Annotated in this window: 100 protein-coding genes, 1 tRNA gene, 1 pseudogene and 1 riboswitch (2 of these 103 cut by a window edge); of the genes and pseudogenes, 53 read left to right on the forward strand and 49 right to left on the reverse strand. The window is 64.2% G+C overall.

Going from position 1 to position 114,471, the window contains the following annotated elements; genetic code table 11:
• The 5 genes from P9273_RS02315 to P9273_RS02335 all read left to right on the forward strand — a co-directional run.
• Positions 1-149, forward strand: the final stretch of a protein-coding gene (locus P9273_RS02315) for an acyl-CoA dehydrogenase (protein ID WP_278047439.1). 1,648 nt of this gene lie to the left of the window's left edge; the window shows 149 of its 1,797 coding nt (coding positions 1,649-1,797); its start codon lies beyond the left edge, outside the window; the stop codon is at positions 147-149.
• Positions 150-263: 114 nt separating this feature from the next.
• The gene (locus tag P9273_RS02320; RefSeq protein ID WP_278047440.1) at positions 264-1,433 is read left to right on the forward strand and encodes an acyl-CoA dehydrogenase family protein; all 1,170 of its coding nucleotides are present in this window, start codon (positions 264-266) and stop codon (positions 1,431-1,433) included.
• Positions 1,434-1,465: 32 nt separating this feature from the next.
• On the forward strand, positions 1,466-2,674 hold the full coding sequence (locus tag P9273_RS02325; RefSeq protein WP_278047441.1) for an acetyl-CoA C-acetyltransferase: 1,209 nt from the start codon (positions 1,466-1,468) through the stop codon (positions 2,672-2,674).
• Between the two features lie 12 nt (positions 2,675-2,686).
• Positions 2,687-4,906 (forward strand): 3-hydroxyacyl-CoA dehydrogenase NAD-binding domain-containing protein, encoded by a 2,220-nt coding sequence (locus P9273_RS02330; protein WP_278047442.1) that lies wholly within the window; start codon positions 2,687-2,689, stop codon positions 4,904-4,906.
• Between the two features lie 9 nt (positions 4,907-4,915).
• A complete protein-coding gene (locus tag P9273_RS02335) occupies positions 4,916-5,458 on the forward strand; it encodes a thioesterase family protein (RefSeq protein WP_278047443.1) in 543 nt (180 codons plus the stop codon).
• A 12-nt stretch (positions 5,459-5,470) separates the two neighbouring features.
• On the opposite strand, the gene P9273_RS02340 is transcribed toward P9273_RS02335, so the two are convergent.
• Positions 5,471-7,120, reverse strand: a complete 1,650-nt coding sequence (locus tag P9273_RS02340) for an ankyrin repeat domain-containing protein (RefSeq protein ID WP_278047444.1) — start codon at positions 7,118-7,120, stop codon at positions 5,471-5,473.
• 298 nt (positions 7,121-7,418) lie between these two features.
• Here P9273_RS02340 and P9273_RS02345 point away from each other — a divergent pair, with 298 nt between their 5' ends.
• Positions 7,419-8,060, forward strand: a complete 642-nt coding sequence (locus P9273_RS02345; protein ID WP_040994086.1) for a S24 family peptidase — start codon at positions 7,419-7,421, stop codon at positions 8,058-8,060.
• A gap of 8 nt (positions 8,061-8,068) precedes the next feature.
• Positions 8,069-8,959, forward strand: a complete 891-nt coding sequence (locus P9273_RS02350) for a thermonuclease family protein (RefSeq protein ID WP_278047445.1) — start codon at positions 8,069-8,071, stop codon at positions 8,957-8,959.
• Here the strand turns inward: P9273_RS02350 and P9273_RS02355 are convergent.
• The gene (locus P9273_RS02355) at positions 8,922-10,571 is read right to left on the reverse strand and encodes a lysine--tRNA ligase (RefSeq protein ID WP_278047446.1); all 1,650 of its coding nucleotides are present in this window, start codon (positions 10,569-10,571) and stop codon (positions 8,922-8,924) included. The two genes, P9273_RS02350 and P9273_RS02355, sit on opposite strands and share 38 nt — an antisense overlap.
• A gap of 208 nt (positions 10,572-10,779) precedes the next feature.
• Here P9273_RS02355 and P9273_RS02360 point away from each other — a divergent pair, with 208 nt between their 5' ends.
• A complete protein-coding gene (locus P9273_RS02360; protein WP_040994090.1) occupies positions 10,780-11,193 on the forward strand; it encodes a tellurite resistance TerB family protein in 414 nt (137 codons plus the stop codon).
• 13 nt (positions 11,194-11,206) lie between these two features.
• Here the strand turns inward: P9273_RS02360 and P9273_RS02365 are convergent, their stop codons facing one another.
• Positions 11,207-12,028, reverse strand: a complete 822-nt coding sequence (locus tag P9273_RS02365; protein WP_442920186.1) for a transporter substrate-binding domain-containing protein — start codon at positions 12,026-12,028, stop codon at positions 11,207-11,209.
• Positions 12,029-12,304: 276 nt separating this feature from the next.
• Here P9273_RS02365 and P9273_RS02370 point away from each other — a divergent pair, with 276 nt between their 5' ends.
• The 3 genes from P9273_RS02370 (at position 12,305) to P9273_RS02380 (ending at position 14,534) form a co-directional block, all read left to right on the forward strand.
• Positions 12,305-13,036, forward strand: coding sequence for a LuxR family transcriptional regulator (locus P9273_RS02370; RefSeq protein ID WP_278047447.1), 732 nt, complete (start codon positions 12,305-12,307; stop codon positions 13,034-13,036).
• 98 nt (positions 13,037-13,134) lie between these two features.
• Complete coding sequence (locus tag P9273_RS02375) at positions 13,135-13,773, forward strand: acyl-homoserine-lactone synthase (RefSeq protein WP_278047448.1); 639 nt, start codon at positions 13,135-13,137, stop codon at positions 13,771-13,773.
• A gap of 11 nt (positions 13,774-13,784) precedes the next feature.
• Positions 13,785-14,534 carry an enoyl-CoA hydratase-related protein gene (locus P9273_RS02380; protein ID WP_278047449.1) on the forward strand — a complete coding sequence of 250 codons (750 nt, stop codon included), beginning with the start codon at positions 13,785-13,787 and terminating at the stop codon, positions 14,532-14,534.
• A gap of 159 nt (positions 14,535-14,693) precedes the next feature.
• Here the strand turns inward: P9273_RS02380 and ppk2 are convergent, their stop codons facing one another.
• Complete coding sequence (gene ppk2 / locus P9273_RS02385; protein WP_278047450.1) at positions 14,694-15,599, reverse strand: polyphosphate kinase 2; 906 nt, start codon at positions 15,597-15,599, stop codon at positions 14,694-14,696.
• Positions 15,600-15,800: 201 nt separating this feature from the next.
• Between ppk2 and P9273_RS02390 the strand changes: the two genes are divergently transcribed.
• From P9273_RS02390 to P9273_RS02400, 3 genes are all read left to right on the forward strand, one after another.
• Positions 15,801-17,066 (forward strand): sensor histidine kinase, encoded by a 1,266-nt coding sequence (locus tag P9273_RS02390; RefSeq protein WP_278047451.1) that lies wholly within the window; start codon positions 15,801-15,803, stop codon positions 17,064-17,066.
• Positions 17,067-17,174: 108 nt separating this feature from the next.
• Positions 17,175-17,897 (forward strand): phosphate signaling complex protein PhoU, encoded by a 723-nt coding sequence (phoU, locus tag P9273_RS02395; protein ID WP_040994104.1) that lies wholly within the window; start codon positions 17,175-17,177, stop codon positions 17,895-17,897.
• 185 nt (positions 17,898-18,082) lie between these two features.
• A complete protein-coding gene (locus P9273_RS02400) occupies positions 18,083-19,090 on the forward strand; it encodes a magnesium and cobalt transport protein CorA (protein ID WP_278047452.1) in 1,008 nt (335 codons plus the stop codon).
• 126 nt (positions 19,091-19,216) lie between these two features.
• Here the strand turns inward: P9273_RS02400 and P9273_RS02405 are convergent, their stop codons facing one another.
• Entirely contained in the window at positions 19,217-19,729 is a 513-nt protein-coding gene (locus tag P9273_RS02405) for a GcrA family cell cycle regulator (RefSeq protein WP_040994109.1), read from the reverse strand.
• 358 nt (positions 19,730-20,087) lie between these two features.
• Between P9273_RS02405 and P9273_RS02410 the strand changes: the two genes are divergently transcribed.
• The 3 genes from P9273_RS02410 to P9273_RS02420 all read left to right on the forward strand — a co-directional run bounded on the left by P9273_RS02410 (position 20,088) and on the right by P9273_RS02420 (position 23,370).
• Positions 20,088-21,287 (forward strand): aspartate aminotransferase family protein, encoded by a 1,200-nt coding sequence (locus tag P9273_RS02410; RefSeq protein ID WP_278047453.1) that lies wholly within the window; start codon positions 20,088-20,090, stop codon positions 21,285-21,287.
• Between the two features lie 16 nt (positions 21,288-21,303).
• Positions 21,304-22,215, forward strand: coding sequence for an ornithine carbamoyltransferase (gene argF, locus P9273_RS02415; RefSeq protein ID WP_278047454.1), 912 nt, complete (start codon positions 21,304-21,306; stop codon positions 22,213-22,215).
• A 123-nt stretch (positions 22,216-22,338) separates the two neighbouring features.
• The gene (locus P9273_RS02420; protein ID WP_278047455.1) at positions 22,339-23,370 is read left to right on the forward strand and encodes an Hsp33 family molecular chaperone; all 1,032 of its coding nucleotides are present in this window, start codon (positions 22,339-22,341) and stop codon (positions 23,368-23,370) included.
• 45 nt (positions 23,371-23,415) lie between these two features.
• Here the strand turns inward: P9273_RS02420 and apaG are convergent, their stop codons facing one another.
• Positions 23,416-23,808 carry a Co2+/Mg2+ efflux protein ApaG gene (gene apaG, locus P9273_RS02425; RefSeq protein ID WP_040994117.1) on the reverse strand — a complete coding sequence of 131 codons (393 nt, stop codon included), beginning with the start codon at positions 23,806-23,808 and terminating at the stop codon, positions 23,416-23,418.
• Between the two features lie 319 nt (positions 23,809-24,127).
• Here apaG and P9273_RS02430 point away from each other — a divergent pair, with 319 nt between their 5' ends.
• On the forward strand, positions 24,128-25,270 hold the full coding sequence (locus tag P9273_RS02430) for a ceramide glucosyltransferase (RefSeq protein ID WP_278047456.1): 1,143 nt from the start codon (positions 24,128-24,130) through the stop codon (positions 25,268-25,270).
• A 43-nt stretch (positions 25,271-25,313) separates the two neighbouring features.
• Here the strand turns inward: P9273_RS02430 and P9273_RS02435 are convergent, their stop codons facing one another.
• Positions 25,314-26,504 carry an O-succinylhomoserine sulfhydrylase gene (locus P9273_RS02435; RefSeq protein WP_278047457.1) on the reverse strand — a complete coding sequence of 397 codons (1,191 nt, stop codon included), beginning with the start codon at positions 26,502-26,504 and terminating at the stop codon, positions 25,314-25,316.
• Positions 26,505-26,560: 56 nt separating this feature from the next.
• Positions 26,561-26,638: riboswitch (SAM riboswitch) on the reverse strand.
• A gap of 116 nt (positions 26,639-26,754) precedes the next feature.
• On the opposite strand from P9273_RS02435, the gene P9273_RS02440 reads away from it, so the two are divergent.
• Together P9273_RS02440 and P9273_RS02445 are read left to right on the forward strand one after the other, a co-directional pair.
• Positions 26,755-27,849, forward strand: coding sequence for a 2'-deoxycytidine 5'-triphosphate deaminase (locus P9273_RS02440; RefSeq protein ID WP_278047458.1), 1,095 nt, complete (start codon positions 26,755-26,757; stop codon positions 27,847-27,849).
• Between the two features lie 184 nt (positions 27,850-28,033).
• Positions 28,034-28,319, forward strand: a pseudogene (locus tag P9273_RS02445) (GIY-YIG nuclease family protein).
• Positions 28,320-28,446: 127 nt separating this feature from the next.
• On the opposite strand, the gene araD1 reads toward P9273_RS02445, so the two are convergent.
• The 4 genes from araD1 to chvE all read right to left on the reverse strand — a co-directional run bounded on the left by araD1 (position 28,447) and on the right by chvE (position 33,716).
• A complete protein-coding gene (araD1, locus tag P9273_RS02450; RefSeq protein ID WP_040994128.1) occupies positions 28,447-29,442 on the reverse strand; it encodes an AraD1 family protein in 996 nt (331 codons plus the stop codon).
• Positions 29,443-29,643: 201 nt separating this feature from the next.
• A complete protein-coding gene (gene mmsB, locus P9273_RS02455) occupies positions 29,644-30,936 on the reverse strand; it encodes a multiple monosaccharide ABC transporter permease (protein WP_040994130.1) in 1,293 nt (430 codons plus the stop codon).
• Positions 30,933-32,468: a multiple monosaccharide ABC transporter ATP-binding protein gene (gene mmsA / locus P9273_RS02460; RefSeq protein WP_278047459.1), complete on the reverse strand. Its 1,536-nt coding sequence runs from the start codon at positions 32,466-32,468 to the stop codon at positions 30,933-30,935. Before mmsA ends, mmsB begins: the two co-directional genes overlap by 4 nt.
• Positions 32,469-32,645: 177 nt before the next feature.
• A complete protein-coding gene (gene chvE, locus P9273_RS02465; RefSeq protein ID WP_278047460.1) occupies positions 32,646-33,716 on the reverse strand; it encodes a multiple monosaccharide ABC transporter substrate-binding protein in 1,071 nt (356 codons plus the stop codon).
• A gap of 292 nt (positions 33,717-34,008) precedes the next feature.
• On the opposite strand from chvE, the gene P9273_RS02470 reads away from it, so the two are divergent.
• The gene (locus P9273_RS02470) at positions 34,009-34,998 is read left to right on the forward strand and encodes a LysR family transcriptional regulator (protein WP_040994136.1); all 990 of its coding nucleotides are present in this window, start codon (positions 34,009-34,011) and stop codon (positions 34,996-34,998) included.
• Positions 34,999-35,688: 690 nt separating this feature from the next.
• Here P9273_RS02470 and P9273_RS02475 read toward each other — a convergent pair.
• Positions 35,689-35,762 (reverse strand) — tRNA-Gly (locus P9273_RS02475).
• 198 nt (positions 35,763-35,960) lie between these two features.
• Between P9273_RS02475 and P9273_RS02480 the strand changes: the two genes are divergently transcribed.
• The 3 genes from P9273_RS02480 (at position 35,961) to P9273_RS02490 (ending at position 37,473) form a co-directional block, all read left to right on the forward strand.
• Complete coding sequence (locus P9273_RS02480) at positions 35,961-36,200, forward strand: hypothetical protein (RefSeq protein ID WP_278047461.1); 240 nt, start codon at positions 35,961-35,963, stop codon at positions 36,198-36,200.
• Positions 36,197-36,979 carry a hypothetical protein gene (locus tag P9273_RS02485; RefSeq protein WP_278047462.1) on the forward strand — a complete coding sequence of 261 codons (783 nt, stop codon included), beginning with the start codon at positions 36,197-36,199 and terminating at the stop codon, positions 36,977-36,979. Before P9273_RS02480 ends, P9273_RS02485 begins: the two co-directional genes overlap by 4 nt.
• Positions 36,980-37,203: 224 nt before the next feature.
• Positions 37,204-37,473, forward strand: coding sequence for a DUF6460 domain-containing protein (locus P9273_RS02490; RefSeq protein WP_278047463.1), 270 nt, complete (start codon positions 37,204-37,206; stop codon positions 37,471-37,473).
• A gap of 11 nt (positions 37,474-37,484) precedes the next feature.
• Here P9273_RS02490 and P9273_RS02495 read toward each other — a convergent pair whose 3' ends face one another.
• Complete coding sequence (locus P9273_RS02495; protein WP_278047464.1) at positions 37,485-38,387, reverse strand: histone deacetylase family protein; 903 nt, start codon at positions 38,385-38,387, stop codon at positions 37,485-37,487.
• Positions 38,388-38,513: 126 nt separating this feature from the next.
• Here P9273_RS02495 and P9273_RS02500 point away from each other — a divergent pair, with 126 nt between their 5' ends.
• Complete coding sequence (locus P9273_RS02500; RefSeq protein WP_278047465.1) at positions 38,514-39,848, forward strand: MATE family efflux transporter; 1,335 nt, start codon at positions 38,514-38,516, stop codon at positions 39,846-39,848.
• On the opposite strand, the gene P9273_RS02505 is transcribed toward P9273_RS02500, so the two are convergent.
• Both P9273_RS02505 and P9273_RS02510 read right to left on the reverse strand, forming a co-directional pair.
• Entirely contained in the window at positions 39,841-40,920 is a 1,080-nt protein-coding gene (locus P9273_RS02505; RefSeq protein ID WP_278047466.1) for a quinone-dependent dihydroorotate dehydrogenase, read from the reverse strand. The genes P9273_RS02500 and P9273_RS02505 overlap by 8 nt on opposite strands.
• Positions 40,917-41,264, reverse strand: a complete 348-nt coding sequence (locus tag P9273_RS02510) for a DUF952 domain-containing protein (RefSeq protein ID WP_040994151.1) — start codon at positions 41,262-41,264, stop codon at positions 40,917-40,919. Before P9273_RS02510 ends, P9273_RS02505 begins: the two co-directional genes overlap by 4 nt.
• Positions 41,265-41,375: 111 nt before the next feature.
• On the opposite strand from P9273_RS02510, the gene P9273_RS02515 reads away from it, so the two are divergent.
• Together P9273_RS02515 and P9273_RS02520 are read left to right on the forward strand one after the other, a co-directional pair.
• Positions 41,376-41,807, forward strand: coding sequence for a hypothetical protein (locus P9273_RS02515; RefSeq protein ID WP_040994524.1), 432 nt, complete (start codon positions 41,376-41,378; stop codon positions 41,805-41,807).
• Between the two features lie 185 nt (positions 41,808-41,992).
• Positions 41,993-42,652, forward strand: a complete 660-nt coding sequence (locus P9273_RS02520) for a response regulator transcription factor (protein ID WP_278047787.1) — start codon at positions 41,993-41,995, stop codon at positions 42,650-42,652.
• Here the strand turns inward: P9273_RS02520 and P9273_RS02525 are convergent, their stop codons facing one another.
• Complete coding sequence (locus P9273_RS02525) at positions 42,653-46,138, reverse strand: PAS domain-containing hybrid sensor histidine kinase/response regulator (protein ID WP_278047788.1); 3,486 nt, start codon at positions 46,136-46,138, stop codon at positions 42,653-42,655. It abuts the gene before it with no gap.
• A 237-nt stretch (positions 46,139-46,375) separates the two neighbouring features.
• On the opposite strand from P9273_RS02525, the gene mscL reads away from it, so the two are divergent.
• Entirely contained in the window at positions 46,376-46,798 is a 423-nt protein-coding gene (mscL, locus tag P9273_RS02530; RefSeq protein ID WP_040994155.1) for a large conductance mechanosensitive channel protein MscL, read from the forward strand.
• Positions 46,799-46,901: 103 nt separating this feature from the next.
• The gene (locus P9273_RS02535) at positions 46,902-48,068 is read left to right on the forward strand and encodes a pyridoxal phosphate-dependent aminotransferase (RefSeq protein WP_278047467.1); all 1,167 of its coding nucleotides are present in this window, start codon (positions 46,902-46,904) and stop codon (positions 48,066-48,068) included.
• Between the two features lie 151 nt (positions 48,069-48,219).
• On the opposite strand, the gene hemA is transcribed toward P9273_RS02535, so the two are convergent.
• A complete protein-coding gene (gene hemA, locus P9273_RS02540; protein WP_278047468.1) occupies positions 48,220-49,497 on the reverse strand; it encodes a 5-aminolevulinate synthase in 1,278 nt (425 codons plus the stop codon).
• Positions 49,498-49,827: 330 nt separating this feature from the next.
• On the opposite strand from hemA, the gene galE reads away from it, so the two are divergent.
• Positions 49,828-50,823 carry a UDP-glucose 4-epimerase GalE gene (gene galE, locus P9273_RS02545; RefSeq protein ID WP_278047789.1) on the forward strand — a complete coding sequence of 332 codons (996 nt, stop codon included), beginning with the start codon at positions 49,828-49,830 and terminating at the stop codon, positions 50,821-50,823.
• 161 nt (positions 50,824-50,984) lie between these two features.
• Entirely contained in the window at positions 50,985-52,241 is a 1,257-nt protein-coding gene (locus tag P9273_RS02550; RefSeq protein WP_278047469.1) for a D-amino acid dehydrogenase, read from the forward strand.
• Positions 52,242-52,251: 10 nt separating this feature from the next.
• On the opposite strand, the gene P9273_RS02555 is transcribed toward P9273_RS02550, so the two are convergent.
• The 7 genes from P9273_RS02555 to P9273_RS02585 form a co-directional block, all read right to left on the reverse strand.
• Entirely contained in the window at positions 52,252-53,610 is a 1,359-nt protein-coding gene (locus P9273_RS02555) for an FGGY-family carbohydrate kinase (protein ID WP_278047470.1), read from the reverse strand.
• On the reverse strand, positions 53,607-53,921 hold the full coding sequence (rhaM, locus tag P9273_RS02560) for an L-rhamnose mutarotase (RefSeq protein ID WP_278047790.1): 315 nt from the start codon (positions 53,919-53,921) through the stop codon (positions 53,607-53,609). The genes P9273_RS02555 and rhaM overlap by 4 nt, the downstream gene beginning before the upstream one ends.
• Complete coding sequence (locus tag P9273_RS02565; RefSeq protein ID WP_278047471.1) at positions 53,921-54,922, reverse strand: ABC transporter permease; 1,002 nt, start codon at positions 54,920-54,922, stop codon at positions 53,921-53,923. The genes rhaM and P9273_RS02565 overlap by 1 nt, the downstream gene beginning before the upstream one ends.
• The gene (locus P9273_RS02570; RefSeq protein ID WP_278047472.1) at positions 54,919-55,896 is read right to left on the reverse strand and encodes an ABC transporter permease; all 978 of its coding nucleotides are present in this window, start codon (positions 55,894-55,896) and stop codon (positions 54,919-54,921) included. Before P9273_RS02570 ends, P9273_RS02565 begins: the two co-directional genes overlap by 4 nt.
• A complete protein-coding gene (locus P9273_RS02575; protein ID WP_278047473.1) occupies positions 55,893-57,452 on the reverse strand; it encodes a sugar ABC transporter ATP-binding protein in 1,560 nt (519 codons plus the stop codon). Before P9273_RS02575 ends, P9273_RS02570 begins: the two co-directional genes overlap by 4 nt.
• 83 nt (positions 57,453-57,535) lie before the next feature.
• The gene (gene rhaS, locus P9273_RS02580) at positions 57,536-58,531 is read right to left on the reverse strand and encodes a rhamnose ABC transporter substrate-binding protein (RefSeq protein WP_278047474.1); all 996 of its coding nucleotides are present in this window, start codon (positions 58,529-58,531) and stop codon (positions 57,536-57,538) included.
• A 54-nt stretch (positions 58,532-58,585) separates the two neighbouring features.
• Entirely contained in the window at positions 58,586-59,395 is an 810-nt protein-coding gene (locus tag P9273_RS02585) for a DeoR/GlpR family DNA-binding transcription regulator (protein ID WP_278047475.1), read from the reverse strand.
• Between the two features lie 188 nt (positions 59,396-59,583).
• Between P9273_RS02585 and P9273_RS02590 the strand changes: the two genes are divergently transcribed.
• The 5 genes from P9273_RS02590 to P9273_RS02610 all read left to right on the forward strand — a co-directional run bounded on the left by P9273_RS02590 (position 59,584) and on the right by P9273_RS02610 (position 66,894).
• Positions 59,584-61,686 (forward strand): bifunctional rhamnulose-1-phosphate aldolase/short-chain dehydrogenase, encoded by a 2,103-nt coding sequence (locus P9273_RS02590; RefSeq protein ID WP_278047476.1) that lies wholly within the window; start codon positions 59,584-59,586, stop codon positions 61,684-61,686.
• Positions 61,687-61,848: 162 nt separating this feature from the next.
• On the forward strand, positions 61,849-63,141 hold the full coding sequence (gene rhaI / locus P9273_RS02595) for an L-rhamnose catabolism isomerase (protein ID WP_278047477.1): 1,293 nt from the start codon (positions 61,849-61,851) through the stop codon (positions 63,139-63,141).
• 230 nt (positions 63,142-63,371) lie between these two features.
• Positions 63,372-65,111: a gamma-glutamyltransferase gene (gene ggt, locus P9273_RS02600; protein ID WP_278047478.1), complete on the forward strand. Its 1,740-nt coding sequence runs from the start codon at positions 63,372-63,374 to the stop codon at positions 65,109-65,111.
• 119 nt (positions 65,112-65,230) lie between these two features.
• Positions 65,231-66,022 carry a hypothetical protein gene (locus P9273_RS02605; protein WP_278047479.1) on the forward strand — a complete coding sequence of 264 codons (792 nt, stop codon included), beginning with the start codon at positions 65,231-65,233 and terminating at the stop codon, positions 66,020-66,022.
• Positions 65,986-66,894 (forward strand): hypothetical protein, encoded by a 909-nt coding sequence (locus tag P9273_RS02610; RefSeq protein ID WP_278047480.1) that lies wholly within the window; start codon positions 65,986-65,988, stop codon positions 66,892-66,894. Before P9273_RS02605 ends, P9273_RS02610 begins: the two co-directional genes overlap by 37 nt.
• A 48-nt stretch (positions 66,895-66,942) precedes the next feature.
• Here the strand turns inward: P9273_RS02610 and P9273_RS02615 are convergent, their stop codons facing one another.
• The 3 genes from P9273_RS02615 to P9273_RS02625 all read right to left on the reverse strand — a co-directional run bounded on the left by P9273_RS02615 (position 66,943) and on the right by P9273_RS02625 (position 70,720).
• Complete coding sequence (locus P9273_RS02615; RefSeq protein ID WP_040985832.1) at positions 66,943-67,290, reverse strand: hypothetical protein; 348 nt, start codon at positions 67,288-67,290, stop codon at positions 66,943-66,945.
• A gap of 212 nt (positions 67,291-67,502) precedes the next feature.
• Positions 67,503-68,858: a sigma-54-dependent transcriptional regulator gene (locus P9273_RS02620; RefSeq protein ID WP_278047481.1), complete on the reverse strand. Its 1,356-nt coding sequence runs from the start codon at positions 68,856-68,858 to the stop codon at positions 67,503-67,505.
• Positions 68,855-70,720 (reverse strand): ATP-binding protein, encoded by a 1,866-nt coding sequence (locus P9273_RS02625; RefSeq protein WP_278047482.1) that lies wholly within the window; start codon positions 70,718-70,720, stop codon positions 68,855-68,857. Before P9273_RS02625 ends, P9273_RS02620 begins: the two co-directional genes overlap by 4 nt.
• Positions 70,721-70,958: 238 nt before the next feature.
• On the opposite strand from P9273_RS02625, the gene P9273_RS02630 reads away from it, so the two are divergent.
• Together P9273_RS02630 and P9273_RS02635 are read left to right on the forward strand one after the other, a co-directional pair.
• Positions 70,959-72,293, forward strand: coding sequence for a dicarboxylate/amino acid:cation symporter (locus P9273_RS02630; RefSeq protein WP_278047483.1), 1,335 nt, complete (start codon positions 70,959-70,961; stop codon positions 72,291-72,293).
• Positions 72,294-72,439: 146 nt separating this feature from the next.
• Positions 72,440-73,021, forward strand: coding sequence for a histidine phosphatase family protein (locus P9273_RS02635; protein WP_278047484.1), 582 nt, complete (start codon positions 72,440-72,442; stop codon positions 73,019-73,021).
• Positions 73,022-73,191: 170 nt separating this feature from the next.
• Here P9273_RS02635 and P9273_RS02640 read toward each other — a convergent pair whose 3' ends face one another.
• The 4 genes from P9273_RS02640 to P9273_RS02655 form a co-directional block, all read right to left on the reverse strand.
• Positions 73,192-73,935 carry a pseudouridine synthase gene (locus P9273_RS02640; protein WP_278047485.1) on the reverse strand — a complete coding sequence of 248 codons (744 nt, stop codon included), beginning with the start codon at positions 73,933-73,935 and terminating at the stop codon, positions 73,192-73,194.
• 100 nt (positions 73,936-74,035) lie between these two features.
• Positions 74,036-74,605, reverse strand: coding sequence for a hypothetical protein (locus tag P9273_RS02645; RefSeq protein WP_278047486.1), 570 nt, complete (start codon positions 74,603-74,605; stop codon positions 74,036-74,038).
• A gap of 30 nt (positions 74,606-74,635) precedes the next feature.
• On the reverse strand, positions 74,636-75,076 hold the full coding sequence (locus P9273_RS02650; protein WP_278047487.1) for a hypothetical protein: 441 nt from the start codon (positions 75,074-75,076) through the stop codon (positions 74,636-74,638).
• A complete protein-coding gene (locus P9273_RS02655; protein WP_278047488.1) occupies positions 75,073-75,324 on the reverse strand; it encodes a hypothetical protein in 252 nt (83 codons plus the stop codon). Before P9273_RS02655 ends, P9273_RS02650 begins: the two co-directional genes overlap by 4 nt.
• Positions 75,325-75,401: 77 nt before the next feature.
• On the opposite strand from P9273_RS02655, the gene P9273_RS02660 reads away from it, so the two are divergent.
• On the forward strand, positions 75,402-76,421 hold the full coding sequence (locus tag P9273_RS02660; RefSeq protein ID WP_278047489.1) for an NAD-dependent epimerase: 1,020 nt from the start codon (positions 75,402-75,404) through the stop codon (positions 76,419-76,421).
• Positions 76,422-76,449: 28 nt separating this feature from the next.
• Here the strand turns inward: P9273_RS02660 and P9273_RS02665 are convergent, their stop codons facing one another.
• On the reverse strand, positions 76,450-77,760 hold the full coding sequence (locus P9273_RS02665) for an MFS transporter (RefSeq protein WP_278047490.1): 1,311 nt from the start codon (positions 77,758-77,760) through the stop codon (positions 76,450-76,452).
• Positions 77,761-77,971: 211 nt separating this feature from the next.
• Here P9273_RS02665 and cyoA point away from each other — a divergent pair, with 211 nt between their 5' ends.
• The 7 genes from cyoA to P9273_RS02700 are packed head-to-tail and all read left to right on the forward strand — an operon-like array spanning position 77,972 to position 84,845.
• Entirely contained in the window at positions 77,972-79,153 is a 1,182-nt protein-coding gene (cyoA, locus tag P9273_RS02670; protein WP_278047491.1) for a ubiquinol oxidase subunit II, read from the forward strand.
• 10 nt (positions 79,154-79,163) lie between these two features.
• Complete coding sequence (gene cyoB, locus P9273_RS02675) at positions 79,164-81,170, forward strand: cytochrome o ubiquinol oxidase subunit I (RefSeq protein ID WP_278047492.1); 2,007 nt, start codon at positions 79,164-79,166, stop codon at positions 81,168-81,170.
• A gap of 2 nt (positions 81,171-81,172) precedes the next feature.
• Positions 81,173-81,799, forward strand: a complete 627-nt coding sequence (cyoC, locus tag P9273_RS02680; protein ID WP_442920187.1) for a cytochrome o ubiquinol oxidase subunit III — start codon at positions 81,173-81,175, stop codon at positions 81,797-81,799.
• Complete coding sequence (gene cyoD, locus P9273_RS02685) at positions 81,796-82,170, forward strand: cytochrome o ubiquinol oxidase subunit IV (protein WP_040994200.1); 375 nt, start codon at positions 81,796-81,798, stop codon at positions 82,168-82,170. Before cyoC ends, cyoD begins: the two co-directional genes overlap by 4 nt.
• Positions 82,167-82,973, forward strand: coding sequence for an SURF1 family protein (locus tag P9273_RS02690; RefSeq protein WP_278047494.1), 807 nt, complete (start codon positions 82,167-82,169; stop codon positions 82,971-82,973). Before cyoD ends, P9273_RS02690 begins: the two co-directional genes overlap by 4 nt.
• Positions 82,970-84,322 carry an ATP-binding protein gene (locus P9273_RS02695; RefSeq protein ID WP_278047495.1) on the forward strand — a complete coding sequence of 451 codons (1,353 nt, stop codon included), beginning with the start codon at positions 82,970-82,972 and terminating at the stop codon, positions 84,320-84,322. Before P9273_RS02690 ends, P9273_RS02695 begins: the two co-directional genes overlap by 4 nt.
• The gene (locus P9273_RS02700; protein ID WP_278047496.1) at positions 84,312-84,845 is read left to right on the forward strand and encodes a response regulator transcription factor; all 534 of its coding nucleotides are present in this window, start codon (positions 84,312-84,314) and stop codon (positions 84,843-84,845) included. The genes P9273_RS02695 and P9273_RS02700 overlap by 11 nt, the downstream gene beginning before the upstream one ends.
• A gap of 14 nt (positions 84,846-84,859) precedes the next feature.
• Here the strand turns inward: P9273_RS02700 and doeB are convergent, their stop codons facing one another.
• The 10 genes from doeB to ehuR all read right to left on the reverse strand — a co-directional run bounded on the left by doeB (position 84,860) and on the right by ehuR (position 94,719).
• Complete coding sequence (doeB, locus tag P9273_RS02705; protein WP_278047497.1) at positions 84,860-85,861, reverse strand: N(2)-acetyl-L-2,4-diaminobutanoate deacetylase DoeB; 1,002 nt, start codon at positions 85,859-85,861, stop codon at positions 84,860-84,862.
• A gap of 5 nt (positions 85,862-85,866) precedes the next feature.
• Positions 85,867-87,045 (reverse strand): ectoine hydrolase DoeA, encoded by a 1,179-nt coding sequence (doeA, locus tag P9273_RS02710; RefSeq protein WP_278047498.1) that lies wholly within the window; start codon positions 87,043-87,045, stop codon positions 85,867-85,869.
• Positions 87,046-87,142: 97 nt separating this feature from the next.
• Positions 87,143-88,135, reverse strand: coding sequence for an ectoine utilization protein EutC (eutC, locus tag P9273_RS02715; protein ID WP_278047499.1), 993 nt, complete (start codon positions 88,133-88,135; stop codon positions 87,143-87,145).
• The gene (eutB, locus tag P9273_RS02720) at positions 88,132-89,124 is read right to left on the reverse strand and encodes a hydroxyectoine utilization dehydratase EutB (RefSeq protein ID WP_278047500.1); all 993 of its coding nucleotides are present in this window, start codon (positions 89,122-89,124) and stop codon (positions 88,132-88,134) included. The genes eutC and eutB overlap by 4 nt, the downstream gene beginning before the upstream one ends.
• Positions 89,125-89,135: 11 nt before the next feature.
• The gene (eutA, locus tag P9273_RS02725; RefSeq protein ID WP_278047791.1) at positions 89,136-89,912 is read right to left on the reverse strand and encodes an ectoine utilization protein EutA; all 777 of its coding nucleotides are present in this window, start codon (positions 89,910-89,912) and stop codon (positions 89,136-89,138) included.
• A 5-nt stretch (positions 89,913-89,917) separates the two neighbouring features.
• Complete coding sequence (ehuD, locus tag P9273_RS02730; RefSeq protein WP_040994210.1) at positions 89,918-90,577, reverse strand: ectoine/hydroxyectoine ABC transporter permease subunit EhuD; 660 nt, start codon at positions 90,575-90,577, stop codon at positions 89,918-89,920.
• Entirely contained in the window at positions 90,577-91,236 is a 660-nt protein-coding gene (gene ehuC / locus P9273_RS02735) for an ectoine/hydroxyectoine ABC transporter permease subunit EhuC (RefSeq protein WP_278047501.1), read from the reverse strand. The genes ehuD and ehuC overlap by 1 nt, the downstream gene beginning before the upstream one ends.
• Before the next feature lie 213 nt (positions 91,237-91,449).
• The gene (gene ehuB, locus P9273_RS02740; protein ID WP_278047502.1) at positions 91,450-92,301 is read right to left on the reverse strand and encodes an ectoine/hydroxyectoine ABC transporter substrate-binding protein EhuB; all 852 of its coding nucleotides are present in this window, start codon (positions 92,299-92,301) and stop codon (positions 91,450-91,452) included.
• Positions 92,302-92,411: 110 nt separating this feature from the next.
• Positions 92,412-93,197: an ectoine/hydroxyectoine ABC transporter ATP-binding protein EhuA gene (ehuA, locus tag P9273_RS02745; protein ID WP_040994216.1), complete on the reverse strand. Its 786-nt coding sequence runs from the start codon at positions 93,195-93,197 to the stop codon at positions 92,412-92,414.
• 136 nt (positions 93,198-93,333) lie between these two features.
• Positions 93,334-94,719 (reverse strand): MocR-like ectoine utilization transcription factor EhuR, encoded by a 1,386-nt coding sequence (ehuR, locus tag P9273_RS02750; RefSeq protein ID WP_040994218.1) that lies wholly within the window; start codon positions 94,717-94,719, stop codon positions 93,334-93,336.
• Between the two features lie 83 nt (positions 94,720-94,802).
• Between ehuR and P9273_RS02755 the strand changes: the two genes are divergently transcribed.
• From P9273_RS02755 to P9273_RS02775, 5 genes are all read left to right on the forward strand, one after another.
• Positions 94,803-95,294, forward strand: coding sequence for an Lrp/AsnC family transcriptional regulator (locus P9273_RS02755; RefSeq protein ID WP_040994558.1), 492 nt, complete (start codon positions 94,803-94,805; stop codon positions 95,292-95,294).
• 307 nt (positions 95,295-95,601) lie between these two features.
• On the forward strand, positions 95,602-97,095 hold the full coding sequence (locus P9273_RS02760) for an NAD-dependent succinate-semialdehyde dehydrogenase (RefSeq protein WP_040994220.1): 1,494 nt from the start codon (positions 95,602-95,604) through the stop codon (positions 97,093-97,095).
• Positions 97,096-97,127: 32 nt separating this feature from the next.
• The gene (locus tag P9273_RS02765) at positions 97,128-98,507 is read left to right on the forward strand and encodes an aspartate aminotransferase family protein (RefSeq protein WP_278047503.1); all 1,380 of its coding nucleotides are present in this window, start codon (positions 97,128-97,130) and stop codon (positions 98,505-98,507) included.
• Between the two features lie 21 nt (positions 98,508-98,528).
• Entirely contained in the window at positions 98,529-99,629 is a 1,101-nt protein-coding gene (locus P9273_RS02770; protein ID WP_278047504.1) for an alcohol dehydrogenase family protein, read from the forward strand.
• 609 nt (positions 99,630-100,238) lie between these two features.
• Positions 100,239-102,788: a caspase family protein gene (locus P9273_RS02775; RefSeq protein WP_278047505.1), complete on the forward strand. Its 2,550-nt coding sequence runs from the start codon at positions 100,239-100,241 to the stop codon at positions 102,786-102,788.
• 723 nt (positions 102,789-103,511) lie between these two features.
• On the opposite strand, the gene P9273_RS02780 is transcribed toward P9273_RS02775, so the two are convergent.
• Positions 103,512-104,072 carry a DUF6931 family protein gene (locus P9273_RS02780; protein ID WP_278047506.1) on the reverse strand — a complete coding sequence of 187 codons (561 nt, stop codon included), beginning with the start codon at positions 104,070-104,072 and terminating at the stop codon, positions 103,512-103,514.
• Between the two features lie 191 nt (positions 104,073-104,263).
• On the opposite strand from P9273_RS02780, the gene P9273_RS02785 reads away from it, so the two are divergent.
• Both P9273_RS02785 and P9273_RS02790 read left to right on the forward strand, forming a co-directional pair.
• On the forward strand, positions 104,264-104,800 hold the full coding sequence (locus tag P9273_RS02785; RefSeq protein ID WP_040994244.1) for an OmpA family protein: 537 nt from the start codon (positions 104,264-104,266) through the stop codon (positions 104,798-104,800).
• 449 nt (positions 104,801-105,249) lie between these two features.
• Positions 105,250-105,486 (forward strand): polymerase, encoded by a 237-nt coding sequence (locus P9273_RS02790; RefSeq protein ID WP_278047507.1) that lies wholly within the window; start codon positions 105,250-105,252, stop codon positions 105,484-105,486.
• Positions 105,487-105,688: 202 nt separating this feature from the next.
• Here P9273_RS02790 and P9273_RS02795 read toward each other — a convergent pair whose 3' ends face one another.
• The 6 genes from P9273_RS02795 to tssM all read right to left on the reverse strand — a co-directional run.
• On the reverse strand, positions 105,689-105,949 hold the full coding sequence (locus tag P9273_RS02795; RefSeq protein WP_278047508.1) for a hypothetical protein: 261 nt from the start codon (positions 105,947-105,949) through the stop codon (positions 105,689-105,691).
• 28 nt (positions 105,950-105,977) lie between these two features.
• The gene (locus tag P9273_RS02800) at positions 105,978-108,416 is read right to left on the reverse strand and encodes a M23 family metallopeptidase (protein WP_278047509.1); all 2,439 of its coding nucleotides are present in this window, start codon (positions 108,414-108,416) and stop codon (positions 105,978-105,980) included.
• On the reverse strand, positions 108,413-108,907 hold the full coding sequence (locus P9273_RS02805) for a DUF1036 domain-containing protein (RefSeq protein WP_336619354.1): 495 nt from the start codon (positions 108,905-108,907) through the stop codon (positions 108,413-108,415). The genes P9273_RS02800 and P9273_RS02805 overlap by 4 nt, the downstream gene beginning before the upstream one ends.
• An 11-nt stretch (positions 108,908-108,918) precedes the next feature.
• Positions 108,919-111,447 (reverse strand): serine/threonine-protein kinase, encoded by a 2,529-nt coding sequence (locus tag P9273_RS02810; protein WP_278047511.1) that lies wholly within the window; start codon positions 111,445-111,447, stop codon positions 108,919-108,921.
• The gene (locus P9273_RS02815) at positions 111,444-112,223 is read right to left on the reverse strand and encodes a PP2C family protein-serine/threonine phosphatase (RefSeq protein WP_278047512.1); all 780 of its coding nucleotides are present in this window, start codon (positions 112,221-112,223) and stop codon (positions 111,444-111,446) included. Before P9273_RS02815 ends, P9273_RS02810 begins: the two co-directional genes overlap by 4 nt.
• Before the next feature lie 117 nt (positions 112,224-112,340).
• On the reverse strand, positions 112,341-114,471 hold the 3' portion of the coding sequence (tssM, locus tag P9273_RS02820; RefSeq protein WP_278047513.1) for a type VI secretion system membrane subunit TssM. 1,397 nt of this gene lie beyond the right edge of the window; the window shows 2,131 of its 3,528 coding nt (coding positions 1,398-3,528); its start codon lies beyond the right edge, outside the window; its stop codon occupies positions 112,341-112,343.

Below are 114,471 nucleotides of genomic sequence, written 5' to 3' on the forward strand. Positions count from 1 at the left end.
GCGCCAATGGCGCCAGCGTGTTCTACGATAACAAACTGGTGACCGCGCGCTTCTTCATGGAGCGCATCATGCCGGAAACGGCGACGCGTCTCGCCCGCATTTCCAGCGGCGCGGATACGCTGATGGCGCTGCCGGCGGAAGCGTTCTAGAAATGCCCGGCGTCTCCCTTCACCCTTGAAGGGAGGGCGGCCGAAGCGCCGGGAGGGATCGTCCGCGACGAGCTCGACGCCAGTTCCGACGACGTGCCTTGTGAGGAGAAGAGCATGACCAATCCAGCCGACATTCTCGGCCTTCCAAAACCCGCCTGGGCGGCGGACGAGGTCGGCATGCTCTACGACATGGCGACCCGCTTCATGGCCGAAGAGATCGCGCCGCGTTACGACGAATTCGAGAAGAACGAGATTTTCGACCGCGAGAGCTGGCTGAAGGCCGGAGCGGCGGGCCTGCTCTGCGCCTCCATGCCGGAGAAATACGGCGGCTCGGGAGGCACCTTCGCGCATGAGAGCGCCATCATCGAGGCGATCGGCCATGTCGGCGTCGACGGCTTCGGCATCGGCCTGCACAATTCGATCGTAGCACCCTACATCCTGCATTACGGCTCCGAGGAGCAGAAGCAGAAATGGCTGCCGAAGCTTGCGACCGGCGAGCTCATCGGCGCGATCGCCATGACCGAACCCGGCGCCGGCTCCGACCTGCAGGGCGTCAAGACCCGCGCCGAGAAGGACGGCAACCACTACAGGATCAACGGCTCCAAGACCTTCATCACCAACGGCCAGCTCGCCAACCTGATCATCGTCGTCACCAAGACCGATCCGGACAAGGGCGCCAAGGGCACCTCGCTGATCGTCGTCGAGACCGACGAGGTCGAGGGTTTCGAGCGTGGCCGCAACCTCGACAAGATAGGGTTGAAGTCCAACGACACCTCCGAGCTGTTTTTCAATGACGTGCGCGTGCCGACGTCCAACCTGCTCGGCCACGAGGAGGGCAAGGGCTTCGTCCAACTGATGCAGCAGTTACCGCAGGAGCGCCTGCAGATCGGCACCGGCGCGATCGCCATGATCGAGCGCGCGCTGGCGCTCACGATCGACTACGTCAAGGAACGCAAGGCCTTCGGCAAGGCCGTCATCGACTTCCAGAACACCCAATTCAAGCTGGCCGAGTTGAAGACCGAAGCCACCATCGGCCGCGTCTTCTACAATGATTGCGTCGCCCGCCATATCGACGGCGGCCTCGACCCGGTCACCGCCTCGATGGCCAAATACTGGCTCAGCGACCTGCAGGGCAAAGTCGTCGACGAATGCCTTCAACTGCATGGCGGCTATGGCTACATGAATGAATATCCGATCGCCCGCATGTACCGCGACGCCCGCGTCCAGCGTATCTACGGCGGCACCAACGAGATCATGAAATTGCTGATCGGGCGCTCTCTCTGAGCGCGGCGATCGGTAAACCCAAGGAGCAGAAAATGGCCGAAGCTTACGTCTATGACGCCGTGCGCACGCCGCGCGGCAGGGGCAAGAAGGATGGCGCGCTGCATGAGGTGCCGGCGGTGCGGCTCGCCGCGAAGACGCTCGAAGCGCTGCGCGACCGCAACGGCCTCGACACCGGCAATGTCGACGACATCATCTTCGGCTGCGTCGACCCAGTCGGCGAGGCGGGCTCCGTCATTCCGCGCGCCGCCGCCTTCGAAGCCGGCTACGACACCAAAGCGCCCGGCATGCAGATCTCGCGCTTCTGTGCCTCCGGCCTCGACGCGATCAATTTCGGCGCCGCCAAGATCGCGCAAGGGGCCGACGAGATCGTCATTGCCGGCGGTGTCGAATCGATGTCGCGCGTCGGCATGGGCATGTCCGGCGGCGCCTGGTTCATGGACCCATCCGTCGGCCTGCCCGGCTGGTTCGTGCCGCAAGGCATTTCGGCCGACCTGATCGCCACCAAATACGGCTTTTCCCGCGACGACGTCGACGCCTATGCGGTCGAGAGCCAGAAGCGCGCCGCCAGGGCCTGGGGCGAGGGCCGCTTCAAGAGTTCGGTGATCCCGATCAAGGACCAGAACGGCCTCACGATCCTCGATCATGACGAGCACATGCGCCCTGCGACTGACATGCAGTCGCTCGCCTCGCTCAACCCGTCCTTCGTCATGCCCGGCGAGATGGGCGGCTTCGACGCGGTCGCCGTGCAGAAGCATCCGGAGGTCGAGGAGGTCAATCACGTCCACCACGCCGGCAACTCGTCGGGCATCGTCGACGGCGCCGCAGCCGTGCTGCTCGGCTCCAAGAAGGCCGGCAAGGCGATGGGGCTGAAGCCCCGCGCCCGCATCCGCGCTTTCGCCAATATCGGTTCCGAGCCGGTGCTGATGCTGACCGGCCCGGTCGACGTCACCGAGAAACTTCTGAAGCGCGCCAAGATGAAGCAGTCGGACATCGACCTGTTCGAGCTCAACGAGGCCTTCGCTTCCGTCGTGCTGCGCTACATGCAGGCTTTCGACATCCCGCATGACCAGATCAACGTCAATGGCGGCGCAATCGCCATGGGTCATCCGCTCGGCGCCACCGGCGCGATGATCTTCGGCACGGTTCTGGACGAGCTGGAGCGCCGCGACTTGAACACCGCGCTGGTCACGCTCTGCATCGGCGCCGGCATGGGCACCGCCACCATCATCGAACGCGTCTGAGGGAGAGAGATCATGAGCTACACCAATTTCACTCTCGACGTTGACGCCGACGGCATCGCTTTGATCACCTGGGACATGCCGGACCGCTCGATGAACGTCTTCACCGAGGAGGTGATGCGCGAGCTGAACGCCATTGTCGAGAAGGTGACCGCCGATGCCGCCGTCAAGGGCGTCGTCATCACCTCGGGCAAGGACTCTTTCTCAGGCGGCGCCGATATCGCCATGCTGCAGAAGATGCTGGCCACCTTCGCCGCCGACAAAGAGAAGGATCTCGAGAAGGCGACCAGGGCGCTGTTCGAGAATGCAGGCTATATGACCGGCCTGTTCCGCAAGATCGAGACTTCCGGCAAGCCGTGGGTATCGGCTATCAACGGCACCTGCATGGGCGGTGCCTTCGAGATGTCGCTCGCCTGCCACGGCCGCGTCGCCGCCGATTCCGACAAGGTGAAGATGGCGCTGCCCGAAGTGAAGATCGGCATTTTCCCAGGCGCCGGCGGCACCCAGCGCGTGCCGCGGCTGACCGACCAGCAGCAGGCGCTGCAGATGCTCACCACCGGGCAGAATCTCACGCCGCAGAAGGCGAAGGCGATGGGCCTGATCCACGAGATCGCCGAGCCCTCGAAGCTCGTCGAGACCGCCAAGGCGATGATCAAGAACGGCCTGAAGCCGGTGGCGCCATGGGACGAGAAAGGCTTCAAGCTGCCGGGCGGTCCAGTCTATTCGGCGGCCGGCGCCAATCTCTGGCCGCCCGCCATCGCCATCCTGCGCCGCGAGACCTATGGCAATTACCCGGCCGCCGCCGCGATCCTGAAATGCGTCTATGAAGGCCTGCTGGTGCCGTTCGATACCGCGCTCAGGATCGAGCAGCGCTATTTCACCGAGATCATGCAGTCGAAGGAAGCGGCGGCGATGATCCGCTCGCTGTTCCTGTCGCTGCAGGAGCTGAACAAGGGCGCGCGCCGCCCGGCTGGCGTGCCGGACACCAAATTCAAGAAGATCGGCATCCTCGGCGCCGGCTTTATGGGCGCCGGCATCGCCTATGTTACGGCACGGGCAGGCATTCCGGTGGTGCTGCTCGATCGCGATCTGCCGTCGGCCGAGAAGGGCAAGGCGCATTCTGACAGCCTGATGGCCGATCAGGTCAAGAAGGGCCGCGCCAAGCCGGAGGACAAGGACAAGCTCCTCTCGCTGATCACGCCGACGGCGGACTATGCCGATCTTGCCGGCTGCGACCTCGTCGTGGAGGCGGTCTTCGAGGATTCGAGCGTCAAGAAGGATGCCACCGAGAAGGCGGAGGCGGTACTGAAGTCGTCGGCAATCTTTGCCTCGAACACCTCGACGATTCCCATCACCGCCCTGGCGAAGAACTCGGCGCGGCCGAAGAACTTCATCGGCATCCACTTCTTCTCGCCGGTCGACAAGATGATGCTGGTCGAGATCATTCTCGGCAAGAAGACGGGCGACAAGGCCTTGGCCGTCGCGTTCGACTTCGTGCGCGCCATCAAGAAGACGCCGATCGTCGTCAACGACACGCGCGGCTTCTACGTCAACCGCTGCGTGCTGCGCTACATGTCGGAAGCCTATAAGATGCTGATCGAAGGCGTGCCTGCGGCGATGATAGAGAACGCCGCCAAGGCCGCCGGCATGCCGGTCGGCCCGCTGGCGCTGACCGACGAGACGGCCGTCGACCTTGCCCAGAAGATCATGAAGCAGACCATCAGGGATCTGGGCGACAAGGCCGTCGATCCCAAGCAGATGGCGCTGATCAACACCATGGTCGACACGCATGGCCGCTTCGGCCGCAAGAACGGCAAGGGTTTCTACGACTATCCGGCCAAGCCCGCGAAGAAGAAGCTGTGGCCGGGCCTGAAGGACCTCTATCCGCAGCTGAAGCCCGAAAAGGTCGACTATGAGGAGCTGAAGCAGCGCCTGCTGGTCACCATCGCGCTGGAAGCGGCGCGGGTGATGGAAGAAGGCATCGTCACCGATCCGCGTGAGGCCGATGTCGGCTCGATCCTTGCCTTCGGCTTCGCGCCTTTCACCGGCGGCGCGCTGTCCTATATCGACGGTATCGGCGCCAAGCGCTTCGTCAAGATCGCCAAGGGCCTGCAGAAAAAATATGGCGCCGAGTTCAAGGCGCCGAAGCTTCTGCTCGACATGGCCGAGAAGGGCGAGACCTTCTACCAGCGCTTCGACCCCTGCCAGAAGGGCGAGGTCAGAGAGGCAGCCTGACCAACCAGCATGTATGTCTGGGGGCGAATGGCCCGCACCATGGCCACGGCGTCGAGCCGTGGCCCCTATCGGGTCGGCGAGGAAAGCCGGCTGGCTTTTCGCTGCCTGCCGATCGACATCGACTTCAACCTGCATCTCAACAACGCGCGCTACATGATGCTGGCGGACCTCGGCCGCATCGACATCTTCCTGCGCGTCGGGTTGATCGCGCTCGCGCGTAAAAATGGCTGGGCGCCGATGATCGGCGGGCTGCAGGTCGCCTATGTGCGCGAGATCAAGCTGTGGCGGCGCTTCGAGGTGGTCTCGTCGATCGAGACCTGGGAAGGCACGTCCGTGATCGGCAAGCACCGCTTCGTCCTCGAAAATGGCGAGACGGCGGCGCTGATCCTCACCACGGGCGGCGTCTATGATCGTGGCGGCCGCCGCTTTCTAGAGATCGGCGAGGTCGTCGCGGCGCTCGGGCATACCGCCAGTCCACGCCCGCCGACCGAAGCCGAGCGGGCCTTCATGGTCTCGCACCGGAATTTGCGCGGGCAGGCCAAGGCGGTCTGATCGCGCTTCGGCTCAGGCCGCCCTGCCGAGCAGGAAATCGGCCACCTCATCCGAAAAGATCATCAGATCGTCGTCAAAGGCGACGACCTCCCGCCTGCCTTGAGGATCCGGTTGTCCGGCCGGCATTCCGTGCGCAACAAGCGTCTCGGCGCAACCCACCCAGTCGCCATCGCGTTCCGGCTCATTGACCGAGGCCCATCCGAGCGTTCCGCGCACATCGCCGCCGAAGCCGTGCTGCTCTTTCCAGTCCGCGCCATGGTCGAGCAGGAAGCGGGTGAGCTCTGCGTCGCCGCGAAAGACAGCGTGATTCAGCGCCGAGGCATCCCAGTCGCCGCCGCGCCGGGCGATCGGCCAGCCGAGCCTGACCATGGTCTTCACAGCGTCCCGGCAGCCTTGCGCGGCGAGTTCGGGCAATAGCCGCAATTGCAGGTCCGACAGCGAATCCGGCAGGTCGGGCCGGCGGGTCCTAATTGTCCGCGCCGTCGCCTCGTCGCCGGCCGCGCAGGCGGCGACGAACCGCTCATCATCGGGAAGCGGACCTTCATCACCGGATTGCCGCAACAGCGCGGCGACGTCGGTCAGGCCGAAGCGCAGCGCAACCCGATAGGCGCTTAGGCCGTCGGGCGTCCGCGCCGACGGATCGGCGCCGGCGGCGAGCAGCGCTTCGATATGCGCCGGCGAACGGCGGCGCCGGATCGCCCACAGAAGCGGCCTGCCCCAATCGGAGGTCGGCCCGCTCCCGGCCGGTTCGTTCGGATCGGCATCCGGCGCGGCGAGCAGCAGGTTCAGCGCCTCCAGGCTGTCGAGGTCGAGCACGCGGTACAGCGCGTTCGAACCCGTGACGCGGGCGCCGGCCTCAAGCAGAAGCCGGGTACAGGCCGGGTTCTCGAGCGAATGGTAAAGCGACTCCCCGTCATTCGGATCGGCGCCGGCGTCGAGCAACAGCTTCGTCAACTCCGGATCGTGGTTCTGGCCGGCCGCGCCGTACAGCGCCGAGAGCTTGTATTCGTCCGAAGGCTGTTTCAGCGAGGCCGGCGGCCAGCGGCTGCCCACTGCCTGGTTCGGATCGGCGCCGGCAGCGATGAGCAATCTGGCGGTGGCATGAAGCGCGTCGCGAAAGCGCGGCAGCCGCACCAGGCTCGAATGGGTCACGGCCACCAGCGGCGGCAGGTCGAGCGGACCGCCCGGACGGTTGGGCCAGCCGGCGTCCCGCTCGATCGCCGCCCGCAACACCGCCCCGTCTCCGACCGCGCAAGCCAGGTACGGATCGCCTCCGATCATGTCGGGATGGTCTTCGATCATGCGCGCCGCGGCCTCCGGGCTCGCCCGGTTGGTGCTGCCGCTGATGTCTCCGGCATAAACGAGCCCGGCCCAGTTGCGGATCGAGGCGGCGCGGTCAGCGCCGTAGGCACGCTGCGCGGCGACGAAGCTGGCGAGGTCGCGCCAGGACTGGAAACCATATTCGCGCGCCAGGCAGGACTGGGCGTCATGCAGGCGAAGGCCGAGTGCCGCGATGGCCGGATCGTCCCTGCCCGCCGCCGACGGCAGGCTTTCGCGGAAGCGTGCGATCGCGTCCGGCTCGCCGCGCCGATAGGCCGCGAGCAGGTCTTTGGCCTGCTTCTTCAGAAGCTCGAGATGGGGACGGCTGGGAAGTTGGTTCATGAAAACCTCCGTGCGTTTTCGCCGAAGGTCCGCAAATCCGGCTGCACAAAGGTTTGGCTGTCAGCTCATCGAAGCAAGTGGGTTCAACCCTTCCCGCGGACCCGGATGCGGCTTGCACCGCGGGCCGACCTTAAAATCATTCGGTCGCCGGGGTCAATTGGCCGCCCGGGGCCAAACCTCACCCGTTTTCCGCGACAGCATCACTTTCCATTCCGGTCCATCGCTACTGGTGGACAATGGTGTGGTCGCGCGCTAGACAGGCTTGAGGCTTTTTTTCCTGTTTTGAAGGAGAGCGCGCGTGCTCTCACACGACCGCGTATGGGCCGCAATCGATGCTCTCGCCGAGCGCTATTCGCTGTCGGCTTCCGGCCTTGCCCGGCGCGCGGGTCTCGATTCGACAGCCTTCAACAAGTCGAAGCGCCTGTCGTCCGACGGCAGGCCGCGCTGGCCCTCGACCGAATCGCTGGCCAAGATCATCGAGGCGACCGGCGCGTCGCTGGAGGAATTTACTGGACTTATCGAAGGACGCGGCGGCGCCTCTGTCGCCCAACATCGCAGCGCCGTCCCGTTGCTGGGCTTCGCCCAGGCCGGCGCGGGGGGCTTCTTCGACGATGCCGGCTATCCCGCGGGGCAGGGCTGGGATCTGGTCGAGCTTCCGGCGCGGGCGACCGAGACGTCCTATGCGCTGCAGGTGCAGGGCGATTCCATGCTGCCGCTCTACCGCAACGGCGATGTGCTGATCGTCGAACCGGGCGCGCCGACGCGCAAGGGCGACCGTGTTGTCGTCAAGACCACCGCCGGCGAGGTGATGGCCAAGGTGCTCGACCGGCAAACGATGAAATCGATCGTGCTGGTCTCGCTCAATCCCGCCCACCCGGACCGTGACATCCCGACGCGCGATATCGAATGGATGGCGCGCATCGTCTGGGCAAGCCAATAGGCCGGCTTATGCGGCTTCTTCAGACAGCCGTGGCGATTCTGGCCATTCCGGTGATGGCGGTTCTCGTCGTTGCCGGCGGACACACGGTCAAGGGCCACGAAAGCACCGTCGCGGTTGATCAGATCGACCCCATCGCCGACGCGCTCCCCACCGGCGACGACACGCTTTCGGCTTCCGGTTCCGGTGCCGCGCAAGAGCCGGCGACGTCGGCCATTCCCGCGCCGGCCGCTCCGCAGCCACCGAAGCCCGCCGTTCATTCGAGGGCCATCGATCCCGACGTCGTGGCGCCGCCGGAACTGTCGGACCAGGAACTCGAACGGGTGGAGCCGCGCGCGCCGCTCAGCGATCTGGCGTTGGCCGGGCCGCCCAAGCCGCCCAAATTGAAAATGCCGGATGACTGGAACGGCACCAAGCTGTTCCAGCCGGTCGCCGCAGCCGCGGGGCTGATCGAGGCGAAGGGCTATGCAGTCGCTGTGTCCGGCGTGGATGTCGTCAAGGCCGACGAAACTTGCAGCGACGAGGGCAAGAATTGGGCCTGCGGCGCGCGTGCCAGGACAGCCTTCCGCGCCTTCCTGCGTGGCCGTGCGGTCGCCTGTACGGTGCCGCCGGAGGGCGGTCGCGACACCATTTCCGCCGAATGCCATATCGGCAATCAGGACATCGGCCAGTGGCTGGTCGAGAACGGCTGGGCGCGCGCCGCGCAAGGCGGCCCCTACGTCGAGGCCGAGAACAAGGCCCGCACGGCCAGGAAGGGTATTTTCGGCCCGGCGCCGAAGCTTGACGGCCTACCGGCGCTGCCGGCCGCCTCGGGGCCGGCGCCGGTGGCTCCGGATTCGATCCTGCCGGCCGATGGCGGCGCCGTTACGCCGCCAACTGACCAGCCAGCGCCCGCTCAATGAGCGCGCGCGTCTCTGCGATGCCGTAAAGCGCCGCGAACGAACCGAAGCGCGGTCCGCGCTCCTGGCCGATCAGCACCTGGTAAATCATCTGGAAGAAGGCGACCGACACGCCCGGCCCGCCTTCCGGACTCTGCTTGGAATGATCCTGGTAACGCTCGATCTTGCGCGCGACGTTGAGCGAGGCGTTCTGGATCGCCTCGCCGTCGGCGCCTTGCGGCAGCGCGCCAAGCGCCTCGGAAAGCTTGGCCAGCGCCTCGCGCTCCACCTCGTCGGCGGCGCGAAAAACCTTGGTCGGCTTCACGAAATCGTCGAAATAGCGGATCGCGTAGCCGGTCAGCCGGTCGAGTTCCGGATGCGTCTTCGGTGTCACGCCCGGCGCGTGCCGCGAGATGAAGCCCCACAGCACCGACTTGTCATGCGCATTGGAGGCGCTGACCAGGTTGAGCAGCAGCGCGAACGGCACCGGCAGGTCGATCGCCGGCGGGTTGCCGTCATGCATGTGCCAGACCGGATTGCCGAGCCGCTCCTTCCAGTCCTGGCGCGGATAGGCGCCGAGGAAAGCGTAATATTCGTCCACCGCCTTCGGGATGACGTCGAAATAGAGCTTCTTCGCCTGCCGTGGCCGCTGGTACATGTAGAGGCCGAGGCTCTCGGTCGGCGCGTAGGTCAGCCATTCGTCGATGGTGAGCCCATTGCCCTTCGACTTCGAGATCTTCTGGCCCACCTCGTCGAGGAACAGTTCGTAGACGAAATGCTCCGGCGCGCGCCCGCCGAGGATGTTGCAGATTCGGTCATAGATCACCGCATTGGTCTGGTGATCCTTGCCGAACATCTCGAAATCGACGCCGAGCGCCGCCCAGCGCATGCCGAAATCCGGCTTCCACTGCAGCTTCACATGGCCGCCGGTGACCGGCAGCGTGGTCTCGGTGCCTTCGTCGTCGAAAGTGATGGTGCCGGCTTTGGCGTCGACATTCATCATCGGCACGTAGAGTACGCGGCCGCTCTTCGGCGAGATCGGCAGGAACGGGCTGTAGGTCGCCTGGCGCTCCGGCCCGAGCGTCGGCAGCATCACGCCCATGATGTCGTCATAGCGTTCGGCGGCGCGCAGCAGCACCTCGTCGAAACGGCCGGCCTTGTAGTACTGCGTCGCGCTGGCGAACTCATAGTCGAAGCCGAACGTGTCGAGGAAACGGCACAGCATCGCGTTGTTGTGGTCGGCGAAGCTCGCATAGTCGCCGCCGAACGGGTTGGGCACCGAGGTCAGCGGCATATGCAGGTATGGCTCGAGCGCGGCGCGGTCCGGCACGTTGTCCGGGATCTTGCGCATCCCGTCCATGTCGTCGGAGAAGCACAGAAGCTTGGTCTTGACCTTGTCCTGCGTCAGCACCCTGAAGGCATGCCGCACCATGGTCGTGCGCGCCACCTCGCCGAAGGTGCCGATATGCGGCAGGCCCGACGGGCCGTAGCCGGTTTCGAACAAGACGGTCTCGGGAAAGTCCTTGTTCTTGTAGCGGGCGATGATCTTCTTGGCTTCCTCGAACGGCCAGGCCTTGCTCTCGGCCGCCGCGGCAAGCATCTCGGGATTGAGATCGATGATGTTTGATCCCGTCATGTCGAAGTTCCAGTCATGGCCGTCTGCGCGGCGGATAAATTTTGTCGACCGGTCTCTAGGCGCGCGGGGAGGGAGCGTCAACGATTTGCGGTGGTTTTCCTTGCGGCGCCATAATGGCGTTCCTACGTTGGAGCGCTGTTATCCTGTGTATGTCGCCCCAAGTGCCCGAGGTTTGGGGGAACGAGATGCACGCTTCCAGGAGTTTTGAATGCCTTCATTGACGCCGCACGAAGCCTTGATCCACCTGATGGTCATCACATCGGCTTCAGATCGCGACATGACCGATGTCGAACTGGGGCGGATCGGCGATGTCGTCCGCTCCTGGCCGGTGTTCGTCGACTTCAACCGGGACAGGCTGGTTCAGGTGGCGCAAGCCTGCCAGAAGGCGCTGCATGAGAAGGACGGGCTGGAAGGCGTTCTGGCGCGCGTCGCCGAGGCGTTGCCCGAGCGGCTGCGCGACACCGCTTATGCAGCCGCTTTCGAGGTCGCCGCCGTCGATCTCGAGATGCGCCTGGAGGAGGTCAGGGTGCTGCAGCTCATCCGCCTCAAGCTCGATCTCGACACGCTGACGGTGGCCGCGATCGCTCGTGCTGCCAAGGCGCGCCTGCGCGCGCTCACCTAAAAGGCTGACAGGCCTAAAAGAAGCTCACCGGGAAATAGCGCAGATAAAACTCGGCGAAGGTGCCTTTGATCGAGATTTCCTGCAGGGCGTAGTCGAAGGCGGCGGCAAGCGCGGTGTCGTTCTTACGGGTGGCGATCGCCATGCCCGAGCCCAGATATTCCGGCGCCAGATATGGACCGCCGGCGAAGCGACAGCAGCCGGCGGCGTCGGAGCCGCCCAGCCAGAAGGCAAAGCGCATGCCATCGCCGAAGGCCGCATCTATCTTGCCGGCCTTGAGGTCGGCATAGAGTTTCTCCGGTGTGTCGAAGGTCACCACCTGCACGGTGTTGAAGTAGTCGCGCAGCATTCTCTCATGCGCCGAGCCGCCGATGACACCGACCCGCTTGCTGCGCAGCTTGTCGAGGATCGGCTCGGCGAAGGCCTTCGCCTTCGGCATGATGAAGCGCGCCGGGAATTGCATGTAGGAGCGCGAGAAGGCGTATTTCTCTCGGCTCGCCGGCGTTGCGGCGAGGCCGGCGATGATCGCCTCGCCTTCGCCTTTCTGAAGAGCATCCTCCAGTTCGTTCCACGGCAACGCCTGGACCTGGCATTTGTCGACAACGCCCAACTCCGCGCAGATCGCCCGCGCAAGATCGATGTGGAAACCCGACAGGCGGCCTGAGCCGTCGAGGAAGTTGAAGGGCGGAAAATCGGTGGTGGTGAGGAATCTCAGCCGCGGCAGCGCGGAGAGGTCGGGCTTCGGCAGCCGCTCCTTGGCGTCCCACAGCACGGGCACCTGCGGTTCCGCACCTTGAGTCGCGCCGGCAAAGGCCGATGCGCCGGTCAGGAGGAACACCAGGGTCAGAAATATCCACCGCAAGATCACGATTTGGCTCCGCACCCGTCCCCGTTCCTTGGCTTTTCGTATGAAAACGGGGCAGGCACAACGGTTTTTGATTTCAAGCGGTCAAATTAGGCGTATGGTTTAGCGCGTTTGCAATTGACCGTGCGTGTCGGAAGGGGAAAGCCGGCTTCGCTGAGGAGATTGCGACGCGGGGGTTGATGCGGAAGGGGTGTTCGGGCATCTACCGTCGGTAACGAAAAGCAGAAGCAACATGGGGTAGATGTTGCGATGGGCCTGTTTGACAGAACTCTGGAATACATAGACCAGTTGCAGCATGCCGGCACCGCGGCCGCGGTCTGCGAGCGGCTGCTCGGCGTCACCTCGAACTTCGGCCTGACCGCATTGATGGCGGGAACCGTGCCGCAGCCGGGCACCCCGCGCGGCCAGCAGAAACAGCACGTGATGCTTTGCGATTGGCCGGGCGAATGGCTGGAGCGCTATGTGGCGCGCAACTATGTCGACCACGATCCGGTCGTCAGTCACATGAAGCAGCTTCAGGCGCCGTTCCAATGGCGGGATGCCTCCAAAAACGCGGTGATCGACAAGAGCAGCGACCAAGTCATGGGAGATGCCCGCGAGTTCAAGCTGCGCGACGGCTTGGCCTTTCCGCTGGTCACGCTTGACGGCCAGATCGTCATGGTCTCGCTGGGCGGCGAATCCGTTGAACTGTCGGATCAGGAATTCGGAATGGTCTCGCTGGCGTCGACTTATGCGATCGGCCGCGCGATGCAATTGCACACCAAGGCCGAGAAGGTCATCGATCACATAGAATTGACGGCGCGTGAGCGGGAGTGTCTGCAATGGGCCGCCGTCGGCAAGTCCGAATGGGAGATCTCGCAAATCCTCGGCATCTCGGAACACACTTCCGAGAAACACCTTCTTAACGCCAAGAGCAAACTGGGCGCAGCCAACCGCGTGCAGGCAGTCGCGGAGGCGATTAGGCGCGGCTATATTAGCTAGGTCGGCCGTGCCGACCTAGAAATTCTTGCCTGCGCATTCGCGCAATATTTTAAGGGACATCACGGCCGTATCTTCCTCTTATGCCTAGGAGACGGCTAATGCTTTTCGCCCTTACAACTCAGGAACTGATGGAACGTCCCGACCTTTGGGAGGCGGTCCATCGCCTGCGCTACAGGATCTTCGTCGAGGAGATGGGATGGACCGATCTCGATCGTCCGGACCAGCTCGAGATCGACCAGTTCGATCATGACGAGGCCGAACATCACCTCGTCATCCGCAACGGCGAACTGGCCGGTTACCAGCGCATGCTTCCGACCACACGGCCGCATCTCCTGACCGACGTGTTGTCGGATCTCTGCGAGGGGCCATCCCCCTCGGGACCGAATATCTGGGAACTCACCCGCTACGCCGTGGCTCCGGGTTTTCGCGACGGCAAGCGCGGCGTCTCAACGGTCGGCACCGAACTGATCGCCGGCTTCGTCGAATGGGGCCTGAAGCGCAACGTCAACCAGGTCATCATCGAGTTCGAGCCGATGTGGGTGCTCAGAGCGCTGCAACTGCATTTCCTGGCAAAGCCGCTCGGATACCAGCGCACCTATGGCAACCAGCAGGTCGTGGCGACGCTGCTCACCTTCACCGAGCATACGCTCGAGGTCGTGCGGGCCCGCCGCAATCACTTCTTGCCGGTGCTGAGCCGGGGCTATCCCGGTCAGCTCGGCCTGAAGCAGGCGTCGTGATGGAGGCGGTCATGAGTTTCCATCCCGAACCGGAACTGCGTGGCCATACATTGGTCGTCACCGTGTCCTCGCACGATGGCCGGCCGGTGCTCGACAGGCATGCCTATGCAAGCCTCGCCAGGACCTTGCACGAGGCGGCGGTCAATGACGAGGTCCGCGTCGTGATGCTGCGCGGCCTTGCCGGATGCTTCTGCCTTGGCGGCGACTTCTCGGAGTTCCTGGATGCCACCAAGCACCGAGAGCTGATCGCCGCTGTCACCGACATGTTCCGCATGTTGGCGACCTTCCCCAAGCCGGTGCTTGCCTGTGTGGACGGCGATGCCGTCGGCGTCGGCTGCACAATCCTGTTCCATTGCGACATGGTGATCGCTTCCAGGGGCAGCACCTTCAGGGTGCCGTTCGTCGATTTCGGCCTGGTGCCCGACGCGGCGACCAGCATTCTGGCGCCCCAGAAGCTCGGCTATGCCGGCGCCTTCCGCTTCTTCTGCCTGGGCGACACGCTGGGCGCCGAAGACGCAAAGGCGCTCGGCCTGGTCGGCGAGATCGTGACGCAAGGCAGCGCCGAGGAAGCAACGCTGGCAAGGGCGAAACAGCTGGCCAAGAAGCCAGCGGCGGCATTGCTCCAGACGCGCAGCCTGCTCAAGGGCGATACGGACGTGTTGTGCGACCGCATCGACCACGAGATCACGCTGTTCCAGCAGGCACTTCAGGATGACACCACGCTGAAGCGCCTGCAGCGGATCGCGCGCCTGGCCGCCTGAGCGGCCGGCATGCAACATCAGCGCCGCGTAAGCGAAAGGCGCGCGGCGCTGTAATCCGTCCGGAATCGTGTAACAACGGAAGCCAGCGGTTCCCGGGGCAGAACAACGCCAGAGCTATTCCACGAAAATTGCGAGCGAAACTTGAAACGGTGAAGTGCTTTAGTCTTTCAGGAACTCCGGCCCCTCGCAGATGATCTTCTTGTCGGGCTTGCCCACCGCGTCGAGGTTCCTTCCGTCATAGGGCAGGGAAAGCAGGATATGCTGGATTACCGCGAGCCGGGCGCGGCGCTTGTCGTTGGCACGCACGACAATCCAGGGCGAGAACTCCTTGTGCGTGCGTTCGATCATCTGGTCGCGCGCCTTGGTGTAGTCGTCCCACTTGCTGACGCCGGCGATGTCGATCGGCGAAAACTTCCAGTTCTTCAGCGGCGACCAGCGGCGGTCGTGGAACCGTTCGAGCTGCGTTTCGCGGCCGATATTCAGCCAGAATTTGAAGAAATGAATGCCTTCGTTGCAGATCATTCGCTCGAAATGCGGTGTCTCGTCGAGGAATTTCTCGTGCTGCTCCGGCGTGCAGAACCCCAGGACCGGCTCGACGCCGGCGCGATTGTACCAGGAGCGGTCGAAGGTGACGAACTCGCCCGAAGTCGGGAATTGGTCGACATAGCGCTGGTAGTACCATTGCCCGGCCTCGGTCGGGGTCGGCTTGGGCAGCGCGACGTTGCGAGCCGTGCGCGGGTTCATATATTGCCGCAGCACGAAGATCGTGCCGCCCTTGCCGGCCGCGTCTCTGCCCTCGAACAGCGCCATCACCCGCTTGCCGGTCTTCTGCAGCCAGGCTTGCGTCTTGACCAGCTCGATCTGCAGGCGCTCGAGCTCCTCTTCGTAGTCCTCGCCCTTCATCTTCTTGTCGTACGGATAGCCGCCGGCCGTGAGCTTATTGTCCTCGATCCAGTCAGGCAGCACCGGATTGTCGATGTCGAACTCGCGCTCCTTGCCGCCAATCTTGATCTTGATAGGTGCCGTGGCTGGCACCGCTTCCGCCGTTTCCTTGGCCTTTTTCATCCGGACGAACCTTTCCAGTTTGCGGACTCATGCTATGGAGCCTGTGCAGCGTAGCGCGCATTCGGGGCGCAAGACGCTGTAGCATTTTGATTTTGCGCATGAACCTTCGCGAAAATCGATCCTGATTTCCAGGGTCCCATGCGCCAAGCCGGTTCAGCGAGCCGCTGGCCGTCGAACGGGATGCGGGGTGGGCGCGGGCCTATGGCAGAGACGGGCGCGGAGCAGGACGGCAAGCGACAGGCCCCGGCGGCGCGGCTTTGGCGCAACCGCTGGCTGCTTGGCGCGGGTGTTGTCGCGGTCCTTGCCGTTTATAGTTTCGCCGGCGCCTCCGTCTATGTGCTGGTGCTGGCCCTGGTCGCGCTGGCGGCCGCGGCGATGCTGCCCACGGATGCCGGACGCCAGCCGGCCGATACGGGAGCAGCGATCGAGGCAAGCGGGCTGCAGAGGCTATCCGGCGAGTATCTAGCGGCCGCGGTCGCCGATCCGCTGATCATCTTCGACCATTCCGCCACCATCGTTCACGCCAACGCCGCCGCCTTCGCTGCCTTCGGCGGGCTGGCGCCGGGCATGTCGCTGTCATTGAAATTCCGCGCGCCGGAAATGCAGGCGCTGCTGGATGGCATCCTGTCGGGGCACGTCGCCGCCGACGCGGTCGACTACACGGAAAAGCTCCCGGTGGAACGGACATACCGCGTCAGCGCATCCACGGTCGGCCATGCCACCGGCCTCTATGTGCTGGTCTTCAAGGATCAGAGCGAGACGCGCCGCATCGACCGCATGCGAGCCGACTTCATCGCCAATGCCAGCCACGAGCTGCGCACGCCGCTCGCCTCGATCGCCGGCTTCATCGAGACGCTGCGCGGGCCGGCCCGCAACGATCCGGCGGCCCGCGACCAGTTCCTGCAGATCATGCAGAACCAGACCGGCCGCATGGCCCGCCTGATCGACGATCTGCTCTCGCTGTCGCGACTGGAGATGAAACCCTATCTGAGGCCGGGCACCGAGGTCGATCTTCGCCAGACGATCGACAGCGTCATCGATTCGCTCGGACCGCTGGCCAGCGAGAACGGCGTCGTCATCGAGCGGGAGTTCGCCAATGGGCCGCTCGTCGTTTCCGGCGATCGCGACGAACTGTTCCAGGTTTTCGAGAATCTCCTCGAGAACGCCTGCAAATACGGCCAGTCGGGCGGGCGCGTTACCGTATCGGTCGCCGAAGGCGGGGATAGCCAACAGCCGGGCTTCGACGTCACGATAAGGGACTACGGTCCGGGCATCGCCGAAGAACACATCCCGCGCATCACCGAGCGCTTCTACCGCGTCGACGTCGAAAACAGCCGCACCCAGAAAGGCACAGGCCTTGGCCTCTCGATCGTCAAGCATATATTGACCCGTCATAACGCAAGACTGTCCATCAAGTCGGAGGTCGGCAAGGGCGCGGCGTTCACGGTTCATTTGCCGGCTCGCTGATCGTGTATCGGTTACTAACTGGAATTTTCTTCTTTCTGTCATGCGGTTCGCGTATCAGCGACGGATTGAGGGAGCGCACCAGCCGGCACAAACCGGGAAGGCACATCCATGCAGTCCGTCCATATCGTCAGTGCCTATGACGAAGAACTGAAGTACCTGTCGAAGCGCATCGCCGCGATGGGCGGGCATGCGGAGCGCATGGTCGAACAGGCGGTGGAGGCCCTGGTGAACGTCGATCACGGCCTGGCCCAGAAGGTCATCCAGGACGATCTCGTCCTCGACGAGGGGCAGCGCGAGATCGACGACAAGGCCATCATCATCATCGCTAGGCGCCAGCCGATGGCGACGGACCTTCGCGAGATCGTCGGTGCCATCCGCATCTCGGCCGATATCGAGCGTGTCGGCGACTTGGGCAAGAACGTCGCCAAGCGCGTTGCCTCGGTCGACGGCCGCCAGCCGAATAGCCTTTTCCGCGGTCTGGAGGCCCTTGCCGACCTGGCGCTGACGCAGCTCAAGGAAGTGCTCGACGTCTATGCCTCGCGCTCGGTCGAAAGGATCGGCTTCGTGCGCGACCGGGACGACCAGATCGACGCCATGTACACCTCGTTGTTCCGCGAGCTTTTGACCTACATGATGGAAGATCCGCGCAACATCACGCCCTGCACGCATCTTCTGTTCTGCGCCAAGAACATCGAGCGCATCGGCGACCATGCCACCAACATCGCCGAGACGATCTATTACATTGTTACCGGCGACCAGCTGCCCGCCGACCGGCCAAAGGGCGACCAGACCGACAAGGTCGTGCTTCCCGGCACGGTCCCGGTCAAGTGAAGGGGCGCCTCTCGAACGGCTTCCTGATTTAGGCTAAGCTCCTCTGGTGCGTTTCACCGTTTCATGGAAACGGCGAAACGACCTATCTATTTGTTTTTACGCAATTTGGGCGGAAAACCGCTCATACTTTTCCTGGAATTGCACCAGGCACAGCGATTGTCAGTCGCAGTCTCGGGAGGTTTGCGATGGAACAAGTTCGGAACCTGACCCCCGCCTCGCCGACATCCGGCATCATTGCATCCAGCGTTTATCTGGGCGGCAAGCGGGTTGCCGACATCGCCATCGAACAGGCCGGCGAATGGGCGGCAAAACCCGGCCATGTCGTCTGGATCGGCCTGCTCGAACCAGATCGCGACCTTCTGCTCAGGGTGCAGGCGCAATTCCACCTGCATGATCTTGCGATCGAGGACGCCGAGCATCCGCATCAGCGCCCGAAGATCGAGCAATATGGTGATGCCCTGTTCATCGTCGCCCGCACCGCGCAATTGATCGACGGCCGGGTCACTTTCGGCGAGACGCATCTGTTCGTCGGCACCGGCTACATCGTCAGCGTCCGGCACGGCCCCTCGACCTCATACGCCGCCGTGCGCCAGCATTGGGAGAGCTGCCCGCATTCGCTGGCCAAGGGCGAGGATTTCGTTCTCTACGCCATTCTCGATTTCATCGTCGACAATTACATGCCCGTGCTGGAGCAGATCGAGGACGAGGTCGAGGCGATCGAGGACAAGGTGCTTTTGAAGCCGATGACCGGTGCCGACATCGAACGGCTGTACATGCTGCGCCGCGATCTCTTGCGGCTGCGCAATGCGGCCCTGCCGCTGGTCGAGGTTTGCCGCAGGCTGACCAGCGCCGATCTGCCCCAGATCCATGCCGCCATGCATCCGCTGTTTCGCGACGTGACCGACCACATCCGCACCGTGCAGGAAAAGATCGACTCCCTGCGCGAAGTTCTGGCCTTCGCCTTCGAAGCCAGCCTTCTCGTCGGACAAAGCCAGGAAACCGCCATCTCCAAAAAGCTCGCCTCATGGGCGGCCATCCTGGCGGTGCCGACAGCTTTCGCCGGCATCTACGGCATGAATTTCACCGACATGCCGGAACTGAAGATGGAATATGGCTATCCGACTGTGCTCGCGGTGATCGCGCTGATCTGCGCGCTCCTGTACTGGCGGTTCAAGAAGAACGGGTGGCTGTGAAGAGAAGGGAGTAGGGGAGTAGGGCAGTAGGGCAGTAGGGTAATACGGGAGTGATCGACTGGCGAAACGTCGCGCATGAAGCGCTTTTTTCACCTACTCCCCTACTGCCTTATCCCTCTATTCCCCTTATCTTGCCCTGCGCCGCTCCGCCGCCGGCTGGAACGCGACGCGGGAATGATATTTGCAGTACGGCCCCGTTTCGGCGGCGTCATTGCCGCAGAAGCTGAAGTCTTCCGACAGCGGGTCGCCATTCGGCCATTTGCAGGTGCGTTCGGTCAATTCGACAAGCTGCAGGTTGCGCGAGATCGGCACCACGACATTCTCGACCGGGCGGATATAGTGGCGCGCGACCGGCTCGGCGTCGAACTGCACCTGCAGCGCGGTGGCACCGACCGTCACATGGCGTGTGGCGCTTGCGGCGCGGGTCACCGATTTCTGCATCGAGGCGCCTTGCGTCGCCTTCTTCTGGCGCGCCGGCGCTGCTGTCGCGCGGCCGCGGCCCGACAGCTTCAGGCGATGCACCTTGCCGATGACGGCGTTGCGGCTCACCCCGCCGAGCTGTGCGGCAATCTGGCTGGCGCTCAGACCCTCCGACCACAATTTCCTGAGAAGTTCTACCCGCTCGTCAGTCCAGTTCATGAGACCGCGCTCCTGCTAAAGCGTGCGGCAGCCTGAATCCTTTCCCGATCCGGCTCTCGCCGGGCAAACGACACCACATGTACCGGGTGATTTAGGTCCGCCGCACGAAATATAGTTATTTCTCGACTACAAATACCTTATGCGCTGACTCGGTGACAAGAGTCCCAAAGGCAACACCGATTCGGTTTTTACGGTTTTCCCCAACTTGCCTGACCACTGATGGGTCGGCGCGGCGCCAGGGGGTTGCCACGCGCTTCTGCGTGACGTTTTCGTTGACTTCATGGCCGAAAAACATGATAAGCCGCAAAGGCCGCCGCATTGGCGGCTTTTTTGATTTCCGGTTCCGGAGACGCATATAATGAGCGGTTCGGCGCTTTACGAGACCTTTGCTCGCGCACCCCTGGCTTTCGATCACGGGGAGGGGACCTGGCTGGTCACCGACAAGGGCGAGCGATATCTCGACTTCGCGGGCGGCATCGCGGTGAATTCGCTGGGCCATAGCCATCCGCATCTGGTTGCGGCACTCACCGAACAGGCCGCCAAACTCTGGCACGTCTCCAATCTCTACGAGATCCCCGAACAGCGCCGGCTGGGCGAGCGGCTGGTCGACGCCACCTTTGCCGACAAGGTGTTCTTCACCAATTCCGGCGCCGAGGCTCTGGAATGCGCCATCAAGACGGCCAGGCGCTACCAATTCGTCAACGGTCATCCGGAGCGTTTTCGCATCATCACCTTCGAGGGCGCCTTCCATGGCCGCACGCTGGCGACGATCGCCGCCGGCGGACAGTACAAATATCTCGAAGGCTTCGGCCCGAAGGTCGAGGGCTTCGACCAGGTCGCATTCGACGACATCGACGCGGCCGAAAAGGCGATCACGCCGGAGACCGCGGCAATCCTGATCGAGCCGGTGCAGGGCGAGGGCGGCATCCGCCCGGTGCCGACGCAGTCCTTGAAGCGACTGCGCCAGCTTTGCGACCAGCACGGCCTGCTTTTGATCTTCGACGAAGTCCAGTGCGGCATCGGCCGCACCGGCAAATTGTTCGCGCATGAGTGGGCCGGCGTCACGCCCGACCTGATGGCGATCGCCAAGGGCATCGGCGGCGGCTTCCCGATGGGCGCCTGCCTTGCCACGGATGAGGCGGCGACCGGCATGACGGCCGGCGTGCACGGCACCACCTTCGGCGGCAATCCGCTGGCGATGGCGGTCGGCAATGCCGTGCTCGACGTGGTGCTGGCCGACGGCTTCCTCGAGGACGTGCAGCGCAAGGCGCTGCTTCTGAAACAGGGGCTGGCTGGGGTCGCGGACGAATTTCCCGAGGTCATCGAGGGCATCAGGGGAACCGGCCTGATGCTCGGGCTGAAATGCGCCATGCCCAACACCAAAGTGAACATGGCGCTGCGCGACCAGCACCTGCTTGCCGTGCCGGCGGGCGACAACGTCATCCGCCTCCTGCCGCCGCTCACCGTCACCGACGAGGAGATCGGCGAGGCGCTGAAGCGCATTCGCGGCGGCGCCAAGGGCCTGACCGACGCGATTGCGGCCGAAGCCGCGAAATAATTTCTGGAACCTGCCGATGAGTGTCCGCCACTTCACCGATCTATCCGCCGTTTCCGCGGGGGACCTGCGCATCATGCTGGACGACGCGGTGGCGCGAAAGACCAGGCTCAAGGCGGGCGAGCGTTCAAAACCGCTCGATGGCAAGGTGCTGGCCATGATCTTCGACAAGCCGTCGACGCGCACGCGCGTGTCCTTCGATGTCGGTATGCGCCAGCTTGGCGGCGAGACCATCATGCTGACCGGCACGGAGATGCAGCTCGGCCGTTCGGAGACCATCGCCGACACGGCGAAAGTGCTGTCGCGCTATGTCGATGCCATCATGATCCGCACCACCTCGCATGACCGGCTGCTGGAGCTCACCGAGAACGCCACCGTTCCGGTCATAAACGGGCTGACCGACGACACGCATCCCTGCCAGCTCATGGCCGACATCATGACCTATGAGCAGCATCGCGGCCCGGTGGCCGGCAAGACCTTCGCCTGGACCGGCGACGGCAACAATGTGCTGCATTCGCTGCTCGAAGCCTCGGCGCGGTTCCGCTTCAACCTCAATGTCGCGGTGCCGGAGGGCAGCGAACCTTTCGAGAAATATGTCGACTGGTCGAAAGCCAATGGAGGCAAGGTCCGGTTTGCCAAGTCCGCCGAGGAAGCCGTCGACCAGGCCGATTGCGTCGTCACCGACAGCTGGGTCTCGATGGGCCAGGAACATCGCGCCCGCGGTCACAACGTCTTCCTGCCCTATCAGGTCAATGCGGCGCTGATGGCAAAGGCTAAGCCCGATGCGTTGTTCATGCACTGCCTGCCGGCGCATCGCGGCGAGGAGGTCACAGACGAGGTGATCGACGGGCCGCATTCGGTGGTGTTCGACGAGGCCGAGAATCGGCTGCACGCCCAGAAGGCGGTGCTGGCCTGGTGCTTGGGCGCTTGAGAAGGACGGACCTGACCGCTTCCGGTCCGATCGGGGTCAACTTGATCTGGGGATATGTGATGCCTATTTGCGGGCCATCACGTAAATTGAACGCGCTTCGACGCATGCGGCTCACAGGGCGGCATGGCTGCGCCCCGGAGTTTTGTCATGTTGGAAACCCAGACCTTGGCTGAGCATAAACCCCAACTCGGTGAATTCGGCTTCGCCGGCGATGATCATGTCGTGCCCTACGAGGTCGCGCCGCTCGATGTGCGCGGCCGCACCGTGCAGCTCGGGCCGATGCTCGACGCTATCTTGAGCCGCCACAATTATCCTGAGCCCGTCGCCCGCCTGCTGGCGGAAGCCTGCGTGCTCACCGTGCTGCTCGGCACCTCGCTGAAGTTCGAGGGCAAGTTTATCCTGCAGACCCGGACCGACGGTCCGGTCGACATGCTTGTGGCCGATTTCACCACGCCGCATGCGCTGCGCGCCTATGCGCGCTTCGATGCCGACCGGCTGCAGGCGCTGACCGACGCCGGCGAGACCTCGCAGCAGGCGCTGCTTGGCAACGGCGTGCTGGCTCTGACCATCGACCAGGGCGCGCATATGCAGCGCTACCAGGGCATCGTCCAGCTCGACGGCACCTCGCTGGAGGACGCCGCGCGCACCTATTTCCGCCAGTCGGAGCAGATCCCGACCGACATCAAGATGTCGGTCGCCAAGCTGGTGACGCCCGGACCCGCCGGCGCGCGCGAGCAGTGGCGCGCCGGCGGCATCCTGGCGCAGTTCCTGCCGCAGGCGCCGGAGCGCATGCGCATCCCCGACATTTCGGGCGGCGACGGCGACGACCGCGAGGTGACGGACCATCCGGCCGACAATTCCTGGCAGGAATTGCTGGCGCTGCTGGGCACCATCGAGCCGACCGAGCTGATCGACCCGACGGTGGGCGCCGAGCGGCTGCTTTATCGGCTGTTCCATGAGCATGGCGTGCGGGTTTTCAGCAGTGTGCCGGTCGCCGATCAGTGCTCCTGCTCACGCGACAAGATCCGCGGCATCCTCGAAGGCTTTTCGGCCGAGGAGATCAAGGAGTCGACCGAGGACGGCGGCATCCATGTCGCCTGTGAGTTCTGCTCGACGCAATACGACTTCGACCCGGCCGAATTTGCGGCGGACTAACGCCTCCTCCTTCTCCCCGTTTCACGGGGAGAGGGAGCCAATCGCCTAATTCACCGTCCTCTTCGTTCCCGGCATGTCGAGCGAGAAAGCCGGAATGGCGATATCGAACGTCTCGCCCCGGCCGTTGCGCATCGTGTAGTGGCCGACCATGATGCCCGACGGCGTCGAGAGCGGGCAGCCTGAAGTGTATTGATAGCTGTCGCCCGGATTGAGTTCCGGCTGATCGCCGACGACGCCGGCGCCGCGGACCTCCTCGACCCGGCCCTGGCCGTCCGTGATGTGCCAATAGCGCGATAAAAGCTGCACGAATTCGTCGGAGCGGTTGTCGATCGTCACCTGATAGCCCCACACATAGCGGTTCTGGGACGGATCGGAGCGGTCCTCCAGATAGAAGGGCCTGACCAGCACTTCGATGTTGCGCGTCACTGCGCGATACATGGGCCACTCCGGTTGCCGCCGCGGAACATTCGTCGCGCTTCGCTGTTGGACGCGCAGCGCCGACCATCCTTCCAGCCTTGTAGCGCACGTGCCGAAAAACAATGTCATTTAAGTGACACATGACAATGTTGGTGTGCACAAACGGTGCCGGGCGACTCGGGCGCTCTGTCGACTGATGAAACCGCCGCGTGCGGCCTAGAGCAATTCCGGGAAAACTGTGAGCGGTTTTCCGTCTGGAATTGCTTGAAAACAAAGAGATAGAGCAGGTCGCCGTTTCCCACAAACGGTGAAACGCCCTATCGGGAGTGACCAGATCTCGATGGAACTGACTATCGCAGCCGGCCTGGCTTCCTCAGCCCTTCTCCTCTCCAACCTCGCCAGCATCCTGCTCGCCTCGTCGCGGCTGAAAAGGCGGCATGTCATTGCGCCGCCCGACGGCGCGCAACCGGTCTCGATCATCGTTCCTTCTCGTGGCGTCGAGCCGTTCACCCAGGAGACCCTGCAGCGCGCCTTCTCGCTCGACTGGCCTCGCTATGAGCTGATCTTCTGCGTCGCGCATGCCGAGGACCCGGTAGTGAGGCTCATCGATGCGGCGATCGCGCGCCATCCCAAGGTTCCGGCGCGGCTCCTGATCGGCGACGACCGCATCAGCGCCAATCCCAAGCTCAACAACTGCGTCAAGGGCTGGCAGGCGGCGCGGCACGACTGGGTGATCCTCGCCGATTCCAACGTGCTGATGCCCAAGGACTATGTCCAGCATCTGGTCGCGGCCTGGCGGCCGGATACCGGCCTCGTCTGCTCGACGCCGATCGGTTCACGGCCGGACGGTTTTTGGGCTGAAGTCGAGTGCGCCTTCCTCAACACGCTGCAGGCGCGCTGGCAGTATGCCGGCGAGGTGCTCGGCCTCGGCTTCGCCCAGGGCAAGAGCATGTTGTGGAACAAGCCGATGCTCGATGCAAACGGCGGCATCCAGGCTTTGGCCGCCGAGATCGCCGAGGATGCGGCGGCCACCAAACTGGTCAATGGACTTGGCCTTCACGTCCGTCTCGTCGCCTCGCCCTTCGAGCAGCCGCTGGGCCAGCGCACCTTCGCCGAAATCTGGTCGCGGCAAGCGCGCTGGGCGCGGCTGCGTCGCGTCACCTTCCCGCTTTTCTTCGCGCCCGAGATTCTGACCGGCGCGGTCGTGCCGCTGATTTTCGCGCTGATCGCGGCGGCAAGCGCCGGCGTCGGCCTGCCTGCCACGGCGCTTTGCGTGCTGGCGGTCGCCTATGTGCCGGAATGTCTGCTCGCCCGGTCCAAGGGCTGGTACCTGTCGCCGCGCAGCATCACCGCGATGATCGTGCGCGACGTCATGCTTCCCGCCATCTGGGCGCGCGGCTGGCTCGGCGGCGCGGTCGAGTGGCGCGGCAACGCCATGACCATCCACAGCAAGGCGATAACCGAGCTGGAGGAGATCGCGTGAGCCAGGGCTGACGCGTTCTCCTGTCCAATTTGCAGCTTGCTTCTTACTTGGCCGCCCTCAGCGCCTGCTCGATGTCCTCCAGCAGATCGTCGGTGTCCTCCAGGCCGACGGAAAGCCGGAGTGTACCCGGTCCTATGCCGAGTTCGGCCCGCGCGTCGTCGCTGAGGTTCTTGTGCGTCGTCGTCGCCGGGTGGGTGATCAGGCTCTTGGCGTCGCCGAGATTGTTCGAGATCAGCACGATGTCGAGCGCGTTCTGGAAGGCGAAGGCCGCCTGCTTGCCGCCCTTGATGTCGAGGCAGATCAATGTCGAGCCGCCGGACATCTGCTTCTTCACGACATCCGCCTGCGGATGATCGGCGCGGCCCGGATAGATGACGCGGGCGATCTCCGGTCGGCCGGCGAGGAAATCGGCTATCTTGCCGGCGCTCTCGGTCTGCTGACGCACGCGCAGCGGCAATGTCTCCAGGCCTTTGAGCAGCGTCCAGGCGTTGAAGGGCGAGAGGCTTGGGCCGGTGTGGCGGAAATAGTCGTGCAGGTTCTCGTCGATCCACTTCTTGTCCGAAAGGATGACGCCGCCGAGGCAGCGGCCCTGGCCGTCTATATGCTTGGTCGCCGAATAGACGACGACATGGGCGCCGAGCTGCAAGGGCTTCTGCTGCAGCGGCGTGGCGAAGACATTGTCGACGATGACGCGCGCGCCGATCGAATTGGCGAGCTTGGCGACCGCGGCAATGTCGACCACCTCCAACGTCGGATTGGTCGGGCTTTCGAGGAAGAACAGCTTGGTGTTCGGCCTTACCGCCTTTTCCCAATTGGCGATGTCGGTGCCGTCGATGAGCGTCGCCTGGATGCCGTAGCGCGGCGCCAGCGTCTCCACCACCCAGCGGCAGGAACCGAACAGCGCGCGCGCCGCGACGATGTGGTCGCCGGCCTTGACGCTGCAGAGCAGGGCGGCGGAAACGGCGGCCATGCCGGAGGCGGTGGCGCGGGCATCCTCGGCGCCTTCCAGCGCGCACATGCGCTTCTCGAACATGTCGACGGTCGGGTTGGCGTAGCGCGAATAGATGAAGCCCGGCTCCTCGCCCTTGAAGCGGGCTTCCGCCGCCTGGGCCGTCTCGTAGACATAGCCCTGGGTAAGGTACATCGCCTCGGCGGTCTCGCCATATTGCGAACGCAGCGTTCCGCCATGCACGAGTGCCGTCTGAGGTTTCCAATTGCGCTTCTTGGTGCTCATAGCCTTGCTTCCAGACACAAAAAAACCGGCCGCGAAGTCGCAACCGGTCCATATAGCCTTGCGGCTCGACGGTCCTTTAGCGACTTGTTTAACGTGGCTGCAAGCCGACCGGCCAAATCACCACGGGATAACGACCCTTTAGACCCCTGCCGCGCTTGCGTCAATTGCCGGCTTCATTAAGAGGGTTGTACCAGCCGGGCGGCAAGAGCCTGCTCAGGTCCTCGCCCGGCCTTGTGAACGGAGCCAGCCTTTGCGGCAGACAGGCATTCTTCCGGATCAGGATATCGCGGCGCTGTTCGAGGCCAACGCGCTGAAGTCGCCGCGCGCGCTCGATACCGACCAGATCCAGCCGGCGAGCCTCGATCTGAGGCTCGGCGACAAAGCCTATCGCGTGCGCGCGTCCTTCCTGCCGGGTCCCGACCATCTGGTCGCCGACAAGCTCGAGCGGCTGAAGCTGCACGAGATCGACCTCACCCGGGGCGCGGTGCTGGAAACCGGCTGCGTCTATATCGTGCCGCTGCTCGAAAGCCTGGCGCTGCCGGCGAACGTTTCGGCCTCGGCCAATCCCAAGAGCTCGACCGGGCGGCTGGATATTTTCACGCGCGTCATGACCGACCGCGGCCACGAGTTCGACAAGATCGCCGCCGGCTATCAGGGGCCGCTCTATCTCGAGGTCAGCCCGCGCACCTTCCCGATCGTCGTGCGGGCCGGCTCGCGGCTGTCGCAGATCCGTTTCCGCACCGGCAATGCGGTGCTCTCGGAGAGCGAGTTGCGCGACCTGCATCGCGCCGAGATGCTGGTCGCCACCGAGCCGCCCAACATTTCCGGCGGCGGCATCGCGCTCTCCATCGACCTTGACGGCGACAAGGACGGCCTTGTCGGCTATCGCGGCAAGCACCACACCGGCCTTGTCGACGTCGACAAGCGCGCCGCGCAGGATGTTGTCGATTTCTGGGAGCCGATCTACAAGAGCGGTGCGGGCGAGCTGGTTCTCGATCCGGACGAATTCTACATCCTTGTCAGCCGCGAGGCTGTGCATGTACCGCCGCTCTACGCCGCCGAGATGACGCCCTTCGATCCGCTGGTCGGCGAGTTCCGCGTCCACTATGCCGGCTTCTTCGATCCGGGCTTCGGCCATTCCGCCGCCGGCGGCAGCGGCAGCCGCGCCGTGCTCGAAGTGCGCAGCCACGAGGTGCCTTTCATCCTCGACCACGGCCAGATCGTCGGCCGCCTCGTCTACGAGCACATGCTGAAGCGTCCGCAGGCGCTTTACGGCACCGATCTCGGCTCGAACTACCAGGCGCAGGGCCTCAAGCTCTCCAAGCATTTCAGGGCAGCGCGGTGAGGTCCAAGGGAGCGATGTCCGGAAGGACAGGCGCAAACGGATGCCGTCCCATCCCTTCGTCATTCTAGGGCGGAGCAAGGAGCGAAGCGACGCGCGCAGACCCTAGAATCCATGCCGTGGCATTTGCCGTAGAATGCAGCGGTCCAGAATAGCCGCCGATAACTGCACCAGCTAAGATCACTAGATGACCGGCTACGTACATGACCGCGAGCCAGAAAGGCGGCACGATCTATATCGGTGTCACCAATGACCTTGCTCGTCGCATGCCCGAGCACAAGACTGGCCAAGGCTCCAGCTTCACCAGCCGCTACGGCGTACAGCGTCTGGTCTGGTACGAGGAATACTTCGACATCGCCGATGCCATTCAGCGTGAGACATCATTGAAGCGTTGGCCACGCCGATGGAAGGTCGAGCTCATCGAGAAAGCCAACCCGGAATGGTTCGAGCTCTTTCGCGGAATTGGCTGGTGATCGTTCTGCGCCGCTGCGGTGCTCGGGCGTCACGGCATGGATTCTAGGGTCTGCGCGCGTCGCTTCGCTCCTTGCTCCGCCCTAGAATGACGAAGGGAGACGGCTGCGATACACCCCTCGGCCATTCCTACAGCGCCTTGACCGCCACCGTCACCGGCTTTTCGATCTCCAGCGGATTGCGCAGCGGCAGGCCGAAATCCGGCGCCTCGATCTCGAACGTGTCGCCCGCCTCCGTCCGGACGCCGTCGGCGAAGGAGAGCGTCGCGGTGCCGAACATGTGCACATGCACGTCGCCCGGCTGGCGGAAGGCCGAATATTTGAAATGGTGGTGCTCGAGATTGGCGATGGTGTGCGACATGTTCGCCTCCCCCGACAGGAACGGCTTTTCCCAGAGCAGCTTGCCGTCGCGCCAAATGCGCGACGCGCCGCGTATATCGGCCGGCAGGTCGCCGATCAGTATCTCGGGGCCGAACGAGGCGTTGCGCAGCTTGGAATGGGCGAGGAACAGATAGTTCACCCGCTCCGTCACGTGGTCGGAAAACTCGTTGGACAGCGTGAAGCCGACGCGGAACGGCGCGCCGTCGTCGCCGATGACATAGATGCCGGCGATCTCCGGCTCCTCGCCGCCGTCCTGCGCGAAGGCTGGCGACATCAGCGGCGCGCCGGGCGCCACCGCCATCGTGCCGTTGCCCTTGTAGAACCATTCCGGCTGCACGCCGACCTGGCCCTTGGCGGGCTTGCCGCCTTCGAGCCCCATGCGGAACATCTTCATGGAATCGGTAAGTTCCTCCTCGCCGCCCTCGCTGAGCTTCTTGTGCATGGAATCGCGCGTCGCCGCGGAGCCGAGATGCGTCAGCCCCGTGCCGGTGAGATGCAGATGCGCCGGGTCCGGATGGTTGATCGGCGAGACCAGCCTGCCCCTCTTATAGACGGCATCGAGATCGATCGTCTCGCCATAGCCCTTGCGCTCGATCAGCGCTTCGAGCCCGGTGCCGGTGCGCGCGGCCTCCATGGCCAGCGAGTAGACGCTGCGCGCGCCGTTGATGACCCTGGTCTTGCCGCCGCCATTGCGGGCGACGACGCGGATCGTCTCGGCGTCGTCGAGGATCTGGGAGATCAGCATGTTCAATCCTCTCTCATTTCTATCGGCTGCCTGCGGGCGAGCCTTACCCGGCGCGGCGTGGAGCGATCCACGCCACGGTTGAAATTCTTCGTCCGGATTGCGCTCGCGAGCCCGGTCCTTGTCGGGACTTCTTCATGCCGACGGGCTGTCGGCAGCTTCGCGATCTGGAACCCGTATGCCTCCTGAACTTTGTTCCGGCCCTTAAGCCTTGTTCTTGTTGTAGACGTCGAAGATGACGGCGCCGAGCAGCACCAGGCCCTTGACCACCTGCTGCCAGTCGACATTGACGCCCATGATCGACATGCCGTTATTCATCACGCCCATGATGAAGCCGCCGACCACGGCGCCGATCACCTGGCCGACGCCGCCCATCGCCGAGGCGCCGCCGATGAAGACGGCCGCGATGACGTCGAGCTCGCTGCCCAGACCGGCGGCCGGCACGGCCTGGCCAAGGCGCGCGGCGATGATCAGGCCGCCCAGCGCCGAGAGCACGCCCATATTGATGAAGACGAGCAGCGTCAGCCTTTCGGTGTTGATGCCCGAGAGCTGCGCGGCCTTGGCGTTGCCGCCCATCGCATAGATGCGGCGGCCGATGGTCATGCGCTTGGTGACGAAGACGAACAGCGAGATCAGCACGCCCATCACCAGCAATACGACCGGCAGGCCCCTGTAGCTGGCGAACTGGAAGACCAGGAACAGCGCCAGCGCGCTGCCGACCAGCGTCTTGATCACGAACAGCGGGAAGGGCTCCGCCTCATAGCCATGACGCTCGCGCTTGCGCCGCGTCCTGAAGCCGAAATAGGCGTAGGCGAGCACCGCGATCAGGCCGAGCACGATCGTCGTCATGTGCAGCGTCAAGCCGCTGCCGACGATGGTCTTGCCTGCGGCGTTGACCGTCGGCGGAATCAGCGTCAGCGGACCGATGACGTCCGGGATGAAGCCCGAGCTCAGCGCCTTGAAGCTGTCCGGCAGCGGCCCGACCGAGGAACCGCCGCCAAGCAGCGCCTGGCAGATGCCGCGGAAGATCAGCATGCCGGCAAGCGTCACGATGAAGCTCGGTATCCGGTGATAGGCGATCCAGTAGCCTTGCGCCGCGCCGATCAGCGCGCCCACGATCAGGCACACGATCGACACCACCAGCGGATTCGAGAATATGCCGAGCGGCCAGATCACCATCATCATCGCCGCAAGCGCGCCGATGAAGCCTGCCACCGATCCCACGCTGAGATCGATATAGCCGGCGACGATCACCAAGAGCATGCCGAGCGCCATCACGATGATGAACGAGTTCTGCTGCACCAGGTTCGAGAGGTTGACCGGTTTGAACAGCGTTCCCGACGTCGTGTACTGGAAGAACAGCATGATGACGATCAGCGCGATGATCAGGCCGTATTCGCGCAGGTTCGTCGTCAGCGCCGAGACGGCGATGCGCTGTCCCTGCTTGACGTCTTCGGCGACGCCGCTCTGCGGCGCGGGAGCGCTTTCTGTGCTCATGATGCTTTTTTTCCTTCTCCCCGAACGATGGCGCGCATGATTTTTTCCTGGCTGGCGTCGCTTGCCGCCATCTCGCCGACGATGCGTCCTTCGTTCATGACATAGATGCGGTCGGTGATGCCGAGCAGTTCGGGCATTTCCGACGAGATGACGATGATCGCTTTGCCCTCGGCGGCGAGGCGCGCGATGATCGTATAGATTTCGTACTTGGCGCCGACGTCAATGCCGCGCGTCGGCTCGTCGAGGATCAAAACTTCCGGATCGGCGAACAGCCATTTCGACAGCACCACCTTCTGTTGGTTTCCGCCCGAAAGATTGCCGGTCAGCTGGTAGACGCTGGAGGCCCGGATATTCGTCTTCTTGCGGTAGTCGTTCGCGACGCTCATCTCGCGCATGTCGTCGATGACGCCGCGGCTGGAAACGCCGGAGAGATTGGCCAAGGTCACATTGTGCTTGATGTGGTCGATCAGGTTGAGGCCGTAGGTCTTGCGGTCCTCGGTGACATAGGCGATGCGGTTCTCCACCGCCTTGCTAACCGACGAGAGGTCGAGCGGCTTGCCCCTGAGCAGCACCTCGCCGGTGATGTGCCGGCCATAGGAGCGGCCGAACAGGCTCATCGCGAATTCGGTGCGGCCGGCGCCCATCAGCCCGGCAATGCCCACCACCTCGCCCTTGCGCACATTGAGATTGACGTTCTTGATCACCTGCCGTTCGGCATGGATCGGATGGTAGACCGACCAGTCCTTCACTTCGAAGATGACCTCGCCGATCTGCGGCTCGCGCGGCGGATAGCGATCGTCGAGCGAGCGGCCGACCATCGAGGTGATGATGCGGTCTTCCGAGATGTCCTTCCTGGGCAAGGTCTCGATGGTGCGCCCGTCGCGGATCACCGTCACCTGGTCGGCGACACGGCTCACTTCGTTGAGCTTGTGCGAGATCAGGATCGAGGTCATGCCCTGGCGTTTGAACTCGAGCAGGAGGTCGAGCAACGCCTGGCTGTCCTTCTCGCTGAGCGAAGCCGTCGGCTCGTCGAGGATCAGGAGCTTCACTTCCTTGCTCAGCGCCTTGGCGATCTCGACCAGCTGCTGCTTGCCGACGCCGATATTGGTTATCAGCGTCTTGGGATCCTCGTTGAGCCCGACCTTCTTGAGCAGGGCGGCCGTCCGCGTCTCGTTGGCGTCCCAGTCGATGACGCCGTAGCTGGCATGCTCGTTGCCGAGAAAGATGTTTTCCGTGATCGACAGCATCGGCACCAGGGCAAGCTCCTGGTGGATGATGACGATGCCGATATGCTCGCTGTCGTGAATGCCCTTGAAGTTGCATTCCTGGCCGCGGAAGATGATCTGGCCATCATAGGTGCCGGATGGATAGACGCCCGACAGCACCTTCATCAGTGTAGACTTGCCGGCGCCGTTCTCGCCGACGACGGCGTGGATCTCCCCTTCCTCGACGCTGAGGTTGACGTTCGACAACGCCTTCACGCCGGGGAACGTCTTGGTGATGTCGCGCATCTCCAAAATCGTCGAGGCCATCAGGATCTGCTCCCTGGGCGCATGCTCCAGAACCGGCTCCGGTTCCGGAAGGGCTCATGCGCGAAATCAACATACTGCGGCGCGTGAGGCCACAGAAGCCGGCAAAAACATACCGGGGTCGTTTCTGAACGAAAAGGGGTCCTGCGGTCGCGCAGGACCCCTTCCTGTGAGGCTGGATTACTTCAGCTCGTCGGCCTTGATGTAGCCGGAGTCGACGACCAGCTTCTGATAGTTCGACTTGTCGACCTCAACCGGCGTCAGGAGGATCGAGGGAACGACCTTGACGTCGTTGTTGTAGGTCTTGGTGTCGAGGCCCTCAGGCTTGCCGCCGGAGAGCACCTTGTCGACCAGCTCCACGGTCGACTTGGCCAACTCGCGGGTGTCCTTGAACACCGTCGAATACTGCTCGCCCGAGATGATCAGCTTGACCGAGGCGGTCTCGGCGTCCTGGCCGGTCACGATCGGCCAGGGCTGGGCATCGGTGCCGTAACCGACGGCGCGCAGCGAGGCGGTGATGCCGCGCGACAGGCCGTCATAGGGCGACAGGACGCCATCGACGCGGCTGCCGTCGGAGTAGTTGGCCGAAAGCAGGTTGTCCATGCGCGCCTGGGCGGTGGCGGCGAGCCAGCGCAGCGTGCCGACCTTGTCCATGCCCATCTGGCCGGACTTGATCTTGATCGAACCGTTGTCGATCAGCGGCTGCAGGACCGACATGGCGCCGTTGTAGAAGAAGAAGGCGTTGTTGTCGTCGGGCGAGCCGCCGAACAGCTCGACGTTCCACGGCTTGGTGTTCGGGAAGCGCTCCTTGAGGCCCTTGACCAGCGAATTCGCCTGGATAACGCCGACGCCGAAATTGTCGAAGGTGGTGTAGTAGTCGACATTCGGGGTCTTCTTGATCAGGCGGTCATAGGCGATGACGACGACGCCGGCATCATTGGCCTTCTGCAACGCGTCGGCCATGGTGGTGCCGTCGATCGAAGCGATGATCAGCGCCTTCGGGCCTTTGGTGATTTCGTTTTCCAGCTGGCTGAGCTGGTTCGGGATATCGTCCTGCGCATATTGCAGGTCGACCGTGTAGCCGAGCTTCTCGAGCTGGGACTTGACGGCGTCGCCGTCGTTGATCCAGCGCTGCGAGGTCTTGGTCGGCATCAGCACGCCGACGAGACCCTTGTCTGCTGCGTGCGCCGAATAGGTCATGGCGGCAATGCCAAGGGCCGCCACGGCGGCCAGCGTCTTGATGATCTTCACGATTACTCTCCCTGGTTGATGGACGCGACACTCGGGGCTTCGCGGGCCGCGCAGTCGAGCAGGTGCGCTGGCGCGCCACTGTCGGCTTTATCGATCTCCGGTATCCTCCCAATCGGCTCCGCGACGCAGTTTCAATCGATACGAATTTGCTCGTTGCCGACCCCTGCGCCTCGGAACGCACGAAGGGTGGGTTCCTTTGACATAACTGTCAAATGCGATCTTTGCTGGTTGCTATATCGAAACTGGTATGGCTTAAACGGCAGATAGAAACCCGGCGGAGAGGCTTCGACCCATGGCGGCATTGCGCGATCCTGATGCGATATCAGCGGGTTACGGGAAACTGCCGGGAGATGGCGAGACGCTGCTGCGCAGCGGCCTCAGCCTTCGCCACATGCGCATGATCACCGCGCTGGACGATCACGGACGGGTGAGCGCCGCCGCCCAGGTCATGAACATCTCCCAGCCGGCCGCCTCGCGCATGATCGCCGAAATGGAGGCGGTGCTCGACGTGAAGTTGTGCGAGCGGCTGCCACGCGGCGTGACGCTGACCCCTTACGGCCTCGCGCTCGCCCGTCGTGCCCGCTCGATCCTGCTCGAAATGCGCGAGGCCGACCGCGAGATTTCCGAGCTCAAGGCCGGCAAGGGCGGCTCGGTGTTCCTCGGCGCGGTGACGGCGCCGGCGATCGAATTGGCGGTGCCGGCGATCCGCGAGATCCGCCGCATCTACCCGCGCATCGAGATCACCATGCAGGTCGAGACCTCGAACGTGCTCGCCCGCGAGCTGATCGCCTCGCGCCACGATTTCATCATCGCCCGCATCCCCGACGACCTCAATCCGCGGCTCTTCGAATCGCGCGTCATCGGCGTCGAGAAGGCCTGCCTCATCGTGCGTCGCGGCCATCCTCTGGCGAGTGGCAAGACGGTGAAGCTGGAAGACACGGCAGCCTATGACTGGGTTTTCCAGTCCGGCGGCTCGCCGCTGCGCCAGGCAATGGAAAGCAACTTTTTGAACCGCGACATTCCGCTCCCCGACCGCATCCTCAACACCTCCTCGCTGCTGCTCACCCTGGTGATGGTGGCGCAGTCCGATGCCATCGCGCCGGTCTCGATCCAGGTTGCCAAGTTCATTCAAGGTGGCGACGGGCTGGCCGGCGCCATCGACGTCGTCCAGACCGAGTTCGATATCGAAGTCCGGCCCTACAGCCTGATCACGGTCAAGAATCGCGTTCTCTCGCCCGCAGCCAAAATGCTGCACGACTTCATCCTGCGCGAAGTGGGCTGATGGAACGAGGAAGTGGGGTAATGGAACGAGAATGCTACTTGTACGTTCAAACCGATCGGTCGCTCGCTGGAGTCCGTTGCGGGTGAGGGAAGAGCTGCCGATGCTCAACAGCTCGGGAGGTTTTGATGGAACGTCGATTGTTTCTGACTGGAATGCTTGGCGTTGCGGGGACGGCGGCGCTTGCGAGCTTGGCCGGACCCAGCAAGGCAGTCGCCGGGATTCCCGCCGGCAACGGAATTCTGGACGAGCTCGACAAGCCAGACAACGCGGTTTTCGAGGGTAGCGATCCAGCCGAAACGGAACTCGTTCAGGATGGTTACTATGATGACTGGCGCTGGCGCCGGCGCCACCGCCGCCGCCGTCGCCGGCGCGTCTGGAGAAGAGTGTGCCGACGCGTCTGGCGTCATGGCCGCTGGCGCCGCCGCTGCTGGCGTGAGCGCGTATGGGTCGGCTTCTGGCTGTAGTTCAGTCGCGCAATTAGCCTCGAGGGGATGGGTCTTGCACGATCATGCAAGACCCATCCCTGGCACTTATCCGCTGCCGTGTGTTCGCCGCTTTCTTTATACGTTCGCGACTGGCACGACAGCCACAAGCTGTAGTTCAAGCGGCTTAGAGTTTCACCCGGGCGCCCAGTATGCCGCCCACGTGAACGGAAGCATGTCGAATTAGGGCTTGGACGTTTACGCGAACTGGAGCGGGTAGCGGGAATCGAACCCGCGCGTTCAGCTTGGGAAGCTGACAGGCTACCATTACATCATACCCGCGCGCGCCCTCGTTACCATGATGGCGCCGCCTCAAGCAATCGGCAAAGCGATTGGGGTCGGCGGCTTCGCCGAAGCCTTCCGTCCGGAGTTGCGTAAGAGCAACCGGCCTCCTCTCGGAGCCGGGCGTCATCCATGCCGCGGACCAAGCCTGTCGCTGTCTTGACGAGAGCATGAGCGGCATTGCCCGAACCTCTCGACATGAATACAAAATGTCGGGGTTTCGCTTGCGGCGAGGACGCTGCCTGTCAGGCATCGGTGCTCGCGGCAGCAGCGGTCTGGGGCATCGTTTTGCGGATCATCTATCTCTATTCCGATACTCATCCTTCCGAAAAAGCGATCCATCCGGGCGTCGGCACGGCTTTTGCGCGGCCGATCGGCTGGGAAGCCAGGCCGATCAGCGGGCTGGACGGCGCGATCCTGGCCGGGCGTGCCGCATGACACCGATGGAACCCGTCGTAAATGCCCTTTGGGTCGGCGACGCGCTTGGCGAAATCCATGCTGCCTGCCTGCGGTCATTCCTGCTCGCCGGGCACCGGGTGCTTCTTCACTGCTATGATGTTCCGGGCAATGTGCCCAAGGGCGTCGAGATTTTCGACGCCTCGCGATTGATGCCGAGGGAACGCATCATCACCTATCGATCCAACGGCAGTCCTTCATTGTTCTCCAACCTCTACCGGTTGAAAATTCTTGAGGCCGGGATGGGCCTCTATGTCGACTGCGACGTCTACTGCCTGAAGCCGATCCCGCAAGTCGATTACATCTTCGGCTACCAGACCGACATCGAGCTCAACGGCGCCGTGCTGAAATTGCCCGCTGACAGCGACATGCTGCGCGAGGCGCTGAAGATGGTGGACGATCCCTATTTCATCGCCCCGTGGCTCTGCGAGCGCAAGCGCCGACGCTACCGTTGGCGCAAGGCGATAGGCCTGCCGATCGATATCTCGCACTATGGATGGGGTATGCTCGGGCCCTGTCTTTGCCGGCAAGACCGGCGTCATCGGTCACGCGTCGAGCATCGACGTCTTCTATCCGGTCCACTACGGCCAGGTATCGCTGTTGCTCGACCCCGGCCTCTCGCTCGCGGACATCGTGACCTCGCGCACGCTCTGCATCCATCTCTTCGACAACTCGCTCAAGGAGCGGATCGGCGGCAGCCCCGTTCCCGCTGGTTCTCCGCTCAGCCAATTGCTGGAGCTTTCCGGCTTGCCGGCCGCTGAAGGCGCTCGAGCAATTCCAGGAAAAGTGTGAGCGGTTGGGCTCGGCGGCATCGCCGTCGCCTTCGATCCGGAATTGCGTAAAAACAAAGAGATAGTGCGCTTCGCCGCTTCCGTGGAACGGTGAAACGCACTAGCCCTCTCTCACATGTCGTCAGCTTGATGCGAGGCAGCCGAGTGCGTATCTCTGATGCCGCGCCGCCGAATCGGGCGGCTGGAACCGGAGAATGGCCTTGTCCGCACTGACGCGCTTTCTTGGCGACACGCCCCTCAGGGTGTTCCTGAAGCTGCTCGTGGTCTCCTTCCTCGTCGGCCTCGTCATGCATGCCTTCGGCTGGTCGCCGATGGACGTCCTCTACGGCATCCGCCAGTTCTTCGTCGATCTGTGGAACCTCGGCTTCCACGCCATAGACCGCTTCCTGGGCTATATCCTGCTCGGTGCCGCGATCGTCGTGCCGGCATTCATCCTGCTTCGGATCGCCAGCTACAGGAAGTAGCGGGGCCAGGATCACGCATATCGCGACGCCACCTCGAACAATATGGCGTGGCGTGCGGCCAGCGCCGGCACGTCGGTCGAGTAGCCGCCGCCGATGACGCCGCACAACGGCACGCCGCGCTTGCGGAAGTGGCCGATGACCATATCTTCGCGGGCGGCGAGGCCATCGTCGGTCAGCGCCAGCCGGCCGAGCCTGTCCTCGGCATGCACATCCACGCCGGCATTGTAGAAGACGATGTCCCAACGCCTTTGCCCGGAGAGTTGCGGCAGGATGGCGGCGAGCCGCTCGAGATAGGCGTCGTCGCCTGTCCCGTCCGGCAGGGCGACGTCGAGGTCGGAGGCGATCTTGCGCAGCGGGTAGTTGCGTTCGCCATGCATGGAAAAGGTGAAGGCGCGCGGCTCGTCCTTCAAGATGTCGGCGGTGCCATCGCCCTGATGCACGTCGAGGTCAACGACCAGAATGTTTTCGGCGGCGCCTTCCGCCAGCAGCGCCAGCGCGGCGACGGCGACATCGTTGAAAGTGCAGAAGCCGGCGCCTTGCGCGCGCCTGGCATGATGGCTGCCGCCCGCCGCATTGCAGGCAATGCCGTGTTTCCGTGCCAGTCTGGCGGCAAGCACGGTGCCGGCGGTGGCGAGTTGCGCCCTGAGCGACACGCGTGGACCGATGGGAAAGCCGATCTCGCGCTCTATTTTCTCCGGCACCTGGCAGGCGATCACCTGGTCGACATAGTCGGCCGCGTGCGCGAGCTTCAGCCGTGCAGCTGGTGCCGGCTCCGGCATCGAAAGCGCGCCGGGCACGGCCAGCCCTCGTATGCGCAAGGCTTCCATCAAAAGCGGATATTTGCTCATCGGAAAGCGATGGTTGACGGCGAAGCCGGCGTCATAGTCGGGGTGATGCACAATCTGCAGCGGCATGGATAGACAGGTCTGCGCCAACCCGGAAATTCGGTTGGCAGTTTGGCGGATGGTGGTTGCGCACGGCCCGCAAACTGGGGCACATCGGGCGCTCGATCAAGCCGCAATCAGCCAGGCAGCAATCCCTTGGATGCGACTCAAGCCAACGCCAGGTCTTTCGTCGTCACCAACCGTTCGGTGCTGGCGATCGCCGTGCCGATGACGCTTGCCTATTTGACGACGCCGCTGCTCGGCATCGTCGACACGGCGGTGGTCGGCCAGTTCGGCGACGCAGCCCTGCTCGGCGGCCTGGCAGCGGGATCGCTGGTCTTCGACGTCGTCTTCACCACCTTCAACTTCCTGCGTTCGGGCACCACCGGCCTCGTCGCCCAGGCCTTCGGGCGCGGCGATGCGCTGGAAGAGCAGGCGGTGCTGTGGCGCGCCGTGCTGATCGCGGTCGTCGCGGGCGTCGTGCTTGCGGCACTTGCTCCGCTCTTTGCCGTCGCCGGCCAATGGTTCATGGGCGCCGAGCCGCGCGTCAGCGCCGCGATGTCGGTCTATATCCGCATCAGGCTGCTCGCCGCGCCCTTCTCGCTGATCAACTACGCCATACTGGGCTACGTGCTTGGGCGCGGCGAAGGCGGGCTCGGCCTGATGCTTCAGGCGGTGCTCAACGGCATCAACATCGCGCTCTGCTTCCTGCTCGGCCTGGAGCTCGGCTGGGGCGTTGCCGGTGTCGCCTGGGCAACGGTTACGGGCGAGTTCCTGGCCATGATGCTCGGCCTTGCCATCGTGCTCAGCCGCTTCCGCAAGCTGGAGCGGCCGTCGCGCCGGCGCATCCTCGACCTGCCGGCCTACCGGCGCATGCTGTCGCTCAACCGCGACATCATGATCCGCTCCTTCTCGCTGCTTGCCGCCTTCGCGCTGTTCACCAGGCAAGGCGCGCAGTTCGGCACGGTGACGCTTGCCGCCAACGCCGTGCTGATGAATTTCTTCCTGATCGCCGGCTACTTCCTCGATGGCTTCGCCACCGCCGCCGAGCAGTTGGCCGGCCGCGCCATCGGCGCGCATGCGCCGGCTCCTTTCCGGCAGGCCGTGCGACTGACACTGATCTGGGGCTTTGGCCTTGCCGGTATCGCCACGCTTGTCCTTCTGACCGCCGGCACCAGTCTGGTGGCGCTGGTGACGACCTCGCCGGAAGTCCGAGCGGTCGCCGACATTTATCTGCCCTGGGCCGCCTTCACGGCGCTGAGCGGCGTGCTCGCCTTCCAGATGGACGGCGTCTTCATCGGCGCCACCTGGTCGCGCGACATGCGCAACATGATGCTCTTGTCGTTCCTCGCCTTCAGCGCCGCGCTCATCGCGCTTGCGCCGGCCTTCGGCAACAGCGGCCTGTGGGCGGCGCTGCATGTCTTCCTGCTGGTGCGGGGAGTGAGCTTGCTTGCGGTGCTGAGGCTCAGGGTGCGGACGGCGTTCAGCTGATCGGCTTTGCAGCCCAGCGCTCACAAGCGGAATCGCGCAGATCGCGGATCGACCCAACCCGCTCCTTCTCCACAATGCGCGCCATGCCTGCGACGATGCGCCCGGGCAGCGCCGGCCCGGCATAGATCATGCCGGTGTAAAGCTGGACGAGATCCGCGCCGGCACGGATTTTCTCCAGCGCCGTCTCGGTGGAGTCGACGCCGCCGACGCCGATGATCGCTATCTTCGGGCCGAGCAGCTTCCGCATGCGGGCGAGCACCGCGGTCGAACGCTCAAACAGCGGCTTGCCCGAAAGGCCGCCCGTTTCATTGACCGATCCCGAGCTCTGCAATCCGGTCCGCGCCAGGGTCGTGTTGGAGACGATGACGCCGTCGATCTTTTTCTCGGCGATCTCGGCGGCGATGTCTTCCAGCTCCGCCTCGACGAGGTCCGGCGCGATCTTGAGGAAGACGGGCGGCTGGGCCGGAGCCGCGGCGCGCTCAGCCATCACCCGTGACAGCAATTCGCCGAGCTGCTCGCGCGCCTGCATGTTGCGCAGGCCCGGCGTGTTGGGCGAGGAGATGTTGACGGTCAGATAACTCGCATAGGGAGCGAAGCGGGCGACGCCGCGCTCATAGTCGGCGATCCGGTCGGCACTGTCCTTGTTGGCCCCGATGTTGACGCCGACGATACCCGGCCGCCCCTTGCGCGCTGCAAGCCGCTTTTCGGCCGCCGCATGGCCCTCATTGTTGAAGCCCAGCCGGTTGATCACCGCCTCGTCCGCCGTCAGCCGGAAGATGCGCGGCTTCGGATTGCCCGGTTGCGGCAGCGGCGTGATGGTGCCGACCTCGGCGAAGCCGAAGCCAAGCCCAAGCAGCGCGTCCGGCACTTCGGCGTTCTTGTCGTAGCCGGCCGCCATGCCGAGCGGGTTCGGGAAGTCGAGGCCGCAGCGGCTGATCGTGAGCCGCGGATCGCGCGGCGCGCCCGCGCCCACAGGCAGCCCGCAGCGCAGCGCCGCGATCGACATGCCATGCGCGGTTTCCGGATCGAAGGAGAAAAGCAGCTTCTGGCCGATCCGGTCGAGCACCCTCATTCGCCCTCCAGCGACGGGAAGTCGTGACCGCTGGCGCCAAGCGGCAGCGGCTTCACCCAGAGAACGGCGTCGAGCTCGAGCGGAGCATAGAGATGCGGGAACAGGGCGCCGCCGCGCGACACCTCGTATTTCAGTGCGTCGCCCAGCTTGGCCCCGTCGATCGCGATCAGCAGCAGGTCCGTCTGCCCGGCGAAATGCTTGGCCGCCGTCTCGCGAACCTGGCCGGCGGTGGAGAAATGGATGAAACCGTCGGCGATATCGATCGGCGCGCCGGTGAAGCGCCCGTTCTTTTCGGCTTCGCGCCACAGCGCCTCAGGCGCGATCTTGTAGATAATTTGAGACATTGTCGCGCTATAATCCGAACCGAAGGTGCGGGAAAGGCTTGAAGCTCGACTCTTCCCCATTTCCGGCGCAAACCTGTGATAGCCCGCCTTCACTGGCTCATGGAGGACGATATGCGTCTGCAGCACATCCTGATCCCCGCGGCGCTTTGCTCGCTGGTTGCCGCTTCCGCCTATTCCGAGGAGACCGACCACTACCGTTTGGAGAAGTCGGCCAACGGCTATGTCCGCATGGACACCAGGACCGGCGCCATGTCGATCTGCGAGGAGCGCACCGGCCAGCTTATCTGCAAGATGGCGGCCGACGAGCGCGCTGCCTATCAGGACGAGATCGACCGGCTGGACAATTCGGTCAAGGCGCTCGACGCGCGCGTCGCCAAGCTCGAGAACTCACTGTCGGCCCGGCTGGAATCGCAGCTGCCCAGCGAAGAGGACTTCGACAAGGCGATGGGCTACATGGAGCGGTTCTTCCGGACCTTCAAGGATATCGTCAAGGACATGGACAAAGAGGACGGTGACGGCGGTAAGCTGAACCAGAAGACCTGAACCGGCGAGCAATTCCAGGAAAAGTGCATAGCGGCTTCCGCCCGGAATTGCGCAAAACAGGAGCCCAACCGTTGGGGAAAACCCGGCCCGCGGCCTTTGCCGCTTGAAAACGCGCCGCGCCGCCGCATAATCATTCCGGTCCCCGCAAGAAGCAGAAAATGATGATGGGATCGGGGGAGGACTATTTGCCGTCGGGCCACACTTTCGTCATTGCCGACGACCATCCGCTTTTTCGCGGCGCGTTGAAGGAGGCGCTTGCCGGCATCGGCGACGTTGCCGCCATCCATGAAGCCGGCGATTTCGAAAGCGCCAAGGCGCTGGTGCTGGCCAACGAGGATGTCGACATGGTGCTGCTCGACCTATCGATGCCGGGCGCCAGCGGGCTCTCCGGCCTGATCTCGTTGCGCGGCATTCATCCGGCGGTGCCGCTGGTGGTGGTCTCGGCGCATGACGATCCCGTCACCATCCGCCGCGCGCTCGACCTGGGCGCCTCCGGCTTCATCTCCAAATCGGCCAGCATGGAGGAAATCCGCGCCGCCGTGCGGGCGGTGCTTGCCGGCGATATCGCGGCGCCCGCCGGCATCGAGCTCGGCATCGAGCGCGACCCGGAAATCTCCGATCTCATCAAGCGCCTGCAGGCCCTGACGCCGCAGCAGACGCGCGTGCTCGGCATGCTGGCGGAGGGCCTGCTCAACAAGCAGATCGCCTATGAGCTCGGCGTCTCCGAAGCCACCATCAAGGCGCATGTCTCGGCGATCCTCCAGAAGCTCGGCGTCGACAGCCGCACCCAGGCGGTCATCCAGCTGTCGAAGATCGGCGGCGACCCGCTGCAGCCGGTCGGCTGATCACTCCGCTGCCGGCGCCAGCGGCCTGACGCGCGCCATCATCGAGCGGAGCACCGCCGGCTTGAGCGGTTTGTTGATCACGGGAATGTCCAGCCGGCCGGCGGCAGCGCGCAACTCGTTGGAACGGTCGGCGGTGACCAGCACGCAGGCAAGGGCCTCGCCGTAGGCGGCGCGCAGCGCGGCGATGGCGTCGAGCCCGGTGCCGCCGTCGAGATGATAGTCTGCCAGCACGAGGTCCGGCTTCGGCGTGCCGGGCTTCAGGAGATCGCCCGATCCCGAAGCCGTCTCGACATGACAGCCCCAGCCTTCAAGCAGCAGCCGCATGCCGTCGAGGATACGCGCGTCGTTGTCGATGCAAAGCACATTGAGCCCGGCAAGCGTCGAGGCCGAGCGGGCCGGAGCCTTGCCGGCCTCGCGCGGCGGCGCCGCGACCGCCGCGATCGGCAGGATGACGGAAAAGCGCGTGCCCTTGCCGGGATTGGAGTAGATACGGATCTCTAGCCTCAGCACCCTGGCGATGCGGTCGACGATCGAAAGGCCAAGCCCGAGCCCCTCGGCCTCGCGCGCGCCTTCGTCGAGGCGGGTGAATTCGTGGAAGACGGTGTTGAGCTTGTCGCCGGCAATGCCGATGCCGGTGTCGATCACCTGGATCTCCGCCAGCTCGCCGCGCCGCCGCACGCCGACCAGGATACGGCCCTTGCGCGTGTATTTGATGGCGTTCGACACCAGGTTCTGGATCAGCCGGCGCAAAAGGTTGCGGTCGGTCATGACGCCAAGCGAGGATGGGATGATCGTGAGCTCGAGCTTCTTTTCGGCGGCGAGCGGGCGAAAATCATTGCCGATCTGGCCAAGCAGTCCGCCGAGGCTGAAAGCGGTGTTCTCGGGCTTCATGGCGCCGGCGTCGAGCCGCGAGATGTCGAGCACCGCGCCGAGGATGGTCTCGACCGATTCCAGCGAGGACTCGATATTCATCGCGGCCTTGCCCGCTGGTCCCTTGCCCGCCTTCTCGATCAGCGACGCGCAATAGAGCCGGGCGGCGTTCAGCGGCTGCAGGATGTCGTGGCCGGCGGCGGCGAGGAAGCGCGTCTTGCCGAGATTGGCTTCCTCGGCCAGCATCTGCGCCTGCGCCAGCTCCTCGTTGACGCGGGTGAGTTCGATGGTGCGGGTCTTGACCCGCTGCTCCAGCGATTCATTGGCCCGCTTCAGCGCCAAATCCTGTTCGACGCGGCCGGAAATGTCGGCATAGGTGGCGACGATGCCGCCGTCGGGCATCGGATTGGAGCGCAGCTCCAGGATGCGGCCGCTGGTCTTCAGCTCCATCTGCCACGGGCCGGCGAAACTGGTCAGCCGGTTGAGCATCGTCACGTGCTGGTCGGCGGGGATGTCGCCGCGCTCGGCGAGGTGATGAAGGATCCGGTCGAGCGAGACGCCGACCTGTCCCATCTCGTCCGGCAGGTCGAACAGCAGGCGGTATTGCCTGTTCCAGCAGATCAGCCGGAAATCGCGATCAAAGACGGTGATGCCTTGCTCCATCTGGTCGAGCGCGATCTGCAGCAGGTCGCGATTGTGCTGCAGCGCCTCGGTGGCGTCGTCGAGCAGTTTGAAGGCATCCCTGGAATCGCGGTCGTTGCGGCGGAAGAGCAGCGACAGGATCAGCCGCGCCGACGACGAGCCGACGGCGCTCGCCAGCAGCTGCTCCGAGAAGCGGATGACATCCATGCTGGCCTGTTCGGTGCCGAGCAGGGAGACTTTCGCGTCCCTCTCGAAGGATTGGAACGAACGCTCCGTGCGCTCGACGCCGAGATAGCGCGAAATCGTGTCCTTCAGGTCATTGACGGTGACGGCGGTGCGGAAGCGGCGCAGGCTGGGCATCGGGCCGGCCTCGCGCGGCACGAAGATCGCCGCCTGGATGCGCTCCAGCGGCACCGATGCGCGGGAGAGGGAGCCGAGGACGAAAAACAGCGCATTGACCGAAAGGCTCCACAGCACGCCGTGATTCAGCGGCTCGCCGACCGTGCCGAACAGCGCCTGCGGCCGCAGCGCCTCGAAGCCGAACAGGCCATGGACGACCATGTCGGCAGAGGGACCGACGAGTGAAGGGAGGAGCAGCGTGTAGCCCCAGACGGCGATGCCGGCGACCATGCCGAGTGCCGCGCCCCGGCCATTGGCGCGGCGCCAGATCAGGCCGCCGATCAGCGCCGGCGCGAATTGCGCGATCGCAGCAAACGACATCAGGCCGATCGAGGACAGCCGGGCGCTATTGGTGCTCTCGCGGTAGTAGAGGAAGGCGATGAACAGCAGGATGAAGATCGAGGCGCGGCGCACATTGAGGATCAGCGTCGACCAGTCCTCGTTCTCCGAGGAGCTGGTCTTGAGCACGCGCCGGACGAACAGCGGGATGACGAGATCGTTGGAGATCATGATCGAGAGCGCGACGCTCTCGACGATCACCATGGCGGTCGCCGCCGACAGGCCGCCGATGAAGGCGGCCATCGCCAGCAGGTCATGCCCGCTGAGCAGCGGCAGCGACAAAACATAGAGGTCGCTGCTTGTCTTGCCGCCGACCAGCGACAGGCCGGCAAAGGCGATCGGCAGCACGAAAATGTTGATCGCCACGAGGTAGAGCGGGAACACCCAGGTCGCCGTGCGCAGCTCCGCCTCGCTGCGGTTCTCGACGATGGTGACGTAGAACTGCCGCGGCAGCATCAGGATGGCAAAGCCGCTCAAGCCGGTCAGCACCAGCCAGGTGGCTAGAGAGGTGTTATAGCCCATGGCCCTGCGCACCTGGTCGTTGCCCGAGAGCGTCGTCATCATGTCGCCCGGGCCGCCGAAGATGAGAAAAGTCACCATCAGGCCGATGGCGAGGAAGGCGGCGAGCTTGACCACTGTCTCGACCGCCACTGCCAGCACCAGTCCGTCCTGGTGTTCCGTGGCGTCGGCATGACGTGTGCCGAACAGCACCGCGAAAAGCGCCAAAAGCATCGCCACCACCAGCGAGATATCGCTGACGAAGGGATCGAAAGAGGGCGGCGAGCCGGTATAGTGCTCGACCATCAGGCTGACGGAGCCCGAGATCGCCTTGAGCTGCAGCGCGATATAGGGCACCGCGCCGACGGTGGCGATCAGCGTCGCGATCGCCGCGACGGTGAAGCTCTTGCCGTAGCGGGCGCCAAGGAAGTCGGCGATCGAGGTGATCTTCTCGCTTTTTGCCAGCCGGATCATGCGGTTGAGCAGCGGGAAGCCGAACACGAAGACCAGCACCGGGCCGGTATAGATGCCGAGGAATTCGAGGCCGCGCTCGGAGGACAGGCCGACCGAGCCGAAGAAGGTCCACGAGGTGCAGTAGATGGCGAGGCTGAGCGCATAGATGAAGGGCCGGGCCCGTCCGAGCCCGGCTGCCACCGAACGCCGGTCGCCGACGCTGGCGATGGCGAAAAGCAGCGTCACATAGGCGATCGCGATGATGACGACGAACCAGCCTTGCACGGTCCGCACTTCCTCCCTGCTGGCTTTTCTCTTCCAGCCATCACGACGCAATCACAGCTTGGGGTCCAAGTCCATCGCGGCTTTTGGCGCATATTTCTTGATGACGCTGCCTGAACAGAAACCGGTGCTTTCGCCTTTTTTCCGGTTTTGCAACCGGAGGGTTTTGTTATTGTGAGCGTGGGCCGGCGCCCGAAGGATACTGGTGAGGCGGCAGCGCGGCCCGGCAAGGAGGGACGAATGCTGAAAGAATTCCAGGAATTCATCTCCAAAGGCAATGTGATGGACTTGGCCGTCGGCGTCATCATCGGCGCCGCCTTCGGCAAGATCGTCGATTCGCTCGTCAATGACATCATCATGCCGATCGTGGGCGCGATCTTCGGCGGGCTCGACTTCAACAATTACTTCTTCGGGCTGTCCTCGAACGTCCATTCGGCCACGCTGGCCGATGCCAAGAAAGAGGGCGCGGTCTTTGCCTATGGCTCCTTCATCACCGTCGTGCTGAACTTCCTGATCCTGGCCTTCATCATCTTCCTGATGGTCAAGGCGGTGAACAATCTGCGCAGGCGGCTGGAGCGCGAGAAGCCGGCTCCTGCCGCAGCGCCGCCGCCTGCCGACGTGCAGCTTCTGACCGAGATCCGCGATCTGCTCGCCAAGCGCTAACGCAGAGCCGGCGCTCTGGACCAAAACCCCGGCCGCCTGCGGCCGGGGTTTTCCGTTTGGCGATCTGGTAAAAGCGCTCACAACACGAATACGGATCTTGCCAATGACCCTTATCGAGACCTTGCGCGCGGAAGCCCGCGCCGCGCCCGAAAGCGGCATTGTCGCCGTCATCAATCATGGCCGCCTGCGCGAAGGCCTGATCCCGCTCTGGGCCGGCGAGGGTGATCTGCCGACACCGTCCTTCATCAGCGATGCCGCCGCCAAGGGACTGGCCGACGGCGAGACCTTCTACACCTGGCAGAAGGGCATTCCCGCGCTCAGGCAGGCGCTCGCCCGCTACTACGCCCGGCATTTCGGCAAAACCTTCGCCGAGGAGGAGTTCATCGTCACCGGATCCGGCATGCATGCCATCCAGCTGGCCATCGACGCGATCGCCGGCAGCGGCGACGAGGTGATCTACCTCTCGCCCGCCTGGCCGAATTTCGCCGCGGCCGCCGGCGTGGCAGGCGCCGTGCCGGTGCCGGTCACCCTCGACCAGTCCGGCAATGGCTGGTCCTGCGACGTCGACAAGATCGCGTCGGCGATCACGCCGCGCACGAAGCTGTTGTTCATCAACACGCCGTCCAACCCGACGGGCTGGACCGCCGACAAGGAGACGCTGCAGGCGATTCTCGATCTCGCCCGCCAAAAGGGCCTGTGGATCATCGCCGACGAGATCTATGCGCTGTTCCACTACGGCCATGGCCGCGCGCCGTCCTTCCTCGACGTCGCCACGCCCGAGGACCGTATCCTTTTCGTCAACAGCTTTTCCAAGAATTGGGCGATGACCGGCTGGCGTGTCGGCTGGATCAAGACCCATCCCGCCTTGCAGCAGGTGTTCGAGAATCTGATCCAGTACTCGACCTCGGGCGTGGCCCAGTTCATGCAGCGCGGCGCGGTCGCCGCCCTCGACAATGGCGACGGCTTCATCGCCGAACAGGTGGAGCGCGCGCATGCCGCCCGCGACCTCGTCTGCGGCATCCTCGGCGAAACCGGCAAGGCGCGGTTCACCGTGCCGCAGGGCGCCTTCTACCTGTTCTTCAGGGTCGACGGCCTCACCGATGCTCGAAAAGCCGCCTTCGACATCGTCGACAATGCCAATGTCGGCCTGGCGCCGGGCACCGCCTTTGGTCCCGGCGGCGAAGCCTTCCTCAGGCTATGCTTCCACCGCCGCCTCGATCAGCTCGAGGAAGCCGCGCATCGTCTGGCGAAATGGATGAAGACGGTGTGAACTGCACTGAAGCCGGATTTGAAACTCGCTCCGGTGAGTCAGCCGGTGCGGATTTCGAGACCCGGAGCGCAGCGGACATCCAGGGTCCGTGAGCACCGGAAGCGCAGAAAGCCGCGTCGGATGGCCGCCGGAGCGAGTTTCAAATCCGGCTTCAGCCGCCTGACTTCGGCACCAGGAGCGGAATGATTCGGTCGGTCTTGGCGACGGCGGGACGGCCGGATGCAGCATAGGGAATGCCCAGCGCATCCCAGGTCTCGACCAGCGCGTCCTGCAATTCGGCGATCAGCGCGTCCGAATGGAACGGCGTCGGCGTGATGCGCAGCCGCTCGGTGCCGCGTGGCACGGTCGGATAGTTGATCGGCTGGATGTAGATGCCGTGCACGCCAAGCAGCCGGTCGCTGGCCATCTTGCAAAGCTCGGGATCGCCGACCAGCACCGGCACGATATGGGTAGCCGATTCCATCACGGGCAGGCCCGCGGCGGAAAGCACCTGCTTGGTGCGAGCCGCCTGGCGCTGCTGCGCGTCGCGCTCGGCCTGCGAGCGCTTCAGATGCCTGATCGAGGTGGTGGCCGCCGCTGCAATCGCCGGCGGCAGCGCGGTGGTGAAGATGAAGCCCGGCGCATAGGAGCGCACGGCGTCGATGACAGCACTGGTGCCGGTGATGTAGCCGCCCAGCGTGCCGAAGGCCTTGGCCAGGGTGCCCTCGATGACGTCGATGCGGTCGGCCAGGCCTTCGCGCTCGGTGATGCCGCCGCCGCGCGGGCCGTACATGCCCACCGCATGGACCTCGTCGATATAGGTCATGGCGTTGTGGCGTTCGGCGAGCTCGACGATCTGCTTGATCGGCGCGATGTCACCGTCCATCGAATAGACGCTCTCGAAGACGATGAGCTTGGCGCGCTCGCGTCCGGCGGCCTGCAGCAGGCTTTCCAGATGCGCGACGTCGTTGTGGCGGAAGATTTTCTTCTCGGCGCCCGAGCGCCGCACGCCTTCGATCATCGAGGCATGGTTCAGCTCGTCCGAGATGATCAGGCAGTTGGGCAGAAGCCGGGCAATGGTCGAGATCGAGGCCTCGTTGGAGACGAAGCCGGAGGTGAACACCAGCGCCGCTTCCTTGTCATGCAGGTCGGCGAGTTCATGCTCGAGCTCGACCAGCGGATTGGACGTGCCGGAGATGTTGCGGGTGCCGCCGGCGCCCGAGCCCATCTTGCCGGCCGCTGTCTGGAAGGCGGCGATCACATCCGCGTTCTGGCCCATGCCGAGATAGTCGTTGGAGCACCATACGGTGATTTCCTGGGCGCGGCCGTTGGAACGCCAGATGGCGCGCGGGAACTTGCCCACCATGCGCTCGAGGTCGGCGAAGACGCGGTAGCGACGCTCGGCGTGGAGCTGGTCGATCGCGTCTTCGAAGAACCGCTGGTAATTCATGTCGACTTCCCAAATTTGCGGCGGATCATAGTCACTGCCCCATGCCGCGTCCACCGCGCCCAACCGGTCAAAATGCCACGCCCTTGCCCTGTTCCTAACGACGCCGGATCGTGGCCTATTCCCGGCTGTTTGAAGCAGTTTTGTTTCAGTACGATGCCTCGGACGGGAGGAACTGTTACGGACTTAACATTATAGGGCGGCCAATGCATATCGCCCAAAAGTGCAGCGGTTTTGGGGGAACGACATACGCTTTAGCGGGCTTGCGGCGGGGTTTCCAACACGGTGGCTGTTGAGACAGTTTCCGATAAATCTTGATCAGCGAGGTGGATGATGACGGTTTTGGTGACGGGCGGTGCCGGCTATATCGGCAGCCATATGGTCTGGGAACTGCTGGACGCCGGCGAGAGTGTCGTGGTGCTCGACCGGCTCTCCACCGGCTTCGAATGGGCCGTGGCCCCGGAAGCAAAGCTCGTCGTTGGCGATGTCGCCGACCGCGACCTGGTCGGCCGGATCATCCGCGAGAACATGGTCGATGCCATCATTCACTTCGCCGGCTCGATCGTGGTGCCGGAATCGGTCGCCGATCCGCTCGGCTATTACGAGAACAACACCTGCAAGACCCGCACGCTGATCGAAACCGCCGTGCGCGAGGGCGTGCCGCGCTTCATCTTCTCCTCCACCGCCGCCGTCTATGGCGGCGCCGGGCTGGAGCCGGTGCGCGAGGATGCCCGCCTTGCGCCGGAATCGCCTTACGGCCTCTCCAAGCTGATGAGCGAATGGATGCTGCGCGATGCGGCGCTGGCGCATGACATCCGCTACACGGCGCTGCGCTATTTCAACGTCGCCGGCGCCGATCCCAAGGGCCGCACCGGACAGTCGACGCGCGGCGCCACGCATCTGATCAAGGTCGCCTGCGAAACGGCGCTCGGCAAGCGGCCCTTCATGCAGGTCTTCGGCACCGATTATCCGACGCCGGACGGTACCTGCATGCGCGACTACATCCACGTCAGCGATCTCGCCGCCGCGCACCGGCTGGCGCTGCAGCGGCTGCGCGATGGGGGCGCGAGCCTCGTCGCCAATTGCGGCTACAGCCACGGCTATTCCGTGCTCGAGGTGATCGACAGCGTGCGCCGCGCCTTCGGCCATGATTTCGATGTGCGCATGGGGGACCGGCGGCCAGGCGACGCCGCCGCCGTGGTCGCCAATTCCGAGCTTGCCCGCAAGGAGCTCGGCTGGACCCCGCAACGGGACAATCTCGACCAGATCGTCAACGACGCGCTGGCCTGGGAACGCATTCTGACGACCAAGAACTCGGTGCGAAACTGAGCGATTCGGTTGATTTCGGTGATTTCGCCGTAGCCCCTCCGGAATTGCGTGATGAGACCGAGCTGTTGGTCCAAGGGCTCGTCCGGCGCGCCGGGACGCGCTATGGGATCGTTGAGGGTGTTGTCTAAGCACGGCGCCCTGTTCGATCCTGAGGGGATGGCATGAAGGTCCTGGTTCTCGGCGCCGGCGTGGTTGGCACGGCGGCCGCCTATTATCTGGCTAAGGACGGTCACGAGGTGACGGTGATCGAGCGCCATGAAACGGCGGCGCGCGGCACCAGCCAGTCGAATGCCGGCCTGGTCTCGCCGGGCGACGCCACCGCCTGGGCCTCGCCGGCAGCACTGAAGACCTTCCTGCGCGGGCTGTGGAACCACGATCTCGGCATCAAAGTCAGGCTGCGCCTCGATCCTTATTTCTATGCCTGGAGCCTGCGCTTCCTGCGCGAATGCACCGTGACCCGGCTGCGCGCCAACACCAACATCAAGCTCAGGCTCGCGCTCCATTCCCGCGAGTGCATCAATCAGCTGTCGGAGGAGACCGGCATCCATTACGACGAGCGCAAGAAGGGCATTCTCTACTTCTTCCGGTCGCAAAAGAGCCTCGACACCGGCACGGACAATTATCGCTATCTGGGCGAGCACGGCCTGCCGATCGAGATCGTCGGCCGCGAGCGTCTGGTCGAGCTGGAGCCTGGCCTTGCCGGCGTGAAGGAAAAGATTGCCGGCGGCATTTATTCGCCGATCGACCAGACCGGCGATTCCAAGCAGTTCACCGACAGGCTCGCCGCCTATGCCGCCGAGAAGCTCGGCGTCAAATTCCTGTTCGGCACGACGATCCAGGGGCTCGACATCGAGGGCGACCAAGTGCGCGCCGTCATGACCTCGGCCGGCCCAGTCACCGGCGATGCCGTTGTCATCTCCATGGGACCGGAAAGCGGTCTGCTCGGCCGCCGCTACGGCATCGACCTGCCGGTCTATCCTGTGAAAGGCTACACCGCGACGATTCCCCTGGTGGACGAAAGCAAGGGGCCGACCATGGGCGGCGCCGACGAGGACCGGCTGATCGGCTATTCGAGACTAGGCAATCGCCTGCGCATGTCCTCGACGGCCGAATTCACCGGTTTCGACCGCAGCTTCAAGCCGGGTGATTTCAGGACCATCCTGGAAACCGGCAAGGATCTTTTCCCGGGCGCCTTCGACGAGAAGAAGGCCGTGCTCTGGGCCGGCCTCCGGCCGATGATGCCGAACTCGGTTCCCGTGATTGGCCAGGCGAAATACCGCAACCTCTATCTCGACACCGGCCACGGCCATGTCGGCTGGACCATGGCCTGCGGCTCAGGGCAGTTCCTGGCCGACGTCGTCGCCGGTCGCAAGCCGCAGATCGATCCGCAGGGGCTGCTTTACGGGACGGCGCGCTGAGCCGGTTGGTCTACGCGGTTGCGTTCTTCTGCCACGCTTGTGTGTAGGCTTCCCAGGCCGGATCGGCCGGCGGTTCGGTCCGCTCGCCCTTGCTCATTGCGGGTGCGCCGTCGGACGCTAGCAGCGCGGCGCCAATGCTGGTCCCCGTCGAGGTTTCCGACGCAACGACCGGTCGTCTCGTCGCTGCCGCCAGCATGCGGATGAAAAGCGGGTTGCGCGCGAAAGGTCCCTCGACCGTCGTCGGCCCGTCGCCGCCGATCAGTTCCAGGCAAGTCGCGGTCATCAGCGCCAGATAGAACGAGATGGCGACAAAGCGTTCGCCGGGGCCTAGGGCGTCCGCGTTCCGCCATTGCGCGGTGCGATGCGGGAACGGCCCGGAGCCCTGCTGGGTGGAAGGCAGCAGCAAGACCTGCCGCGTCAGAACGGCGGCAACATCGGCCTCGCTCCAGCCCTGTAGCTGGCCCTCGGTCAGCAGCGAAAACTCGCGTCCGCCCATGAAGCGCGCCGATGGCACGGGATCGCCGAGCGCATTGACATTGACCAGCGTGTCGCGCGCCGCATCGAGCTCCACCTTCCGGCCGCCGACCGCCATCGATACTACCCATGTGCCGGTCGAGACGACCGAAAAGCGCGGCGCGTCGGACAGCAGATGCGGCAGCAGCGAAGCATTGGAATCGTGCAGACCGCAGAATACGGGGGTCTGAGGGTCAAGGCTCGTCCGCAGCGCAACCTCTGGCAGGATTGGCCCCAGGCAGTCATTCGCCGGCCGCATCGGTGGCATCAGCTGGCGCCAGCCCATCCCGTCGACCAGCGACGAATAGTCATCCCACCACGGGTTCCACAGATCCGTGTGGCAGCCGAGCGACGTCACCTCATTGGCGGCGACGCCAGTCAGCCGAAGCCCCCAGTATTGCGGATACATCAGCATTGCGGCGGCTCGCGCGAATTCCGCCGGGAAGCGCCTCTGCTGCCAGAAGAACTGCGCCCCGAGATTGAGCCCGATGGGCAGGCGCGGCGTGCCGGTCTCGGCAAAGGGCGGACGTGCGGCGTCATAATCGGCCGCAAGTTGATCGGGACCGTCGAATTCGTAATCGAGCACTGGCAGCACCAGTTCGCCGGCTCTGTCGACCAGCGCCCCGGTCGCCCCATGCGTAGTGATCGATATCGCATCAATCCGCCGTTCGCGGTTGAGATCGGCGAGGCTGTTCAGGATGAACGTCCACAGCGCCTCGACATCGTGATGCGGATAGGGCGCCTGCCGCACCGGCGCGTTTGCCGTGCGGCGCAGCGCGACCTCGCTCAGTGTCGCGAGATCGACCAGCGCCACCTTGGCGTTGGTCTTGCCGATATCGATGACGGCGACGATCATGCCATATGGAACATTGTTTCCAGCGGCACCGCCACCGGCTCATTGTCGGGCCTTGTCTCCATGATATCGGCCATATGCGCCCACCAGCGCTGCATCACGGGGTGCTTCGGCAGGTCGGCCATACCGTGGTCATCGGGGCGCCACAGCACGCCGAACAGGATGTCGGTCTCCTCGTCGAGATGGATCGAGTAGTCGGAGACGCCGGCCTCTCTCAGCAGCACGACCAGCTCGGGCCAAATCTCGTCATGGCGGCGCTTGTATTCGGCCTTCATGCCGGGGTTCAGCTTCATCTTGAAGGCGTATTTCTCCATCACGCGAAGCGTCCTTCGCGCAGCCGCCGCCAGACGATCGGCAGCGCAATGACGATGATCAGAAGCAGGCCGATGAAGATCGACATGACGATGCCGGGCACGTTGAGCAAGCCGAGGCCGAACGTCACCAGCCCCATGATGAAGGCGGCGAGCACGACGCCGAGGATGCTGCCGGCGCCGCCAAGGATCGAGACCCCGCCCAACACCACCATGGTGATCGCCTCGAGTTCGTAGCCCTGCGCGATCGACGGTCGCGTCGAGCCGAGACGCGAGGTGATCAGCACCGAGGCGATGCCCGACATCAGTCCGGTCAGGCAGAACAGGATGAACTTGATGCGGTCAACGCGCACGCCGGAGAACTGGCAGGCGACGGGGTTGTTGCCGATGGCGAAGACCCGGCGGCCTAAGCTCGTGCGATGCAGCACGAACCAGTAGATCAATGCCGCGACAAGGAACAGCACCAGTTCGAACGAGAACACCCACCAGACATAGCCTTGGCCGAAGAAGGCGAAGCTCTCCGGATAACCCTTATAGGCCTGATCCCCCAGGATGATGAAGGCGATGCCGCGAAACAGGCTCATCGTGCCGATGGTGACGACGATGGACGGCAGGCCGAGCCGCGTGACGAGCAGCCCGTTGAAAGCGCCGCAGCCGAGGCCGACGACGATGCCGATCGCCACCAGCACCGGCGTGCCGGCGCCGGCCTGCACCGCCATGCCCATCATCGTCGAGGCGAGCGCCACGATGGCGGCAACGGAGAGGTCGATCTCGCCCGAAATGATCAGCAGCGCCATGGCCAGCGCGATCAGCCCTTTTTCCGTGAAGTTGAAGGTCAGGTCCGACAGCGACCACGGATCGAGAAAATAGGGCGAAGCGAAGCTGTTCACCACGAAGATGAGGATCGCGATGACGACGAGCAGCGCCTCCCAGGAGAAGATCGCCGAGGAAAGCGGCTTGTCGAGCCGGTCGGGGATTCGGCGCGGGAGAGGGGTGTCGGTCATGCCGCTTCCGCCTTTCTGAGGATAATGCGGCCCTGCCGGCGCTCGCCGCGCGCGTTGAGCACCACGGCCAGGATGATGGCGCTGCCCGAGATCGCCATCTGCCAGAAGGGGGAGATGTTGATGACCGGCAGCGCGTTGGAGATGATGCCGAGGAACAGCGCGCCCAATACCGCGCCGCCGACCGAGCCGATGCCGCCGGCGATCGAGACGCCGCCGATGACGCAGGCGGCGATGATGTTGAGTTCATAGCCGTTGGCCACCTCGACCGAGGCGATCACGTAACGCGAGATCCATAAGTATCCAGCGAGCCCGCCGATCATGCCGGAAATGCAGAAGACGATGAACTTGGTGCGGCCGACATCGATGCCGGCATAGACCGAGGCAGTCGGGTTGACGCCGATGGCATAGATCGAGCGGCCGATCTGCGTGCGCGTCATCACCAGGAAGAACAGCGCAATCACCAGCAATGCGATCCACGACAGCACCGGCAGGCCGAGGAAAGCGACGCGCTGGAAATTGATGAAGTCGGGGCTCATCTGGTCGGCATTGACCCAGGCGCCGCCGGAGACGACGAAGGTCGCGCCGCGATAGATGGTGAGCGTTCCGAGCGTCACCACGATCGAAGGAATGTTCAGCCGCCACACCAGGAAGCCGTTGATCGCGCCGAGCACCAACCCGACCGCCAAAGCGATGGCGATCAGCACCGGGATCGGGATCGCCGGATGCGCGGCGTTCAGCATCGCCACCACCATGCCGGTGAAGCAGAGGTTGGACGCCATCGACAGGTCGATCGAGCGCGTCAGGATCACCACCATCTGTCCCAGCGCCAGGATCATCAGGATCGACGTGTCGTTAAACACCTGGCGCAGATTGGCGGGATCGGCAAAACCCGGGAAGCGCGTCGAGATCAGCCCGATCAGCACGGCGATGCCGGCAAGCAGCCAGATCTCGCGGTATTTGCGGAAGTTCTTCATGCCGCGATCCCCGCTGCTGCCCTGACCAGTGTCTCGGCATCCAGCCCCTTGTTGTCGTAGACGGAAGCGATGCGGCCTTCGCGCATGACCACGACGCGGTCGGACATGCCGAGGATCTCGGGCAGTTCCGACGATACCATGATCACCGAAAGGCCCTGCGCGACCAGCTCCGCCATGAAACCATGCACGGCCGCCTTCGAGCCGATGTCGATGCCCTTGGTCGGCTCGTCAAGGATGATCACTTTCGGCGTCGTCGCCAGCCATTTGGCGATGACCACTTTCTGCTGATTGCCGCCGGAAAGCGTGCCGACATCCTGGCTGAGCGATGAGGCGCGCAGATCCAGCCGCTCCGTGTAGGAGCGGGCGAGCGAGAATTCTTCCGCGAGCCTCAGCACGCCGGATTTGGAGGTGCGCGCAAGCGAAGGCAGGGACACGTTCTGGAAGATCGGCAGGCCGATCACCACGCCCTGCTTGCCGCGCTCTTCCGGCACATAGACGATGCCGGCCTCGATCGAGTCCGCGGCCGATTTCGGTGCGATGGTCTTGCCTTCCAGCGAAATCGCACCTCGGCTGGTGCGCGTGATACCGGCGATCGCCTGCATCACTTCGCTGCGCCCTGCGCCGACGAGACCATAAAAGCCGAGGATCTCGCCCTTGCGCAATTCGAAGCCGATGTCGTCGAACTCGGTCGGATGCGACAGGCCGGAGACCGAAAGCACCGGCGCGCCGATCTTCGGCTCGCGCTGCGGGAAGATGTGATCGACGTTGCGGCCGACCATCATGCGCACAATCTCGTTCTGGCCGGTATCCTTGAGTAGGCCTTCGCCGACCATCTCGCCGTCGCGGAAGACGGTGTAGCGGTCGGCGATGCGGTAGATCTCGTCGAACTTGTGGCTGATGAAGAGCACCGCCTTGCCTTCGCTCTTCAGGAATTCGATCAAGAGGAAAAGCTCCTCGATCTCCTTCATCGAGAGCGCGGCGGTCGGCTCGTCCATGATGACGATGCGCGCGTCGATCGACATCGCGCGGGCGACAGCTACGAGGTGCTTGTTGGCGATGCCGAGGTCCTTCAGCCGCGTGTCGGCGTCGATATGGCCAGCGCGCATCGTCTCCAGCACTTCGCGCGCGTTTTTCCGCATCGTCCGCCAGTCGATGGTGCCGAAGCGGGTGCGAGGAGCGTGGCCGAGGAAGATGTTTTCGGCGACCGAGAGGTCGTCGAACAGCACCGTCTCCTGATGGATGGCGGTGATGCCATGGCCGAAGGCGGCATGCGCGCTGGGCAGCGTCGCCGCCTGGCCATCGATGCCGATCTCGCCGGAATCGGGCTGGTAGATGCCGGTCATGATCTTGACCAGCGTCGACTTGCCGGCGCCGTTCTCGCCGATCAGTGCCGTCACCTGTCCTGGATAGAGCGACAGGCTGACATTGTGCAGGGCGCGCACGCCCGGGAAACTTTTCGAGATGCCTGAAAGCGTCAGGCGCGGAGAGGCGCTTTGGGAGAGGCCAGAGGGCTCGGGCCGCTCTATCTCCGCTTTGCGCTGGGCTGTCGTGTCCATATCGTATCAGGCCCTGAGAGAAGGTCCGTTTGAGGATGCGGCGGGACAATTGTCCCGCCGCATGAGCTTGGAGTCGAGAAGGATCAATAGATCTTGGAGAACTTCTCGATGTTGGTCTTGTCGAACTGGAAGGGCGGCGCCATCGCAGCCGAGTTGGTGTCGTCGAGCGTGACCTTGCCAACGCGGCCGATCGACAGCGTTGCGCCGGGCTTTGCCTCTTCCTTCTTCACCGCCAGGTCATGGGCGAGGTAGATCGCCGAATAGCCGAGGTCGATCGGGTTCCACAGCGCAACAGCCTGCGAAGCGCCGTTGTCGATGAACTTCTTGAACTCGGATGGCAGCGCCAGGCCGGTGACATTGACCTTGCCGATCAAGCCTTCATCGGTCACCACCTGCGCGGCGGCAACGACACCGACCGTGGTCGGCGCGATGATGGCCTTGAGGTTCGGATAGGATTTCAACAGGCCCTTGGCTTCGTCGGTGCTCTTGGCCGAGTCGTCATCGCCATAGACGGTAGCGACCAGCTTGATCTTGGGGAACTTCTCCGGCAGCACCTTCTTGGCGGCCTCGATCCAGGCGTTCTGGTTCGTCGCGGTCGAGGAGGCCGACAGGATGGCGACGTCGCCGCCTTCCGGCAGGTAATCTGCGGCGAGCTTGATGATGGTCTCGCCGATCAAATTGGTGTCGGACGGATTGAGGTGGAGCTGGCGGCCTTCCTTGGCGACGCCCGAGTCCCACGAGATCACGGTAATGCCGCGATCCATCGCCTTCTTCAGCACCGGCACCAGCGCGTCCGCGTCATTGGCCGAAACGGCGATCGCGTTGACCTTTTGCGCGATCAACGAGTTGATCACCTCGATCTGTGCCTCCGCCGTCGCCTTGGTCGGGCCGGTGTAGATCACGTCGACATCGCCCAGTTCCTTGGCCGCTTCCTCAGCGCCCTTGTTGGCGGCGTCGAAGAAGCCGTTGCCGAGCGACTTCACCACCAGCGCGATCTTGACGTTCTCGGCATAGGCGGCATTCACGAAGATGGCGGCGGAAAAGGCCGCCGTAACCAGCAGTTTCTTCAAAAAGCTCATCGAATATCCTCCCTTGAGCGTTGCATTCCATCGCCGCTGCGGGCGTGAGTTCCCTCAGGCCTGCAGTGAAGATTCTTCCTTGTCGCTTGACTGTCTGCGGGCGACGACCAGCGCCACGCCCGCCGTTTCCAGCATCGTGGCCTCGCGGTCCTCGATGCCGTCGTCGGTGATCACGGTAGCGATGCGCGACAGCCCGCACAGGATCAGGCTGGAGCGCATGCGGAATTTCGAGGAATCGACCAGCACCACCAGTTCGTCTGCCTGGTCGATCAATTTCTGCTCAGCCTGGATCAGCAGCGGATCGCCTTCCATCAGCCCGAGCGGCCCCAGCCCCTGCGCGCCCATGAACATGCGCCGCGCATAGAAATTGCGCGTCACGTCATTGTCGAAGGGCGACAGGATTATGTTCTGCTCGCGGTAGATCGTGCCGCCCGAAAGCATCACCGTATTCTTCGAGTGCTTGAGCAGGTGCTCGGCGATCGGGAAGGAGTTGGTGAAGATCGGCATGCGGCGGCCGGTCAGGAAATGCACCATCTGGAAAGTGGTGGTGCCGCCATTGATGATGATCGGCTCGCCGTCGGTGCAAAGGTTCACCGCTTCCCGCGCGATCGCCCGCTTCTGCGCGGCATTCAGCGTTTCGTTGACCGAGAAGGGCCGGCCGGCAAGGCCGATGAACTGCGGCGGCGAGATCGCCTCGGCGCCGCCGCGCACCCGGCGCAGGCGCTTTTGCACATGGAGCGCCGCGATGTCGCGCCGGATCGTCGCCTCGGAGGAGTCCGTCAACTCGACCATCTCCTGCACCGTCACCACAGGCTTTTCCTGGACGGCGGACAGAATGATCCTGTGGCGTTCTTTTTCGTGCATGGTTCCTCCCTGCCCAAGCATCAGGCACCAGAAAACACGCAGTGTCAATCATTTCCGATCATATATTTTCATTGTGCAGTGCAATATGATCGATATTGATCGTTTGTGATTGACAAGCAGGCCGCTTGCGTAGACATTCGCCGCGAGAAAAGAGGAGCGCGGCGTTCGCGCTTCAAGGGAGGATACCTATGCTCGACAAGCGCTCCGGCTCGCGCCTCGCCAATCTTTGGGACGATGCAAAAGCCGAAGGGATGAGCGGTCCCGAGCTCCTGGTCTATCGCTCGAACACACTGGGGTCCGACAAGCGCGTCACCAATTATGGCGGCGGCAACACCTCCTCCAAGATCTGGCAGAAGGACCCGCTGACCGGCGAGGACGTCGAGGTGCTGTGGGTCAAGGGCTCGGGCGGCGACAGTGCCTCGATCAAGCTTGACGGTTTCGCCACCCTCTACATGGACAAGCTGCGCGCGCTGAAAGGCCTTTATCGAGGCGTCGAGCACGAGGACGAGATGGTGGGGTACCTGCCTCATTGTACCTTCAATCTTAACCCGCGCGCGGCCTCCATCGACACGCCGCTGCACGCTTACGTGCCGAAGGCTTGCGTCGACCACATGCACCCCGACGCCATCATCGCGGTCGCCGCGGCCAAGGATTCCAAGGCGATCACGAAGGAGATCTTCGGCGACGCCATCGGCTGGCTGCCGTGGAAGCGGCCAGGCTTCGAGCTCGGCCTGTGGCTGGAGAAATTCTGCCTGGAAAATCCAGATGCCAAGGGCGTCGTGCTGGAAAGCCACGGCTTGTTCACCTGGGGCGACACGCCGAAGGAATGCTACGAGACGACGATTGCGGTGATCAACCAGGCGATCGACTGGTTCGAGCGGAAATCGCAAGGCAAGGCGATCTTCGGTGGCGAAGCGGTACAGGCGCTCGACGCATCGGCGCGCCGCGCTATTGCCGCCAAGCTGATGCCGCGGATCCGCGGCCTGATCTCCGAAAAGAGCCATAAGCTCGGCCATTTCGATGACCAGCCGGCGGTGCTCGAATTCGTCAATTCCAAGGACCTGCGCCCGCTGGCGGCACTCGGCACCTCCTGCCCGGACCATTTCCTGCGCACCAAGATCCGGCCGCTGGTCATCGAGTTCGACCCAGCAAAGCCGGATGTCGACGCCGTCATCGCGCGGCTGGCCGACGACATCGCCGAATACCGCGTCGGCTATCAGGCTTATTACGACAGCTGCAAGCATCCGGACTCGCCCGCCATCCGCGATCCCAATCCGGTCGTCTATCTGATGCCCGGCGTCGGCATGTTCACCTTTGCTGGCGACAAGGCGACGGCGCGCATCTCCGGCGAGTTCTATGTCAACGCCATCAATGTCATGCGCGGCGCCTCGACAGTCTCTTCCTATGTCGGCCTGCCTGCGCAGGAAGCCTTCGACATCGAATACTGGCAGCTCGAGGAAGCCAAGCTCCAGCGCTTGCCGAAGCCGAAGGCGCTGGCCGGCCAGATAGCCTTGGTCACCGGCGGCGCCGGCGGGATCGGCCGTGCCACCGCCAACCGGCTGCTGCGCGAGGGCGCCTGCGTGGTGCTCGCCGATATCGATGAGGCCGCTTTGGCCAGCGCTAATGAAGAGCTCTCGAAAGCTTACGGCAAAGACTTCGTCCGTCCGGTGCGGATCGACGTGACGTCGGAGGATCAAGTGCTTTCCGGCTTCGCCGAAACGTCGGTCGAATTCGGCGGCATCGACATCCTGGTTTCCAACGCCGGCCTCGCCTCCTCGGCGTCGATCGAAGAGACCACGTTGGCGTTGTGGAACAAGAACATGGACATCCTGTCCACCGGCTATTTCCTCGTCTCGCGCGAGGCCTTCCGCCTGTTCCGCGCGCAGAAGATCGGCGGCAATGTCGTCTTCGTCGCTTCCAAGAACGGGCTCGCCGCTTCGCCGAACGCGTCTGCCTATTGCACGGCCAAGGCTGCCGAGATCCATCTCGCCCGCTGCCTGGCGCTGGAGGGCGCGGAAGCGCAGATCAGGGTCAACGTCGTCAACCCGGACGCCGTGCTGCGCGGCTCAAAAATCTGGACCGGCGAGTGGAAGGAACAGCGCGCCGCTGCCTACAAGATGTCGACCGACGACCTCGAGGAGCATTACCGCTCGCGCTCGATGCTGAAGCGCTCGGTCTTCCCGGAAGACATTGCCGAAGCGATCTATTTCTTCGCTTCGGACATGTCGGCCAAGTCGACCGGCAACATCGTCAACGTCGACGCCGGCAACGCGCAAAGCTTTACGCGGTAAACTATCGACGGCGGCGCTGCCCCTCACCTTACCCTCTCCCCGTGAAGAACGGGGAGAGGGGGTCGCCAGCGCCGGAGCTTGTCCCTTCTCCCCGTCCTTCACGGGGAGAAGGTGCCGGCAGGCGGATGAGGGGCGGCGCCGACGAATATTGGGGAGGATACGATGTCCGAAACGATCATCTCAACCGGTCTCATCGCCAAGCATAACGCTGCGCGCAAGGCCGATCTCGAACGCGACTACGCCTCGCTCGGCGAACGCCTCGACCGCCGCGGCATCGCCATCGATGCGATCCGCGACAAGGTCGAGAAATTCGGCGTCGCGATCCCGTCCTGGGGTGTCGGCACCGGCGGCACGCGCTTTGCCCGTTTCCCGGGCCCCGGCGAGCCGCGCGACATCTTCGACAAGATCGAGGACTGCGCCGTCATCAGCCAATTGACGCAGGCGACGCCGACCGTCTCGCTGCATATCCCCTGGGACAAGGCCGATCCGAACCGGCTGAAACAGGCTGCCTCCCGTTTCGGACTCGGCTTCGATGCCATGAACTCCAACACCTTCTCCGACGCCAAGGACCAGAAGCTTTCCTACAAATTCGGCTCGCTGTCGCATGCCGACGCCGGCACGCGCCGCCAGGCGGTCGAGCACAATCTCGAATGCATCGAGATCGGCAGGACGCTGGGCTCGAAGGCGCTCACGGTGTGGATCGGCGATGGCTCCAACTTCCCCGGCCAGGTCAATTTCGCAAAGGCCTTCGAGCGCTACCTCGACGCCATGCGCGAAATCTATGCCGGCCTGCCGGATGACTGGCGGCTGTTCACCGAGCACAAGATGTATGAGCCGGCCTTTTATTCGACCGTCGTGCAGGACTGGGGCACCAATTACATCATCGCCAGGGAGCTCGGCGACAAGGCCTTCTGCTTGGTCGACCTCGGCCATCACGCGCCCAACGTCAACATCGAGATGATCGTGTCGCGGCTGATCCAGTTCGGCAAGCTGGGCGGCTTCCACTTCAACGATTCCAAATATGGCGACGACGATCTCGATACCGGTTCGATCGATCCCTATCGCCTCTTCCTCGTCTTCAACGAACTGGTCGATGCCGAGCTTTCCGGTGCGAAAGGATTCCATCCCGCCCATATGCTCGACCAGAGCCACAACGTCACCGATCCAATCGAAAGCCTGATGCTGTCCGCGGTCGAGGTGCAGCGCGCCTACGCGCAGGCGCTGCTGGTCGACCGCAAGGCACTTGAGGGCTTCCAGGACGCTAATGATGCGCTGATGGCGACGCAGACGCTGAAAACTGCCTACCGAACTGATGTCGAGCCGATCCTAGCCATGGCGCGACTCAGAACCGGCGGCGCCATCGATCCCGTCGCGGCCTATCGCGAAGCCGGCTACCGCGCGAAGGTCGCGGCGGAGCGCCCGGCGGTCGCGAGTGGCGGCGGCGGTATCATCTGACAGGCAGAGCCACTCCCCCTCATCCGGCCGCTGCGCGGCGACCTTCTCCCGAGGGGAGAAGAGATCAGCGCCGGCGCAAAGTCCTCTCCCCGTGGGGTGAGGTCGGATTGCCCGAATTGCTCTCGCAATTCGACTCGGCAATCCGGGTGAGGGGCTCTGCTCTAATTGTTTATTGGACTAATTCGCCCCCACGGTCTTTCCTAGGCGTCCCCAATGCCAGGAGCACCGCCATGCCCTTGACCCGCAGGACGCTGATCGGCGTCACCCTTTCGCTCGCAATCATCCTCACGCCGTCGACCATCGTCTTCGCCGCATCGCCCGCTCCCGCCAAGGGCGAGCACGGCATGGTGGTGACCGCCCAGCATCTCGCCACAGAAGTCGGTGTCGACGTGCTGAAGAAGGGCGGCAATGCCGTCGATGCCGCGGTCGCCGTCGGCTACGCGCTCGCCGTGGTCTATCCCAATGCCGGTAATATCGGCGGCGGCGGCTTCATGACCGTGCGCATGAAGGACGGCCGCACGACCTTCCTCGATTTCCGCGAGCGCGCGCCGCTCGCGGCCACCCGGACCATGTATCTCGACAAACAAGGCAATCCGATCAAGGGCGCCAGTCTCGACGGCTATCTCGCCGTCGGTGTGCCCGGCTCGGTCGCCGGTTTCGAGATGGCGCGCGAGAAATACGGGACCTTGTCGAGGCACGATCTGATGGCTCCGGCGATTGCCTATGCCAGGGACGGTTTCGTCCTCAACCAGGGCGACGCGGCTTCATTCGCAGGCAGCGCCGACCGTCTGGCAAAGGATCCGGCAGCGGCCGCCATCTTCCTGAAGAAAGACGGCAAGCCCTATGGCATCGGCGAGAAGCTCGTTCAGCCGGACCTCGCCGCCTCGCTGTCGGCGATCTCGGAAAAGGGCCCCGACGCCTTCTACAAGGGCGCCATCGCCGATCAAATCGTCAAGGCGAGCGGCGCCAAGGGCGGCATCCTCGCCAAGGGCGATTTCGAGCAATATGCCGTGCGCGAGCTGAAGCCCGTGACCTGCGACTACCGTGGCTATGAGATCATCTCCTCGCCGCCGCCGAGCTCGGGCGGCGTCATCATCTGCGAGATCCTCAACGTGCTGGAGGGCTATCCGCTCTCCTATCTCGGCCCCGGATCGGCCGAGACGGTCCACGTCATGGTCGAAGCCATGCGTCACGCTTATGTCGACCGCAACTCGGCGCTCGGCGATCCCGATTTCGTCGACAATCCGGTCTCGAAACTGCTCGAAAAGAACTATGCCAAGGACATCCGCGACAAGATCGACCCTTTTCGTGCCGGCGTCTCGAAGGACCTGATGCCGAAAGGCTTCGGCGAGTCCAAGGAAACCACGCACTATTCGATCATCGACAAGGACGGCAACGCGGTCGCGGTCACCTATACGCTGAACGGCTCCTTCGGTGCCGGCGTCGTCGCCGACGGCACCGGCATCCTGCTCAACAACGAGATGGACGATTTCACCCAGAAGCCCGGCGTGCCCAACCTCTACGGGCTGGTCCAGGGCGAGGCCAACGCCATCCAGCCGAAGAAGACGCCTTTGTCCTCGATGAGCCCGACGATCGTCACCAAGGACGGCAAGCCATTCATGGTGATAGGCAGCCCGGGCGGCTCGCGCATCATCACCATCACGCTGGAGGCGATCGTCAACGTCATCGATCACGGCATGGACATCCAGCAGGCGATCGATGCGCCGCGCATCCACCATCAATGGCTGCCGGACACGATCTATGTCGAACCGTTCGGGCTGTCGCCGGACACGGAGAAGCTGCTTGCCGGCATGGGCTACCATCTCGATCTCAGCGACCAGACCTGGGGCCAAGCCGCCGGCATCCTTGTCGGCGGCAAGAGCCTGGGCGAAATCGGGAAGGGCGGCGGTGCGCGGTACAACGGCGCCATCGACAGCCGCGCGGCTGCCGGCGAGGCGCTGGGATATTAGACTCAAGGCTATTGAGGACCAGCTAAAAATTACAGGAGGCGCAGTAGCGGGCGCTGTTCTTCCATGCCTTAATATGCCGGGGCGCCCTTGGGGTGGCGCTATTGGGGGGCAGTTGATGAATGAGCGAGAGTTTTTCTTTGGTGGTTCCTACGCGTGACGGGGGGCCGCACAGTCTGATCATTGCCGAAGAATATCGACGGCTCGGGATTGAAATTCGGTATTTCGTCGATAGCCGTTCATCGCCGAGATACGTGGAAGATGTGCTTCGTAAAGTTGACTTGGCTACCAAGCTATCTGTCAGGTGGGGGAGGTCTTATGTCGAAGGCATTCTGCCGAAGATTGCAGCCGTCTCGCGCGCAAAACGTATTTTCCGGTTGGACGACGATGAATTTCCCTCACGTGCCTTGCTGACCTGGCTGCGCGATGTTGCGGCGCCGACAAACAAACCAGTGATAGCCGTTCCGCGCCGCGCTGTGGCCGTTATCGATTCTATGGCTGTTTTCGCTGCGAAGTTGCCCAATTTGCCGCCGCACGACTTTCAGTTTAGAGGGTTCCTCGTCCATTCTGTAAAATTCAAGAAGAAGATCCACACGCCGGGCTTCTCGTTCAATGAATCTGACGTCTTGTACGCGCCTTCGGAGTGCCGCATCTACCATTTCGACTGGGTTGTACGAAGTCGCGAGCAGAGAGCCAGCAAACTCGAATTCTATGAGAAAATGGAGCCGGGAGCGTTCGAATTGTTGAAGTATCAGTATCTCTACGAGGACTTCGATCCGGCCCTTTATGAATTTAGCCCGCTGGAAGACTCGGACATATCTGCTCTGGCCCTTCGGCTCCATAACGAGCGGCCCGCACCCGCGGAAGCGACCAGGGGATGGAAGCGGCTTTTCCGCAGGATCGCCTGCCGATGAATCCCTTTCGCTTCGCGGCGGTTCAGCGGCCATTGCTCGGCCCATCGGCAGGTGACCGGCAGGCAGGAATCTTCATAACGCATGTGCTGAACGATCGAATACGTGCTCATTTTGATCGTCTCCGCCACGAAACGGAGGCGATCATTGACTGGCAGTTCGCCTATAATCCGTGGACCCTGAGCGATCTCGTCGCAGGACGAGGAGACTTCGAGATCGACCGGACCTCCGTGCGCGTGCGGCAAGCCGTGAGTTCCGGGAACTTGTCGATGGGCTATATGGACATCGTCCTCTTCCCTTTGGCGAAGTCCGCGAATCGGGAATTCGTCTGGGTTCTCGAATACGACGTCGACTTTGCCGGCCGGTGGCTCGATTTTTTCCAGCAGTTTTCAAACAATGGCGCGGACTTGCTGGCGACGACGCTCAATACGCGCCGCCGGGATCGGCGCTGGACATTCTGGGGCTGGGCAAATGGACCGTGCCCGAAATCATGGTTCACGAGAGCATTTATGCCCATCATGCGCGTTTCGCGGCGCTTGATTGATGTCTACGAGGAGGCGCTTTCGACAGGCGAATGGAGCGGGCACTACGAATTCCTCGTGCCGACCATTGCGCGCGTTCATGGTCTCAGGATCGAGGACATCGGCGGCACCGGACCGTTCGTGCCTTGGCGCCGAAGAAGGCGAAACTATCTGAATACAGCGAAGGACCCCCATCTCGGTCCCGGGACATTCGTCTGGCGCCCATCGATGACGGCTTATTTTCACGAAGACCACACCGCGTTCAAGCAACAGGCCATGCTTTACCATCCGATCAAGGCCGACGTGGTCGAATGGGAGGCCCAAGCCCCTGTAGCGCTGCCAGAGGCCAGCTGATGCGGAGAGACCCGGGTTGGTTTTATCGCAACCAGTTGGGTCGTTTGATCAGGTCACCAGCGTGATCGTCGAGGCGATCAGCATAACGGCGGCAATGGCGACGAACAGCGCATAGATGCGCGGTCGGTCGAGCAGCAGCGCATTGCCCGAAATCCAGGCCGCCGTGGCGCCGCCAAGCGCGAACAGGAAGCCGTTGCGGTGGCCGAAGGACATGGAGGCGGCCATCAGGCCGCCGATGATCAGCGCGCCGAAGACGATGATGACGGCGACGGCATATTTCTCGAAATCATTGCCGCTGCCCATTGCCGGCCCCATCGCATTGAGATTGGGCAGGTCGTCCGGATCGAAGGGGCTGGTCGAGCCGTATTCGTCTTGACCGAGGGATTCGCGCATCATTCATTCTCCGCTGGGCGGCAACAAACCATCAACGCCTGCCGAGCGCAACCCGGCAAAGCCGCCACGGCGATGCATTCACCGTCCGGCTGATGCCCGCGTGCCACGGTTTACCGGTCGATCTCAACGGCGTAGCGACGTTGCGGTTCCAGGGCATGATGCCGAAAGGTGCGAAGCGGTTTCGGACGACATCATGCTCCATCTCTGGCCTTGACCTATCTGGAAAAATCACTGCGCACGATGCCGTGCCGCTGCAGCTTGTCGTAGAAGGTCTTGCGCGGGATGCCGAGCGCCTCGATGGTGCGGCGGACATCGCCGTCGTTGCGACCAAGCGTCTCGCGGATGATCTCGGCCTCATAGCGATCGAGCCGCTCCGGCAACGGCATCGCGGCGTCGCTCTCCATTGCCGCTGGGGAAGGCCTTTCGCCGACACTGTCGAGCCCGAGCACGAAGCGTTCGGCGAAGTGGGCGAGCTCGCGCACATTGCCAGGCCAGTCATGGTCCCTCAGATGACGCTGGACCGCGGTGGAGATCGCCGGCACGGAGCGCCGGAAGCGGGCGGCGGCCCGCTCGGCGAAGTAACCGAACAGAAGCGGCACGTCGTCCCGCCTCTCGCGCAGCGGCGGAATGGAAAGCGTCACCACATTGAGCCGGTAATAGAGGTCCTCGCGAAAATTGCCGCGCTGGCTGGCGTCGCCCAGATCGACCTTGGCGGCGGCGACGACGCGCAGATCGACCGGACGAACCTCATTGGTGCCGAGCGGCGTCACCTCGCGCATTTCCAAGACACGCAGCATCTGCACCTGCGTCGCGGCCGGCATGCTTTCAATCTCGTCGAGGAACAGCGTGCCGCCGCTCGAATGCTCGATACGGCCGACGCGCTTCTTCTGCGCGCCGGTGAAGGCGCCGGGCTCGTGGCCGAACAGCTCGCTTTCGATGACCGTCTCCGGCAGCGTGCCGCAGTTGAGCGCGACGAAATTGCCTTTGGCGCGGCGGCTCCAGCGGTGCAGCAGGTTCGCCACAACCTCCTTGCCGGAGCCGGTCTCGCCGGTGACCAGCACGTCGACATCGGTGTCGGCGATCTGCCTCAGCGTCCGGCGCAGCCGCTCCATCGCAGGCGTTTGGCCGATCAGCGGTAATCCCTCCTGCGCCTGCTCAGCCGCTTCGCGCAAGGCGCGGTTTTCCACCACCAGCCGGCGTTTCTCCGCGGCGCGCGCCACGCTCTGCGCCAGCCGGTCGGCGGCGAAAGGCTTGGTGATGAAGTCGTAAGCGCCGTCCTTGATCGCCTTGACGGCCATGGCGATGTCGCCATGGCCGGTGACCAGGATGACGGGAATGTCGGGATCGAGATGCAAGACGCGGTCGAAAAGCTGCAGCCCGTCGATCTCCGGCATGCGGATGTCCGAGACAACCACGCCGGCGAAAGTCTTGTCGAGCGCCGCCAGCGCTTCGCTCGCCACCGCGTAGGCCGACACCGAAAAGCCGGCAAGCTCCAGCGTCTGCCTTGTCGCCTTGAGCAGATCGCCGTCGTCATCGATCAGGATCACCGGTGCGGGATCGTCCTTGGTCATGCTGCGCCGGCCTTCGACAGATGGACGGTGAAGCGTGTGCCCTGGCCGCTGCTCACCACCTCGATGCGCCCGCCATAGTCGGCGACGATGTCCTTGGAGATGACCAGGCCGAGCCCGAGGCCTTTTTCCTTGGAGGTGTTGAAGGGCGTGAACAGGGATTTCAGGATCGCGGGCGGTATGCCCGGGCCGTTATCGGAAACGACCACCGCCACCTCTTCGCCGGTTTCGGTGGCGGAGACTTCGACCCGCGCGCCCTCACGGCCCTCGAGCGCCTCCAGCGCATTCTGGAACAGATTGATCAGCACCTGCTCCAGCCGCAGCCGGTTGCCCATCACCTTCAGCTTCGGCGGCGGCAGTGTAATCGCCAGCGCGTCCAGCCGGCCGGCGAAGCGGCTCCTGAGTAGCACCACGGCGCCTTCGATCACGCCGCGCAATTCAATGGGCTCGGCCGCGGTGCGGCCCTTGCGGGCGAAGGCTTTCAGCTCCTCGGTGATCGAGCCGATGCGCTCGGTCAGCGCGGCGATGGCGCCAAGGTTCTCGTCGGCTGAGGCGCTCTGCTTGCGCTCCAGGAACACGCGTGCATTGTCGGCATAGGCGCGGATCGTCGCCACCGGCTGGTTGATTTCATGCGCGACGCCAGCGGCGACCTGGCCAAGGGTGGCAAGCCGGTTGGCCTGCACCAGCTCCTGCTGCATCACCTGCAGCTTCGCCTCGGTGCTGCGGTGGTCGGCGATCTCGGCCTGCAGCCGGTCACGCGCCAGGCTAAGGTCCTGCGTGCGCTCGACGACCCGGCGCTCGAGCTCGGCGCGTGCCGCCTGCTCGGCGGCGATCCGCATCTGGCCGGACTGCCGGCGCCACAACAGATAGGCGGCATAGGCGATGAGCGGCACCACCACGCCAAGCGCAAGCAGCCGCATCTCGCGCTGCGCCGCCGCGACCGGTGCTTCGGCCGGAACGAGATAGTCGAGCCGCCAAGGCGTAGACGGCACCGCGGTCGAAAGCCGCAGATACTCGGCGTCGCTGCCTCCGGGCGTGATGGCATGGACCAGCGCGACGTCGGAGCTCAGCGGCTGCGGCTTCGTGACCGGCAAGGGCACCAGCGGCGCATCGCCGAATTGCTGACTGGCGCGGATGTCGGCCGTGACCGGAGCGGCCAGCGGTGCAATCGTCATGAAACGCCAGGAGGGCACGCTGGTGATCAGCACCACGCCATGCGCATCGCTGACATAGGCCGGGCGGTTGGCCTCATGCCAGTCGGACTCGAGCTGGTCGAACTCCATCTTGACCACGACGACGCCGAGCGGCCCGGAAGGCCCATCGACGCGGCGCGAGATGTAGAGACCGGGGCGTTTGCTGACGTTGCCGAGCGCGAAATATTCGGCCGTGCCCGTCTGCATCGCGCCCGAGAAATAGGCACGAAAACCATAGTCGTTGCCCACGAAGCTAACCGGTTCGCGCCAGTTGCTGGAAGCGATCGCCAACCCGTCGGTGCCGGTGACGTAGAGCACCGAGGCCTTGGTGCCGGACACGAGCCCTTCGAGCTTGCGATTGAGCACATCGATCGCGGCAGGACTGCGTTTGGCGAGCGCGTCATGCACCTGCTGGTCCTCGGAGAGGAGCAGCGGCAGCGCACGCGGATTTTCCAGCACCGCGCGCAGCAGCGCGACTTTGAGGTTGGCGTCCGTGCGCCCTTGCGTTGCCAGCGCTTCGATCTCGGTCGAGCGACCATAGAGGCCTGCGCCATAGAGCGCCACCGCGATGATCGCCAGCGCCACCGCCGTAAACAGCAGCCAGGCGCGCCGCGCCCGCCCGGCAAGCAGTTCGGGCGTCACGGCGAGGACGGCGGCAGGGCGTTGCAGCATGCCGCATCTGTGCATGATTTCGCACAAAGCACAATCCGACCTATGCGGATAACCGCACGGATTCTCTGGCAGATGCCCCTCGTTAGTTCCGAAAAAGCCACCGAAATCAACATTCCGAGGCTTCGGGCGTCATCTGGCACGCGCGTTGCAAATGCATCCGCAGCAGCCGCGAGGCTGTGGAGGTCAACAGCCCCCAGGGAGGTCGAGCGTCTCGATCGGGGGCCGAACGGAGGACATCATGCAGACAGCAATCGCTGCCGCAGAACCGCGCGGCAAGGTTCCCTTTTACCGGCATCTCTATGTGCAGGTCCTGGTGGCGATCGCCGCCGGCATCCTGCTTGGCCATTTCTATCCCGACATCGGCGCCTCGCTGAAACCGCTTGGCGATGCCTTCATCAAGCTAGTCAAGATGGTGATCGCGCCGGTGATCTTCCTCACGGTCGCGACCGGCATTGCCGGTGTTTCGGACCTGCACAAGGTCGGCCGCGTCGCAGGCAAGGCGATGATTTATTTCCTCGTCTTCTCGACCTTGGCGCTCGTCGTCGGCCTCGTCGTGTCGAACGTCATCCAGCCCGGCGCCGGCATGCACGTCAATCCGGCGACCCTTGACCCGTCGAAAGTGGCGACCTTCACCGAGAAGGCGCATGACTCGACCGTCGTCGGCTTCCTGATGAACATCATCCCCGACACCATCACCGGCGCGTTCGCGCAAGGCGACATCCTGCAGGTGCTGTTCTTCTCGGTACTGTTCGGCATCGCGCTGGCGCTCGTCGGCGAGCGTGGCCGCCCCGTCGTCGATTTCCTGCAGGCGCTCACCGCGCCGGTTTTCCGCCTCGTCGCCATCCTCATGAAGGCCGCTCCCATCGGCGCTTTCGGCGCCATGGCCTTCACCGTCGGCAAATACGGCATCGGCGCGATCGCCAACCTCGCCTTCCTGATCGGCACCTTCTATCTGACGTCGCTGCTCTTCGTGCTCGTCGTTCTCGGCGCCGTCGCATGGTATAACGGCTTCTCGATCCTGGCGCTGATCCGCTACATCAAGGAAGAGCTGCTGCTGGTGCTCGGCACCTCGTCGTCGGAGGCCGCGCTTCCCGGCCTGATGGCGAAGATGGAGCGCGCCGGCTGCAACCGCTCTGTGGTCGGTCTTGTCATCCCGACCGGCTATTCCTTCAATCTCGACGGCACCAACATCTACATGACGCTGGCCGCCCTGTTCATCGCCCAGGCGACCGATACGCCGCTCACCTTCGGCGACCAGATCCTGCTTCTGCTCGTCGCGATGCTGAGCTCGAAGGGCGCAGCCGGCATCACCGGCGCCGGCTTCATCACCTTGGCCGCCACGCTCTCGGTCGTGCCGTCGGTGCCGGTCGCCGGCATGGCGCTCATCCTCGGCGTCGACCGGTTCATGTCGGAATGCCGCGCGCTCACCAACTTTGTCGGCAATGCGGTCGCGACCATCGTCGTGGCGCGCTGGGAAGGCGAACTCGACCAGAAGCAATTCGCTGCCGCCATGGCCGGTCAGTTGCCGGAAGAGGCGGATCTCGCGCTATCGGGCGGGCTGCAGCCGGCCTAAGCACCGTTCGGAATTGCGAAAGACCACCGGCATCCTCCCGATGCCGGACAGGTCGCGGCTCTGCCGCGGCCTGTTCTTTTTGCCGGCCGCCGCATAGGCTGCGCCAGCCGGATTCCCGGTGAAACATTCAGCCGAAAGGGCAGCCGATGAGCAGCGCGTTTCCCGAGATCTATCTTGTCCGTCATGGCGAGACCGAATGGAGCCTTTCGGGCAGGCATACGGGCCGCACAGACATCCCGCTGACGGCAAAAGGCGAGGAGGCTGCGCGCGGCCTGGCCGACCGGCTCAACGGTCTGACGTTCCAGACGGTCTGGTCGAGCCCCTCCCAGCGCGCCTTCGACACCTGCCGGCTCGCCGGCTTCGCCGAGCAGGCGGTGAAAAAGCCGGACCTGCAGGAATGGGACTACGGCGCCTATGAAGGCGTGACCACCAAGGAAATCCTGTCGAAGCGCCCCGGCTGGCAATTGTTTCGCGACGGCTGTCCGGACGGCGAGACGGCGGCCGACGTCGGCGCCCGCGCCGACGCCGTCGTCGCCGCGCTTCGCGCGATCGGCGGCAATGTGCTCATCTTCTCCAGCTCGCATTTCCTGCGTGTTTTCGCGGCGCGCTGGGTAGGCCTGCCGCCGGAAGGCGGCGAGCATTTCGTGCTCGATACCGCCAGCCTCAGCATCCTCGGCTACGAGCACGACCTGACCGAGCCGGTCATCCGGCGGTGGAACCAGAAGTAGCGAGCGCGGGCTCCCCCTCATCCGGCCGCTTCGCGGCCACCTTCTCTCCGGCGGGGAGAAGAGGAAGGTCAGCGCCAACCGTCTCCTCTCCCTTCGGGGAGAGGTCGGATTGCCCCGAATTGCCCTTCGCAATTCGGCTGGCGATCCGGGTGAGGGGGACGCCTCGCGCCTTACGCCGCTAGCATCGCCCGCTCCTCGCTCGTCAGATGTCGCGCCTTGCCCTTGGCAAGGTCGCCGAGCTGAAGACCGCCGATTGCCACCCTGACCAGCCTCAGCACCTCGATATCGAAAGCGCCGAGCAGCCTGCGGATCTGCCGGTTGCGCCCTTCGTCGAGCACGATCTCCAGCCAAGCGGTGCGGCCGCCGCTGCGCAACAGAGCGATCGAGCTTGCGGTGAGCAACTCGCCGTCGATAACGGCGCCCTGACGAAAGCGCTCGAGCATCGGCTCGTCGGGCGCGGCGGCGATCTGCACATGATAGGTTTTGGCGACATGCGAGGCTGGGTCGAGCAGGCTGTTCGCCCAGCGCGTGTCGTTGCTCAGCAAAAGCAGCCCCTCGCTCGCCTTGTCGAGCCGGCCGACCGGCGACACGAAGGGCAGGTCGAGCCCTTCCAGGCAGTCATAGACCGTGCCGCGGCCTTCGGGATCGTCGCGGGTGGTGACCAGCCCGCGCGGCTTGTTGAGCATCAGATAGACCTTGCGCTCTGCGACGACGCGCTCGCCGTCGACGGTGATGCGGTCGCGGTCGGGATCGATGCGCAGCAAGGCATCGTGCGCCGTCTTGCCGCCGACCTGCACGCGCCCCTCGGCGACGAGACGCTCGGCCTGCGTGCGCGAGCAGAAGCCGAGCTTGGAGAGCGCTCGGGCGAGGCTGACCTTGGTGGCGGTGGATCGTCGGTCGGGTTGGCGTGCCAAGATGCTGCTCTCGAACGAATGCCACGCGACTTGTGCCGCCATTCGGCACAAGATGGCTTTGCAGCGCCCTCTTATCCGCTGCAGACGCGGCCGTCCAATGTCACTCCTGTGGCGCGCTCAGCCGCCGGTAGGAGACGCCGTCGAATGTCGCCGTCACGAAGGTTTTGACCGACATTTTCCGCTTGCGTCCATCGCTGCAGGCATAGAGCGGCCAGCCGGCTTCGCTGCACTCGCTGGCCAGGCAGATACGGGCCACACAGTTCCCGACGGTCAGCCGAAAGCCGCCCTTGCCCGCGAAACCTTGCAGCAGGCTGCCGTCCGCGGAGCGCCATGTCCGTTGCTGGAATTCAGGCCGCAGCAGGCGAGGCTCGAGCGGCGCGGCCAGACCGGTCTGGGCCGATTGGCCCGAATATTGAAGCCGGTAGCGCGCCATGCCGGTTGTGTATGCGGTCACAAGATCGGATTGGCCGGAATAGGCCGCCGCGAGATCGGGGCGGTCGAAAAGATGGGACGCGCGCAGTTCCGCCGCCGACGGGCCCGTCAAGGCGGCTATGGCGACAAAGACCAGGCATACGCGCAGCATCCCGATTTCCAGCAGCCATTCCGGTCCGGCACGCCGGCTTGCCCGGCTGCCCGCGCATACAATCTTTCCAATCGGATTTTCGCGCAAGCGCCCGGTTTTCGGAGCGGCCTGGTTTTGTCAGCTATTGGCGGCCGGCGGCAGCTCGAACAGTGTGGCGCCGTTCTCCCGCCCCCGGTCGACATAGCCGATCACGCGGAACCATTTCGCGACGTCGGGCCGGTCCAGCCAGCTGCGCGAATGTATGGGAAGGTTGCCGGCAAGCGCCTGGACATGCCGGATGTGCCGCTTGCAGAAGCGGACCGTCGCGGCGTTGAAGAAATCCTCCTGCGCTGCAAACAGCGAATCGGCGGCGTCCGCGTGCTCATGCCAGGCGATGATCGCCACCGTCCTGTCGTCCCGCACGAGCGCATGCGCCCGGCCTTCCTTCAGGTTCATCATCAGATTGTCATAGGCGCTTTTGCTGTCCTTGCCGGCCGCCACATACTCGTCCGACATTCGCTTGGACAGGTCTCGGAAAACACTTTCCAGGTCTCCGACCGTCGCCGCGCGTGCTCTCATTTCTCCTCCTGACAGCCCGCTGGCAGTTTGCCCCAAGGAAGGAGGACCACCAAGAAAACCAAATCCTCGATCCGGGCGATGCGCGCAATCTCATTTCGCACGGAAAGGCTCGACCGCTGACCACGCTGGCATATCAGCGTCGGCTTGAGATCACATTTCCGCTGCGCCATGTTGAAAACCCTGCAGCCTTTGGCACCACTGCCGCCCCGATGACTTGGGTTGCGTTGGAGCGGCAGCAAAAAGCGCATCGTTGAATTCCTCGCCCGCCTGCCATAAAAGGCGCAAGTTTTCGACCGGCCTGAGGCTGCAGGGTTAGGGGTGTGCATTGACGTCGAGCAGGCCGATCCTGGTCACCGGCGCGGCCGGCTTCATAGGCTTTCACCTCTGCCGCCGGCTGCTCGCCGAAGGCCGGCAGGTTGTCGGCCTCGATTCCATGAACGAGTACTACGATGTCGCCCTGAAGCAGGCGCGGCTGGAGCGGCTGAAAGCGTTCGCGAATTTTCGTTTCGAGCATGTCGATCTCGCCGACCGATATGGCATCTCGGCGGTGTTTGCCTCGGCCGCGCCGGAGATCGTCGTCAATCTCGCCGCACAGGCGGGCGTTCGCTATTCGCTGGTCAATCCGCACGCTTACGCGCAAAGCAATCTCAACGGCTTCCTCAACATTCTCGAAGGGTGCCGGCAGGCCTCGGTCGGCCATCTCGTCTATGCTTCGTCGAGCTCGATCTATGGCGGCAGCAAGCGCATGCCGTTCTCCGTCCATGATTCCGCCGACCATCCCCTCAGCCTCTATGCCGCCAGCAAGAAGGCGAACGAGCTGATGGCCCACACCTACAGCCATCTGTTCGGGCTGCCGACGACGGGCTTGCGCTTCTTCACCGTCTACGGTCCGTGGGGCCGGCCCGACATGGCCTTGTTCATCTTCACCAAGGCCATCCTCGCCGGCCAGCCGATCGATGTCTTCAACCATGGCAACATGCAACGCGATTTCACTTACATCGACGACATCGTAGAGGGGGTCGTCCGCGTCATGCAGCATCCCGCGACGCCCAATCCTGATTGGACAAGTGCAGCGCCGGATCCCGCGACAAGCAATGCGCCGTTTAGGATACACAACATCGGCGACAGCTCGCCCGTCGAGCTGAGCCGGCTGATCGACGTGCTGGAAGAAGCGCTTGGGCGCAAGGCCATACGCAATCTGATGCCGCTCCAGCCGGGTGACGTGCCGGCGACTCATGCCGACGTCACCTCGCTCGAAGAGGTGATCGGCTTCAGGCCCGGGATCCCGATCGAGATCGGCGTCCCGCGCTTCGTGGAATGGTATCGGGATTTCTACCAGGTCTGAGCGCAGGCAAACCGGGCTCGCTGCCCGTTCAGTCGGCCTGGCGTGCCTGCCTGTCGATCCAGAGCGCGATCAGCGTGCAGGCGGCGCCCGAAAGCAAATAGGCGCCGGCGGCGATGAGGCCGAAAGTGCCGGCCAGCAGCAGCGCGGCAAGCGGCGCGAAGCCGGCGCCGAACATCCAGGCCAGGTCCGACGTCACCGCCGAGCCGGTATAGCGGTGCCGACGCGAGAAGCTCGACGCCACGACTCCCGAGGATTGCCCGAAGCTTAGGCCCAGCAGAATGAAGCCCAGCACCATGAACACCGTCTCGCCGACGGTGCCACCATTGAGAAGCTGCGGGGCAAAGCCGCTGAAAGCGGCGATGGCGACGGCGCCGCCACCAAGCAGGGCGCGGCGTCCGACCCGGTCGGCCAGCGGACCCGACGCGACGATCGCCGCGATGCCGAACAGCGCGCTCACCGCTTCGATCATCAGGAAGCGCTCCGGACCCTCATTGGTGAACAGGAACACCCAGGACAGCGGAAACACCGTCACCATATGGAACAGGGCGAAGCTCGCCAGCGGCGCGAAGGCGCCGACGATGACGTTGCGGCCTTCCGTGCTGATCATGTCCCTGATGCGGGTCGGCTGCAGGTCGCCGCTCTCGTAGAGTTTCGAAAATTCGGGCGTCACCACGATGCGCAGCCTGGCAAACAGCGCCACCACATTGATGGCGAAGGCGACGAAGAAGGGATAGCGCCAGCCCCAGGCGAAGAAGTCTTCGGCCGAGAGGTTGGCGACGAAGAAGGCAAACAGCGAGCTAGCCACGATAAGCCCGATCGGCGCGCCGAGCTGCGGGATCATCGCATAGATGCCGCGCCGGTTCTGCGGCGCGTTCAGCGCCAAAAGCGAGGGCAGTCCGTCCCATGTCCCGCCGAGTGCCAGGCCCTGCAGGAACCGGGTAAGCCCCAGCAGCCAGGCGGCGACTGCGCCGACATCCTCATAGGAGGGCAGGAACGCCATGGCGACCGTCGAGGTGCCGAGCAGGAACAGCGCGATCGTCAGCTTGGCGCCGCGGCCATAGGCGCGATCGATCGCCATGAACAGCACGGTGCCGAACGGGCGCGCGATGAAGGCCAGTGCGAAGATGGCGAAGGAATAGAGCGTCCCGACCAGCGGATCGTGCGTTGGAAACACAAGCTTGGGGAACACGATCACGGAAGCGATCGCGTAAACGAAGAAATCGAAGAACTCCGACGTTCTGCCGATGATCACACCGACGGCGATATCGCCGGCGCTGACCTGGCCGTGATGCGAGCCGATCAGCCTGCTGTCAGTTTCGGCAGTCGAAGTTTCAGCCATCTTGTCCGTTGCCACCGAGCTCGTCCGGGACGTGCCCGGTCCGGGATGCGATTGTCATTCCATAATGCGTGGCCAGTCTCGTCAAAGCCGTCCCGACTGGGCATTGGACAAATTGTCCAATGTCGTTGCACTGCCGGCGGCAGTAGCCGTTGGTCCATATCGCATCGCAACCTGCAAAGACCTGCTGCAGGCCCATCGAGGGCAGCGTTTGATGAGACGATCCGGAGTCCTGCTCCTGTTTCCCCTGGCCGTGCTGCTCAGCGGCTGCGACTTCGTCGTGCTGGCGCCCGCGGGCGACGTGGCAGTGCAGCAGCGCGACCTGCTCGTCATCTCGACCCTGCTGATGCTGCTCATCATCGTGCCCGTCATGGTGCTGACCGTGTTCTTTGCCTGGCGTTACCGGCAATCGAGCCCGAAGGCGACCTACACGCCCGACTGGGACCATTCGACCAAGCTGGAGCTGGTGATCTGGGCGGCGCCGCTGCTCATCATCATATGCCTTGGCGCGCTCACCTGGCTCGGCACGCATCTGCTCGATCCCTACCGGCGCATCGACCGGATCGAGGCTGGACAGCCGGTCACGCAGAACCATAAGCCGCTCAGGGTCGAGGTCGTCGCGCTCGATTGGAAATGGCTCTTCATCTATCCGGATTACGGCATTGCCTCCGTCAACGAACTCGCCGCGCCGGTCAACCGGCCGATCGACTTCCGCATCACCTCGTCCACGGTGATGAACTCCTTCTACATTCCCGCCCTTGCCGGGCAGATCTACGCCATGCCGGGCATGGAGACGAAGCTGCACGCCGTCATCAACCGTCCGGGCACCTATACCGGCTTCTCAGCCAATTACAGCGGCGCCGGCTTCTCCGGCATGCGCTTTGCGTTCCACGGCCTGTCCGACCAGGCCTTCAGCGAGTGGGTGACGCAGAGCAAGAGCGCGCAGGCCACGCTCAGCCGCGAGACCTATCTCGCGCTCGAACGTCCGAGCGAGAACGAGCCCGTCCACCACTATGCCTCCGTCGATCCGGACCTCTACGGCGCCATCCTCAATCTGTGCGTCGAGCGCGGAAAGATGTGCATGAACGAGATGATGTCGATCGACGCCAAGGGGGGCCTTGGCCTGGCCGGTGTGCGCAACACCCTGCCGCTGCAATATGACAAGCTTGCCCGGCGCGGGGCGGTGTTCGGCAACGATCCGTCCTATGTCGCAAGCATCTGCACGGCGGAGGAAGCCGCCGCCGCTGCGCGCGCGGCCCATAATGACGATGACAGCGGTTGGCCGCTCCGGGACCTGTCTCCGCTACGCGGCGCCGGCCTGCTCGCGCCCGGCGCGGGCAGCCGCCGCGCCGACGCCGGCGCGCCGTCGCTCGGCCTGCTGCGCTTCGAATTGTGAGGGATGGCGGATGCCTGACACGCTGACCAAATTCATCTTCGGCCGCCTCACTTGGGAGTCGCTGCCGCTGCACGAGCCGATCGTCGTCGGCACCTTCATCGTGGTGGCGCTCGGCGGTTTGGCGCTTCTCGGCGCGGTCACCTATTTCAAGCTTTGGGGCTATCTGTGGCGCGAGTGGTTCACCAGCGTCGACCACAAGAAGATCGGCATCATGTATATGGTGCTCGGCCTCGTCATGCTTTTGCGCGGCTTCTCCGACGCCATCATGATGCGCCTGCAGCAGGCCATCGCCTTCAACGGCTCAGAGGGCTATCTCAACGCCCATCACTACGACCAGATCTTCACCGCCCATGGCGTGATCATGATCTTTTTCGTGGCGATGCCATTCGTTACCGGGCTGATGAACTTCGTCGTGCCGCTGCAGATCGGCGCGCGCGACGTCTCGTTTCCCTTCCTCAACAATTTCAGCTTCTGGATGACGGTCGGCGGCGCCATCCTGGTCATGGCCTCGCTGTTCGTCGGCGAGTTCGCCCGCACCGGCTGGCTGGCTTATCCGCCGCTCTCGGGCATCAACTACAGTCCTGACGTCGGCGTCGATTATTACATATGGGCGCTGCAGGTGGCCGGCGTCGGCACGACCCTGTCCGGCATCAACCTTATCTGCACCATCATCAAGATGCGCGCGCCCGGCATGACGATGATGCGGATGCCCGTCTTCACCTGGACCTCGCTTTGCACCAACGTGCTGATCGTGGCCTCCTTCCCGGTGCTGACGGCAGTGTTGACGCTTTTGGCGCTCGACCGTTATGTCGGCACCAACTTCTTCACCAACGACTTCGGCGGCAACCCGATGATGTATGTGAACCTCATCTGGATATGGGGTCACCCGGAAGTCTACATCCTCATCCTGCCGCTGTTCGGGGTCTTCTCCGAGGTCACCTCGACCTTCTCCGGCAAGCGCCTGTTCGGCTACACCTCGATGGTCTACGCCACGGTGGTCATCACCATCCTGTCGTATCTCGTCTGGCTGCACCACTTCTTCACCATGGGCTCCGGCGCCAGCGTCAATTCCTTCTTCGGCATCACCACGATGATCATCTCGATCCCGACAGGGGCGAAGATATTCAACTGGCTTTTCACCATGTATCGCGGCCGCATCCGCTTCGAGCTGCCGATGATGTGGACCGTGGCCTTCATGCTCACCTTCGTCGTCGGCGGTATGACCGGCGTGCTGCTTGCGGTGCCGCCGGCCGACTTCGTCTTGCACAACAGCCTGTTCCTGATCGCGCATTTCCATAACGTCATCATCGGCGGCGTGCTGTTCGGCCTGTTCGCCGGCATCGCCTATTGGTGGCCGAAGGCCTTCGGCTTCAAGCTCGACCCGTTCTGGGGCAAGGTCTCGTTCTGGTGCTGGGTGCTCGGCTTCTGGTTCGCCTTCATGCCGCTCTACATCCTTGGCCTGATGGGCGTGACGCGCCGCATGCGGGTCTTCGACGATCCGTCGCTGCAGATCTGGTTCGTCATTGCCGGCTTCGGCGCGGCGCTGATCGCCTGCGGCATCGCCGCCTTCCTGGTGCAGATCTTCGTCTCCATCCGCAAGCGGGCCGAGCTGGTCGATGTCACCGGCGATCCCTGGGGCGGCCGCACGCTCGAATGGTCGACCTCTTCGCCGCCGCCGGCCTACAATTTCGCTTTCACCCCCATCATCCGCGACAACGACGCCTGGTGGGACATGAAGAAGGCCGGCTACCGGCGCCCGCTCTCCGGCTTCAGGCCGATCCACATGCCGAGCAACACCGGCACGGGGGTGATCCTCGCCGCGCTCAGCGTCGCGCTCGGCTTCGGCCTGATCTGGTACATGTGGTGGCTGGCGGCGCTGAGCTTCGTCTGCCTGATCGCCACCGCGATCGGCCACACCTTCAACTATCACCGCGACTTCGACATCCCGGCAGCCGAGGTCGCGCAAACGGAAGAGGCGAGGACCAAGCTCCTCGCCGCTCAGGGGGCTAGGGCTTGAGCATGGCATCGACGACGATCACGGCCGACGCCGAACCGGTCTTCCACCTGGAAGAGGAGCATGCGCACGCCGAGGGCGGCAGCACCATGCTCGGCTTCTGGCTCTATCTGATGAGCGACTGCCTGATCTTCGCCATGCTGTTCGCGGCCTTCGGTGTGCTCGGCGGCAATTACGCGGCCGGCCCGGCGCCGAAGGACCTGTTCGATCTCGGTCTGGTGGCGGTCAACACCACCATGCTGCTCTTGTCCTCGATCACCTATGGCTTTGCCATGCTGACGATGGACAAGGGCCGCGTCGGCTCGACGCAGGGCTGGCTTGCCGTGACCATGCTGTTCGGCCTGACGTTCCTCTCCATCGAGCTCTACGAATTCGCGCATATGATCCGGGAGGGTGCGACGCCGCAGCGCAGCGCCTTCCTGTCGTCCTTCTTCACGCTGGTCGGCACGCACGGCCTGCACGTCACCTTCGGCATCGTCTGGATGGTGACGCTGATGGTGCAGGTGGCGCGATACGGCCTCATCAAGGCCAACCGCCGCCGGCTTATGTGCCTCTCGATGTTCTGGCACTTCCTCGACGTCGTCTGGATCGGCGTCTTCACCTTCGTCTATCTGATGGGGATGCTCAGATGAGCGCTCATGATCATGCGGATCACGACCTCGTGCATGGCGGCGCCGCGCACGGGTCGTTGAAGGGCTACCTGATCGGCTTCGTCCTGTCGGTGATCCTCACCGCCATCCCGTTCTGGATGGTTATGACCGGCGCCATCGACAACAAGCAGGCGACAGCCATCATCATCATGGCCTTCGCGGTGGTGCAGATCGTGGTGCACATGGTCTTCTTCCTGCACATGAACCCCGCTTCGGAAGGCGGATGGTCGATGCTGGCGCTCATCTTCACGGTGATCCTCGTCGTCATCGTGCTGAGCGGCTCGCTCTGGGTGATGTACCACCTCAACGCCAACATGATGCCCGGGCTCCATGAGATGCGGGAGATGCCATGAACCTTGTGTCGGGCGCGGGGAGGGCCAAAGTCGAGGCAAAAGACATGATCGGCCGGGCAGGCACTGGCCCTTATGCCACCTCGAAGGGCTCCGCGTCGCGATTCTTGGCGGTGCTGGTTGGGCTTCTCGGCGTCCTGGTGTTTCTTGGGCTCGGCATCTGGCAGCTGGAAAGGCGGGTCTGGAAGCTCGACCTCATCGCCCGCGTCGAGCAGCGCATCCATGCTCCGGTCGTCGATGCGCCTGGCCCCGGGACCTGGGCTGATATCAACGCGGCCGGCTATGAATACCGCCATGTGCGGCTGGCCGGGCAGTTTCAAGGCGCCAACACGCTGGTGCAGGCGGTGACCGAGCTCGGCGGCGGCTATTGGGTGCTGACGCCGATGCGCGACGACCACGGTTTCACGATCCTCGTCAACCGGGGCTTCATCCCGCAGGAGCGCAAGGCGGAGTTCGAGCAGGAGAATGCCGCGCCCACCTCGCCGGCGACGGTCGACGGGCTGTTGCGCATCAGCGAGCCCGGCGGCGGTTTCCTGCGCAGCAACGATCCGGCTGCCGGTCGCTGGTATTCGCGCGACGTCGCGGCAATCGCCAAGGCGCGCGGCCTGACCGACGTCGCGCCCTATTTCGTCGATGCCGGGGCGTCCGGGCCCGATAGCTGGCCGCGCGGCGGGCTCACCGTCGTCAAGTTTCGCAACACCCACCTTGTCTACGCTTTGACCTGGTTTGCCTTGGCGGGGATGCTGGCGATGGCGCTTGCCAGGCCGATCTTCGCCGGCCGCGGCCAGCGGGAGGCGCCAAGATGAACATCTCGATCGCGCGGTTTCATCACGGCAAGCCGATCCTGACGGTTCCGCCCACCGGCCAGGGAGGCTCGGCCTCGAACGCCGACGTCACGAACAGGAAGAACCTGCTCCTCCTCATCCAGTTGCGCTGGCTGGCGGTGGCGGGACAGGTGCTGACCATCCTGGTGACGCAATATTGGTTCGCCATCCCGCTGCCGCTCACCGAGATGGCCGGCGTCGTGCTTTTCCTCGTCGGGCTCAACATCTTCAGCCTGCTCGCGCTGCGCGGCAATCGCCGCATCTCCAACGCGCAGCTCTTCGTCGCGCTGATCTTCGACATGGCGGCGCTGACGACCCAGCTTTACCTGAGCGGCGGCGCCTCGAATCCGTTCGTGTCGCTCTACCTCCTGCAGATCACGCTTGGGGCCGCGCTCCTGGCGCCGTGGTCGACCTGGATCTTAGTCGTGGCGGCTTCGGCCTGTTTTGTCTTCCTCATCTTCGTCTTCCAGCCGATCGCCATCCCGCATCACGGCGGCAGCGATCTTCTGGCGCTGCATCTGCGCGGCATGTTCATCTGCTTCGTGCTTGCGGCCGGCCTGATCGTCATCTTCATGATGCGCATCAACCGCAACCTGCGCGAACGCGATGCCTATCTCGCCGACCTGCGCCAGCGCTCGGCCGAGGAAGACCACATCGTGCGTATGGGCCTGCTGGCCTCAGGCGCCGCGCATGAACTCGGCACGCCGCTCGCAACCATTTCGGTCATTCTGTCCGACTGGCGCCAGATGCGCAGCGTCAAGCGCAGCCGCGAGCTTTCCGAGGACGTGGCCGAGATGCAGGCGCAGATCGAGCGCTGCAAAAGCATCGTCACGGGCATCCTCATGTCTTCCGGCCAGGCGCGGGGCGAGGGCACGATCCGCACCACGATCCGCCACTTCCTCGACGATCTGGTGCAGGAATGGCGCGTCAGCCGCCAGCCTATCAAGCTGGATTACCGCAACGGTTTCGAGCCGGACGAACAGATCGTGTCCGACGCGGCACTGAAACAAATGATCTTCAACGTGCTCGACAATGCGCAGGAAGCGTCGCACGATTGGGTCGGCATCACTGCCGAGCGGCAGGATGAGAAGCTGGTGCTCTCCGTCGAGGATCGCGGACCGGGTTTCGACAAGGATATTCTGGCCGCGCTCGGCCAGCCCTATATGTCGAGCAAGGGGCGTCCGGGCGGTGGCCTGGGCCTCTTCCTGGTGTTCAATGTCATGCGCAAGCTCGGAGGCGACGTTTCGGCGCGCAACATGGCCGAGGGCGCCTGCGTCACCCTTTCGCTGCCGCTGGCGGCGCTGACCAATGGAGGCGGTCGTGAAATCTGATCGATCCTTGTTTATCGTCGAGGACGACACGACTTTCGCGCGGACGCTCAAACGTTCCTTTGAAAAGCGCGACTACGACGTCGTGGTCTCCCATGACCGGGAGGCGCTGCTGGTCGCGCTGGAAACGGCCGTTCCGGCCTATGCCGTCGTCGATCTCAAGCTCGGAGCGGGATCCGGGCTCGAATGTGTCAAGTTGCTCAGCGCCCGCAACCCATCGATGCGCATCGTCGTGCTGACGGGATTTGCCAGCATCGCCACGGCGGTCGAGGCGATCAAGCTCGGTGCGTGCCATTACTTGGCCAAGCCCGCCAACACCGACGACATCGAAGCCGCCTTCGGCCGCGCCGAGGGCGACGTTTCGGTGCCGCTCACCAGCCGCCCCACCTCGATCAAGAACCTGGAATGGGAGCGCATCCACGAAACGCTGGTCGAGACCGGCTTCAACATCTCCGAGACCGCGCGCCGGCTCGGCCTGCACCGGCGCACACTCGCCCGCAAGCTCGAGAAGCGCGTGGTGCAGTAGGCGAGCGTCGGCGATTACCCGACGGCCACGCCCAGCACCGAGACACAGTCGCCGGCCTTGACCAGGCCGGGGAAGTGACGCGCGGCGAGCAGCCCGGACATCCTGGCCCTGATTTCCTGCGGCGCCTGGCCGGTGCGGCCGACCGGATAGATACGCGCGACCACTTGGCCGTCCTCCACGGACTCGCCGAGATCGACCATGGTCTCGATCATCCCGTCCTCCTCGGCGAAGGCGAAGCAATCGCCCGACGGCATGTCCAGCCACTGAGTTCTGCCTTTCTCGACCGCACCGTCGACGATCCCGGCGTGGCGCAGCACGTTGAGGATGCCGCGCCGGGCGATGCGAACGGTCTCAGCGCGCGAGGTTCCGCCGCCGCCGAGCTCGGTGGTGACGAAGACCTTGCCCATCTCCTCGGCGGCCGTGTCATACATGCCGACCGCATCGATCTCGGTCATGCGCATCGAGAACGGTGCCGAGAAGGCCTCGACGGCAGCGAAGGCCTTTTTCTCCTGCGTCTTGTCCGGCAGCGTATGCGCGGCGCAGAAGGGTACGAAATCCAGCGTCTTGCCGCCGGAATGGAAGTCGAACACGATGTCCGCTCGCGGCAGCAATTCACGCTGGAAATAGTCGGCGATCTTCTCCGTCACCGTGCCATCGGGCCGCCCGGGGAAAGAGCGGTTCATGTTGCCCTTGTCGATCGGCGAGGTGCGCGTGCCGGCGCGGAAGGCCGGATAGTTCATCGCCGGCACGATAATGACCGTGCCGGAGACATTTTTCGGATCGAGCGTACGGGCGAGATCGTAGAGCGCCAGCGGGCCCTCATACTCATCGCCGTGATTGCCGCCGGTGAGCAGCGCCGTCGAACCCTTGCCGTTTCGCGCGACGCAGACCGGGATCATCACCGAGCCCCAGGCCGAATCGTCGCGGCTGTAGGGCAGGCGCAGGAAGCCGTGCTGGATGCCGTCGCGCTCGAAGTCGACAGTCGGCGTGATCGGCGACGGACGCAAAGCGGACATCGGCCTCAGTCCTTCACGAAAAGCTTGCGCGGCACATTGGCCAGGCATTCGACGCCGGTCTCGGTGATGAGGATCGATTCGGTGATCTCCAGCCCCATCGTATCCAGCCACAGGCCGGTCATGAAGTGGAAAGTCATGCCGGGCTTGAGCTCGGTGCGGTCGCCGGGGCGCAGGCTCATGGTACGCTCGCCCCAGTCCGGCGGATAGGAGATACCGATCGGGTAGCCGGTGCGGTTGTCCTTGACGATGCCGTATTTCTTCAGGACGGCGAAGAAGGCATTGGCGATGTCCTCGCAGGTGTTGCCGGGCTTGGCGGCGGAAAGCCCTGCCTCCATGCCTTCCAGCGTCGCCTTCTCGGCGTCGAGGAAGGCCTGTGTCGGCTTGCCGAGGAAGACGGTCCGCGATAGCGGGCAATGGTAGCGGTTGTAGCAGCCGGCGATCTCGAAGAACGTGCCTTCGTTCGCCTTCATCGGCTTGTCGTCCCAGGTGAGATGCGGCGCCGAGGCATCGGCGCCCGAAGGCAAGAGCGGGACGATCGCCGGATAGTCGCCGCCGATCCCCTCCACACCGCGCGTGCCGGCATCGTAGATCTCGGCGACCAGGTCGCATTTGCGCATGCCGACCTCGATCTTGTCGACGATGCGCTTGTGCATGGCTTCGACGATGCGGGCGGCCTTGCGCATATAGTCGATCTCGGTCGGGCTCTTCACGGCGCGCTGCCAGTTGACCAGCGCGGTGGCGTCGACGAAACGGGCATTGGGCAGGTGCTTCTGCAGCGAGGCGAAGGCAGCGGCGGAGAACCAGTAATTGTCCATCTCGACGCCGATGCTGAGCTTGTCCCAGCGGCGCTCGGCAAGCACGCTGGCGAGGTAATCCATTGGATGCCGCTCGGTCGACTGCACATAGTGGTCGGCGTAGCCGATGATGTTGTCGTGCGCGAGATAGGCGGTGCGCTTGGCGCCGTTGGCGTCCTGGCCGCGGCCGTACCAGACCGGCTCGCCCGAAGGCGGCACGATGACCGCCTGATGCACATAGAAGGACCAGCCGTCATAGCCAGTCAGCCAGGCCATGTTGGAAGGATCGCTGACGATCAGCAGATCGACGCCTTTGGCCTCCATCGCCTTCCGTGTCTTGGCAAGGCGCTCCGCATATTCGCCGCGCGAGAATTTCAAATTTGGTTGCATTGTTCTTCGTCCTCGTTTGTTGGGCCTATTTCTGTTTGAGCGTGATCTTTTCGGAAACCGGGTTCCCGCTTTTCCGGATCACGCTTCCGGCCAGGTATCAGCTTTCAAAAATCGTTCCGGCGTTCGCCGCCCGCGCACGGTCGCGGGCTAACGTGGCAATTGCGGTGTCCTGCACGCCGGTGCCGGTGAGGTCGGCGATGGTGATGTCGCTCGCCGAGCGCCGGCCGGGCTTGTCCCCGGCGATGATCTGGCCGAGTTCGGTGACCTCGGCGTCGGCGGCCATAACGCCCGCATCGATGGCGTGGTGGAGCTCGCCGAGGCGACGTGTCTGCTTGGCGCTGTCGGCGACATAGACATCGGCCATGCGCAGGATCGCCGGCGCGATCTCGTTCTTGTGCTCGGCATCCGAGCCCATGGCGGTGATATGCTGGCCGGCGAAGACGAAACCGGCTTTGATCAGCGGTTCGGTCGAAGGCGTCGTGGTCACGATGATGTCGGCGCCGGCTGCCGCGTTCGCCGCATTCGGTTCGGCGCGCACCAATATGCCCAGCTTTTCTCGCAGGCGCGCGGCTGTGGCTTCAGCCTTGGCGGCGTCGCGGGCCCAGATGCGTGCCTCCTCGATCGGCCGCACGAGGCGCAGCGCTTCGAGCTGCAGCCCGGCCTGCACGCCGGCGCCGAAGATCGCCGCGACCTTGGAATCTTCGCGCGACAGATGCCTGGCCCCGACCGCGCCGGCGGCCGCCGTGCGGATATCGGTCAGATAGCCATTGTCGAGCAGCAACGCCTCGATCAGGCCGGTCTTCGCCGACAGCAGCACCATCATGCCGTTGACGCTGGGCAGGCCAAGCTTCGGATTGTCGAAAAAGCCGGGGCTGATCTTGATCGCGAAGCCGTCGATGCCGGGCACATAGGCGGTCTTCACATCGACCTCGCCGCGATGCTCGGGAATGTCGAGCCTCAAGATTGGCGGCATCGCCACCGGCAGCGTGGCCAAGGCGCGAAAGGCGTTCTCGACGCAGGCGACCGCTTCCAGATCGAGCGTCACGATCTTGCGCAGCTCAGCTTCAGTGAGGATGGTCATGAGGCTCATGCTGCGCGCTCCGCGATTGCCTCGCCGCAGATGATGCGGCGGTGCAGGCCCATGTCGATGTTGCGGCCGGAGAGGATGAGAACCGTGGAGCCGCTCACTTGGACCCTTCCGGCAAGCAGCGCGCCGATGCTGACGGCGCCCGCGCCCTCGACGATCTCGCGCTCCTCTTCATAGGCATAGCGGATGCCGGCGGCGATGTCGTCCTCGGCAAGGAGGACCACGTCATCGAGCAGGCTGCGGCACATGGCAAAGGTCAGCCGGTTGTCGAGCCCGATGCCGCCGCCGAGCGAATCCGCCAGTGTCGGCAGTTCCTCAACCAGCACGGGCCGGCCGGCGTCGAGGCTGGCTTTCATCGCAGCACCGCGCGCCATCGAGATGCCGATGACATTGGTGCGCGGGCTCACGCCTTTGACGGCCGCCGCCACGCCAGCCGCCAGCCCGCCGCCGGACAACGGCACCAGCACGCTTGCCGCATCCGGAACCTGCTCCATGATTTCCAGCCCGAGCGTGCCTTGTCCGGCGATGATGTCGGGATGGTCGAAGGGCGGCAGCATGACAAGCCCTTCCTCCGCCATCAGCCTGTCGACTTCCTCCTGCGCGTCGTCCTGGCTGTTGCCGATGATGCGGATATCCGCGCCGAGGCGACGGATCGCGTCGAGCTTGTTTTCCGGCACCAGCCGCGACATGCAGATCACCGCGCGCATGCCTTCGAGCTTTGCCGCGTGAGCCAGCGCCCGGCCGTGATTGCCGGTCGAGGCGGCAATGACGCCGCGCGATTTCTCGTCCGCGCTCAGTGCTGCAATCGCGTTGGAGGCGCCGCGCAGCTTGAAGGCACCGGTGGTCTGGTGATGCTCCAGCTTGAGGTGAACCGGATGGCCCGCGCGGTCCGACAGGCTTTGCGACATCACGCAAGGCGTCCGGTCGACTTTGCCGGCAATGCGTTCGCGCGCGGCGCGAATATGCTGAAGCTCGACAGTCATTTCGGTCATGGGCATTTCGTTCACTGCGCCAGCGGCTTCGTCCACAGCCGGCCGAATTCGGGTCGCGCCGCGTCGTCGCCGCAGAGCCGCAGGCAGTTCCAGGCGCTGGCCTGGTTGCTGGTGACGACCGGACGCCCGATTGCCTCCTCCATGCCTGGAACCGCCAGCGCGGCGCGCAGCGCGGTGCACGAGACGAACAGCGCATCGGCCTGCGGATGCATGACTTTGCGCGCCAGTTCGACCAGAGACGCCGGCGTGATGCGCGCCATTTCGCGGTCGTCCTCGAAACCGAGGCAGGAGAAGCTCTGGATGTCGAAGCCATGCGCCGCGAAATAGGTGGCCATCGGCCGGCTGGTCTCGACGGTATAGGGCGTGAGGATGCTGATGCGCTTCACCCCGAAGGCGTTCAGGCCGCGCACGCCGGCCATCGGCGGCGTGACCACGGGCACGCCGGGCTTGGCTGCATGGATCGCCTGCTCGATCTCGGCGTCGCCGATCACCACGGAAGCGGACGTGCAGGAGTAGCACACGGCATCGAGCATTTCGTCCGGCAGGATCAGCGCCGCGCCCGCCGACAGCGACGGCTGCATCTTGCGCAAGTTCTCCGGCGTCGTCGGATTGGCGTAGGGGATGCGCGCGACATAGACGCCGATCCGCTCGCTCGCCACCATGCGGCGGAAGTCCACTTCGCTGGTATGGTCGGTCGCAAGCGCAATCAGTCCGACGCGCTTTTCCAGCGGACGCGCGTCCAGCGTGGGGCGCGCCGTTTCGAGGCGGATATCGGGCAATGCTTTCATGACTTTCATCTTTCGATCCTGCCGTAGCGGTGCTCCAGCCAGCGCAGCAGCACCACGGAGCAGAGGCTGATGACGAGGAAGAAGGCGCCGACCAGCGTCATCGGCTCGATGTAGCGGTAGTAGGTGTTTGCGACGCTCTTGGCCTGGTTCATCAGCTCCAGCACGGTGATCGCCGAAAGCAGCGGCGTCTCCTTGAACATGGCGATGAAATAATTGGCCAAGGCCGGGATCATCGGCGGGATCGCCTGCGGCAGGATGATATGCGTCCAGGTGTGGCGGCCGTTGAGATTGCAGGCCTTCGCCGCTTCCCATTGGCCGCGCGGCACATTGTCGATCCCGGCTCGATAGACCTCGGCCGTATACGTGCCGTAGTGCAGGCCAAGCCCGATGACGCCGGCCACCAGCGGCGGCAGCAGGATGCCGATATCGGGCAGCACGTAGAAGATGAAATAGAGCTGCACGAGCAGCGGCGTGCCGCGGATGAACTCGGCGAACCAGCCGACGCTGCGCGCCACGATCCGGTTCTCCGACCGCCGCGCCAGCGCGATCGCGAGCCCCACGATTGCCGCCAGGATGGACCCCAGAATAGTCGCCAGGATGGTGATCTTCACGCCCTGGATCAGGGTCGGCATGATCTCCCGGACGAAGTTCCAATCCCATTCCATCAGACGCGCACTCCATCGAGGCCGCGCGACATGCGGCGCTCCAGCGTGCGAACGCCCCAGGAGATGATCAATGCCAGCGCGAAATAGATGATCAGCACGGAGGCGAAGGGCATCAGCGTGCTACCGGTCTGCGAGCGCACCACCTGCGCCTGGAAGGTCAGGTCGGCGAGCGAGATCAGCGACACGACCGACGTCGCCTTGAGCAGCTCGATCGCGTTGTTGCCGAAGGTCGGCAGCATGACCAGCAGCGCCTGCGGCAGGATTACATGACGCATGCCTTGCCAACGGCCGAGGTTGAGCGCCGTGCAGGCCTCATATTGCTCGCGGCCGACCGACAGGATGGCGCCGCGCACGACCTCCGCCGCATAGGCGCCGACATTCAAGCCCAGCGCCAGCACACCGGCCTGCAGTGGCGTCAGCGACAGGCCGGCGAAGGGCAGCACGAAATAGGCCCAGAACAGCTGCACGAAGATCGAGGTGCCGCGGAAGAATTCGATATAGGCCGTGGCGATCGCGCGCAGGATGAAGAAGCGCGACACGCGTCCCATGCCGGCAAGGAAGGCCATGATCAGCGCAAGCACCGACCCCATCAGCGTCAGCTCGATGGTGACAAGCGCTCCCTGCAATATCAGGCCGAGATAGCCGGACCACTGGGTCATGAAACTAGAAGTTTCCCAACATTGATGTGCTTGGCCATCTGCCCCGCTCAGAGAGGCAGAGACGCCGGTTTACCCTCCCTAGCTGCAGCGCAGCTGCTGCGAAGGACGGGTAGGCAGATGAGGGGCAGCGCGAACCTTGAAATTCTGGCGCCGCCCTTTATCCGGCCCTTGCCAACCTTCTCCCAGCGAACAGGGAGAAGGAAAAAGTGCTCCTTACTTCGCCGAGCAGAGCTTCTCGCGCGTCGTCGACATCGCGGCCGCGGCCGAGAAGCCGTAGGGCTCGATGATCTTGGCGAACTCGCCGGACTTCTTCATCTTGGCGAGCTCGAGGTCATAGGCGTCGCGCAGCGCCTCGTCGCCCTTCTTGAAGGCCGCCCCGTCGCAATAGACCGGCGCGCCCTGCACCGGCGCGATCACTTCGAGGTTCGGATCGTTGGCCTTCTTGACCAGGTCGTTGATCGACAGCACCGGCAGCGAATAGGCGTCGATACGGCCGTCCTGCACCATCTTCAGCCCGCTCTGGCCGTCCGGCACGACGATGACGCGGTCGCGCGGCACGCCGGCATTCAGCGCCAGCTTCTCCTCGGTGCCGCCGCCCGGCGCGCCGACGGTCGCCGATGTGTCCTTGGCGATGTCCGCATAGCTCTTGAAGCCCTTCGGATTGCCCTTCTTCACCAGGAGCGCCTCGGCATCGCACAGCACCGGCTCGGAATAGGCGACCGCCGCGCAGCGTTCCGGCTTCATGAACAGGCCGGCGGTGACCACGTCGAAGCGTCCGGCCTGCAGGCCGGGGATCATGGCGCCATATTCGGAGATCGAGGCGACGATGTCGTTGACGCCGAGGCGCTTGAAGATCTCGCGCGCCACGTCGGGCGCTGCGCCTGACACCTTGCCGTCCGCCGCAACCGCCGTATAGGGCGGCTCGTTGGCGATGGCGACGCGGGCGAAGCCCTGCTGCTTGAGCTGCTCGAGCTTTGCATCGTCCGCCGACCGCGCGCCGGAGGCCAGCAGCATCGTGGTGATCGCAAGGCCGGCGACGCCAGCCAGAATGCCAAGTTTCTTCATCGTTCCCAACTCCTTGTTCTCTTCTTGGTTGCTTGGTTCGGGACGGCCTTGGGCCGCCCTGGGACGACTGCGTCGCCCGCGGACGACTACGTCGCCCGTTTGCATAGCGGTCAGACGCGATGTCCGGCCGCGATGATCTTCTTCAGGAAGCTCTGCGTTCTTTCCTGTTTGGGGTGGCGGAAAATCTCATCGGGCTTGCCTTCCTCAACGATCCGTCCGCGGTCGAAGAACAGCACGCGATCGGCAAAGTCGTGGGCGAAGCCCATCTCATGGGTGACGAGGAGCATCGTCATGTCGGTCTCGGCGGCGAGCTTGCGCATGACGTTGAGCACCTCCTCGACGAGCTCAGGGTCGAGCGCCGAGGTGACCTCGTCGAACAGCATGATCTTGGGCGACAGCGCCAGCGCCCGGGCGATCGCCACGCGCTGCTTCTGGCCGCCGGACAACTGCGCCGGCATCGCTTTCGCCTTGTCTGCGAGGCCGACCATATCGAGCAGTTCCATCGCCCGCTTCTCGGCGGCGGCGCGCGCGACGCCCTTGGTCAGCATCGGCGCCAGCGTCACATTGTCCATGACGCATTTGTGCGGGAAGAGATTGAAGAGCTGGAAGACCATGCCGATCTTCTGGCGCATCCTGGCCAGGTGCCGCTCGTCGGCCGGCAGCAGCTGGCCGTTGCGCTCCATGTGGTAGAGCTGCTCGCCATCGACCTGGATATGGCCGCCGTCGATCCTCTCCAGCGTCATCAGGATGCGCAGGATCGTCGTCTTGCCGGAACCGGACGGACCGATCAGCGCCAGCTTCTCGCCCGGCATGACCTGCATCGACAGTCCGTCCAGCACCTTGAAGGCGCCGAAGCTTTTCGAAATCGCATCGACTTTGATGATGGGCGCGGGCAATCCATTTCCCCGTTCTGGAGAAGCCTATGGCCTTAACGATGCGAAACGTGCCAAATCATGTCAATTGGGAAAATAATATCATGACAATATTTCCGGCGCGGCACAATTTCAGGGCAATCTGAGCTCCATTTGTGCATCAGATGGCGAGCAGGAGATGCTCCGGATCGCCGAGCAGCAGCTTGGCGACAACGCTCAAGCCCGCGCGCAGTTCCCCCTCCGTGGTCGACCCGACCGAGATACGGATCGCGGGATGCCAAGGCGTGTTCGCGATGCGGAACGAAGTGCCCGGCGCGATCGCCACCCCGCGCAGGCGCGCCTGCGCGACAAAGCTCTCCTCGGCACGGTCGCCCGGCAGTTCGAGCCATAGATGCAGCCCGTCGCGATGGCAGCGATAGTCGACGCCCGTGAGCACTTCCGCGGCGATCTCCTGCCGGCGTCTCAGCGCGCCGCGCTGCCATTTGACCAGCTCAAAAGCCGTGCCGTCATTCACCCAGCGCGTCGCGATCTCCGCCACCATCGGCGTCGCCATCCAGTTCGAGACGAGATGGCGGTTGGCGACGGCTGCGACATAGCGGTCCGGTACCGCGAGATAGCCGATGCGCAGGCCCGGCACAACGATCTTGGTGAAGGAGGTGACGTAGAGTGTCCGCTCCGGAGCGAAGGCGGCGACGGCCGGCGGCCGGCCCTCGACCAGGGGCCCGAGCACGTCATTTTCGATGATGGCGATGTCGTGCTTGCGCGCGACCGCCGCGATCTGCTCGCGCCTTGTGGCGTCCATCAAGGTCGCTGTCGGGTTGATCACCGACGGCTGGACGAAGACGGCGCGGATGTCCGAGAGGCGGCAGGCATCATCGAGCGCTTCGGGAATCAGCCCGTTGCCGTCGATCGGCAGGCCTTCCAGGTTGAAGCCGAGATAGCGGGCAAGCGGGATCAGCGTGTGGTGGCCGATCGCTTCGGTAGCGACCGTGGAGCCGGGCGGCGCCACGCTCATCAGCGCCACTGTCATGCCGGCGGTGGCGCCGTTGGTCAGGCTGATATTCTGCGGCGACGCCTCCAGGCCGCAAAGCTTCAGCCATTCGACGGCGACCGCGCGGTGGCGCGGGAAAACCATGTTCGGCCGGAACGACAGCGCCGAGCTCGACGGCAGGTTCTCGGAAAGCCAGCCCAGCGCCTGCTTCAGTTTTTCCAGATGCATCGGCTCGCAGACCGGCTTCAGGATCGAGAGGTCGATGACCTCGCCCAGCCGTTCCGGGATATAGGGCGGTTCCGGCTCGCGGCGCTGCGTCTGCACGAAGCTGCCGCGGCCGACCTCGCCCGAAATCAGCCCGCGCCGGATCAGTTCCTCATAGGCGCGGCTGACGGTCTGCACCGACAGCTTCAGATCGTCCGCCAGCCGGCGGTGCGTCGGCAGCCGCGTGCCATTGGCCAGCCGACCGTCATGGATGGCGCGGGCGAACTGGTCGGCCAGCGAAAGATAGGCCGGGCGGCGGATGAGAGCAGGATCTGGCTGCCATAATGTCATGACTTATTAGAGATCGAAATCAGTCCAATTGACAATCGAAATAATGCATCGTCATGGTGTCCGCAACGAAAGGCGGATCCCGCATGGCGGCAGTGAAACTCGACCCGATCGACCTCAGGATTCTCGACGCCATCCAGCGCGACGGGCGGATCACCAAGCTGGCCTTGGCCGAGAAGGTCGGCCTGTCGCCGACGCCGTGCTGGATGCGGCTGCGCAAGCTGGAGAAGGCCGGCATCGTCTCCGGCTATCACGCCGCGATCGCCATGCGCGCCGTCGCGCCGGTGGCGACGGTGCTGATGGAGGTCACCCTGGCCAATCACCGCCAGGCGGACTTCGACCGTTTCGAGCGTGTGGTGCGCGGCGTTCCGGAGATCGTCGCCTGCTGGTCGGTGGGCGGCGGCGTCGATTACGTGCTGAAGGTCATGGCGCGCGATATCGACGCCTATCAGCGGCTGGTCGACAGCCTGCTTGAGCGCGAGATCGGCATCGACCGCTACTTCACCTATATCGTCACCAAGACGGTCAAGGACGAGACCGTGCTGCCGGTGGCCGATCTGCTGCCGGGGCAAGGGTGAGGCTCAGCGAAGCTCCTCATCAGCCCGCTACGCGGCCACCTTCTCCCCGAGGGGAGAAGAGATTAGGCGCCGGCGCTCGCTCTCTCCTCTCCCCTCGGGGAGAGGTCGGATTGCCCCGAATTGCCCTTCGCAATTCGGTTGGCAATCCGGGTGAGGGGAAACCTGCCTCAGCCCGCATGTAGACAGATCGTCTGCGGTAAGCGACCAACAGAGACAATCTCTCTACATCGGACCGTCGAAACAGCCTCTCTGTCTCGATCGTACGACTAGTCTCTCCACATCGCCTCGGCACCGGGAGACCTGACTGATGTCCGCGCATTTCGCTCGCCCCCACCGCCACGACGCACTCGACCGCCTCGCCGATCGCCGGCTGCTTCGCGATCTCGGCTATGTCGGTGGCCACTGGACCGCCGGCCAGGGAGCGGCGAGCTTCGAGGTCACCGACCCCGCCACCGGCTCAACCGTCGCCTTTGTCGCTGCGCTCGATGGCAGGCAGACGACTGAAGCGATCGACGCAGCCTCCCGCGCCCTGCCGGCCTGGCGCTCGGCGCTGCCGCAGGAGCGCTCGAAAATCTTGCGAAAATGGTTCGACCTGATCATCGCCGCCAAGGACGATCTGGCGCTGCTGATGACGCTCGAACAGGGCAAGCCGCTGAAGGAATCGCTGGGCGAGATCGACTACGCCGCCTCCTTCGTCGAGTGGTATGCCGAGGAAGCGAAACGCCTCAACGCCGAAAGCGTCACCAGCCATCTGCCGAATACCGAGATGTCGGTGCGCCGTGAGCCGATCGGCGTGGTCGGCGTCGTGACACCGTGGAATTTTCCGTCGGCCATGCTCACCCGCAAGGCGGCCGCGGCCCTCGCCGCCGGCTGCACGGTGGTGGCGCACCCGTCTTCGGAAACCCCGCTGTCGGCGCTGGCGCTGGCGGAACTCGGTGAGCGCGCCGGACTGCCGGCCGGCGTCTTCAACGTCGTCACCGGCGATGCGCGAACCATCGTCGGCGCGATGTGCGCCGATGCGCGGGTCCGCGCCATGAGCTTCACCGGCTCGACCGAAGTCGGCCGGCTGATCGCCGCGCAGAGCGCGCCGACCATGAAGCGGCTGGTGATGGAGCTCGGCGGCCACGCGCCGCTGATCGTCTTCGACGACGCCGATATCGACAAGGCCGTCACGATCGCGCTCGATGCCAAATTCGCCACCTCCGGCCAGGACTGTCTCGCCGCCAATCGCATTTACGTGCAGCGGCCGATCTACGACCGCTTCTGCGCCGCTTTCGCGCGCGGCATCGAGCAGCTCCGTACCGGCAACGGTCTATCCGCGGACGCCGATATCGGGCCCCTGATGCATGAGCGCGCGGTCAAGAAGGTCGAGGAGCAAGTCGCCGACGCAATCGCTCAAGGCGCGCGCTGCCTCGTGGGCGGCAAGCGCCACGCAGCCGGGCCGCTGTTCTGCCAGCCGACGCTGCTCGTCGATGTGCCGGACCAAGCTCTGATCATGCGCGAAGAGACCTTCGGCCCTGTCGCCGCAGTCACGCCCTTCGACGATGAGGCGGAAGTCGTCGCCCGCGCCAACGCCACGGAATACGGCCTCGTCGCCTATCTCGTCACCGAGAATGGCGCCCGGCAGGCGCGTCTGGGCCGCGCGCTGGACTACGGCATGGTCGCGATCAACCGCGTCAAGATCACCGGCGCGCCGATCCCCTTCGGCGGCGTCAAGCAGTCCGGCATCGGCCGCGAAGGCTCGCGCCACGGGCTCGAAGCCTTTACCGATCTGAAATATCTCTGTCTCGACGTGGCCTGAGCGCCGCCCGGACCGCCTTCAAGGAGTCAAAAATGCTCGAACAATCCAATGAACTCTCCGCCTGGGATCGCGACCACTTCTTCCATCCCTCGACGCATATGGGCACGCACGCGCGCGGTGAATCGCCAGCCAGGATCATGGCCGGCGGCGAAGGCGTCACCGTCTGGGACAACGCCGGCAAGAAGAGCATCGATGCGTTTGCCGGCCTCTATTGCGTCAATGTCGGCTATGGCCGCCAGAAGATCGCCGACGCGATTGCCGAGCAGGCTAAGAACCTCGCCTATTACCACGCCTATGTCGGCCACGGCACCGAGGCCTCGATCACGCTCGCCAAGATGATCATCGACCGCGCGCCGAAGGGCATGAGCCGGGTCTATTTCGGCCTCTCCGGCTCCGACGCCAACGAGACCAACATCAAGCTGATCTGGTATTACAACAACGTCCTCGGCCGTCCCGAAAAGAAGAAGATCATCTCACGCTGGCGCGGCTATCACGGCTCGGGCGTCATGACCGGTTCTCTGACCGGGCTCGAGCTCTTCCACAACGCCTTCGACCTGCCGCGCGCGCCGATCCTGCACACCGAGGCGCCCTATTACTTCCGCCGCGCCGACCGCTCGATGAGCGAGGAGCAGTTCTCGCAATATTGCGCCGACAAGCTCGAAGAGATGATCCTCGCCGAAGGCCCGGATACGGTCGCCGCCTTCATCGGCGAGCCGATCCTCGGCACCGGCGGTATCGTGCCGCCGCCGGCAGGCTATTGGGCAAAGATCCAGGCCGTGCTGAACAAATACGACGTCCTGCTCGTCGCCGACGAGGTGGTGACCGGCTTCGGCCGTCTCGGCACGATGTTCGGCTCTGATCATTACGGCATCAAGCCGGACCTGATCACCATCGCCAAGGGCCTGACCTCGGCCTATGCGCCGCTCTCCGGCGTCATCGTCTCCGACAAGGTCTGGCAGGTGCTGGTCAAGGGCTCCGACAAGCTCGGCTCTCTCGGTCATGGCTGGACCTATTCGGCGCACCCGATCTGCGTTGCCGCCGGCGTTGCCAATCTCGAACTGATCGACGAGATGGACCTGGTGAGGAACGCCGGCGAAACCGGCGCGTATTTCCGCGCCGAGCTTGCCAAGGCCGTCGGCGGCCACCGGAATGTCGGCGAGGTGCGCGGCGACGGCATGCTGGCCGCGGTCGAGTTCGTGAAGGATCGCGACGACCGCGTCTTCTTCGATCCGGCGCTGAAGGTCGGACCGCAGATCGCTACCGCGCTTGCCGCGAGCGGCGTCATCGGCCGCGCCATGCCGCAGGGCGACATCCTCGGCTTCGCGCCGCCGCTCTGCCTGACTCGCGAGGAGGCGGACATCATCGTCGCCAAGACCGCCGACGCCGTGAACAGAGTGCTTGCCAGCATCTGACAAGGACATCCGAGAAGCGATATGAACGCCATGACCAGAACCGTTCCCGTCACCATGGCCGCCGTGCTGCTCACCGGCCATGGTGACCTGGAGAAGCTCGTCTACCGCACCGACGTGAAGGTGCCGGCACCTGCCGCCGGCGAGGTGCTCATCAAGGTCAGCGCCTGCGGCATGAACAACACTGATGTCTGGGTGCGCCAGGGCGCCTATGGCACCGAGGAGGATGCGGCTGCCGTCTCGACCTGGCGCCGCCAGGGCAACACGCTGACCTTCCCGCGCATCCAGGGCGCTGACACGGTTGGTACCATCGCCGCCGTTGGCGACGGCGTGCCGGCGAACCGCATCGGCGAACGCGTCATGGTCGACTTCTCCATCTACAACCGTGACGACGATTCGCTGGCCGACATCGACTATATGGGCCATGGCCGCGACGGCGGTTATGCCGAGTACCAGGCGCTGCCGGCCGAGAACGCGCATGTCGTCGACACCGACTTGAGCGATGTCGAGCTCGCCACCTTCTGCTGCGCCTATCTCACCGGCGAGCAGATGCTGGAACGTGCCGCGCTGAAGGCCGGCGAACGGGTGCTGGTCACCGGCGCCTCCGGCGGCGTCGGTTCCGGCATCGTGCAACTGGCGCGGGCGCGTGGCGCCATCCCCTATGCCGTCGTCGGCAAGGGCAAGGAACAGGCCGTGCTCGACATCGGCGCCGAGAAGGTGATCACGCGCGGCGTGGCCGACCTGCCGGCCGCCGTCAGCGAGTCCACCGGCGGCAAACCCATAGACGTGGTCGCCGACCTGGTCGGGGGCGCCATCTTCAACGACCTCTTACGCATCCTGCGGCCCGAAGGCCGCTACACCACGGCGGGCGCCATTGCCGGGCCGGTCGTGCAGCTCGATCTGCGCACCATGTATCTGAAGCAGCTCCAGCTCCACGGCTCGAGCCAGGGCACTCGGGCCGACTTCCGCCGCATCGTCCGCTACATCGAGGAAGGAAGGATCAAGCCGCTGGTCGGCGGCGTCTACAAATTGTCGGACTTTCACCGCGCCCAGACCGACTTCATGGGCAAGGACTTCGTCGGCAAGCTGGTGGTGGTGCCGGACGCGATGTGGAGCGGCGCCTGACCCCGGAAAGAGCGCCCGGCGCGGTCAGCCATCGCCATGGTCACCGAAGCGGCGGTTGTCCCCCAGGATTTCAGGCGCTCGAGCATAGGCTCCGTCAGCGGGATGGACTTTCGTTCCGCAAGGTTGAAGAAGACCGTTTTGGCAGCCAGCTTGGCCGCGAGCTCGCCGCCATGGTCCCGCCGAACTCGTGCAGCTCCAATGTCGGCTTGCTGCCGACCCAGACCATCGCTTCCGTGTGGCACGACCCCTGGGCGCTCGCGTCCGGAATGGAGAAGAGCGCCCGATCGACCTGGCGCGCATACGGCAGATTGTGCAGTTCGCCAGTCGGCGCCGACACCACCTTGATCTCGATGTCCGCATAAAGGCTCCCGAAGCCGCTTCATCGTGGATTTTGAGGATCCGCTTGGCATAGGCAAGGAAGCGCTTGCCCAGGTCATTGCGGCGCCCGGGCCTCTGAGTTATTTTAGCGGTTCATTGGATGCGCAGCCTGCCTTACTGTCGCAGGCACGTTTCCTTGCCGTTTTGGCGGATTGTGAAGTCTTTAACAGACCACGATGTCGTAAGCTGCGTTCTGTGGCCGACAGGGTGATAGCAGTTAGGGATTTTGCCATGCTGCGATGCTGCGCGCTGATTGCAGCCTTGATCCTCGTGGGCCTCACGACAGTGCAGGCCTGCGCCGATCGAAGGGTTGCCCTTGTCATCGGCAATTCCGAATACCGCGAGATCCCGGCGCTCAAGAATCCCGACAAGGATGCCGAGGACGTGTCGAACACCTTCCGGCTGGCCGGCTTCGATGTCTTCGTCGCCAAGGACCTGACCAAGCTCCAGTTCGAGAAGGAGTTCCGCAATTATCTCGCGGCGGCCGACGGCGCCGATCTGGCGGTCGTCTACTATTCGGGCCACGGTTTTCAGATCGGCGGCGAGAATTTCCTGATCCCGGTCGACGCGTCGCTCAAGGCTGCGGCCGATATCGAGGTCCAGGCGGTCAAGCTCGATGACGTCCTGCAGCAATTGCGCGCCAAATCGAAGATCCAGGTGATCATCCTCGACGCCTGTCGCAACAACCCGTTTCCGCGCAAGGATTACTGGCTGCGCGACCAGTTGATCGCGGCCGGCGGCACCGGCCTTGCGCAGGTGAAAAGCTCGCTGAACACGCTGATTGCCTTTGCCACCGAGCCAGGGGCGGTCGCCTATGACGGCTCCGGCGATCTCAGCCCGTTTTCATCTGCCTTCTCCCGCCGCGCGCTGGCGCCGAATCAGGAGATACGCTCGGTGATGGCGGCCGTGCGCCGCGACGTGGTCGAAGCCACCAAGGGCGCGCAGGTTCCGTGGGAGAATTCCTCGCTGATCGACGACGTCGTGCTGATGCGCCGTGCCAGCCGGCCGGCTTTGCCGCCGGTGCTGGAAAAGACCGTGCCGTCGGGCGTCGGACCTGTCGCGCTCGACCTGCCGGTGCCGGTCGACGTCGATGGCGGCGCGGTCACCATCAGCATCGAAAGACCGCCGGCGCTGGGGCGTCTGATCCTGGACGGCAAACCGGTCGCAACAGGCGAGCCGATAGAGGGCAAGGATTTGCCGCGGCTCGCGATGGACGTGCCGAAGGGCGCCGACGCCGAGGATCAGGTCGATATGCTGGCCTATGCCACGCATGACGAATGGGGCGGCGGATCGCAAGGCATATTGGTGTTCCGGGTCAAGAACGGCGAGGGTGTCGAGGGCAAGCAGCTCGTGGCTTCGCTCGAGTCCGAGCAGAAGCAGGAAGTGGCGGAGCGCGGCATCCACATCGCCGGCGCCGCCGAGGCGATCGAGAACCGCGACGTCAAGATTCCCGTCGGTGTCGGCCCCGTGCCGCTGAAGCTGGATGTTCCGACCAAGGATCCAGGCGTCAGCCTGAAGCTCGCGAGCTATCCGGCAACCGGGACGCTGTCCCTGCCGGATCGGACCTTGTCGCCTCAATCGAGCCTGATGGCCGATGAAGTCGATCAGTTGCGCTACGAACCGCAGATCGGCGCCGCAAAACCGTTGATCGTCGGCTTCGAAATCACGGCTGACAACGGGTCGTCGAAGCCGGCGACGATGAAGCTCTCGCCGAGTGTCGATCCATGCGACATGCAGGCAGGCGAACCCTTGGATCTGCAGGGCGTCGTCCCAGGCCTGTTGCCGAACGAGATCGGCGCCGGCGCGGTGGAGGCCTGCCGGGCGGCGGTGAAGACCTATCCCGATGTCGCCCGCTTCCACTACGAACTCGGGCGGGCGCTGCTCGCCGCGGGCAAGGTCGACGAGGCGAAGAAGGCGATCCAGAAGGCTGCCGACAAAGGACACGTCCGCGCGGTGTTTGAGCTCGGGTACCTCAACGCGACCGGGACGGGCATGCCAGCCAACCGCAAGCAGGCCAACGCTTTCTACGCGGCGGCGTCCGACAAGGGCGACCCCTATGGCATGACCTCATGGGGCCGCGCCTTGTTCAACGGCTATGGCGTCGACCGCGATACCGGCAAGGGGCTTGACCTGCTGCTCAAGGCGGCGGCGATGGGCCATACCTATGCGATGAACGATCTCGCCGCGATCTTCACCGAGGGCCGCAATGGCGTGCCTGCCGATCCGGCGCGCGCCGTGGCCTTCCTCAAGGCCGGCGTCGAGCGGCAGGACATGTATTCGATGAACCTGCTCGGCCGCAATTATCTTACCGGCACGGGAGTCGAGAAGGACCCCAAGACGGCGCTCTCGCTGTTCCAGAAGTCGATGGATCTCGGCCAGCCTTATGCCCCCGGCAGCCTTGCACGCATGTACAGGGACGGAGTCGGCGTGCAGCAGGATTTGGCTGAAGCGCAAAGGCTGTTCGAGCTAGCGACCGACCGCGGTGATCAGTCGGCCGCGTATGATCGCGCGGCGCTGGAGATGCAAAGAGGCGACAAGGCGGACCAGGCGGTGGCCGTGCGCTACCTTGCCTTCGCGGCCGCGCTCGACCTTCGCAATGAAATTCCGGACGCAAGGACCACGCTGACGAAATTCGGGGCAAAGGCGAAGACAGCGGCTCTGAAAGAGATGCGTGGCGAACTCAAATCGAAGATTTCGGCCGACGGCTCGTTGGACGATCAACTGGTCAAGACGGCCAGGGCGGTCTGGGAACAAGCCAATCCGCGCCGGGACTTGTTCTGATCACAAGGAGGCAATGTGGTGGGCTGGGCATCGAAACACGCAATCGTCGCAACATCTCTATCCGGTGCTCTCGCGCTCGCAGGGTGCACGACCGTGACGCCGACGGTCGAGCCGGCCCCGGCGGCGCAGCACAGAACGAAGGTCGTTCGCACGACGACCGCGCCAAAAGTCGTCAAGCACAAGAAGGTCACCGCCAAGAAACTGATCAAGCCCGTTCAGACCGAAACCGCGCCCGTCATTGCACCGTTGGGCGGAGGAGGTGGTAGCGGGGGCAGCGGCGGAGGCGGAGGGGGCGGCTGGGGATGAGCATTCGATAGCCCCGGCCGGGTCACTTGTCGAGCCCGCCGTAACCGCTCGCCAAGCCGGGCAATTGCTCTATGCCTCGCGCCACATGCCGGTATCGAGATCGGGCTGGCGGGGCGTTCCATGTTCTTCGGATCGCAGACCGCGAGCGCCGCGCCCAACTGGACGCTCGATCCGTCCGCCTCGGTGCTCACCTACCAGTCCGGTCAAGAAGAACACGATAGATCAGGAACATCACCGGCAAGCTGTGATCCTCTTCGATCGTTCCGTCAAGTCCGGCGATCGACGGCCAGAGCATAGCCCAATTCAAGGTCGCGCTGGCCATATGGACGAAAGGCGGCTGCAAATGATTGTCGGGCGATTGCCCTAGATCAGGATCCCCGAAAAGTGGGACCGGTTTTCGGAAAAGATCATGCTCCTCTAATACGCGTCGATCGATTGGCGTTGCGCCTCCATCTCCACCATCTGGATGCCCATTTCGACGAAGGCGGAAAGCACGCCAAAGCGGTCCGCTGTCGAGACGCGCGCCAGCCCCGCCAGGATCCCGGCGTTGACGGCGTGGGCGGCCGGAAATCCGGTCGACAGCATGTCGAAGGTCGGGTCGCGCCACGCCGCCGACAGCGCGATCCATGCAGCCGGCGTCGCCGGCGACGGATCGACGGCGCTGCTGAGCGCCGCTCGATGACGTGGATTGCCGGGCTCGCCCACCCAGTCATTGACGAGCGCCAGCAATTCGAGATCCCTTTCGGCAAGGAGCTCGGCAAGATTGCTCAGGCATTCATGCCCCCACCAGACCGCGGCGCGCTCGGGCAGGAGATAGGCACAGAACGTGACGGCTTCCTCCGGCACGCGCCCGGCAAGCAAAGCGCGGCAGAATTCCAGCGGAGGTTGGGCGGCGGCCGGCGATTTCATGTCCCGGGCGATCGCGGGACAGGCAAGAAACAGATCCCTCGCCGTTCTGTATCCGAGTTCATTGGCCATGGCCGCCACACCCCGAGCACCGGCAGAACAACACTCAAGCCCGCGGCTGAGCGCCGGTCAAGCCTCCACCTCTATCAGGCGCAAGCCGCCGGCAACGTGCGCTTGTTCACAGACAATCGTTTCGGGATTTGATATAGTCCGCGCCAGCGAAAACCCGTTCAAACAGGCCCGTTCTAACAGGAGTGACGGTCATGCGGTGGGGCAGCTCAGCCTTGGCATTGGCGGCCGTGCTTTTTTCAACGCACGTTAACGCCGATCCGCTTCAGAAATCGGAAGACATCGTGAAGTTCTTCGCCGGCCAGGGTAGTCTTGGCGCGTCGCGCGGCATCTGCGTCGGCACCGAGGAAGAGTGCAAGAGCAAGACCGCGAAGAACGAGGCGCCGCCCCAGAAGGCCGGCCTCGACATGATGATCAATTTCGCCCTGGATTCGGCCCAGCTCGACCAGACCGCGCGCGCCGAGCTGGACGAGTTCGCCAAGGCGCTGAAGGACAACCGGCTGAGCACGTTCAACTTCGTCGTCGAAGGTCACACCGATGCGACCGGCACCGATCGCTACAATCAGGACCTGTCGCAGCGAAGGGCGCAGTCGGTGGCCGCCTTCCTCGAAGCCAACGGCATTGAACCGGCGCGGCTCGAAGCGATCGGCCTCGGCAAGTCGCACCCGCGCGTCGCCAACCCCTACGATCCGGTCAACCGCCGGGTGGAAATGCGGATCAGGACGGAATAGGCCGCCGGCGCCGACCGGTTCATAGCGAAACGTTGATGGAAGCCCTGCCGATGGGCCGGGCTTGCATTCTCGATCGGTTCCTTGCGCGCCGCCACCGCAATATCAACGCGGCCTTCATCGAACACATGGGCGCTGAGACCGTGGACGCTGCCCGTCTCCGGTGGGGCCGGTTAGCTGATTGGCAAGGCGTGTCGCCGGCAAGGATGCCGCGTTCACCCGCTTGTCTGGGACTGTCGGTGGCTCTTCATTCTCGGCCCCTCAACCTTCGATACCGACCGAAGTCGGATGTTGCTGCGCAATGGTCTATCGGCTGAAACAAACCGTCGGCTATTTCATTTGGCATGTCAGACTGGCGAGCATCGTCCCTTCATCGTCAGTTGCGATTGCAAGAAGAAACACCCGCCGCGACCTGCGAAGCGGCGGGTGTTTCCTTGTCAGGAAATGCCCGCATGCAGCTTGGCGAAATCATTGCAAACCTGTTCGCCGCCCTGTTGCTGGCATGTGTTCTCGGGGTCGTTTTCTTTTTTGCCGCCCAGCCGATTTGGCCAGATCACCATAAGGGAAAGATGGTGATCCTCATGCCCGCCGACGCGATCACAACGGGATCGATCAAGGCGATTACACATCCGCATTTGCCCAACGTGGTCGACGGAAATCTTGTACGGCCGAGGCCTCCACGGCATTAGAGAAATTCCAGGAAAAGTGTGCGCGGTTCTCCGTCCGGACTTGCGTCAAAACAAGGAAATAGGGCGTTTCGCGTTTCCATGAAACGGTGAAACGCACTGGACCGCGAAGCGATTTACCACTCGTTTACGATATTAGCGCAGCCTGATGTTCGGTCATGCTGGTACAGCGTCCATGCCCAATGAGCCCTGGCGCCGATCCCCCTCAGCGCTGGGGCTTTTTACGCATGATCCATTCGACCAGGTTGGGGTCGACGTAATCGTCCCCGGTTACGATGCGAACCAGCTTCGTTGCGCGCGGCCGCCATTGTTCTTCAGGAACCTTATCCTCGTCGACCCAGCGCTTGAACGCTTCGCGCATGACGTCGAATTCGAAGTATGAACCGTTGTCGTTGGATTGCTTTTTGACCATGGCCGGCAACGCCGAATCCCCCGAAATGTTCCAGCCCGCCGCGTCGAAAAACACTATTGCTTGGTGAACCGAAAGGCCCCGGTTAGCCAGGTGCCTGCGTATCCTGGATAGAACCTATCAGCGCCGTTATCGCCTGCTTGTATTTTTCGAATTCCGGCGACGTCTGCCGGACTTCGGCGGTCGTCGTCGGCTGGCCCTGATCGGTCGCCATGCGCGGCAGTTTCTGCCCCATTTTCCGCTCGGCCCAATCGATCACATAGCTCGCGGTCTTGCCGGTGAGGAACGGGTTGGCCTGGATGACGGCCGACCCGAGTAAGGCGTTCAGTTGCGTCGAGCCGGGCGCCGCCAGCACCTGGGCCGCGCCTTCCATGCCGAGGAAATGGCAAAGATAGAGCCGGCCGGCGGTGATCTGGTGGCCGCGGGCGCGGAGATAGGCTTCGCCTTCTCGCGCCAGGTTGCGCACCATTTCGCGCGACAGTGTCGCGTCGTAGCGGAGCGCCAAAAGGTCGGCGGTCGAAAGCGATCGGGCAAGGTCGGGCCGATAGGTGTTCATCATCCGGATCCAGGTCTTCGAGATGAACTGGCCGGCGCCGGTTGCCGAGGAAAGCGGATTCTTGGCGCGGGCGCTGCCGCCGCTTTCGACATGCACGATCCGGTCAGTCAGCGTCTCGACCGCGGCATCGCCGGTGCCGCCGGAACTGACGGAGACCGCGGTGGCGACCGTGGTGACCGTCCCCAGCGGGTCGATCGCCTCGCCGTTCTGGTAGAGCTCGAAATGCAAATGAGGTCCGGTCGAAAGCCCGGTGGTGCCGATATAGCCGATGACGTCGCCGGCCTTGACCTTGGTGCCGACGCCGCTGGCGATGGCGAATTTCTGCATATGCGCATAACGCGTCTCGCGGCCGTTGGCATGCGTGATCTTCACCAGATTGCCGTAGCTGCCGCCATCGCCCTGGAAGGAGATCTCGCCGTCGAAGGCGGCCATCACCGGCGTGCCGACGGGCGCCGCCCAGTCGACGCCCTTATGGATCCGGACCGTGCCGAGGATCGGATGCTTGCGCGGCCCGAAGGTCGAGGTCATCACCCCGGCGACCGGCGTGACCATGCCGTTGGTGACGGTCAGCGAACGAACCTGATCGTCGCCGGTCACACAGGCATACTGGCCGTCGCTCTGCTGGAAGACGAAACAGTCGAGGCTCTTCTCCGCGCCCTGGACGCCGACATAGAGCACCCGCCCGGAAATCTCGCTTTGGCCGCGCGGCGCCTGCGAGTAGATCAGCACCAGGCGCTGGTCCTCGCTGGCGAAGGCGTCGAGGTCCTGTCCGCGCGACAGATACATGATCGCCTCGCCGATGACGCTGGTCGGCACCTTGTTGCGCGCGGCCGTGGAATAGATCGCGTCGAGCAGGCGGTATTGCCGCTTCGGCCCGCCCTGGTCGGACGTGCCGGAATAGTTGAACAGATCCTCGCGGAGCCAGGGATCGACGCCCGACACGAAGGCGCCGGCCGCATTGCGCGTCAGCGTGCCGACATAGACATTCTTGGCGTAGATCGACACCTGCATCAGCGACATGGTCGTCGTCTCGCGGTTCGGCCGAAACCCGCGCATGGCCACCACGAAGCCGGACTCCAGCACGTCGCGATTGAAAAGCGCCTTCAGCGCCTCGCCAGCGAGCTTCGCGTCATCGGCTGAGAAGTGCGCGTCGAGCGCCACGCTGTCCAGGCTGCGGTCGTTGAGGACCTTCACGAAAGTGTCCTCGGTCGCCTCGAAGCGCCGATATTCGCTGGTGACGGTCGCAACGGTCGTGTTGTTCTCGATCGCGGTTTTCTTGAAGGCCGGGAGCGCCGCTTCCCCCTGATCGACGGTCTCGCCCCAGCCGGCCTCGGGGTCGTCGGCGTCGGCCTTGGGCGCTGAACCGTCGTCGCTCTCGTCCGGCGCCGCCTGGAGGTCGTTCTCCAGGTCGCCTTGCGGATCGCCCTGTTGCCCATCCGGCGCCGCGGCCGGCGCGGATGGGGCCGGTTGCGCAACGTCGGGCGCCGTTGCCGAAGGCTTGGCAATGGCCTGCCGCTGCGCCTGGAAGAAGGCGAAATCCTCCTGCGTCGACGGGATGGTCGTCATGAACTTTTCGCTGGCGCTCAGCATCACGTCGGACAGAATTTCGATCTGCGGCGAAGCGCCCGAACTGTCGAGCTCGGCCGGGCGCGCGACTGTTTTGCCTTTCGTCGCGGTCTCCGCATCGGGCGCGAGCGTGATCCACATCGGATCGCCTGCGAGATCGATGATCGCCGGCACATAGACCGAGGCGTCGGGCGGCAAGTCTTCCATGCCTTCGACCGGATGCAGCTCCTCGTCTTCGTCGCCGAACGACCAATAGTCCTTGGTCAGGTAGAAGCCGGTGGCCGTGGCAATGACGGCGAGTGTGGCAAGGCCGGCAAGCGCCCGGCGCCAGAGCCTGCGCCGGCGCTCGGCCACGCGCGCCAGCTTCTTCTGTTTGAAGCTCGTGTCGATCGAGTGCGTCACGGGCTGCTTCCGGTCAGGAAGTAGGTCCAGCGCACCTGCTCGAGCGTATCGACCTCGACGAAGCGCGCCGCGATATGGCCGCGCTGCCAGCACTCCTCGATGCCGCGGATCGAGAAGCGCCGCCGGTCGATGCACATCTCGGTCGATCCATTGAGGATTGCGTGGCCGAAAACGTCCGTCGCGTAGAGGTAGATATAGCGGTTGGTCAGCTCCTCGCGGATGACGTTGACGCACTGGTTGGCGCCGATGGTCCACCAGCCGTCCGTCTGGTCGGCATTGTCGACTTTCTGTCCGACCGCGAGATTGACGACGTCGAGCGTCTGATTGCAGACAGTGAATTCGGCATGCGCATTGCCGGGAGAAAGCATCGAGAGCAACGCCGCGCCAAGCAGCGCCGCAAGCGTCACGCGACCCGGCAAAAGCAAGCGGAGCCGGCTACGCTGCCTGCGTGGCGAGGACTGGCTCAAGATACGCGGGTGGCGAAGGTCCATCGGCGTTCATGCTATCCGCCAAGCCGGAAATAGGTGGCCGTGGCGGAGAACTGCGAGCCGTCGGCCTCGATCTCCTCGAGGATCCTTGGCAACAGCTCCGAGGCCGGTGTCGGCCTGGAGAACATGGCGGCCTGGATGTCCTTGGGCCCGGTGATCACCAGCATGATCTGCGGCACAGCCTTGCCGGCTACCTTGTCCGGGGCCGCAAGGGCGATCGGGATGTTGAAGGTCACCTTGTCGGTTTGCGGTACCATGCGGTCATCGAGGTTGAAGGCGACCCCCTTGTGATCGATCAGCATGATGTTGGAGATCAGCCCGCCGCCCGTATAGAGCGCGCCGCTGACCGGCGAGCCGTCCGGGACAGATGTCCGATCCAGCACAAGCTGTGGCTTCGCAGCCGAGCTCCGGTCGAGGTAGCGAAGGAAGGTAGGCACGCCGCACTGGGGGAGCGTGATGAGGCGCACGCTGATGTCCGGCTCGACATGGAACTTCGTCTGGAAATCGCTGAGCAATTGTTCGAAGGGCTGCACCGCCGTTCCGTATCCCTCGATCGCGGGGGTGGCGCCGGGTCCCGACGTCACATTCGCGTAGAAACAGCTGCCGCCGCTGAAATCGCGTACCCAGGAGCGCTGGTCGTTCCACTTGGCCGTGTCTTCCTCCAATGACGGGAGCGCCGGCTTCGGCACATTGATGGCAACATCGGTGTTGTTGGTCTGCTTGGTCGCCGGCGGCTGCGGTTGCTGCGCTGGCTGGGTTGGCGCGGTCGGGGTTTCCGGCTGGCTGGCTGTCGGGGTCTGCGCATTCGGCTCGGCCGGTGGAGGGGTTGGCTGCGCCGATGCCTGGCTTTGTGAAGCCGGGGGCGGGGAAGCCGCCGGCTTGGGCAACTTGGAAAGCTTGTCCACGAGGTCTTTCACGCTGGGCTTGGCCGCCGGCGGATTAGCTTCCTGCGTTGGCTGGTTTTTTGCGGTCTGGGTCGGTTCTGGCGCCTTGGCCGCCGGCTCGCTTGCAGCCTGCGCCGGCTTCTGGCTTTCCGCTGCCTCCGGCTGGGGAGCCGGCGCAGGCGTCGGCGACTGTTGCGCCGGGAGTTGCACGGGTTTGGTCTCGATTTGTGGGAGATGCGCCTGGCTCTTGGCCTCGCTCTCCGGCTGGGTGGCTGGCGGCGTCGGCTGCTCGGCCGGTGTCTTGGCCTCCGCATCCGGTTGGGCGGATGGCCTTGCCGTCCCTATCGTGGCGGCGCTGTCAGGTTTCGGCGCCTGCGGCTGAGGCGCGGCCGGTGGCTTCGGCGACACCGGTTGCTGTGCTTCGGCCACTGGTTTGGCGTCGGCGGCCGGCTTCGGCGTCAGTGGCTTGGATTTTTCCGTCACAGGCGGCGGCGCCAGGACGCCGCTGAAATAAAGGCCAGCAGCCGCCAGGACGGCAAGCGCAGCGACGCCGCCGGCGAAGGCGGGCATCCGGGAGGCCTTTTGGGGCGCAGCCGGCGCGGGCGAACTGGGCGGAGCAGCAGCCGGCGCGGGGCGTGGCTCCGACAGATATGCTGGGCGCACATGCTCAACGAAGCGCGGCTTGCCTTGAGGCAAAGGCGGCTGCGGTTTGGTGTCCGGCAATGCCGTCCAGCCGGCGCGCGGCAGGCCGGAGCGCTCGCGTGCGCCAAACGGCACCGGCGGCGGCAATGTCGGCTCGAGATCCTCGCCGCGCGTCGCCCTGGCGATCTCGGCCATGCTGGCCGGCCGGTCGCGCGGATCCGGTTGCAGCATGGCTTCGATGAGCTCGCGGAAATCGGGATCGATATCCGACAGGTCCGGCACGCTCCGGCGCTTTTCGATGACCTCATATTGCGAGCCGCTCATGTCGAGCGGCTTTCCGCGCAGCGCCGCGGCCAGCACCAGCCCGAGGCTGTAGATATCGGATTGCTCGCTTACCTCGCCGCCATAGAGGCCGAGCTGTTCCGGCGAGACATAATTGTATTTGCCGGCGAATTTGCCGCCGATCAGCGTTTCGCCGCCGACCGTCGCCGAGCGCGCGATGCCGAAATCGATGATCTTGGCGCGCTCGACCCGCCCGCCGGGCAGGATGATGTTGTCCGGCGAGAGGTCGCGGTGGACGGCGCCCGCCTGATGCACGGCGCTCAAGCCCGAAGCGAGGCGATGGCAAAGCCGCCGCACATCCTCGCCCGGCGTCGGCCCGCGCCGCATGATGTCGAACAGCGATTGGCCGTCCACGAACTCCATCGCGAGATAGGGGCGGCCGATCCCCGGATCGATCGTAAACACGTGGTAGCGCACCACCGCTTCGTGCGAGAGATGGTTGAGGATCGATGCTTCCTTGCGGAACAGCGAGAGGATCGTCTGGTCACGGGCGAATTCGGGCAGCACGATCTTGATCGCCACATGATCGCCTGTCTGGATGTTGTGGCCGCGATAGACCTCGCCCATGCCGCCGGAGGCGATCCTCTCGTCGAGCTCATAAATGCCGCTGAGCTGCGTGCCGACCCCGGCATGTGTGACATTCGCCGCGATCCGCGTCTTGTCGTTGTCGCTCATCTGGCCACGGCCTCCGCTCCGGACCGATCCGAATGGTGCGCGCCGCTCTGCCCGCTGCCGATCTTCACGAGTACGATGGTCACATTGTCGGTACCGCCGCGCGCGAGCACCGTATCCAAGAGGTTCTGGCATGCCGTGCGCGGCGTGGCGGACCTGACCGCTGCCTCGATCTCGGCGTCGCTGACATGCGCGGTCAGTCCGTCGGTGCCGAGGACGAAGACGTCGCCTGCCATCAGCTCGCCCTGCTGGAAATCGATCTCGAGCTCGTCGCTGACGCCGACCGCATGCGTGATCACATTGCGGCGCGGCCAGTTGCGCGCCTCCTCAGCACTGATCATGCCGCGGTCGAGCAATTCCTGCACCTCGGTGTGATCCTTCGAAACCTGGAAGATCGAGCCGTTGCGCACGAGATAGATGCGGCTGTCGCCGGCCCACAGGCAGGCGAAGCGCCCATCCATGGCAAGCAAGGCGGCGAAAGTGGAGCCGATGGTGATGCCGCGCGAGCGCGATATATCGCGGATCTCGGCGTTGGCACGGCTGAGCCGGTCCTCGAAGCGGGCGCGAAGGTCCGGTGCCGAGCTCGCGATGCCGATCGTCGCCAGGTGGTCGACGATGCTGGCCGAGGCGACTTCGCCGGCTTCGTGCCCGCCCATGCCGTCGGCCACGACCCAGAGCCCGGTCTGCGGTTCGATGAGGTAGTTGTCCTCGTTGTGATCGCGCACGCAGCCCTGGTGGCTCACGCCGAAGCTGTCGATGGGGAAAGCGACAGTGCTCAATTTGCCACCAAACGCTCAGCCGGCGTCCTCTGTGACCAGCCATGGGCCGCGTGCCCACGCCACTCTGCCATAAGCGTGTACATTAGAGTACCGAAATGAAGGCTGGAGCCGACCATCTCAGAACGCCTTCGGACAGCTGAAGCCGGACAAGGCGGGCAGCAGCAAGGGATTGGCCCCCGAGCCGGCCTGGATCGTGTAGGCGACATCGCGTCCGCCGATTACGAAACGCGCCTCGGTGCTGGCGCCGTCGCCGGTGATGGTCGCCTTGTCGAAAAGCCGCTTCAACGCCCACGGCCCTTCGAATTTGAGCGCGGACTCGCGTCCAGGCATTTCCGGCAGGAGGCTGAGGCTCGCCGATCCGGAAGCGGCGCCGCTCGGCCATGTCACGATGCTCGGCGCGTTGCCGGCCTGCGCGCTCTGGACCGTCTGGCCGTCGACGTCGAGCACGGCGCTATCGACTTCGCTGTTCACCGAAGTGGGGGTGATGGTGATCGAGACCGAGGGCACCGAGCCGCCGGAAGGGAAGAAGGCGCTTCGGATTTCCGCCGCCGCCTGGAACGCCTTCAAGGTCGACTTGGCCAGGTCGCGGCTGGAGCGCGCGTCCTGTTTCCAGGTCCATTCCTGGCCGGTCATGTCGATCAGCGGCGCAAGGTTCTGCGCAAAGAAACGGTCCATCAGGCCGCCCGGCGCGAACAGCTTGGTGAAATCCGCCATCGAGATCTCGTCCGTGCCGTCGCGGGTGAAGGGATAGCGGCCGTTGACCGCCTCCTCGCAGGCGCGCGTCACCGTCTGGTCGAGGCTCTGGTTGAGGTTGGCGACGGAGGTTTCGGCGACATTGCCTTCGAGCTCGTCCGCCGCCGCGTTGACCATGCGCGCCAGCGGCTTGGGCAGGCGCGAGACATTGGCGCGCAAGGTCGAGATCTGCAGCTGCAGATTGGTGTTGACGCGTTCGCTCTGCGTGGGGACATCGGCCGCGAGCTTCAGGCTCTGGAAGATGTCGTGGAAGTTCTGCGTCAGCGCATCGAGCGGCCGGCGCCCGGGATTGCCGCTGACCAATGCCTGGAACGAGCGGAACTGCGCCTCGACGCTCGCGCCGGCATTCTGCGCAACGGCCGAGCTTGCGCCGGCGCGGCTCTGCGACTTGCCGCCGGCGATCTGCAGGCCGATGCGGGCGAGGCCCTTGGCCATGCTGGCGGGATCCTGCTGCGCCGTGCCGGTATCGCCTTCGGCGGAGCCGTCCTTGGTCAACGCGGTTTCATCGGCGATTGCGGTGAAGAGCTTGTCGAGAGGCGAGTCCGGAGCGGCGAGGGCGGAGAGTGCCAGATATTGCGGCTTGTCCTTCAGCATCGCCTTGAGCTTCAGTTGGTCGAGCACCCCGTTCCAGGCGCCGGCGAATTCCTTGCCATAGCGATCGATGAGCTCCGGGCCGAGCCTGGGCAGGTCCTGGTCGATGCCGCCCTGTTCGCCGCCGCCGCCGAGCACCCATTGGTCGTCGACGAGCATCTGCGCGATGCGCGAGAGCTGCGGCAGGAGGAAGCGGTTGAAACCGGCGCGCGTGTAAAGGCCGGGGACCTGAAGATCGGCGAACTCGCTGCCATCCGTGCGCTCGAACAGCAGCTGCGCTTCCGGACCGGCTTTCGTGGCGATGGAGAAATTCTGCAGCTTTGCCGCGTAGACCGCCGACTTGATCTGTGCCGAGGCGCGGTCCGCGAGGCTCATGCGTCCGAGCGAGCGCTGCGCGGCCTCGACCAGCGGCTGGTTGAGCTCGAACGTCGGATCGTAGGCGTCGTCGAGCGAAAGCATGGCGCGCAGATGCTTTTCGAGCTGCGCGCGGCCTTCGCGGTTGTTCTCGCCTGGGTACCGGTTCTCCTCCCAGTCCTGCTTCATCCATGAGACGATCAGCTCGTCGTCGACCTTCGGCGCCTTGCCACCCAGCATCAGGTAGATCTTGAGCGGCTCGTAGAGCGCGACCGGATCGGCCATCCTGGCCTGGATCGTCCGTTCGGCCTGCACCAGCAGCCGCGAGCGGAAGGTTCGTTCCAGCGCCTGCCGGTACGCGGCCTTGGAGGCTGACAGCAGCCTTTCCCGCTGGCTGAGCCCGAACGTCTCCTCGATCGGCTTTCCCTGGTCGCCGTTTTCGAAGCCGGCCGGCAGGTTGCGCAACTGGTCGAGCGGACCGATGACATTTTCGAGGTCGACGTCGGTCACCGTCGTGCTCTTGAGCAGGCTATCGGCGCTGTCGCGATAA

Origin of the sequence: Mesorhizobium sp. WSM4935 (assembly GCF_029625735.1) — a bacterium.
Taxonomy (GTDB): Bacteria; Pseudomonadota; Alphaproteobacteria; order Rhizobiales; family Rhizobiaceae; genus Mesorhizobium.

What these genes read in the sequence shown, in the direction of transcription:
- P9273_RS02340 (WP_278047444.1), bottom strand. Translation starts at nt 7,120, where the DNA reads ATGAACCAACTTCCCAGCCGTCCCCATCTCGAGCTTCTGAAGAAGCAG.
- P9273_RS02360 (WP_040994090.1), top strand. Translation starts at nt 10,780, where the DNA reads ATGCCTTCATTGACGCCGCACGAAGCCTTGATCCACCTGATGGTCATC.
- phoU (WP_040994104.1), top strand. Translation starts at nt 17,175, where the DNA reads ATGCAGTCCGTCCATATCGTCAGTGCCTATGACGAAGAACTGAAGTAC.
- P9273_RS02330 (WP_278047442.1), top strand. Translation starts at nt 2,687, where the DNA reads ATGAGCTACACCAATTTCACTCTCGACGTTGACGCCGACGGCATCGCT.
- P9273_RS02370 (WP_278047447.1), top strand. Translation starts at nt 12,305, where the DNA reads ATGGGCCTGTTTGACAGAACTCTGGAATACATAGACCAGTTGCAGCAT.
- P9273_RS02390 (WP_278047451.1), top strand. Translation starts at nt 15,801, where the DNA reads ATGGCAGAGACGGGCGCGGAGCAGGACGGCAAGCGACAGGCCCCGGCG.
- P9273_RS02325 (WP_278047441.1), top strand. Translation starts at nt 1,466, where the DNA reads ATGGCCGAAGCTTACGTCTATGACGCCGTGCGCACGCCGCGCGGCAGG.
- P9273_RS02435 (WP_278047457.1), bottom strand. Translation starts at nt 26,504, where the DNA reads ATGAGCACCAAGAAGCGCAATTGGAAACCTCAGACGGCACTCGTGCAT.
- cyoD (WP_040994200.1), top strand. Translation starts at nt 81,796, where the DNA reads ATGAGCGCTCATGATCATGCGGATCACGACCTCGTGCATGGCGGCGCC.
- P9273_RS02480 (WP_278047461.1), top strand. Translation starts at nt 35,961, where the DNA reads ATGAATACAAAATGTCGGGGTTTCGCTTGCGGCGAGGACGCTGCCTGT.
- eutB (WP_278047500.1), bottom strand. Translation starts at nt 89,124, where the DNA reads ATGACCGAAATGACTGTCGAGCTTCAGCATATTCGCGCCGCGCGCGAA.
- P9273_RS02770 (WP_278047504.1), top strand. Translation starts at nt 98,529, where the DNA reads ATGAACGCCATGACCAGAACCGTTCCCGTCACCATGGCCGCCGTGCTG.
- P9273_RS02320 (WP_278047440.1), top strand. Translation starts at nt 264, where the DNA reads ATGACCAATCCAGCCGACATTCTCGGCCTTCCAAAACCCGCCTGGGCG.
- rhaM (WP_278047790.1), bottom strand. Translation starts at nt 53,921, where the DNA reads ATGGAGAAATACGCCTTCAAGATGAAGCTGAACCCCGGCATGAAGGCC.
- doeB (WP_278047497.1), bottom strand. Translation starts at nt 85,861, where the DNA reads ATGTCCGCTTTGCGTCCGTCGCCGATCACGCCGACTGTCGACTTCGAG.
- P9273_RS02350 (WP_278047445.1), top strand. Translation starts at nt 8,069, where the DNA reads ATGCGGCTTCTTCAGACAGCCGTGGCGATTCTGGCCATTCCGGTGATG.
- mmsB (WP_040994130.1), bottom strand. Translation starts at nt 30,936, where the DNA reads ATGAGCACAGAAAGCGCTCCCGCGCCGCAGAGCGGCGTCGCCGAAGAC.
- P9273_RS02760 (WP_040994220.1), top strand. Translation starts at nt 95,602, where the DNA reads ATGTCCGCGCATTTCGCTCGCCCCCACCGCCACGACGCACTCGACCGC.
- P9273_RS02405 (WP_040994109.1), bottom strand. Translation starts at nt 19,729, where the DNA reads ATGAACTGGACTGACGAGCGGGTAGAACTTCTCAGGAAATTGTGGTCG.
- P9273_RS02550 (WP_278047469.1), top strand. Translation starts at nt 50,985, where the DNA reads ATGAAGGTCCTGGTTCTCGGCGCCGGCGTGGTTGGCACGGCGGCCGCC.
- P9273_RS02495 (WP_278047464.1), bottom strand. Translation starts at nt 38,387, where the DNA reads ATGCCGCTGCAGATTGTGCATCACCCCGACTATGACGCCGGCTTCGCC.
- P9273_RS02790 (WP_278047507.1), top strand. Translation starts at nt 105,250, where the DNA reads ATGCAGCTTGGCGAAATCATTGCAAACCTGTTCGCCGCCCTGTTGCTG.
- P9273_RS02570 (WP_278047472.1), bottom strand. Translation starts at nt 55,896, where the DNA reads ATGAAGAACTTCCGCAAATACCGCGAGATCTGGCTGCTTGCCGGCATC.
- P9273_RS02625 (WP_278047482.1), bottom strand. Translation starts at nt 70,720, where the DNA reads ATGCTGCAACGCCCTGCCGCCGTCCTCGCCGTGACGCCCGAACTGCTT.
- P9273_RS02565 (WP_278047471.1), bottom strand. Translation starts at nt 54,922, where the DNA reads ATGACCGACACCCCTCTCCCGCGCCGAATCCCCGACCGGCTCGACAAG.
- P9273_RS02470 (WP_040994136.1), top strand. Translation starts at nt 34,009, where the DNA reads ATGGCGGCATTGCGCGATCCTGATGCGATATCAGCGGGTTACGGGAAA.
- P9273_RS02335 (WP_278047443.1), top strand. Translation starts at nt 4,916, where the DNA reads ATGTATGTCTGGGGGCGAATGGCCCGCACCATGGCCACGGCGTCGAGC.
- ehuD (WP_040994210.1), bottom strand. Translation starts at nt 90,577, where the DNA reads ATGGAATGGGATTGGAACTTCGTCCGGGAGATCATGCCGACCCTGATC.
- rhaI (WP_278047477.1), top strand. Translation starts at nt 61,849, where the DNA reads ATGTCCGAAACGATCATCTCAACCGGTCTCATCGCCAAGCATAACGCT.
- P9273_RS02575 (WP_278047473.1), bottom strand. Translation starts at nt 57,452, where the DNA reads ATGGACACGACAGCCCAGCGCAAAGCGGAGATAGAGCGGCCCGAGCCC.
- P9273_RS02665 (WP_278047490.1), bottom strand. Translation starts at nt 77,760, where the DNA reads ATGGCTGAAACTTCGACTGCCGAAACTGACAGCAGGCTGATCGGCTCG.
- P9273_RS02780 (WP_278047506.1), bottom strand. Translation starts at nt 104,072, where the DNA reads ATGGCCAATGAACTCGGATACAGAACGGCGAGGGATCTGTTTCTTGCC.
- apaG (WP_040994117.1), bottom strand. Translation starts at nt 23,808, where the DNA reads ATGTATCGCGCAGTGACGCGCAACATCGAAGTGCTGGTCAGGCCCTTC.
- P9273_RS02515 (WP_040994524.1), top strand. Translation starts at nt 41,376, where the DNA reads ATGCGTCTGCAGCACATCCTGATCCCCGCGGCGCTTTGCTCGCTGGTT.
- ppk2 (WP_278047450.1), bottom strand. Translation starts at nt 15,599, where the DNA reads ATGAAAAAGGCCAAGGAAACGGCGGAAGCGGTGCCAGCCACGGCACCT.
- P9273_RS02650 (WP_278047487.1), bottom strand. Translation starts at nt 75,076, where the DNA reads ATGAGAGCACGCGCGGCGACGGTCGGAGACCTGGAAAGTGTTTTCCGA.
- P9273_RS02535 (WP_278047467.1), top strand. Translation starts at nt 46,902, where the DNA reads ATGACCCTTATCGAGACCTTGCGCGCGGAAGCCCGCGCCGCGCCCGAA.
- cyoC (WP_442920187.1), top strand. Translation starts at nt 81,173, where the DNA reads ATGGCATCGACGACGATCACGGCCGACGCCGAACCGGTCTTCCACCTG.
- P9273_RS02555 (WP_278047470.1), bottom strand. Translation starts at nt 53,610, where the DNA reads ATGATCGTCGCCGTCATCGATATCGGCAAGACCAACGCCAAGGTGGCG.
- P9273_RS02775 (WP_278047505.1), top strand. Translation starts at nt 100,239, where the DNA reads ATGCTGCGATGCTGCGCGCTGATTGCAGCCTTGATCCTCGTGGGCCTC.
- P9273_RS02695 (WP_278047495.1), top strand. Translation starts at nt 82,970, where the DNA reads ATGAACATCTCGATCGCGCGGTTTCATCACGGCAAGCCGATCCTGACG.
- P9273_RS02805 (WP_336619354.1), bottom strand. Translation starts at nt 108,907, where the DNA reads ATGGACCTTCGCCACCCGCGTATCTTGAGCCAGTCCTCGCCACGCAGG.
- P9273_RS02485 (WP_278047462.1), top strand. Translation starts at nt 36,197, where the DNA reads ATGACACCGATGGAACCCGTCGTAAATGCCCTTTGGGTCGGCGACGCG.
- P9273_RS02490 (WP_278047463.1), top strand. Translation starts at nt 37,204, where the DNA reads ATGGCCTTGTCCGCACTGACGCGCTTTCTTGGCGACACGCCCCTCAGG.
- mmsA (WP_278047459.1), bottom strand. Translation starts at nt 32,468, where the DNA reads ATGGCCTCGACGATTTTGGAGATGCGCGACATCACCAAGACGTTCCCC.
- ehuC (WP_278047501.1), bottom strand. Translation starts at nt 91,236, where the DNA reads ATGACCCAGTGGTCCGGCTATCTCGGCCTGATATTGCAGGGAGCGCTT.
- P9273_RS02585 (WP_278047475.1), bottom strand. Translation starts at nt 59,395, where the DNA reads ATGCACGAAAAAGAACGCCACAGGATCATTCTGTCCGCCGTCCAGGAA.
- P9273_RS02510 (WP_040994151.1), bottom strand. Translation starts at nt 41,264, where the DNA reads ATGTCTCAAATTATCTACAAGATCGCGCCTGAGGCGCTGTGGCGCGAA.
- eutC (WP_278047499.1), bottom strand. Translation starts at nt 88,135, where the DNA reads ATGAGCCTCATGACCATCCTCACTGAAGCTGAGCTGCGCAAGATCGTG.
- P9273_RS02785 (WP_040994244.1), top strand. Translation starts at nt 104,264, where the DNA reads ATGCGGTGGGGCAGCTCAGCCTTGGCATTGGCGGCCGTGCTTTTTTCA.
- P9273_RS02355 (WP_278047446.1), bottom strand. Translation starts at nt 10,571, where the DNA reads ATGACGGGATCAAACATCATCGATCTCAATCCCGAGATGCTTGCCGCG.
- P9273_RS02420 (WP_278047455.1), top strand. Translation starts at nt 22,339, where the DNA reads ATGGCTGCGCCCCGGAGTTTTGTCATGTTGGAAACCCAGACCTTGGCT.
- ehuR (WP_040994218.1), bottom strand. Translation starts at nt 94,719, where the DNA reads ATGACATTATGGCAGCCAGATCCTGCTCTCATCCGCCGCCCGGCCTAT.
- rhaS (WP_278047474.1), bottom strand. Translation starts at nt 58,531, where the DNA reads ATGAGCTTTTTGAAGAAACTGCTGGTTACGGCGGCCTTTTCCGCCGCC.
- P9273_RS02605 (WP_278047479.1), top strand. Translation starts at nt 65,231, where the DNA reads ATGAGCGAGAGTTTTTCTTTGGTGGTTCCTACGCGTGACGGGGGGCCG.
- eutA (WP_278047791.1), bottom strand. Translation starts at nt 89,912, where the DNA reads ATGAAAGCATTGCCCGATATCCGCCTCGAAACGGCGCGCCCCACGCTG.
- P9273_RS02635 (WP_278047484.1), top strand. Translation starts at nt 72,440, where the DNA reads ATGAGCAGCGCGTTTCCCGAGATCTATCTTGTCCGTCATGGCGAGACC.
- P9273_RS02810 (WP_278047511.1), bottom strand. Translation starts at nt 111,447, where the DNA reads ATGAGCGACAACGACAAGACGCGGATCGCGGCGAATGTCACACATGCC.
- P9273_RS02380 (WP_278047449.1), top strand. Translation starts at nt 13,785, where the DNA reads ATGAGTTTCCATCCCGAACCGGAACTGCGTGGCCATACATTGGTCGTC.
- galE (WP_278047789.1), top strand. Translation starts at nt 49,828, where the DNA reads ATGACGGTTTTGGTGACGGGCGGTGCCGGCTATATCGGCAGCCATATG.
- araD1 (WP_040994128.1), bottom strand. Translation starts at nt 29,442, where the DNA reads ATGCTGATCTCCCAGATCCTCGACGACGCCGAGACGATCCGCGTCGTC.
- P9273_RS02410 (WP_278047453.1), top strand. Translation starts at nt 20,088, where the DNA reads ATGAGCGGTTCGGCGCTTTACGAGACCTTTGCTCGCGCACCCCTGGCT.
- P9273_RS02505 (WP_278047466.1), bottom strand. Translation starts at nt 40,920, where the DNA reads ATGAGGGTGCTCGACCGGATCGGCCAGAAGCTGCTTTTCTCCTTCGAT.
- P9273_RS02655 (WP_278047488.1), bottom strand. Translation starts at nt 75,324, where the DNA reads ATGCGCTTTTTGCTGCCGCTCCAACGCAACCCAAGTCATCGGGGCGGC.
- P9273_RS02590 (WP_278047476.1), top strand. Translation starts at nt 59,584, where the DNA reads ATGCTCGACAAGCGCTCCGGCTCGCGCCTCGCCAATCTTTGGGACGAT.
- cyoA (WP_278047491.1), top strand. Translation starts at nt 77,972, where the DNA reads ATGAGACGATCCGGAGTCCTGCTCCTGTTTCCCCTGGCCGTGCTGCTC.
- ggt (WP_278047478.1), top strand. Translation starts at nt 63,372, where the DNA reads ATGCCCTTGACCCGCAGGACGCTGATCGGCGTCACCCTTTCGCTCGCA.
- P9273_RS02755 (WP_040994558.1), top strand. Translation starts at nt 94,803, where the DNA reads ATGGCGGCAGTGAAACTCGACCCGATCGACCTCAGGATTCTCGACGCC.
- ehuB (WP_278047502.1), bottom strand. Translation starts at nt 92,301, where the DNA reads ATGAAGAAACTTGGCATTCTGGCTGGCGTCGCCGGCCTTGCGATCACC.
- doeA (WP_278047498.1), bottom strand. Translation starts at nt 87,045, where the DNA reads ATGCAACCAAATTTGAAATTCTCGCGCGGCGAATATGCGGAGCGCCTT.
- P9273_RS02630 (WP_278047483.1), top strand. Translation starts at nt 70,959, where the DNA reads ATGCAGACAGCAATCGCTGCCGCAGAACCGCGCGGCAAGGTTCCCTTT.
- mscL (WP_040994155.1), top strand. Translation starts at nt 46,376, where the DNA reads ATGCTGAAAGAATTCCAGGAATTCATCTCCAAAGGCAATGTGATGGAC.
- P9273_RS02615 (WP_040985832.1), bottom strand. Translation starts at nt 67,290, where the DNA reads ATGATGCGCGAATCCCTCGGTCAAGACGAATACGGCTCGACCAGCCCC.
- P9273_RS02400 (WP_278047452.1), top strand. Translation starts at nt 18,083, where the DNA reads ATGGAACAAGTTCGGAACCTGACCCCCGCCTCGCCGACATCCGGCATC.
- P9273_RS02610 (WP_278047480.1), top strand. Translation starts at nt 65,986, where the DNA reads ATGGAAGCGGCTTTTCCGCAGGATCGCCTGCCGATGAATCCCTTTCGC.
- P9273_RS02690 (WP_278047494.1), top strand. Translation starts at nt 82,167, where the DNA reads ATGAACCTTGTGTCGGGCGCGGGGAGGGCCAAAGTCGAGGCAAAAGAC.
- P9273_RS02765 (WP_278047503.1), top strand. Translation starts at nt 97,128, where the DNA reads ATGCTCGAACAATCCAATGAACTCTCCGCCTGGGATCGCGACCACTTC.
- P9273_RS02375 (WP_278047448.1), top strand. Translation starts at nt 13,135, where the DNA reads ATGCTTTTCGCCCTTACAACTCAGGAACTGATGGAACGTCCCGACCTT.
- P9273_RS02620 (WP_278047481.1), bottom strand. Translation starts at nt 68,858, where the DNA reads ATGACCAAGGACGATCCCGCACCGGTGATCCTGATCGATGACGACGGC.
- hemA (WP_278047468.1), bottom strand. Translation starts at nt 49,497, where the DNA reads ATGAATTACCAGCGGTTCTTCGAAGACGCGATCGACCAGCTCCACGCC.
- argF (WP_278047454.1), top strand. Translation starts at nt 21,304, where the DNA reads ATGAGTGTCCGCCACTTCACCGATCTATCCGCCGTTTCCGCGGGGGAC.
- P9273_RS02430 (WP_278047456.1), top strand. Translation starts at nt 24,128, where the DNA reads ATGGAACTGACTATCGCAGCCGGCCTGGCTTCCTCAGCCCTTCTCCTC.
- cyoB (WP_278047492.1), top strand. Translation starts at nt 79,164, where the DNA reads ATGCCTGACACGCTGACCAAATTCATCTTCGGCCGCCTCACTTGGGAG.